The sequence below is a fragment of the Sediminivirga luteola genome, assembly GCF_014639315.1.
GTDB classification, from domain to species: domain Bacteria; phylum Actinomycetota; class Actinomycetes; order Actinomycetales; family Brevibacteriaceae; genus Sediminivirga; species Sediminivirga luteola.
Genome location: NZ_BMFY01000002.1, coordinates 228,093 through 342,272, shown reverse-complemented (window position 1 = coordinate 342,272; position 114,180 = coordinate 228,093). Strand labels below are relative to the sequence as shown.

Genomic DNA, 114,180 nt, shown 5'->3' with positions numbered 1-114,180 from the left:
GAGGAGAACGCCGCCTTCTCGGGATGCGTGTGGATGTAGTCGATGATGCGCTGCTCAGCGGAGCCCTTCCGAGGGGAGAACCGGTGCATGCGTTCGGCGAACGACGTCCGCCACTCCGCTGTGCTCATTCTTGTGCCTCCCGCCGCCAGGTCTCGGCCACTCATCGTAGCCCACCCCTGGCGGAGGCCCCCGCCCGTCGTCATATCAGAGCACGCCGTCACACCGCCCTCTTCCGCTTGGCGCGCTGCGCCACGGGATCGGGTATCGGCACGGCGTTGATGAGCGCCCTGGTGTAGGAGTCTCGTGCTTCCTTCAACAGGGTCTCGGCCGGTGCGATTTCCATGAACTCACCCTGTTTGAGCACTCCCACCCGGTCGGCGAACTCCTCCACCACGGCGAGATCATGGGTGATGAAGAGCGCCGCGAAACCCAGCTCCTCGTGCAAGTCCCCGAGCAACCGCAGGATCGTGGCCTGGACGGAGACGTCGAGGGCGGACGTCGGCTCATCGGCGATCACGAACTCGGGCTTGAGCGCGAGGGCGCGGGCCACCCCCACCCGTTGGCGCTGACCGCCGGAGAGCTCCATCGGCGTCCGCGAGGCGAAAGAGCTCGGCAGCTGCACCGCGTCCAGCAGCTCCCGCACTCTGGCGTCGATCTCGCGTTTCGCGGCGGGAGTGCGATGGATGCGCATTGGCTCGGCGATGCAGTCGGCAATGCTCATGAACGGGTTGAAGGAGGAGGCCGGGTCCTGGAAGACGAAGCCGAGTTTGCGCCGCAGTCGCTGCACCTCCGCACGGGACGCGCGCCGCAGATCGGTGCCAAGGAACTCGAGCACGCCACCGCTCGTCGCGGTCAGCCCAGCGATCGCCCGGCCGATCGTGCTCTTGCCCGAGCCGGACTCGCCGACCAGGCCGAAGATCTCCCCCTTGCGCACCTCGAAGTCGACGCCGCGCACGGCGCGGAAGGGCGGCTTGCGGAACCGCCCCGGGTAGGTGATCTCCAGCTTCTCGGCGCGCAGCACGGGTGGTTCGCCTGCGGCCGGGGTGCGCTGCGGACGTACGGCCTGACCGAACCGGGGTACTGAGGCCAGGAGCCGCCGGGTGTAGGGGTGCTGAGGCTGGGCGAAGAGGGAGTGGACGTCCGCAGTCTCCACCACTTTCCCCTGGTACATCACCGCGACCCGATCGGCCAGATCGGCGACGACGCCCATATTGTGCGTGATCAGGATGATCGCGGTCCCCAGCTCATCGCGGCACTTCCGCAGCAGATCCAGGATCTCCGCCTGGACCGTCACGTCCAGGGCCGTGGTGGGCTCATCGGCGATGATCACACCGGGCTTCAGGGAGAGCGCCATGGCAATCACGATGCGCTGTTTCTGACCGCCGGAGAACTGATGGGGATAGTCGTGATAACGGCGCTCCGGCTCGGGGATGCCCACGTCCTTGAGCGCCTGCAGCCCTCGCGCGTGCCTTTCGGCTCTGCTGGCAACGCCGTGTGCCCGCAGACCCTCCTCCAGCTGCCATCCGATCGTGTAGACGGGGTTCAGCGCGGTGGACGGCTCCTGGAACACCATGGCGGCATGACCGCCACGGATCTTTCGGAGCGTGTCGCCGGGAACGGAGAGGACGTCTTGCCCCTCAACCAGTACGGCGCCCCGTGTCGTAGCGCCGCGCGGGAGCAGCTTCAGGGCGGAACGGGCGGTGAGCGTCTTGCCGGAACCGGATTCGCCCACCAAGGCGAGAATCTCGTTCCCCGCCAGCGACAAGGACACGCCGTCTACGGCGCGGACCACATCATCGCGCCGCTCGATGCTGATATGGAGGTCGTCGATGCGGATGCGTTCGGTCATGGTTCCGTGCTTTCTTCGGTGGCGGCCGGGCGGGGGCGGCGGGCGGTTCGCGGTGCGCGTCCGAACAGCCGGGACACCATTCCCCGCCGGGTGTCGTCACCGGAGCTGCGAGGATCGACGAGGTCCCGCAGGCCATCGCCCAGGAGGTTGAGTGCCAGGACCGTGACGACGAGGCTCAGGCTCGCGGCGACGGTCATGAGCGGAAACTGCAGGATGACACCGCGTCCGTCGTTAAGGATGTTGCCCCAGCTGGGTTCGGGCGTCGGGACGCCCGCTCCCAGGAAGCTCAGCGCGGCTTCGGTGATGATCGAATCGGCGAAGATGAATGTCACCTGGACCGTCAGGACGGAGAGCGTGTTGGGCAGGACATGGCGCAGGATGATATGCAGTGGCGGTGCCCCCTGGACGCGACTGGCTTCCACGAATGTCTCCGACAGAACGGCCAGGGCGCGGGAGCGGACCAGCCGGGCGACATTCGGGGTGAACACGACTGTCAACGCCAGAATGAGATTGGGCACGCTGGGACCGAGCGCTGCGGCGAGCGCGATGGCGAGCAGAATGGCAGGAATCGCCATCAGACCGTCGCACACGCGCATCAGGATGTGATCCAACACCCGGAAGTAGCTGGCGCAGATGCCGATCACCGTACCGAGGACGCCTCTGAGGACTGCGACGCTGGCCCCCACGATGAGGGACGTCTGGGCGCCGACCAGGAGCCGGGCCAGGAGGTCGCGACCGAAATCGTCGGAGCCGAGCAGGTAGCCCTCCTCGCCGATTCCGGAGAGCCGGCGCGACGTGTCCACCGCGTAGGGGTCCAGTTGCAGGATGAACGGCACCAGGGTCGCGATCAGCGCCACGATGAGGAACAGGACCGCGCCGAACATGAACGGCGAGTTGTGGCGGGCTCGGCTCCAGATGCTCCGGCGGGCCGGCAGCGATTCCGCGGCACCTGGAGCCATGATCGCAGTCCCTTCCCGAGCCGGGGGCCTGCCGCTGTCGTGGACCTGGGGTGGCTCTTCGTGCATGATTACTTCTCCTCGGAGTACCGGATGCGCGGATCGACAACGGCGTAGAGCAGATCCACGACGAGGTTCACCAGCAGGTACAGCAGCGTGGCCAGAAGTACGACGCCCTGGATCACCGGGTAGTCGCGACGTTCAATGGAGTTCACCAGCAGGGTGCCCAGACCCGGGATGTTGAAGATCGTCTCGGTGACCAGCGAACCGGTGACCAGGCTGCCAAACGTGAGGCCGATCACGGTCAGAATGGGGAGCCCGGCGTTACGCAGGGTGTGGCGGAAAAGCAGCCGGCCCTCCACGACGCCGCGCGAGCGCGCCGCATCGATGTAGTCGGCCATGAGTACGTCCATCACCGCCGCCCGCGTCGTACGGGTCAGGAACGCTGCCAGCACACCGCCGAGCGAGATCGCCGGAAGGATGAGGTACCGGAGTCCTTCCAGCGGATCCGTGAACGGGTTGGTGTAGCCGGCCACCGGGAGGACGCGCAGATTCACCGCAAAGGTCAGCATCAGCAACAGGCCGAGCACGAAACTGGGTACCGCGAGCCCGAAGAGCGTCACGCCCTGAGTGAGGCTGTCCACGATCGACCCGCGATAACGCGCTGCGAGCGTGCCGAGCGGTACGGCGATGGCCACCGCCACGAGCAGCGCCAGCGTGGACAGCTGCAGGGTGGGCACGAGATTGCCGGCGATCGCTTCCGTCACGGGGCGGTTCAGGAAGGGGGAGTAGCCGAGGTCGCCAGTGAGCACGGAGCCGAGCCAGCTGAAGTACTGCACGACGATGGGCCGGTTAAGGCCCATCTCCTCGGCCAGGGCTGCCACGGCCTCCGCCGAGGCCTCCGGGCCGAGGATCGCCCGTGCGGGATTGCCTGGGGTGAGATGGATGATCGAGAAGATCACCACGGAGACAACCGTGAGCACCGGGATGAGGCTCAGGATGCGCTTGCAGATGTATGTGAGCATGAGTTCGATTTCGCCTCGGCTCCGGTTCCGGCGCACTGGCAGCGGACCGGATCGTCCGCTGCCAGTGCGCCGGAGAGCTCGGCGCCTATCGCGTTCTTCTCCTAGTCAGTCAGAGACCGTCGCGGTCCACCAGATGATGCTTGAGCCCACCACGTCGACGCTCACCGCGGGCGAGTGGCCGTAGATGTTGTCCGCATCGCCGAGCTTCGAGACGGGGAGATAGTCGAAGAACCACTCCTAGAGTCCGTCGTAGTGTTCCGCTGCCTCTTCCAGCGTTGCCGACGCGCGGTACGCGGCCAGAAGCTCGTCCGGGCTGTCCGTGAATCCGGCGAAGTCGTCCCGGAAGAAGACGAGGGTGCCCGGGTCATCCTTGGCGGTGTTCGGGATGACCGCGAGGTCATATGCGCTCGGATCGTCGCGGACCTCCGTGAACGTGGGCCAGTCGTACGTGTCCAAGGAGACGTCCAGTCCGATGTTCCGCAGCTGTTCCTGGATGACGACCCCGGCGGAGTACGACTCTCCGTAATCCTGCGTGGTGATGATGCGGACGCTCTCCCCGCTCAGCCCGAGGTCCTCAAGCATGGCTTCGGCGGCCGCGGGATCGGCTTGGTTGAACTGGTCGGCGCCGACGTCGGAGCTCCACTGGCCGCTTTGCGTGTCCAGCATCATGGAGTGCGTGAGCGTGTAGAAGTCCTCACCGACGGCTGCGGTCATGATGCTGTCCCGCTCGAGGGCGGTGTCGATGGCGCGGCGCGCCTCCACATCGGCGAACATGCCTTCGGCTTTGTTGTAGTAGAGGTTGAGCAGAATCACCGGGTAGGAGCCGGCGACGAGGCTCTCGTCCTCCAGCACGTCAGGGGCGTTGTCGTACGGGATGTCCATGGCGACGTCGTACTCGCCGGTCTGCAATCCGAGAACGCGAGTGGCGCCGTCGGTCACGAATTCGTAGTCGATCCCGGCGACCTGGGCGGTCCGGTCCCCGGCTCGACCGTCGGGTTCGCCTTCGACGGGCTGATAGTCGTCCCATCGGTCCAGACTCAGATGCCGGTCGGCTTCCCACTCGACGAAGGTGAAGGGGCCGGTGCCGATGATCTCGGTGACCGGATCGGAGCCGGCCGCCTCCGCGATCTCCGCGGGCATGATCGGTGCCGTTTGCTCTCTGTCGCCGGACAGCGCGAGCAGCACGCCGAAACTGGGCTGCTCGAGCTCCACCTGCACGGTGTAGTCGTCCACTGCGCTCCAGGCGGCGCCGGAGAAGTAGGCCTGTCCGGGTCCGGAAAGCTCCGACCAGCGGCTCAGCGAGGCGACCACGTCCTCGGACGTCATGTCCGTCCCGTCATGGAACAGGACGCCTTCGCGCAGATGGAAGGTGTAGGTGCGGCCGTCGTCGCTGATCTCCCAGCTTTCGGCGAGCATGGGCTGGATCTCGTCCTGGGAGTCCCGGGTGACCAGCGGTTCCCACACGTTGATGGTCATGGCGACGGTGGCTGACGCGGTCGACACGGCGGGATCGAGGTTGGGCGGCTGCGCCGGGTACGCGATGGTGAGACGTGCATCGGTGTCTGCCTCGCCGCTGGCCTCTGCAGACCCACCGCACGCTGACAGCAGAAGTGCCAGAGCGGCTGCTCCGGCGACGCAGGTGACTGGGAATCTCTGTCGCACGATCTCTCCTTGCGCTGGACGTGTTGGGTGCTGAGTGACGGACATCCGGTCCATTGATGTACCCCATGGGTTATCCGTAGCGTAGTGATGCATATCATTGTATGCAATAGTTGCATATCGCTACATAGACTGGAAGATCGTTGGTGTTACAAGGATGTATCGACTTAACCCGCAACTTTGAGGGCGTAATCGCTACGTGTTTCGAAGCGCGCAGAGGTGCTCATCGCACGCGCATCCACGCCCACGACTCTGCCGGGCTGCCCGGCCTGCCTGCGCAGCGGCGTGTGGTGACCGCAGTGACGGCCTCAGAACGGGTAGGCGTGCAGGGCGGACTCGTCCACGGTCGCCCACACCGGTGCCCCGAGGCGGATCGGTGCGGTGGGGAGGGACGTCAACGGCACGCGCGCGCTGCAGGCGAGGCCTACGTCGGGGTCCGTGGGGGAGACCGCGACGGTGATGCCCTGCGCGTCCTCCTGCACGGCGACCACTCGTGCCTCGAAGGTGTTCCGGCCCGCCTTGGCGGGCGCCTCGGTGTTCACCGTCACCGCTTCCCGTGGCAGCGTGACCAGCACCCGGCCGTCCAGCTCCGTGGGCGCCGTGACGCGGGAATGCCCGATCGAGAGCCGGCCACGGCGTGCCAGCCCCGAGAACAGGTTGATGCCCAGCAGCTCCGCCAGATACGGAGTCCGCGGAGTGCGCGTGATCTCAGCGGGGGAATCGATCTGTGCGAGGGTGCCCTGGTCGAGCACGGCGATCCGGTCTCCGAGGCTGAGCGCATCGGTCAGATCGTGCGTCACCAGGACGCGGGGACCGGGAAACTCACGGAGCTGGGCGTACACCTGCGCCCGGGCCTGGGCGCGGGTACCCGCATCGAGGGCAGCGAGGGGTACGTCCAGCAGCAGCATGTCCGGTTCACCGGCCAGCGCACGGGCCAGGGCGACCCGTTGCCGCTGCCCCCCGGACAGGGCACCCGGCCGGGAACCCGCCTGCGCCTCTGTCAGCCCGAGGCGGCGCAGCTGCGCGGCGGCAGAGGCGTGCGCCTCCTTCTTGCCGACGCCCCGGGCCCGCAGCCCGAACGCCACGTTCTCCAGGGCGGTCATCCGGGGAAAGAGCAAATAGTCCTGGTGGACGAAACCCGCCCGGCGCCGCTCGGCGGGCACCGTGCCGCGGGGTCCGCTGAGCACGGTGGCGCCGTCGCTCCCGATGCGGAGGAGCTCCCCCTCCAGCAGCGGGATCAGGCCGCCGAGGGTCTCCAGCAGCGTGGACTTCCCGGCACCATTGGCCCCTAGCAGGACGAGTGTCTCCCCGGCTCGGAAGTCCATCGTCAGCGGCAGGCGGAACCCACCTCGGCCGATGACCCCGTCCAAGCGGAGATCGCCGGGGCGAAGTGTCGCGCCGGGAGTGCCGGACCGGTGCTGAGGGCGGGGCGCCTGCGCGTTCACCGGCGGCCTCCGCGGATCGGCGCGGCACTGCCGGCGAGCCCGATCGCCAGCAGCGAGGCCACCAGGAGCACCAGGGACAGGGCGCTGGCAGCGGCGGGGTCCTTACTCAGCGAGAGATAGATCGCCAGCGGCAGGGTCTGCGTCGTCCCGGGGAGGTTCCCGGCGAAGGCGATCGTGGCGCCAAACTCACCCAGTGCCCGGGCCCAGGCCAGGACCATGCCTGCGGCGACACCCGGGGCCACGGCCGGCAGCAGCACCCGGCGGAAGGCGTACCATCGGCTCGCGCCCAGCGCGCGGGCGGCGGTCTCCAGCCGGGGGTCCAGTCCGCGCAGAGTGCCCTCCACCGCGACCACGAGGAACGGCATGGACACGAAGGTGGCGGCCATGATCACCGCCGGCGTGGAGTACGGCACCGTGATCCCGGACGTCTGGTGCAGCGGAGCGCCGATCAGACCCGAACGGCCGAACGTGGACAGCAGCGCGGTACCGCCGACCACCGGCGGCATCACGAGCGGCACCAGCACGAGGGCGCGCACGAAGCCGTGCCCGCGGAATCTCATCCGGGACAGCCACCAGGCCAGGGGAACTCCCAGCACCAGGCACAGCAGCGCCGCCGATGTCGCACTCACCAGAGACAGCCCGAGCGCCTCGGCGACCTCGCGGCGACCCAAGACCTCCGGCAGCCTGGTCCACGGCACGGCCGCGAGCAGGCCGAGAAGGGGCAGCAGCAGGAAGGCGAAGCCGACCGCGGCCGGGACGAGCAACGGCCACGCCGCGGGGCGGGTTACGCGACGGCGCGCGGCGGCGGTGGACGGGTTCGGCATCGGCGTTCTTCGGGCTCGGCGGTCAGCTGCTCGCGTCCTCAGTGCCCGGCGTGCCGAAACCGGCTTCGCGGAGGGCGTCCTGAGCGACATCGGAGAGCATATAGGAGACGAAGGCCCCGGCGAGGGCGGGGTCGTCGGCCTCGGCGAGTGCGCTGACGGGGTACTCGTTGACGATCCCGGCCTCGCGGCCTTCCGGCAGCGGGACCGTCTCGACGTCGTCGCGGGCCGAGAGCGCGTCCGTCCGGTACACGATGCCCGCGTCGGCCTCGCCCATGCGGACCTTGGTGAGCACGCTGGTGACATCGCGTTCCAGGGAATCGGCCGGGATCTCCTCCCCGGTGGCCGCCATCAGCCGGGTAGTTGCCGCGCCGCAGGGCACCTGCTCGGCGCACAGCACGACGGTCACATCCCCTGTGGCGAGGTCGGCCAGGCCGGTGACGCCAGCGGGATTGCCGTCCGGGACGATCAGGGCGAGCTCATTGGTGGCGAAGAGCACCGGATCGAGCGCGTGCTCCCCGACCGCGGTCATCTGCGCCGTGTCCGCGGAGGCGAAGACGTCATAGGGCGCACCCTGGACGATCTGCGCGGCGAGTTCCTGGCTCCCGGCGAAGGAGAAGCGCAGCCGCAGCTCGTGCTCGTCCTCGAAGGGGCCGGCGAGTTCGGTGAAGACGCCTTCCAGGGACGCCGCGGCGGCAACCGTCAGTTCCGTGGTGTCCTGCCGCTGGCAGCCGGTCAGCCCCACGGCGGTCAGCAGGACGCAAAGGGCTGCGGCATGGCTGGGGCGCCGCGCCATCGCGTCTCCTCCTCATCCTTGCGCCCGGGTCGCCCCGTCGATGATTCCGGGGTTGTGCACTAATTCCGCGTGAGCGCACCCGGAACTAGTGCACAACCCGGGAAGGAAGCGGCGCCAGTGAACTGATCAGTGGCCGCGGTTCCAGGGGGTGTGCCCTGGAAGTCAGCGTCAGAGGTCGGCGGGACCGTTCGCGTCCTTGGCCTTCCGGCGGGAGACGGCGATGGCGGCGGTACCGATCACCAGCAGGCCAGCGCCGAGCGCGATGCCGGTCATCTCGGAACCGGTCCGCGGCAGCGTCGAGCCACCGGAGCTGGTGCCGCCGGAACCGCTGGAGCCGGACTCCCCGCTGCCTGAACCGCCCGAGCCGCCGGAACCGGAGTCGCCGGGATCGTTGCTCAGCACCGTGAAGGAGCCGGCCTGCGCCTCGATCTGGTCGCCGTCGACGGTCACCTGGTACTCGCCCAGGACGGCATTGCCGATCGCCCGGACGGAGAAGACCGCGGTGCCGTTCTCATCGACGGTCTTGGTGTCGGTATAGGTGTCCACACGACCCTGAGCGTGGTTCACCGTCAGGGTGACCTCGCTGCCAGGGGCTGCATCGAGCACCGTGATGGTCACGCCGCCGTTCGCGTTGGAGAAGTCCTGCGCGGTGATCTCTGAGGGCTCGATGACGACGTAGGCCGCGTAGACCTCCTGGTCGTCCTCCTCCGGCGCAGTGGTCTGCTCCGGGGACGCGGTCTCCTCGGGAGCCGTGGTGGTCTCTTCCGGCGTCGGAGAAGCGGTGGGCTCCTCCGTCGTCTCCTCCGTCGTCTCCTCCGGAGCCGGCTCGGTCGTGGGCTCGTCCGTCGGTTCCGTGGTGGGCTCCGTGGTCTGAGTGGGGCTCGGGGACGGCGTCTCCGAGGTCTCCTCCGGTGCCGGCGTGGTGGCCGTCGGGGTCGGCTCGCTGGTGGGGCTCGCGCTCGGCGTGGGAGTGCTGGTCTCCTCGGGAGCGGTGGTTTCCGTGGTCTCTTCCGGAGCGGTGGTCTCGGTCGTCTCCTCCGGAGTGGTCTCGCTCTCGGTGGGCTCCGCGGTGGGCAGCTCGTCCGGCTCCCACTCCGTGACATCGCGGCTGACCTCGAAGGTCGTCTCGTTGCTCTCGTCTTCGGAGTCGTTGTCAACGAGCTTGAGCCGGTAGGTGCCCTCGGGTACGAACGCGCCGCCGGTGGCCGTGAAGTAGAACGTGCCGGAGACCAGTCCGTCCTCGGTCACCTCGAGGCGGCCTTCAGGTGCGTACTCGGTGCCGTCAGTGCCGGTGACCACGACGCTCGCCGTGCCGCCGGGGGTGAACTCGGTGCCGTAGAAGGGCACGCCGCGCTCATCATTGGCGACGTCGTCCGGGTTGATCTCGCTGATGCGCAGGGTGACCTGCGGGTTGATCTCGGGCTCCTCCGCCTCCGCCGAGGGCGGGGTGGGGGAGGGCGACGCCGCGGCAAACACAGGGCCAGCGGCGAAACCGCTGAGTGCGATGGCTACTGCGGGGGCAAGCACAAGACTCTTGGAAGTCTTCACAGTATGGCCTTTCGGTGTGGATGGCTCCACGACCGCATACGGCTGATCTGTCCCGGTTGGCTGTAAGGGGAAGACACCAAATGCGGGCGTATCTCAACCGCCAGGATACGCACAGTTGCGCGCGGATACAATACACGGCCCCCGCAGCGTGCCCTACCCCCGGCCGATGTACCCGAATCGTGATCTTCATGTCTGCGTCGCCCACGTCGTCATCGCGCCCCACATCGTCGTCCTCCGGGCCGGGGCAGTAACCAGGCCTGGGCAGTAACGATCTGCGGGCGCAGCGACGACGTCAAGGCGGCGCGGCGGGTTGCAGGGTGCGGAGCGCGGCGGTGCGGAGCGCGGGGGTGCGGGGTGCGAGCACGGGTGCGGAGCGCGGGGCAGGAAGACGCGTAGCCGGGGTGCGCTGGCGCCGGATCGGCGCGTGCCGCTAGTTTTACAGGTGTGAGCCTCCTCTCTGACCGCGACATCCGTGCCGAGATCGAATCCGGGCGCGTCACCCTGGACCCGTTCGATCCGGATCTGGTCCAGCCCTCCAGCGTCGACGTCTGCCTGGATCGCTTCTTCCGGCTCTTCGACAACCACCGCTACCCGGTGATCGATCCGGCCCAGGACCAGCCGGAGCTGACCCGCCTGGTGGAGCACGCGGCGGACGAGCCCTTCGTCCTGCATCCGGGTGAATTCGTCCTGGGCTCCACCCTGGAACGCGTCGGACTCCCGGAGGGCATCGCCGCCCGGCTGGAGGGGAAGTCGTCCCTGGGGCGCCTGGGGTTGCTCACGCACTCCACCGCCGGATTCATCGACCCTGGTTTCGAAGGACACGTCACCCTGGAGCTCTCCAACGTCGCCACCCTGCCGATCAAGCTCTATCCCGGGATGAAGATCGGGCAGCTGTGCTTCTTCCGTCTCAGCTCGCCGGCCGAACGGCCCTACGGGGCCGGGGCGCAGGGCTCCCGCTACCAGGGCCAGCGCGGTCCCACGCCGTCCCGGGCGCACCAGAACTTCTACAACTCCTATGCCGCCCGGGCCGGACGTGACTGAACCATACGGCTTGGGCGATGCCCACCTGCTGCTCGTCGACGCCGAGCTCGAGGCGAGCGACGTCCTGGCGCTGGTCGGTTCCCGCCTGCCGCGCCTGGAGCAGCTCGAGGAGCTGGACGTCATCGGCGGCGCGGATCTCAGCGAGGCGCGCAGCTGGCGACTGAGCCGCAATAGCCGGCTGACCGGCCCCATCGTCCTCAGCAAGGAGGACCGGGCGGGGCTGGGCCTGCCCGCCGACGCCCACGCCGCCTTCGCGCTGCGCTGCCCGCGCGATCGCGAGCCGGCGCCTCCGCCGCAGTGGTATGCCGACACCGACGGCCTGCACGAGGTCTTCCCCGCCGGCCTGCCCAACCGGGAGGAGGGCCGGATGCTCGACCTCCTCATCGCCGTGGCCAAACGGCTGCACCTGCGGGTCCGCATCGCCGATGACCCGGGTCGCGCCGGAACGGTCCTCACCCCGGACCCCGGCCTGACGGTCGACCACTACGTCTACTCCCCGTACTGGCTGGCGCCCGATGTGCTGCTGGAGCAGTTGCGCGCCGTGGAGCCGACGGCCGCCCTGCCGCACGCGGACCTGCCGCCCGTCACGGAAGGCCTCGCGGGCAGCGGGACCCCGGAAGACCCCGTCCCCCTCATCCTGGACGGCTACGCCGTGGCCGTGGACCTGACGGACCTCGCCCCGGAGGCCGGGACGATCGAGGTGCGCGTGATGCAGGCCGAGGTGCTCCCGGAGGCCGTGCGCCAGGCCGCCACCGAGGGCCAGGAGTTCGTGGAGTACCACGTGCACTGGATGGACGCCGATCAGCGCCGGTTCCAGGCCCATCCGGCGGAGGAGTTCGCCGCACTGCGGGACGCCGCAGCGGCCCGGGCCGAAGTGCTCACCCGGACGATCCTGCTGGCCACCGCTGGCCTGGCCGTGGACGAGGGCGGCTTTCTCGTCACCGCCGGTCAGCTGGAGGGCTGAGCCAAGCAGTTACAGGACTTCCGGGGCCGGGGCCCAACGGCAGCTGCCCGGCTGCCGGCGTCATACGACGCTGTTCTGGGCGCTGGCGCCGGGCTTGTGCACTATCTCCGTGTGAGCTCACACGGAGATAGTGCACAAGCCCGGAATTACGCTGCCCTGACCAGCGTCCGGTAGACTTATTGCCGGGACTTTCCCGCTGACCGCCGATCTCGCTGCCGATGAGGCAGGACTGCGCCGACCGCGCGGGCCGCCGCCGTCGGCCGCGCCGCACATCCGCCGCCGTTCTTCACGGCAGTCGCATCGTGGAGCGGTTGGGGGGGCGCAAGAGTCGGACCGTGAGGATCCCGACGCTGATTCCACACCATAGGGGGCGCTGATGGCGATTGTGCTGCTGGTCATGTTCATGGCCGCAGCCTTCGCGCCCCTGCTGTTCCGCTACATCGGCCGCAACGCCTTCTTCTTCCTGGCGTTCTTCCCGCTGGCCGGGTTCTTCTACACTCTGTACCTGGGCACCCTCGTCACCCCGGAACGCGATTACATCGAACGGTTCCGCTGGGTGGCCGATCTGCAGATGGACATCGTGCTGCGCACCGATGTCCTCTCCTGGGTGATGTCGCTGCTGGTCACCGGTGTCGGCTTCCTCGTGATGATCTATTGCGCCCGGTACTTCTCGCCCTCGGAGCAGGGCCTGGGACGATTCGGCGCGGTGCTGATGGCCTTCGCCGGCATGATGTACGGCCTCGTGGTGGCGGACAACATCTACATGCTCTTCCTGTTCTGGGAGGGCACCACGATCTTCTCGTACCTGCTCATCGGCCACGCCAATGCGCGCCAGCAGTCGCGGCGCGCGGCGCTGCAGGCGCTCATCGTCACCACCTCCGGCGGTCTGGCGATGCTGGTGGGGCTCGTGATGCTGCATGTGCTCACCGGTACCGCCAGCCTGGCCGCAATGGTCAACCGTGCCCCGGCCATGGAGCTGGGCCAGCCCGTCGTCATCACCGCCATCGTGCTGGTCCTGGTCGGCGCCGTGTCGAAGTCCGCGCTCGTCCCGTTCCACTTCTGGCTGCCCGGGGCGATGGCCGCTCCCACCCCGGTCTCCGCCTACTTGCACGCCGCGGCGATGGTCAAGGCCGGCATCTACCTGGTGCTGCGAATGGCGCCCGGCTTCGCCGAGACCCCCGGATGGGTGCCGCTGTGCGTCCTGCTGGGCGTCCTGACGATGCTGGTCGGCGGCTGGCGGGCGCTGCGGCAGACGGACCTGAAACTGGTCCTGGCGTTCGGCACCGTCTCCCAGCTCGGATTCCTCACCCTGATCTCCGCGTTCGGCACCCGCAACACGGCCTTGGCCGCCTTGGCGCTGCTCCTGGCGCACGGCCTGTTCAAGGCGACGCTCTTCCTCGTGGTTGGCGTGATCGACCACCGCACCGGCACCCGCGACCTCCGCAAACTCTCCGGACTGGGCCGGCAGGCACCCGTGCTCACAGCCGTCGGCGTGATCGCGGCGCTGTCCATGGCCGGCCTGCCCCCGCTGTTCGGTTTCGTGGCGAAGGAAGCCGTCTACAGCTCCCTGCTGGAGCTCGGCACCGTGTGGGGCACCGTCGCGGTCGTCGGCGTGTTCCTCGGCTCGGTCCTCACAGTGGCCTACAGCCTGCGGTTCATCTGGGGCGCCTTCGCCCGGAAGGACGAGGTCAAGGAGTGCCGCTACGTTGCCGAGCACTTCGACTTCCTGCTGGCGCCCACCGTGCTGGCGCTGCTCACCGTCGCCGCCGGCTTCGCCGCCCCGGGCATCGACCGTCTCCTGGCCGGACACGCCGATCCGCTGCCCGGCACCGGATACGACTACCACCTGGCGCTCTGGCACGGCCTGGAACCGGCGTTGTTCCTCTCCGCGGCCAATATCGCCATCGGCGTGCTGCTGTTCCTGGGCCGGGCCCGGGTGGAAGCGGCGCAGGCCCGCGTCCCGGCCTGGATCGACCTGCACGCGTTCTACCGCACGAGCATGGGCTGGCTGGAGAAGACCGCTTCCCGCGTCACCGCCAAGACCCAGCGCGGCTCGCTGCCCTTCTACCAGGGCGTCATCCTCGCCGTGCTGGTGGTCGCGCTGGTCGCCTCCCTGGTGATGCTGGAGCACTGGCCCGCCGAACTGCTGCTGTTCGAACGCCCGGCCGAGCTTCTCCTGCTGGTCCTCGTCGGCGCGGCCTGCATCGCGGCCGCCTGGGCGAACAAGCGCTTCATGGCGGTCGTCGTGGTGGGCGTGGTCGGCTACGGCATGGTCGTCTTCTTCGCCATGCAGGGCGCCCCGGATCTGGCGCTCACCCAGGTGCTCGTGGAGACCATCACCCTGGTGGTGTTCGTCCTGGTGCTACGCCGTCTGCCGGCGCGGATCGGTGAGGCGCCGGGCCGCATCAAGCGGTGGCTGCGCGCCGCGCTCGGAGCCGTCGTCGGCACCATCACCGTCGTCACCGCCCTGGTGATGCTCGGCGCGCGTCAGGCCGAACCCATCTCCAACGAGCATCCGCGCATGGCCTATGAGGGCGGGCACGGGATGAACGTCGTCAACGTCATCCTGGTCGACATCCGCGCCTGGGACACCTTCGGCGAACTGGCGGTCATCGTGGTGGCCGCCACCGGCGTGGCCAGCCTGATCTTCATCACCAACCGCACGGCGCGCCTGCAGCGGCTCGACGGCGTGCGCCCCGAGGGCTTCGCTGCCCGCCACCGGCTGATCGGCGACACCTTCGGCAAGGGGCACCGTCCGCCCGTGGCGGTGCTGCCGGCGGAGACGGACACCGCTGGCGGGCCGGAGAAGACCCTGGAGCAGCTGCGCGCCGAGGAGGCCGACCGCGAGCGCCGCTCCAGCCGGAGCGCCTGGCTGGTGGCCGGCCGGACCCTGGCGCCGCAGAACCGTTCGATCATCTTAGAGGTGATCGTCCGGCTGCTGTTCCACTCCGTGATCGTGTTCTCCCTGTTCCTGCTCTTCTCCGGGCACAACTCCCCCGGCGGCGGGTTCGCCGCCGGTCTGGTCGCCGGCCTGGCACTCATCCTGCGCTACCTGGCCGGCGGGCGCTTCGAGCTGGCAGAGGCGGCACCCATCGACGCCGGCCGGGCACTGGGCCTGGGCCTGGCGATCGTGGTGGGCATGGCCGCGGCAGGGTTCTTCTTCGACGGCGCAGTGCTGTCCTCGACCTGGTTCTCCTGGGACATCCCGCTGCTGGGCCACGTCGAGTTCGTCACCACCACGCTCTTCGACGTCGGCGTGTACCTGATCGTCGTCGGCCTCATGCTCGATGTGCTGCGCAGCCTCGGCGCCGAGGTCGACCGGCAGCAGGAAGAGGACCACGAACGGGCGCAGGCCGAGAACGTCCTGGGCGAGCGGGAGATGGCCTCCCGGCTGGCCGCCCGCGACGCGGCGCACGGCTCCCGCGGACCGAAGGGAGGGAACCGGCTGTGACTCCCTCCCTGACGATGCTCCTGTTAGTCGGCGTGCTGGTCGGCACCGGCGTCTACCTCATGCTGGAACGGTCGCTCACCCGCGTCGTGCTCGGCTTCATCCTGTTCGGCAACGGCGCCAATCTGCTCATCCTGCTCTCCGCGGGCGAGCCCGGCCGGCCGCCGTTGACCGACGGGGTGAACCTGTCCGCGGAGGGTATGACGGACCCGCTGCCGCAGGCGCTCGTGCTGACCGCCATCGTCATCACCTTCGGCCTCACGGCCTTCCTGCTGGCCATGATCTACCGCTCCTGGCGGCTGGCCCGCCAGGATGTGGTCCAGGACGACGAGGAGGACATCCGGATCGCTTCCGAAAAGGACCGCGACGCCACCGCCCGCGAGGCCGGCACCTCCTCCGGCGACTACGACGACACCGAATTCGGCGACGAGGCGGAGCGGCCCGTCGACGACGCCCCTGACCTGGACGAGGACGGCACCCCCGCCGAGCGCGCCGCCGTGCTCGCGCAGGAGGCCGAGGCCGCCGAGGCACGGGTGGAGATCGGCGAGGAGCCCGAGCCGGGAGTCCCGGAGTCCCAGCCCGATCTGGGTGGCGCCGATGAGGGCGAACTCGCCGATGCGGCCGAGGCCGCCAACGACCCCGACGACGCCGACGCACCCGGTGACAGCCGCGCCGCGCCCGGCGCCTCCCGCGATGGCGAGGAGATCCCCGCCGAGCCGGCCGACACGGAAGCCGCCCGCCAGGGCGAACCGGAGGCCGGCGCCGGCCAGGCGGCGGATGTGGACGACACCGCTGCCGGCCCCGCTGATCACAGCACCGGGGACGGCCCGGAGCGTGAAGGGAGGGGCGGATGACGCTTGAGCCCATGGACATCCTCACGCCGATGCCGGTGCTGCTGTCCCTGCTGGGCGCCGGGGTGGCGCTGCTGCTCTCGCGCCAGAACCGGATGCAGACGGTGGTCAGCGTGCTCACCCTGGCCTCCGTGCTGGCGGTCAACGTGATGATCCTGGCCACCGTGCACCTGCACGGCACCCATGTGGTCGCCGTCGGCGGCTGGGAGCCGCCCTTCGGCATCGTGCTGGTGGCAGATCAGCTCTCCGCGCTGATGCTGGTGATCTCCTCCATCGTCACCTTCTGCGTGCTGCTCTACGCCATCGGCCAGGAGATGACCGACGGCACCGAGGACACCCCCGTGTCCATCTTCAACCCGACCTACCTGGTGCTGTGCGCCGGAGTGTTCAACGCCTTCCTGGCCGGGGACCTGTTCAACCTCTACGTCTCCTTCGAGATGTTCCTGGTCGCCTCCTATGTGCTGCTCACCCTGGGTGCCACAGAGCAGCGCATCCGCGCCGGCACCACCTACATCGTCGTGAGCCTGCTGTCCTCGCTCATCTTCCTGCTGGCCATCGGGTTCATCTACGGTGCCACCGGCACGGTGAACATCGCGCAGCTGTCCGAGCGCCTGGCGGAGTTGCCGAATGACGTCCAGATGGTGCTGCACATCGTGCTCATCGTGGCGTTCGGCATCAAGGCGGCGGTGTTCCCGCTGTCCTTCTGGCTTCCCGACTCGTATCCGACCGCGCCGGCGCCGGTCACGGCGGTGTTCGCGGGCCTGCTGACGAAGGTGGGCATCTACGCGATCATCCGCACCGAGACCATCATCTTCGTCAACAGCGACCTGAACGCCGTGCTGATGGTGGTCGCGCTGCTGACGATGGTGGTGGGCATCCTCGGCGCCGTCGCCCAGTCGGACATCAAGCGACTGCTGTCCTTCACCCTGGTCTCCCACATCGGGTACATGGTCTTCGGCGTCGCCCTCGGCAATACGCTGGGCCTGGGCGCGGCCATTTACTACACCGTCCACCACATCACGGTGCAGACCACCCTGTTCCTGGCCATCGGCCTGGTCGAGGTCCGCGGCGGGTCCACCTCCACCCGCCGCCTCGGTGGCCTGATGGTGCTCGCCCCGGCTCTGAGCGTGCTGTTCTTCGTGCCGGCGATGAACCTGGCCGGCATCCCGCCCCTGTCCGGCTTCATCGGCAAACTCGGCCTGTTCCAGGCCGGCATCGCCGAGGGCACCTGGCTGGGCTATCTGCTCGTCGGCGCCGGAGCGCTCACCTCGCTGCTGACGCTCTACGCGATAGGCAAGGTGTGGAACTTCGCCTTCTGGCGCAGCCCCGCCGATGCGGAGGAGCCCAATGACGAGCTGGTGGAGGAATACGCCGAGCTCAAGCGGGTCCGCCGGGAGGGCGGCGCCGTGACCGAGCTCGCCCGCCCGGCCAGCCCGCGCATGATGACCGCCGTGACCACCGTGATGGTTGCCGTCAGCGTGCTCCTGACCGTCTTCGCCGGGCCGATCTACGATATGGCGATGCAGGCGGCCGAAGGACTTGAGGGCGGCACCCCGTACATTGACGCGGTGCTCTACCCGGGAGGCCGGACATGAGCGCGATGAAGAACGGCGCCGGGAAGCTGCGGCGCACGCGGCTCACTTTCCGCCGGACCATCTGGCTGCAGCTGCCGCTGGTGGTCTGGCTGGTCGTGCTGTGGGTGCTGCTGTGGGAGGCGGTCACGCCGATCACCTTGGCCAGCGGCCTGCTGATCGCCGTGCTCATCACCCGGTTCCTGTACCTGCCGCCGGTCGAGCTCGGCGGCCGGTTCAACCTGATCTGGTTCCTGGCCTTCACGGTGAAGTTCGTCGCTCTGGTGGTAGCCGCCTCGGTGCAGGTGACCTGGATGATCCTGCGCCCCAAAGGAGTGCCGACCAGCTCCATCGGCGCGGTGCAGCTGCGCACGCGCTCGGACCTCATGATCACGCTCGTGGCGCAGGTGACCTCGCTCATCCCCGGATCGGTCGTGGTGGAGGTCAACCGGCACCAGTCGGTCCTGTACCTGCACGTCCTGGGTGCCACCAGCGACGCGGACCTGAAGCGAGCCCGCGAGCAGGTGCTCCGCAACGAGGAACGGCTGGTGCGCGCCCTCGGCTCCCTGCGGGACATCGACGCCATCAACCGGCACCGGCGCGAGCAGGGCAAGCGAGCCATCGCCGCCGGTGCGTTCTCCTATTTCCTGCGCCGTCAGAACGAAAGGTGAGGGCATGACCACGCCGTGGATCGTCGTCGCCCTGATGGGTGCGCTGCTGGTGGCCGGATGCGTTCTGGCCCTGGTGCGGATCGTGCGCGGTCCGTCCATCCTGGACCGGCTGATCGCCACCGATGTGCTGCTGGCGGCGATGATGACCGGATTCGCCTCGCTCATCGTGTTCCTGGGACGGGTGGACCTGATGCCGCTCATCCTCGCCATCGCGATGCTGGGCACGGTCGCCTCGATCAGCGTTGCGCGCTACGCCAGCGGCGCCGGCCAGGACATGCCTCCCGCCCTGGACTCTTCCTCCGGCTCCGGCGCCGATGAGGACGACGATGTGGTCCTCCGCGGCCTCGATGAGCCCCACAGGGACGGTGATCGCCGGTGAACTGGCCCGTCGTGCTGGACTGGGTGTCCGGCTTCCTGCTGATCATCGGCGCGTTCTTCTCGTTCGCGGCGGGTTTGGGCCTGCTGCGCTTCCCGGACCTGCTCAGCCGCTTGCACTCGGCGTCCAAACCGCAGGTGCTCGGTCTGGCCAGCGTGCTGCTGGCGGTCGTGCTGCAGTATCCGACCTGGGGCATCATCACGAGCGCCGTGCTGGTGATGCTCTTCCAGATGATGACCATCCCGGCCTCGACGCATATGGTCGGCCGCGCCGCCTACCGCACCAAGCACCTGAAGCGTTCTGCGCTCTACAAGGACGAGCTGGCCGAGGTGATCGAGAAAGCCGACCGCACCCGATCCGAGGACCCCGGCTCCGGCGGGAACGGCTGACCGCCGGGAAGTCTCCCTGCACCAGGATGCCTTGCGAAGTAGGCTAAGGACGGTATGCGGGCCACCGGAGCGGCTCGCGCGGGCCGCATCGTATGCAGGTCCGGCAGTACCGCCTGGGCGCAGCCGCCGCACGGACCCTCATCCGCAAGGGGACTGTGCGGGCGTTCCGCGGTACCGCCGGCGGGAGAGGAGAAGGGCATGCAGAGCCCGGTGGGCAAGGACGATCGTCCCCTCGTTCTGGTTGCTGACGACGAGCCGTCCGTTCTGGCTACCGTGGTGCCGTTCCTGCGACGCAGCGGCTTCCGGACCATCGCGGCCTCCGACGGCCTGGTCGCGCTGGCCGAGATCGCCCGGCACCAGCCCGCGGTGTGCGTCCTGGACGTGCTGATGCCCGGCGCCGACGGCCGCGAGGTGCTGCGCCGTCTGCGGCACGAGCAGAACTGGGTGCCGGTGCTGCTCCTGACGCAGGTCGGTGAGAGCGTCGAACGGGCGATGGCGCTGGAGGAAGGCGCCGATGACTACCTGAACAAGCCGTTCGATCCGCACGAGCTGGTGGCCCGTATCCGCGCGGTGCTGCGCCGTTCGGGCCGCGACGGCGTCCCGCTGGCCAATGCTGCGGTGCTGGAGGCGGCGCACGGGCTCAAGGTGGACAGGGTCGGCCGCCGTGCCTGGCTGGGAGAGCATGAACTGATCATCACGCCCAAGGGATTCACGCTGCTGGAGTACCTGATGGTCCACCAGGACGAGCTGATCGAGCGCTCCCGGCTGCTGGAGGTGCTCTGGGGCTTCGAGGACGCCGTGGGCACCCGCGCCGTGGACTCCCGGGTGGCGGAGCTGCGCCGGGTGCTCGGCGAGGATCCGACGGCGCCCCTGTGGATCGAGACCGTGCAGGGCAAGGGCTACCGGTTCATCGCCGAGGTCCGCGGCACTTCCGGGCAGACGTGATGGCGGACTATCTCGTCATCGAGATCCAGATCTGGCTGTTCCTGCTGATCATCCTGGGCCTCGTCTCCGGCGGTGCGGTCGGTGCCTACTACCTCTGGCGGCACTTGCGCGATCGCGAGCGCCGGATCGCCGGGGAGGCCGCCGAGGAAGCCGCTGCCGAGCACATGGTGCGGCGCAACCGGATGCTCATCCGCCTCGATCACGAACTGAAGAACCCGCTCACCGCCGTACGGACCTCTGGTGCCACGCTGCGCGAGCTGGTCCGGGATCCGACGGTATCCCCGCAGGAGATCGCCGCGAGCCTGGACGCGATGGACGCCGCTTCCCGCCGCGTGGCGCGCCTGCTGGCGGACCTGCGGCGCCTGGCCGATGTGGAGACCCGCAGCATCGACTTCGCCCCGGTGGACATGGAGACCCTGGTCAACCAGGCCGTCGAGGATGCTCGTACTGCGCCGGGCGCGGAGGGCCGCACGATCGTCGCGACGGTGGCGCGGGCGCCGTGGCGGCTGCCGCCGGTCGCCGGCGAGGAGGATCTGCTGCTCTCGGCCGTGCTCAACCTGCTCTCCAACGCGGTGAAGTACTCCGGTCCGGAGGACGTGGTCGAGGTCCGCGCCAATGAGCAGGTGCTCGGCGATCACCGCTGGGTCGTGGTGGAGGTCGCGGACACCGGCGCGGGGATCCCGCAGAGCGAACAGCGCGCGGTGTTCGACGAGCTCTCCCGCGGCACGGGGGGGCGGTGGAACTGCACTCGCAGGAGAACGTGGGCACCGCCGTGCGGATCGTCCTCCCGGCGCTTGCCCGGCCTCCAGCGGGACATCAGGGACCTGCTGCCGCAGGACCGGGGCCGATGCCGGGGTCCGGGCAGGCGTCGGCAGCCGGCCTGCAGCTGGGCACGCCCGTGCCGCCGGCGGCCCAGCAGCGTCCCCCAGTAGCCCCGGTGTACACGGTTTCCGGATCCGGGCCGGCCCATACCCCGCCGCAGGGGCAGCCGCAGCACAGCTGGCAGGCCCCCACCCAACCGCGCCCGCGTATGTCGGGGGAAGCGAGCCAGCCCACCCAGCCGCATCCGATGTCCCAGGCAGGCTTCACCGGCGACGGCGCCCAGCCTCCTGGCGGACCTTCGCAGACCGGTGGTCAGGACGCCGCCTCGGGAGAACGGATGCTCGGCAGCCCCCGGCGTACCTCACGGCGCCGCTTCGCCCAGCCGGGGGAGGCCGAGTCCGACGGGCCGTCCGGTGAGGCCCCCTCCGCCGAGGGCCGGTCCGAGCAACCGGATCCTGCTGCCGGAGGCGGAGCTGCCGCGGGGGACGAGACCGGCCGCAGGGGTGCCGCCGATGCCTGAGTCCCGGCTTCCCGGCCGCCTCCGTGGTGTTCTCGCGGCCCTTAGCGCGTTGGCGCTCGCCGGCTGTGGCTCCCTGACCGTCTCGGTGGAACAGGAAGGCACGCCGCTGTCGGTCTCCGTGCGGGGTGCCGGTCAGAGCCCGACGCCGGAAGAGCCGGAACTGCCGGAGGGCACCGTCATGCGAGGTATCACGACGCCAGAGTGCCGCGTGCCGCTGAGCATGCCACTGCCGGAGTCCTGGGGTGCGCCGAGCAGCTATGACAATATCGCCATCTACGGCCGGCAGGAGGCCGCGCGCAGTTCCGGGATGTACTTGACGTGTCAGCGCCGGCAGTTCGAAAGCATCAATACGGACGTGGTGCGCGGCTTCTTCATGGATGACGATGCCTACGAGATCGTGAGCGAGCGTCGCGGCACGACGCAGGATGTCGCCTACTGGATCTACGTCGCCGATACCACCGGGGCGGAGTCGACGTTCCTGAGCGGGCCGGCCCGCAGCTACGGGCTGGTGGCCAATCCGCGGCACGACGGCACGGTCCACGATGTCAGGATCGAGCTGAAGACGCTCGCGGAGAATACCGAGGAAGCTGAGATGTTCGCCCAGATCATGGAGTTCGTCGAGGTCAACGGCGTGACATTCGATCTGCCGCAGGCGCCGCCAGCCGGCGGCTGACAGGACTCGCCGCCGCGTTCAGCGCTCCGCAGATCAGGACCCTGACAGTCCGCCGTCGTTCCCTGGGCGGGCGCGTCATCCCCGATCTCGTACCCGGTCGCGGGTGCTGCGTCATCCTGGCGCCCGGGCGGCCATGCCCGGTCGTCAAGGCTGCGCTGCCTGCGTCGACCGCGGGTGCTGTGACCTCTTCGTACCGGGCGCCGAGTTGTACGCCGTCTTCGTGCTGATAGTCCGCGCTGCATCACCCTGTGCCCCGGAGCCCGGCGGGCACTTCCCCTGATCCCGGTATGACCTGCGGAGTTACACACATGTAATTCCACAGCTGTGGATAACTTCTTGCTCTGCGCTGGATGCTCCGCGGAACTTCGAGGCTTGACACTCTTGGATGTCCCATGGTTACTTAGTGGAGTAATGAACCACTGAACTGGGGTACTGAGATACAGTGCTGGGGATGCGAAAGCAGCCGTCGCTGAACGGCTCAGTGGAGAGGGGGCGAGCATGGAGGAGGGCCGGGCGCTCTTCGTTCAGATCGCCGAACAGATCGAGGACTCGATCCTGGACGGTTCGCTGGGCGAAGGCGAGCGTGCTCCCTCCACCAATGAACTCGCCTCCTTCCACCGGATCAACCCGGCAACGGCCGCCAAGGGCATCAACCTGCTGGTGGACCGTGGCATCCTCGTCAAGCGCCGCGGACTGGGAATGTTCGTCGCCGAAGGGGCGCACGAACAGCTCCGCACCAGCCGGCGGGAGACCTTCGCCGAACAGTATCTGGACCCCATGCTCGCCGAGGCCCGCGCTCTGGGCCTGGACATGGACGCCGTGATCGACATGGTCCGGCGCCGCGCGACATGACCTGATCACTCCCGTTGAAAGGAACGTCCCCATGGGCACCGCCATCGAGGTGAAGAACCTCAGCCGGCGCCATCGCAGCGTTGCAGCGCTCGACGACGTCACGGTGAGCTTCGAAGCCAACACCATCCACGGACTGCTCGGCCGTAACGGGGCCGGGAAGACCTCGCTGATGTCGATCATCGCCGGGCAGGACTGGCCGAGCGAGGGGGAGGTCCGGGTATTCGGACAGCGACCTCACGAGAACGAGGCCGTGCTGCCGCGGATGTGCTTCGTCCGCGAGGATCAGAAGTACATGGACGACGCCAAACCGGGGCATGTCTTCACCGCGGCTTCCCTCGCATACCCCAACTGGGACGCGGACCTGGCGCAGCGCCTGATCGAGGACTTCCATCTGCCGATGAAGACCAAGATCAACAAGCTCTCCCGAGGCCAGCGCTCCGCAGTCGCGGTCATCATCGGCCTGGCCTGCCGTGCCAATATCACCTTCTTCGACGAGCCGTACATCGGCCTGGATGCCGCTGCCCGGCAGCTGTTCTACGACCGGCTCCTGGAGGACTACGCGGAGAACCCTCGCACGATTGTGGTCTCCTCCCACCTGATCGATGAGATCGCACCGCTGATCGAGCACATTGTCCTGCTCGACCGCGGTCGCGTGCTCGTGGACGAATCCGCAGACGAGCTCCGGGAACGCGCGGTGACGCTGATCGGACGCTGGGACCATGTCCAAGACGTCATCGGCGGGCGGGAGATCCTCCGCAGGGAAGAACTGGGCCGCCTCGTGCGGGTCACCGTCCTGGGCGGCCTGGGCGCGGACGAGCAGGCGCGGGCGCGGGAACTCGACCTGGACATCGCGCCGGTCTCCCTCCAGCAGCTCGTCGTGCACCTCAGTGCGCGCCAGGGCGCCACTCTCGAGACCGCCAAGGAGGCGTGAACCATGGCCAAGGCTTCGACTCTCTCCCGTACCTACGCGGCCTTCCGGCTGCAGTTCCTGACCCCGAACCTGGTCATCGTCCCGGGTATCGTATTCGTGTTCGGCTGGGCGGTCGCGCTGGGCATCTTCTTCTGGGTGGACGGCGTGGCCACCGACCGTGACCCGGTAGCCGAGCCCATGTTCGCCGGCGGCTCGCAGGCGCCGCTCTGGTGCCTGGCGTTCATGGCCGCCTATGTCGGCAGCCACACCTTCCCCTTTTCCCAGGCGCTGAGCTTCAGCCGCAAGGTGTTCCTGGCCGGTACGCTGGCAGCCTTCGCGGCGGTGTCCGTCGGCTTCGGTGTCGCCTTCGTCCTGGCCGCCTGGACCGAGGAGCTCACCAACGGCTTCGGTATCCACGGTTACAACTTCGCCATCCCCTATCTGACCTCACAGGGGCTCGGGGTGACCGGCTTCGTTGCCGCAGCCGCCTGCTGGTTCGTGATGCTGCTCGGTTTCACTATCGTGATGCTCTACAAGCGGCTCGGCCTGACGAACACCTGGCTGGTCATCATCGCTGTCATCGTCGTGATCCTCGCAGCCGTTCTGCTGACCGTCACGAATGTCGGCTGGTCGGGCCTGTGGGGCTGGTTCGGTGGTCTCACGCCGATGGCCCTGCTCGGCTGGCTGATGGTTCCGGCGGTCGTGCTGACGCTCGCCTCCTACGCACTCATCCGCCGGGCCAGCCCGGTCTGAGCCCGAGGCAGCACGATCTCACCCTCCTTGGGGTGGGTCGATGACCGGCAGCGGATGCGTGGTGCCCTTGCCGGCATGGAGCGATCAGGGCGATGAGATCTCCCGGGAGGACCGGTGACGCTCACGCCTCCCGCTCGAACCGGACGGCCACCGCTTTGAAACCGGGGGTGTTGGACTCCCTGGCGACCAGCTTCCGGTGGACCAGGGAGTTCGCCTCCGGGAAGTAGGCGCCCACGCAGCCGCGCGCCGTCGGGTATGAGATCAGCCGGAAGCCCTCGGCGCGCCGTTCGGTGCCCGCGAACGTGGAGATGACCGTCACCTTCTCCCGGTCTTCGAAACCGAAGGCTGCCAGATCGTCCGGGTGGATGAGGATCACCCGGCGGCCGTCCTTGATGCCGCGGTAGCGGTCGTCCAGCCCGTAGTACGTGGTATTGAACTGGTCGTGGCTGCGCATCGTCTGCAGGATCAGATGGCCCTCGGGTGGCTCCAGGTACTCCAGCGGGCTGATCGTGAACGCCGCCCGGCCGCCCTCGAGTGCGAAGCTACGAGAATCCCGGGGCGGGTTCGGCAGCACGAAGCCGTTGCGCTGCCGGACCCGCCGGTTGAAGTCCTCGAAGCCGGGGAGAGTGCGGGAGATGCGGTCCCGGATGACGTCATAGTCCTCCGCCATCGCGCGCCAGTCGATGACGTGATCGGTGCCGAAGGTCGCCTCGGCCATGCGGGCGATGATGACCGGCTCGGCAAGCAGATGTTCCGAGACCGGCTTCAAGCGGCCCTGAGTCGAGCGGATCACCGACATGGAATCCTCGACGGTGAGGAACTGCGCGCCCCCGGGATGCTTGTCGTCCCGGTCCGAGCGGCCAAGGGTCGGCAGGATGATCGAGGTGCGGCCGTGCGCCACATGCGAGCGGTTCGGCTTGGTGGAGATGTACACGGTCAGATCCGTGTTCCTCAGGCCCTTGAACAGCGCATCGGTCTCCGCGTTCGCGGAGAGGAAATTGCCGCCCAGGGACATGAACACGTCCACGTCACCGGCCTGGAACCGGTCCAGCGCCTCGGTGGAGTCCACACCGTGCTCCCGGGGCGAGACGATCCCGAACTCCTTGTCGATGGCGGCCAGCAGCTCCTCGCCGGGCTTCTCCCAGATGCCCATCGTCCGGTCGCCCTGGACGTTCGAGTGCCCGCGGACCGGGCATGCGCCGGCGCCGGGTTTGCCGAAGTTTCCCTGCACCAGCAGCAGATTGATGATCTCCCGGATGGTGTTGACCGAGTGCGGCTGCTGCGTCAGGCCGAGGGCCCAGCAGAAGATCGTCGCGGGCGACGCCGCCAGCAGCGCTCCGATCTCCTCGATCTGCCCCCGGCTCAGACCGGTGGCACGCTCAGTGGTCTCCCAGTCGATCTGCGCGCGAGCCCGCCGGTACTCCTCGAAGCCCTGCGTGCGAGTGGCGACGAACTCCGCGTCGATGACGGTGCCGGGGTTCTGCTCCTCGGCCTGGAAGAGCAGGTGGCCAAGCGCCTGGAAGAGTGCCAGGTCGCCACCGACTTTGATCTGCAGGTAGTGGTCCGAGATGACCGAACCCTCACCGGCCAGGCCTTTGAGTGACTGCGGGTCCTTGAACCGCAGAAGCCCCGCCTCGGGCAGGGGATTGACCGAGACGACGGTGCCGCCGTTCTTGCGGCATTCGTCCAGCGCGGAGAGCATGCGCGGATGGTTCGTGCCGGGGTTCTGCCCGACCACGAAGACCAGCTTGGAATGGTGGATGTCCTCCAGCGAGACCGTGCCCTTGCCGATGCCGATAGTGGTCTTCATGGCGGCGCCGGAGGACTCGTGGCACATATTGGAGCAGTCCGGGAGGTTGTTCGTGCCCAGCGACCGGGCGAACAACTGGTACATGAACGCCGTCTCGTTCGCCGTCCGCCCGGAGGTGTAGAAGATCGCGTCGTCCGGGTCTGCCTCACGCAGACGGGAGCCGATGAGGTCGAAGGCCTCCTGCCAGGGGACGGGCCGGTAGCGGTCGTCGCCGGGCCGCAGGATCATCGGGTGGGTGATGCGGCCCGCCTGGCCGAGCCAGTACTCGGTGCGGCTCTCCAGCTCGGCGATGGGGTGGGCGGCCCACCAGTCGGGGTCGGCGACGCGCTGGGTAGCCTCTTCGGCGACTGCCTTGGCGCCGTTCTCGCAGAACTCCGCGGGGCTGCGGCGTCCCAGCGGGTCCGGCCACGCGCATCCCGGGCAGTCCATCCCGTTGCGCTGGTTGAGCCGGGCAAGGGACCGCAGGGTCCGAGAGGGTCCCGCCTGCTCGACGTTGCGGCTCAGAGCGACCCGCACCGCCGTCAGCCCGGCGGCGCTGCCCTTGGGCCCAGTGACCTTCAGCCTGGCCTCGTCGATGTCGTCTTTCGGCCCCGTCTTGCTCATCCGGCTCTCCCTGCACGTTTCGTAGTGGTTCATTCTACCGCCGATGCGTGATCCGGCTCACGGGCGAATCCCGATGCGGACGCATGCGTGGGCGGACGGATTCACCTCCGCAAACGGTCGAAGGTCCCCTAGTGCCAAATTTCGAAGGTCGCCAGCTACCAAATCTCGAGTGTCGTGAACCTCCGGGTTCCGGGTTGGCCTTGACGCCTGCGCGCCCCGCGGATTGAGGACGCGAACTGCGGAGCATGCCTGAGGGCCTGGGCGCGGTGCCCCGGCGCCGGTGCGTGGCATGCTTGGAGACATGGATGCCTTGATGATCGTGGACCCGGCGCCCCGGGATTCCGAGCAGGTCCGCGCCGCCGATGAGGCGCTCGCCCCGCTGGTAGAGCGGGTCCGCCGTACCGGCGGTGTGCTGGTGCAGGTGCTCGACGCCGATGACGGACCGGCACCCGGCCCGCCGGAGGAACTGAGCGGGTACGAACGTTCGGCGATCGGACTGGGACCCGACGATCTGATCGTGGCCTCGGGTCTGCCGGATGCCTTCGAGGGCGTCCCGGAACTCGCGGAGGGCCTGGAGGACATCGGCGTGGACCGCGTGGTGCTGACCGGCCACGACGGCCAGGCGGTGCTGCAAACCGCCCTCGGTGCGCTGGCCAGCGAGTTCGAGGTCGTGGTGGCCACGGATGCGGTCGTGCCCGCCGAGGACGTCGATGCGGCCCGGCTGACGGCCGAGCTCGAGCCCTTCGGCGGAGTCTGCCGCCCCGCCGGGGACCTCTGGCTTCGTCTGTAGCACCCACGCGCCCCTGTCTGCACCGCGGCATCGGCGAGATCGCCCGCACGCCGCGCAGAGAGCCCACCCGCGGCGCCCCGAACTGAAGGAGAAAGTCCCGTGGCAGTGAACATCCTCGTCCTCAACGGACCGAACCTGAACCTGCTCGGCACCCGGGAGCCGGAGGTCTACGGCAGCCAGACGCTCGCGGACATCGAGGCCCTCGTGCGCCGGCGGGCTGAAGAGCTCGGCGTCGGCGTGGGCTTCTTCCAGAGCAACTGGGAAGGAGCCCTGGTCGACGAGCTGCACAAGGCGCGCGGCGAGTACCAGGGCGTGGTGATCAATCCCGCCGGGCTGACCCACACCTCGGTGGTGCTGCACGATGCGCTCAAGGCCATCGACCTGCCGGTCGTGGAGGTGCACCTGAGCAACCCCCACGCCCGCGAGGAGTTCCGGCACCGCTCGTTCGTCTCACCTCTCGCCACGGCCGTCATCGCCGGTGCCGGTGCCAGGGGCTACGAGTTCGCCGTCGAACTGCTCGCAGACCGCCTGGCGTGACTGCTACTGATGCACTCATGGAACGATCCTGTCATGACCCCGCGAGCGGCGACCCCAAACTGAGGGGACTGAGGGCACAGACCCTGGGCGCATGACCCCAGGACCGTGTTCGCCGGGCACACCGCGTGCGGGTGTGTTCTCGCCTCGTTCCAAGCGCAACTCGGCGCAGCGCACGTCCGGGCGATTCATCGGCGCCTCTTAGGCCGGCCGCCCTGGCGACGAAGGCGCGTGATCCGCCACGGCGCGGGTCGTGGCCGGAGGCGCCGATGAGTGCCCTCCGAAGCGTCACCGGTCGAGCGCTGCCTGCAGTACGGCCACGGCCCGGGCGAGGTCTTCCGGAATGACATCCGCGTTGAGGACGATGCCGTGGGGCCCGCGCTGGGGCCCTTCCGGATCGCTCCAGTACCGGCCGAGATCACCCAGGAGCACCCCTTCGTCTCGGCAGGCGTCTACGACACGGGCGGCTTCCGCGGCCGAATTCAGCCGCAGCACGGCGTGCGCGCCCGAGACCATCTCCACCGGCCACGCGGCCAGGGACTCGAGCAGTTGCGCGCGCCGGCGCAGCAGTTCCCGTCGTCGCCGGGTGATCCGTCGCCGTAGTCCTCCGGAGGTGAGGAAGCCGGCCACCGCGCGCTGCGCGATGGGGGAGGCGCCTGATCCCAGGTCCTCCCGTGCCTCGCGCAGCGGGGCGTGCAGCCGGTGCGGTGTGATGACGTACCCGAGCGCCGCCTCGGGCGTGAGCACCTGATTGAAGGTCCCGAGGTGGACCACGGACTCCGGCGCGAGCTCGCGCAGCGTCGGCAGCGGCGGCCCGACGTGCCGGTACTCGCTGTCGAAGTCGTCCTCGATCACGAGCAGACCAGCCTGGGCGGCGTGCGCGAGGAGTTCAAGCCGCCGGGGCGCGGGCATGCTGCCGCCGGCCGGGAACAGATGGTTCGGGGTGACCAGCAGCGAGCGGGCCACGGCAGGCAGTCCCGGGATCACCACGCCGGCGGCGTCCACGGGGGCTGGAACGGTCGCCATCCCCAGCCTGTGCAGCACCCGGCGCGGTCCGGGGTAGCCGGGTGCCTCCACGGCCATGGGCGCGATGTCCTCGCCCAGTGCGATGAGCAGCAGTGCCAGGCCGTCCCGGGCGCCGGAGGTGACCAGGACCTCGGCGGGGTCCACCCGCATCGCGCGCATGAGCCGCAGATGCTCGGCAATGGCCTCCCGCAGTTCCGGCAATCCCTCCGCCGGAGCCATTGCGCCATTCGCCGATGTCGTGGCCGCGCGGCGCCAGGTCTCCCGCCAGGCCGGATCGTCCATCCGCGGGACCGCGCGGCGATGCGGGCGCAGGTCGATGATCGATGACGGCCCTCGAGTGTCCGGGCGGTCGCCGAGGTGGCCCGCCGGGACGCCCGAAGGCCAGGCGGCGGCCTGCGCATGCGGAGCCGCGGGCATGCCGCTGTGTGCCGTGCTGCCAGGACATGTCCGGCGGTGGCCGCCATCTGCGGGACTGAACGCATCCCCGTTCCGGAGGCGGCGCGGCCCGCAAGGGGAGCCGGGCGGGAGGGTCGTGTGCGGTGCGTGGTGAACGACCGGCGAGGCGGGCGCCGGCGGCCCGGCGGGATCGAGTTGATCGGTCCGGGATCCCGGCCGGGAGCCGAACTCGGAGAGGGTACCCGCCTCCGGGTGCACGCGGGTCGCGCCACCGGGCCTGCTGACCAGGTAACCCTCGGAGATGAGCTGGTCGTAGGCGGCGACCACGGTGCCGCGGGCCACGCCCAGCTGCGCCGCCAGCGCGCGCGAGGAAGGTACCGGCTGATCCGCGGTGAGCGTTCCGGCGGAGACGAGCGAACGGATGCCGGCCGCGATCTGCGCGGCGAGCGGAGTCGGCGAGGCGCGGTCCAGGATCAGGGGCAGCACGTACCCGAGTCTATCCGACTGGTCTATTCGAAATCGTCTGAACTGGATCTTGTCCTGGACCAGTTGTCCCGAGCACGCTTAAGGGGGCCAGGCCGCAGCGCACGCCAGAGGCATGGCCGGCCACAGCGCCGGCCGCGCGCCGGCCCGTACTCCGCGATTCCAGACAAGAAGAAGGAACCATGACCGCCACTGACGAGACCACGCACACCGATGCCGGCGCCGCGCCCGAATCGCCGGTTCAGCCGGCCACGCGCCTGAACACCGGCCTGGCCCGGATGCTCAAGGGCGGCGTCATCATGGACGTCGTCACCCCCGAGCAGGCCAGGATCGCCGAGGACGCCGGCGCGGTCGCCGTCATGGCGCTCGAACGCGTGCCCGCCGATATCCGCGCCCAGGGCGGCGTGGCCCGGATGAGCGACCCCGATCTGATCGAGGGAATCCAGCAGGCCGTGTCCATCCCCGTCATGGCTAAGGCGCGCATCGGCCACTTCGTGGAGGCCCAGGTGCTGCAGGCCCTCGGAGTGGACTACATCGACGAGTCCGAGGTCCTCTCCCCGGCGGACTACGTGCACCACATCGACAAGCGCGGTTTCGAGGTGCCGTTCGTCTGCGGCGCCACGAATCTGGGTGAGGCCCTGCGACGGATCACCGAAGGCGCGGCCATGATCCGCTCCAAGGGAGAGGCCGGCACCGGTGACGTCTCCGAGGCGATGAAGCACATCCGCACCATCAACGCCGAGATCGCCCGCCTGAGTTCGCTGGCGGAGGACGAGCTGTACGTCGCCGCGAAGGAACTGCAGGCGCCCTACCAGCTGGTCGCGCAGGTCGCGCGGGACGGCCGGCTGCCGGTGGTCCTGTTCGTCGCGGGCGGCGTGGCGACTCCCGCAGACGCCGCGATGATGATGCAGATGGGCGCCGACGGCGTGTTCGTCGGATCCGGCATCTTCAAGTCCGGCGATCCTGAGCGCCGGGCCCGCGCCATCGTGCACGCCACCACCCACTACGAGGACCCGGCCGAGATCGCCCAGGTCTCCCGCGGTCTGGGCGAGGCCATGGTCGGCATCAACGTCGCCGATCTCCCGGCTCCCCATCGGCTGGCCGAACGTGGCTGGTGAGACGACCGGGGCGGGTACCGGAGTCGCGGTGAGCGGCCGCCGGGCCACTGGCCCGGCGGCGGCTTCCGAATCGCCAGGACCACCCGGGAGCGGGGCGCCCGCGCGCCCGCGCATCGGCGTCCTGGCGCTGCAGGGGGCTGTGGCAGAGCATCGGGACATGCTCGTCCGGCTCGGCGCGGACACCGTGGCCGTCCGGCGGCCGGAGCAGCTGGAGGAACTGGACGGCCTGGTCGTCCCAGGCGGGGAGAGCACCGCCATCGCGCGTCTCGCGGCGCCGATGGGGCTGCTCCCGGCCGTGCGCGCGCGCCTGGACGCGGGCATGGCGGTGTTCGGCACCTGTGCTGGACTGATCCTGCTCAGCGACCGCATCGCCGACGCGGAGGCGCTGGCGGGGTTCGACCGGATCGGCGGACTGGACGTGACCACCAGGCGAAACGGCTACGGCAGGCAGCTGGAGTCCTTCGAGGCGACGCTGGAGATCGGACCGGACCGCGAGCCGCCGCGTCCGGTGGCGTTCATCCGCGCGCCCGTGATCGAGGACACCACTAGCGGGGTGGAGGTGCTGGCCTGGTACGGCGGACATCCCGTCGCGGTGCGGCAGGGCCGGATACTGGCGGCGTCCTTCCACCCGGAGATCACCGGCGATGACCGCCTGCACCGTCGCTTCCTGCAGATGGCCGCCAGCGCGGCGGCGGCACGGGCGGAGGGCGCACCCGTCCGGCTGGCGGTGGCCAGGGGCGCTCCGGGCCCGAAGAGCCCGTTGTCTGGGAGTTCCCTAAGATAGAGCCATGACGATCGTGATCGGTTACCTCCCGGCCCCCGAGGGCGAGGCTGCGCTCGATGTGGGCTTCGCCGAGGCGAAGCTCCGCGGCCTGGACGTCGTCGTCATCAATTCGCCCCGGCGAGGGGCTGACGGGGTCACGGCGCTCTCCGCCGAGGACATCGCCGCGCTGGAGGCGCGCGGGACCGAATCCGGCGTCGGAGTGACGGTGCTGCAGCCCGGCCATGAGGACGACCTCGTGGGCGTCTTCAACGACACGGTCGCGGAGTACGGTTCGACGATGATCGTGATCGGCCTGCGCAAGCGCACGGCCGTGGGGAAGTTCATCCTGGGCAGCCAGGCGCAGCGCATCCTGCTCGAAGCAGACGTGCCGGTCCTCACGGTGAAGGCCTGAGCGGGCACGGCCCGCCCCGTTCGTCCCCTCTGCCGGATTGACCCGGAAAGGTCAGGTTGCACGCGAATTCACGATCAACCTGACCTTTTCGGCCATAGTGCGGACGGTCCGGCGGGCATGGCCGCCTGCCGTGGAACGAGACCGTCGTCCGGTTCCAGATGCTGAGACCGGCGAGGCACTCTAACGCTTCAAAGTCTCGGCTGCTTATAGGAATTGCAACACCTCGGTAACGACATCGGCCGTTCTCGCTTCTCGTCTAGATAGTGGTGCGCCGCGCATGGGAGTATGCGACAAAGGCGAGTGCCCAATTCGTCTGTGTTTTTGCCCGCTCCGCACGTTTTCGAACGAACAGGTTACTGATGGCACGGAAATCGCAGCAGCTCTCTGCTGACCAGGCGAAGGAGATCTCGGACGTGCGCCGCTCCGCCCGAGCGCGAGCGCGCGCGAACGAGGCGTACATCCACTCCATCGTGAAGGCGCGCCAATCCGGTGCCACATTCGCGGTGATAGCACGCGCTGCCAACGTCTCCTCCCAGGCGGTGCAGGAGATCGTCCGCCGGCACGGTGCCCCGCAACAGTCCGGCCGCGCCACGGTGACGGACATCGAACGGGCCCGGCACTCCCACGCCAGGGGCGAATCCGACGACCGGGACAGCGAACGCACCGCGGCAGCGGACTGAGAATTCCCCGGCGGCAGTACGTCGCCCTTTTTCCTGTCCCCGCCTCGCCACCGGGCCGGCAGCGCCACTGCCCCGGCATCCGGCCCGGCGCCGCGGGGACCGGTGTATTGACGTTCCATCTTTTGCGGGTCCATTCGCCCTGCAACGATCCGCTCACACGGGCGCGAACCGTCCCCCGGGGGTGCGAATAGGGTCCTCTGCCACTTGCGCGCGGACGCGCTGAATCCACGAGGGGCCGGCCGCTCGGATCGTGAGACGTGCCGGGACAGGAGCCGGGCAGAAGGCTGAGCCAGAAGGCACGATGACCACCGGTGCCGTGAGCGGCCGCCGGATCCTCTTCCACTGTGAGCCGTCTCATCATGCCTCCGCCGGGGGCTCCGCCCGTGGCCGGTGCCATGTATGCTGGAACACACATCGACGCCGTTACGAACTGCAGTGGGAGAGCTCCGCGCCCTACCCGGCACCCAGCCGGGGAAGACGAGGAGCGCCGTAGGTGCAACCCCCTCCCCGGGAAACTCTCAGGCCCAGTACCACTGCAGACAGGCTCCTCTGGAGAGGCTCGCCGGCATATCGCCTGGCCGCCTCGACAGAGCGGGGAGGATACGCAAGCTTGAAGCGCGCATCCTCTCCGGTCAGCCGGCTTGACGAGGATGCCACTCCCAGTGAGGACAGTCCTTTTATGACCGAGCAGGCACCGAGCAGTCTCTCCCACACGGCCGCGGCATCAGGCGACGCACCCCGCCCCTTCTCCGACCGTCATCTGGGCCCGCGCGCGCATGAGATCGGCACCATGCTGGCCGCCGTGGGCGCCTCATCCCTGGACGAGCTCGCCACCCGCGCCGTGCCCGCCAACATCCAGTCCGGCGAGCGGCTCGACCTGCCCGCTGCGCTCAGCGAGGAAGAGGCGCTGCAGGCGCTGCGGGACCTGGCCGCCAAGAACACCGTGCGCACCCAGCTCATCGGCCAGGGCTACTACGAGACCGTCACGCCCGCCGTGCTGCGCCGGAACGTCCTGGAGAACCCCGCCTGGTACACCGCCTACACGCCGTACCAGCCCGAGATCTCCCAGGGCCGGCTGGAGGCGCTGCTGAACTTCCAGACCGCGGTGCAGGACCTCACCGGCCTGGACATCGCCAACGCCTCCCTGCTGGACGAGGCCACCGCCGTCGCCGAAGCCGTGCTCCTCATGCGCCGTGCCAATAAGAAGGGTCACCGCATCGTCCTCGATCGGGACCTGCACCCGCAGACCATCGCTGTGGTCCGGGTCCGCGCCAAGGCCATGGACTTCCAGGTCGAAGTCGCCGATCTCACCGAGGGCCTGGTCGGCGAGGACATCTTCGGCATCGTCATCCAGCAGCCCGGCAGCTCCGGCGCCGTGCAGGACTACGCGGCGGCCATCGCCGCGGCGAAGGAACGCGGCGCGCTCGTCACGATCGCCACGGACCTGCTGGCGCTGACCCTCATGAAGGACCCCGGCAGCCAGGGCGCGGACATCGCCGTCGGCTCCGCGCAGCGCTTCGGCGTGCCGCTGTTCTTCGGCGGACCGCACGCCGGGTTCATCGCCGTGCGGGAGAAGCTCCAGCGGATGCTGCCCGGACGCCTCGTCGGCGTGTCCAAGGACGCCGACGGCCGGCCCGCCTACCGGCTGGCGCTGCAGACCCGCGAGCAGCACATCCGCCGGGAGAAGGCCACCTCCAACATCTGCACCGCGCAGGCGCTGCTGGCGGTCGTCGCCAGCATGTACGCCGTCTACCACGGGCCGGTGGGGCTGCGCCGGATCGCCTCCCGCGTGCACCGGCTCGCCGTCGCCTTCGCCGATGCGCTGACCGCCGACGGGGACACCGGGCTCGACGTGGTCCACGAGAGCTTCTTCGATACGGTCCTGCTGCGCGCCGCGGACGAGTCCGCCGCCGATGCCGCCCTCACCGCCGCCGAGGAGGCAGGACTCAACCTGCGCCGCGTCGACGGCACGCACCTGGGCGTCTCCTTCGGCGAGCCGCACGGCCCAGCCACCGTCAATGCCCTGCTGGCCGCGCTGGGTGCCGGGGAGCGCATCGACGAGGGGGCTTTTGCCTCCGCCTCCAGCGGCACCTTCGGCCAGGCGCAGCTGCCCGCCCCCCGCTTCAGCCCGGACCTGCACCGCAGCACGGACTTCCTCACCCACCCGGTGTTCTCCGCGCACGGCTCGGAGACCTCCATGATGCGGTACCTGCGCACCCTGGCGGACCGGGATCTGGCGCTGGACCGGACCATGATCCCGCTGGGCTCGTGCACCATGAAACTCAATGCCGCCGCGGAGATGGAGGCCATCTCCTGGCCGGAGTTCGCCTCCATCCACCCCTTCGCCCCGGCACATCAGACCGCCGGCTGGCGTGAGCTGATCGAGGACCTGGAAGCGCGCCTGGTCACGGTGACCGGCTACGACCGGGTCTCCCTGCAGCCGAACGCCGGCTCCCAGGGCGAGCTGGCCGGCCTGCTGGCCATCCGCGGCTACCACCTCTCCCGCGGCGAGGCACAGCGCACCGTCTGCCTCATCCCGCAGTCCGCACACGGCACGAACGCCGCCTCCGCCGTCCTGGCCGGTCTGAAGGTCGTGGTCGTGGCGACCGCGGAGGACGGCTCGATCGACCTGGACGACCTGGACGCCAAGATCGCCCAGCACGCCGAGCAGCTAGCCGGGATCATGATCACCTACCCCTCCACCCACGGGGTCTACGAGTCCGATGTGCGCCGCGTCTGCCAGTCGGTGCACGACGCCGGCGGGCAGGTGTACGTGGACGGCGCGAACCTCAACGCCCTGGTCGGCCTGGCCAAGCCGGGCGAGTTCGGCGGCGACGTCTCCCATCTGAACCTGCACAAGACCTTCTGCATCCCGCACGGCGGTGGCGGGCCGGGCGTGGGACCGGTGGCGGTGCGCGAGCATCTGGCGCCGTTCCTGCCCGGCGATCCGCTCGATCCGGCCCTGGTCTCCGGCGAGGAGGACGCCGTGGACCTGCCGGTCTCCGCGAGCCTCTACGGCTCCGCCGGCGTGCTGCCGATCAGCTGGGCGTACCTGGCGATGATGGGCCCGGAGGTCGTGGAGTCCACCAAGACGGCACTCCTGGGGGCGAACTACATCGCCGCCCGCCTGAACGATTCCTTCCCGGTGCTCTACTCCGGTGAGGGCGGTCTGGTGGCCCACGAGTGCATCCTCGACCTGCGGGAGGTGACCAGGAAGACTGGCGTCACGGCCGAGGACGTCGCCAAGCGGCTCATCGACTACGGCTTCCACGCCCCCACCCTCGCCTTCCCGGTGGCCGGCACGCTCATGGTCGAACCGACCGAATCGGAAGACCTGGCGGAGCTGGACCGGTTCATCGAGGCGATGCGCGCCATCCGCGCCGAGATCGACCAGGTCGCCGCCGGCGACTTCTCGCTGGAGGACTCGCCCCTGCGGAACGCCCCGCACACCGCCGCCAGCGTGATGGCCGACGACTGGGACAAGCCCTACCCGCGCAGCCAGGCGGCCTTCCCCGTGCCGGGGCTGTATCAGACCAAGTACTTCCCCCCGGTCCGCCGCATCGACGGCGCCTACGGGGACCGCAACCTGGTCTGCTCCTGCCCGCCGCCGGAGGCCTTCGAGACGCCCGCACCCGCCGCAGAGACCACCGAGACCGCCGCGCCGGCGGGCGTGAGCTGAAGGAGAGAACCCCGATGACCGGATCGAGCAAGCACACCGCCCTGCACGACATCCACGCCGAGCTGGGCGCCTCCTTCACGGACTTCGGCGGCTGGGACATGCCGTTGAAGTACGGCTCCGAACTCACCGAGCACCGCGCGGTGCGCAGCGCCGCGGGGATCTTCGATCTGTCCCATATGGGCGAGGTTCGGCTCACCGGCCCCGGCGCCGCTGCGGCTCTGGACTACGCGCTCATCAGCCGGCTCTCGGCTATCAAGCCGGGGCGGGCCAAGTACACCGTGATCGTGAACGAGCAGGGCAAGCTCCTGGACGATCTCATCGTCTACCGGCTCGGCGAGGAGGAGTTCCTCGTGGTGCCCAACGCCGGTAACGCCGTGCGGGTGGCGGCTGAACTCGCCCGGCGCGCGGAGAGCTTCGACGTCACGGTCGCCGATGAGTCCGCGGAGACCTCGCTCATCGCCGTCCAGGGCCCGGCGGCGGAATCCATCCTGCTGGAACTGGTCGCGGCTGAGGACGCCGAGGCGGTCCGGTCCCTGAAGTACTACGCCGCCGTGACGCTCGCGGTGTCCGGCATCGAGGTCCTGCTGGCCCGCACCGGTTACACCGGCGAAGACGGCTTCGAGCTGTTCCTGCCGAACGCGCAGGCTCCCGCGCTCTGGCGCGCAGTGGTCGAGGCCGGGACGCCGCACGGCCTCATCCCAGCCGGTCTGGCTGCGCGGGACTCGCTCCGGCTGGAAGCGGGCATGCCGCTCTACGGGAACGAGCTGACCACGGAGCTGACGCCGTTCGAGGCAGGGTTGGGCCGGATGATCCCCTTCGACTCCAAGGAGGACTTCGTCGGCCGTGAAGCCCTGGAACCGCTGCGCGGCACGCAGCCGGCGCGGGTCCTGGTGGGCCTGGCCTCCCAGGGACGGCGCGCGGCCCGTCAGGGCTCTGCCGTGCTGGTGGACGGCGAGGTCGTCGGCGTGGTGACCTCCGGGCAGCCCTCCCCCACGCTGGGGCACCCCATCGCGCTGGCATACGTGGACTCGGCCCACGCCGAGCCGGGTACCGCCGTGCAGGCAGACGTCCGCGGCAAGGTGCACGACTTCGAGGTCGTCGCCCTGCCGTTCTATCGCCGCAAGAAGGACTGAAAGGACCCCCGGCCGGGCGGGACAGGCGCGCCCGGCAGGCCCGCGGCAGGATCGCGGCGCAGGACGAACTCAAGGAGAGGAACAGACATGGCAGCACAGCTCCCCCCGCTTCCCGAGGGCTACAGCTACTCCGCGGAGCACGAGTGGATCGACGCCCCGGCGGACGACGCAGCCGGGAAGACCGTGACGGTCGGCATCACCGCCGTCGCCGCCGATGCGCTCGGCGAGGTGGTCTACGTGGACCCGCCGGGCGAGGGCGATGAGGTGACCGCGGGCGAGGTCTGCGGCGAGGTGGAGTCCACCAAGTCGGTCTCGGACCTCTTCTCCCCGGTATCCGGCACGGTGGTGGAGGTCAACGAGGCCGTCACCGCTGACCCCGGGTTGCTCAACTCCGACCCGTACGAGGCGGGCTGGATCTTCAAGGTGCAGGTCACCGATACCGGTGAGCTGCTCGACGCGGCGGGCTACCGGGCGCTCACCAAGCAGGACTGAGCGTTTTCACCGCCGGAGTGAATCCGGAGGGCATGCCGGCAGCGGACCCGCGGATTCACTACGGAGTGAAGCGCTCCTCGCGGTACCGCTGGTTCTTCCCAGCCCGTTCCCTCGAAGGCCCGCCTGGGTTCCCGGGCGCGGCCGGACATGAGCGGTTCGGGATTGCATCCGCAGTCTCAGGCGAACAGGCAGGTGAGAGAAGATGAGTGTCGGCGTATTCGATCTCTTCACGGTGGGCATCGGGCCCTCCAGCTCCCACACGGTGGGACCGATGCGGGCGGCGGCGATGTTCGTCGACGCGGCCCGGCAGCACGAGGCCTGCGGGGGTGAGACGCTCGGCCGCGTCTCCGGCCTGCGGGTGGACGTCTACGGGTCCCTCGCCGCGACCGGGAAGGGCCATGGCACCTTCACCGCGATCCTCTTGGGCCTGGAGGGGTATTGGCCGGACCGGATCGAGCCGGAGGAAGTCGAGGAGCGGTTGTCCGCCATCGAGTCCTCCGGCCGGATCCGCCTGGGCGGGGTCCTGGAACTGGAGTACGGCGTCGACGATATGGTCCTGCGACCGCTGACCGTGCTGCCCCGGCACACCAACGGCGTGCGGTTCACGCTGCTGGACGCCGCCGGTGACGAACTGTTCGCGGAGACCTATTTCTCGGTGGGCGGCGGCTTCGTCGTCAGCGAGAGCGAGGAGGCTGCCACCGGGCCGGAGGCATCGGCGGATGCGGCGGGTGCCCCGGAAGCACCGGCACGCGCGGAGACACCGGCGGGCGCGGAAGCATCGGCGGGTTCGCCGGGGTCGAGCGCCGACGCGGGTGGTTCGCCGCCGGTCGGAGCAGACCGGGAGCCGTCCGTGCAGCGGACAGCCGGTGAGGTACCGGAGAGGGAACCGTACCCGTTCACCAGCGCCGCGGAACTGATGGAGCACTGCCGCACCAGCGGGAAGGCCGTCTGGGAGGTACAGCTGGCCAATGAGCTGGTCCACCGCCCGGAGGAGGAGATCCGTGCCGGGCTGCTGCACATCCACCAGGTCATGGAGGAGTGCGCCCAGCGGTCCATCGACCGCAGCGGGCACCTGCCGGGCGGCCTGAAGGTGCGCCGGCGGGCCCACGACTGGGCACTGCGGTTGAAGGAGGAGGACCCCGACCGCGACCCGCGGTTCTATCAGGAGTGGGTGAACCTCGTCGCGCTCGCGGTGAACGAGGAGAACGCCTCCGGCGGGCGCGTGGTGACCGCGCCGACGAACGGCGCGGCCGGCATCATCCCGGCCGTGCTGCACTACGCCCTGAACTACGTGCCCGCCGTGACCGACGGCGGCGAGGAGGCCCGGCAGGACGCGATCGTGCGATTCCTGCTGACGGCGGCGGCCATCGGCGTGCTGTACAAGACCCGTGCGTCCATCTCCGGCGCGGAGGTCGGCTGCCAGGGCGAGGTCGGCTCGGCGTCGTCGATGGCGGCCGGCGGACTGGCCGAGGTGCTGGGCGGCACGGTGCAGCAGGTGGAGAACGCCGCTGAGATCGCGATGGAGCACAACCTGGGTCTGACCTGCGATCCCATAGCCGGACTGGTGCAGGTGCCGTGCATCGAGCGCAATGCCATCGCTGCGGGCAAGGCGATCAACGCCGCGAAGATGGCACTGTGGGGCGACGGCGACCACCGGGTCTCACTGGACGAGGTGATCGAGACCATGCGGCAGACCGGCGCGGACATGTCCACCAAGTACAAGGAGACCGCGATGGGCGGCCTGGCCGTCAACGTCGTGGAGTGCTGAGGCGTCGCAGCCGTTGTGCTCGAATGGAGTCGGAGCGTGAGCGCTTCTTGACGATCGTGGCGAAACTCGGCTTCTCCTCAGCGGGAAGTGCTTTGTACAGATCTCCCTGCTCATGCCGGCACGACGGGCGAGTTCGCTGGGGTTCCCACACCGGACTTCGTCATCGCCTCCTGTTTACAGATAGAGTCTCATTTGAGACTCTATCTGTATGGTTGGGCGACTGGACCTGTTGGGAGTGAGCGACGCGGCTGAGATGCTCGGCGTCACTCGCCGGCAGGTAAACCGGCTCACCGCTTCCGGTGACTTGGTAAAGGTCGCTCGTGGTCTGGTGGATCGCACCTCCGTCGAGCGCTACCTTGCCTCAGGAGGGGCGGCCCATGTCCGAGGATGGACTGAGCCCACTGCCTGGGCCGCGATCACACTCCTTGCGGGAGGGGAGCCGTACTGGCTGGGCGCTCCGCAGCGTTCCAGACTGCGCCACGCTCTTCACACGGTCAGCTCGCCCAGCGAGTTCACTGCCCGGGTCCGCAATCGTGCCACGGTGCATCCGTATGAAGGGCACCGTTCGGTGACCGAGAGGGTGCGACAAGAACTCGTCATCGCTCACCGAAGCCGCCTGGGCCTCGTGGAGACCGGAACCTACGTCGACGGGTATGCGGGGGCAGACGCGCTTCCGGTCCTCGCGCGGCGGTTCGGTCTACGCGAGAACCCGCGTGGCACGATCATTCTCCGGGCGGTGACCATCGACCTGTCGATAGTGGCGGACTTGACGTCCACTAGCGCGCTTGCAGCCGTCGACACGGCCGGATCCCTGGACCCGCGTGAGCGCGGCGTCGGTGAGCGCGCACTGTCGCAACTCCTGGAGAGGTTCAGACGATGACCAGGCGACCGCGACGGCCAACGATCAACGTTGACACCCCTCCTGGAGGATGGGCGCAGCCCTGGCCACAGGTGGGAGAACTTGTCGCTGCCCTTCCCGCGGCTGGCTGGACCCTCGTCGGAGGTTTGATGACTCAGCTTCATGCCGCTCATCACGGGATTGAGGCGGTGCGCGCCACCGACGACATCGATATGGTGCTGCACATCGAGGTCCAACGCGGACTTCCGGAGCGAGTTGCACACACTCTGGAACAGCTAGGCTACCGCCTACAAACTGCGGTTGACCCTCGGAGTAACACAGCACACCGGTTCACCCGCGGTGGGAACCACATCGATGTCGTGGTCGGCGCGCAGCGGGACGTCGTTGACGCCTTGGTCGCCGACCATGCAGCGCCTCGGGTGATCGAACGGCTGCGCGGTAGAGACATGATTCGCATTGAAGGCGGAACACAGGCTCTCCGGCGCACCGTCAACGCGGTCATTGAAATAAATAGAGGGGGATCCGTATTCCCTCTCGGTGCCGCGGCCCTTCGGCGCTTTGATCCTCAAGGCGGCCGCCTATCGATCCGACGCGCGTGACCGGGATCGCCACCTGCTCGATGCGATGGTGCTTCTGGCTTGCATCGACGATCCTTACGCGGAGCGAGAGGAATTCACTGGCTCAGATCGGGCAAGGCTCGCGGTTCTCGCTCGTGCACTCCCGCCGGAACTTCCGATGTGGAGCGCGTTATCGGAGCTCACTCGGAGGGACGCGCAACTTGCTCTAGCCATCTTGAGCGAGGGCGTCAAGGAGAGATAGCTGGCGTAGCGTGTCCGCGTGTCCCGTTGCGCTGTTCGAAATGGAGACGAATAACGGCGCGCAGTTCAATCGTCGCTGTGGAGGGATATGACGTACCCTCCTCACAGCACCCGGGCCAGGGCCGTCAGGAGGTCCTTGGCGCGGGAGTCCTTGTTCTCGGCGAGCATCTCATTGCTCAGGAACGAGAACCCGATGCCGTGCTCGGGCCAGGCGCCGTGCAGGCCGCCGCCGGCACCGCTGTGGCCGAAAGCCGGGCGCACCGGGCCGTAGGTGCCGATGGAATCGTCCAGTTCGAAGCCCAGACCGAACCGCAGCGGCCTGTCGTTGATCGCATCGACGCCCTCCGCCCACTCCCGGGTCGCCTGCGCCAGGGCGTCCGGGTGCACGAGGGTGCCGGTGCCATCGGGACCGTTGCCGGGCGTCCGGGCGGCGTGAGCGTCGTCGCCGGACCCGGCGGAGCTGGCGTTAGAGGAACCGCTGCTGTCCGTGTCGGTGGCGTGAGCATCACTGTTCACGCTGTCCGCGCAGCCTGTCCGGTCCCGTCCACGCGCAACCGGAGACACAGCCACCGCCAGACGGGAGTACAGGCGCGCCATCGCATCGGCGGTCCCGACGGCACCCCCGGCAGCCAGCTGGCCGCGCCGCAGCTGCGGGGTGTTGAACAGGTCCCCGCCCAGCAGGGTGCCCCGGTACATGCGCTCGACGATCCGCCGTCGTTCCGGGTCCTCCAGGAACGTGCTGATCGCGTAGTCCGGGCCACGGAACACCGGGGCCACGCGGGAGTCCAGCGACTCCGGCAGCCCGAGATGCACGTCCAGGCCGAGCGGCTGCGCCAGCTCCTCGGCCAGGAGCGCCCCCACGTCCTTGCCGGTGATGCGCCGGAGCAGTTCCGTCATCAGGTACCCGTAGGTGATCGCGTGATACGCCACCCTCGTCCCCGGCTCCCACAGCGGTCGCTGGGCCGCCAGCGCACGCGCATTGGCCGCGTTGTCCAGCACGGCCCACTCACCTGCCGGCTCCGGGTCCACATAGGGGAGCCCCACGGTGTGCGAGAGCAGATGCCAGACCCGCACGTCCTCCTTGCCGTTCGCGGCGAACTCCGGCCAGTACCGTGCGACCGGTACCCGCACGTCCAGTTCCCCGCGGCCAGCCAGGACCGCCGCAAGCGTCGCCACCAGCCCCTTGGTCCCGGAGAACAACACGGTCATGGTGTCCGGCGTCCACGGATCCCGCACGGGATCATCAGGAGAAGGCCGCTCCGTCCGGCTGCCGCCGTAGAACCTGGCCACCGGTGCCCCGGCACGATACACCGTGAACGCCATGCCGCCGCGAGCCCGCTGAAGATGCGTGCGGAACGTCCCGGTCAGCGCCTCGAACGCCGGGCCGGGAAGCCCCGCGTCGTTGAACGCCAGCAAGCCGCTCGCCGGGTCCTGCACAGCCGCGTCGCCGACCCAGGAGCGGTTGTTCCCGGGTGTGTGAGGGGCCTTCGAACGACCGTGCCCGATCGTGCGCAGAGCCCCCGCACGATTGGGTCCCGCGGGGCCGGGTGCGGCCGGACCGGGTACCTCCGCCGGGCCGGGCGTCTCCTCCCCAGGGCCGTGTGCTCCGGCGCCGTTCGTCCTCGGGGACGCGCCCAGCTCAGAGGCTGGGCACATTGGCGATCAGTTCTCGGGTGTACCCGTGCTTCGGCTGCTCCAGCACCACGGCGGTGTCGTCCATATCCACGATCTTCCCGCGCTGCAGCACCGCCAGGCGCTGCGAGATGTGCCGCGCCAGGGCGATGTTGTGCGTGACGAAGAGCATCGCCATGCCGGTCTCAATCTGCAGCGTGCGCAGCAGGTCCACGATGGATGCCTGCACCGAGACGTCCAGAGCGGAGGTCACCTCGTCGCAGATCAGCACTGAGGGAGCATTCACCAGCGCCCTGGCGATCGCCACCCGCTGCCGCTCGCCGCCGGAGAGCTCACCGGGCCGCCGGTCCGCGAACTCGCGTCCCAGCTTCACCTGGTCCAGTGCGTCGAGCACCCACTGGCGGCGCTGGGCCGGAGTGGAGGAGTAGTTCATCCGCAGCGGCACCTCGATGGACTCGGCCACCGTCCGGCGCGGGTTCAGCGAGGAGAACGGGCTCTGGAAGACGTACTGGATCCGGCGGCGCTCCTCCACGCTGCGCTGCCGGGTGGCCGGCGCGAGGACGCGCCCGTCCAGCCGTACCTCGCCCTCGTAGCTGCCGATCAGGCCGGACAGGCATCGTGCCAGCGTGGTCTTGCCGGACCCGGATTCGCCCAGCAGCATCATCGACTCACCCGGCCGCAGCGAGAGGCTGATCCCGTCGAGCACCTGGTGCGCGCCGTAGGCCAGGCGCAGATCGCGGGCGTCCAGGACGGCCTCCGGCGCCGATGCGTTCCCGCCGCCGGCGGTCCCGTCCGGGCCTTCCGTCACGCCCGGGCCTGCCGGGCCGTCTGCGGATCCGGCTCCCGCAGGGATCGCGCCGTTTCCAGTGCTCACCGTGCCGGCGTGCGCCTGGCCGGTAGCCGGGACCTCGCCGGGGACGGTCCGGGACTCGCCCCGGAGGTCGCCACCGGCAGCTGCGTCCGCGCTCGGCGAGACGGGCCGCGGAGCCTCGGCTGCGCCATCCGGCTGCGGCGGGGCATCGGCGGTCCCGGTCTCCCCACCGGCATCAAGGGGCGCGTCCACAGCCGGGAGATCGCCCGTGATGGCGTCCACATCGCCGATGGACCGCCTGCCCTCCAGATCCGGCACGGCGCTCAGGAGCTTGCGGGTGTAGGGGTGCCGGGGCCGGTAGAGCACCTGCGCGCAGTCGCCCTGCTCCACCAGCTCCCCGGACTTCATCACCGCCACCTGCTGCGCCACCTGCGCCACGACCGCCAGATCGTGCGTGATGTAGACACCTGCCACATCGTGCCGTGCGGCCAGCTCGCTCACCGTCTCCAGGACGAGCGCCTGCGTGCTCACGTCCAGGCCCGTGGTGGGCTCGTCCAGCACCATGACGGCCGGGCGGCAGGCAAAGGCCATGGCGATGCCGATCCGCTGCTGCTGACCACCGGAGAGCTGATGCGGGAACTTCCGCAGCGCTGCCTCGTCGTGCGGCATGCCGACGTCCTGCATCACCTGCGCCACCCGATCCCGGCGCTCCTGCTCGGAGCCGCCGTAGCCGTGCACGTGCAGCACCTCGAGGATCTGGGCGCCGATGCGCATGGCCGGGTTCAGCGAGAGCGCCGGGTCCTGCGGCACGTAGGAGATGGAGCCGCCCCGCAGCCGGCGCCGCTCGGGCTCGGTGAGCTCCAGGATGTCCACGGCATGGCCGTCCTCGCTCACCAGGACGGTGCCGCCGGTGTGCCTCAGGCCCCGGCGGAAATGACCCAGCCCGGCCAGGCCCGCGGTGGTCTTCCCGGAACCGGATTCGCCCACCAGCGCGAGAATGGTGCCCGGTGCCACCGCGAAGGAGACTCCGTGCAGCACCTCGGCGCCGTCGGCGGTCCGGGCCACCCGCAGGTCGCGGACTTCAAGGGCCGTGCCGGCAGGCGCGCTGCCATCGCTGCGGGGCGTGTCGGTCGTGGTGCTCATTCCTTGTCCTCCACGTTCAGGGTGGCCGAGGCGCGGGCCAGCGAGTCGGCGATCAGGTTGATGCCCACCGTCAGCAGCGCGATCGCGATCACCGGCAGGATGACGCCCCAGGGCTGGAGCACCAGCGCGATCCGGTTCTCGTTGATCATCAGGCCCCAGTCGGCCGTCGGCGGCTGCATGCCCAGGCCCAGGAAGGACAGGGAGGCCACCGCGCCGATCGAATAGGTCATCCGCAGGCCGAGCTCCACCATCAGCGGGCCGGTGATGTTCGGCAGCACCTCGCTGAACAGGATCTTCCACTGCGGCACGGCGTACATCTGCGCGGCCTTGATGTAGTCCTCGTTGATCACCGAGGCGGTGGCCGCGCGGGCCACCCGGGCGATCCTGGGTGCGTGGGTGACGCCGATGACGGTCACCAGCACCCAGCCCTGGGGGCCGAGGACGGTGATCGCCAGCAGCGCGAAGACCAGCTGCGGGATGGCCAGCAGCACATCGTTGCCGCGCATGATCACGCTGTCGATGCGTCCGCCGCGATACGCCGCGAGCATGCCCAGCACGGTGCCCAGGACGAGCCCGAGCAGGGTGGCCAGCGCGGCGTAGAGCAGCAGCCGGGTGCCGCCGTCCAGGAACCGGCTGAGCACGTCCCGGCCCAGGTTGTCGGTGCCCAGGACACCGTCCGGCTGGAACGGCCGCCCGGCGAAGTCGGTGCTGGAATAGCCGGTGGCCCAGGGCAGCAGGAGCGGCCCGGCCAGGGCGAGCAGCACGACGATGCCGGCCAGGACGGCGCCGATGCGTGCCTGCGGCTGGGCGATGACGCGCCGGAGCATGCCCGGCGGCCGGGAGGCCTGGCCTTCGGTCAGCGCCGGGGTTGCGGCTGCGGACGAGGCTGGTCCGGCTGGTCCAGGTGATCCGGCGGTGTGCGGTCCGGTGGGTGCGGGGTTCGTGCTCACGCCTCAGGCCTCCGTCCGGAGCTTGGGATTCGTCAGGATGCCGACGATGTCCGCCAGCAGGTTCACCACGACGTACAGTGCGGCGATCAGCATGGAGATCGCCTGCACCACCTGCACGTCCCGGTTGGCGACCGCGTCGACGAGCGCCTGCCCCATCCCGGGATAGCGGAAGAGGAACTCGATCACCACGATGCCGCCGGCCAGCCAGGCCAGCTGGATGGCGATCACCTGGGCCACCGGCGCCAGTGCGTGGGGCAGTGCGTGGCGGAGGATGACCTGGCGCTCGGGCACGCCCTTGAGCCGGGCCATCTCCACGTATCCGCTGTCGAGGACCTCGATCATGGTGGCCCGCATCATCCGCACGATGTACGGCGCCACCACCAGGGCGAGGGTGACCACCGGCAGCACGAGCTGGCTGGGGTAGTTCCACACCTGCTCGCCGGGCGGGGCCATCGTCACCGAGGGCAGCAGGGTGAAGACGGTGGTGGAGAACAGCGTGATCAGGACGATGCCGATGACGAACTCCGGCAGCGCGGCCAGGACGAGGGTCACGCCGGAGGCGGTGTGGTCCCCGCCGCGGCCGCGGCGCAGCGCGCTGTAGGTGCCGACCAGGATGCCGGCGGGCACCGCGATGACGGCGGCCAGGACCATCAGCACCAGGGAGGCGCCGATCCGGTCGCCCAGCAGTTCGCTCACCGGTCCGCCGGTGGCGGCGGAGGTGCCGAAGTCGCCGATGAACAGGCCGCCCAGCCAGCTGAGGTACCGCAGCCACACCGGGTCGTTCAGGCCCATCTGCTCGCGCAGCGCCGCCAGCCGTTCGGGGGTGGCCTGCTGTCCGAGGATCGCGCGGGCCGGGTCGCCCGGCAGCAGCAGGGTGGCGAAGAACACCAGCAGGGAGACCAGCAGCAGGATGACGACGCTGATCAGCAGTCGTTTGACGATCATGCGGGCGATCATCGTGCCTCCTCTCCCAGCCACACGCGCCGGAACTCGTAGCCGGAAAGCGAGAGGCCGGTGCGGTTGGGGACCAACCCGGCGACGTAGTTCTGATAGGCGTCGGCCTGATTGGAGAAGCCCCAGACGATGTAGCCGCCCTCGTGGTACTCGATCTCCATGGCCTGGGCGATGAGCGCATCCCGCTCATCCTCGTCGAGGGCTTCCCGGGCCCGCGCGACCAGATCGTTGAACTCCGGGTGGTCCCACCGGGTCTCGTTGAACGGCGCCTCGGGAAGGGAACCCTGGGCGGCCTGGGAGATGAAGTTCCTGGTGTACCAGAAGTCCTGGGCGAAGTCCCAGTGCAGGTAGTCCTCCCCGAAGAACGTCGTCGCGTCCACCCGGCGGATGTTCACCGTGATGCCCGCGGCGGCCGCCTGCTGGGCGAAGACCTGGGCGGCCTCGACCGCCCCGGACTGGATGGGCGCCGTGACCAGCTCCACCTCCAGCCCGTCCGGGTAGCCCGCCTCGGCCAGTAACTGACGGGCCCGCTCGATGTCCTGGCTGCGCTGCGGCAGATGGTCCGGATAACCGGGATCGAAGGGCGCGTACAGGTCGTTGCCCACGACGCCGTGGCCGCTGTAGACCTGCTCGACCATCTGCTCGCGGTCGATCACCAGCCGGAACGCCTCGCGGACGCGATTGTCGTCATAGGGCGGTCGGTCCACGCGCATGGTGAACGGCAGCCAGGCGCCGGTCTCGGAGTTGAGGATGCTGATCCGCGGATCGGTCTGCAGCACCTCGATGAGCGCCAGCGGGATCTGCCCGATGGCGTCCACCTGCGTGGAGAGCAGCGCGTTGACCAGGGCGTCCTCGTCATCGAAATTGAGGATGACGAGCTCGTCCAGATAGGGCTCACCATCCTGCCAGTAATGCTCGTTGCGGGTGAACACGCTCTGCTGACCCGGGGTGAAGGAGTCCACCTTGAACGGGCCCGTGCCGATCGGGTTCTCCGGGTCGTAGTCGGCCGGCACGATGGTGTTCATGTACTGGGCCAGGGCGTCGTCGAAGATCGCCGAGGGGGTGGAGAGCCGGAACTGGACGGTCAGCTCATCCACCGCGACCGTCTCGTCCAGCATCGAGAGGCTGGAAGCGCCGGCCTTGGGATCGTCCGGGTTGGTGATCCGCTCGAAGGAGGCCACTACATCCTCGGCCGTCATGGGCCGCCCGTCATGGAACCGCACGCCGGGGCGCAACTGCGCCGTCCACGTCATCGCGTCCTCGGAGGGCGTCACGCTCGTGGCCAGGCGCGGCTGGATGGTGTAGTCGTCGTCCCAGTAGAGCAGGGTCTCGTACAGGTTGATGACCCGGGCGATGTCGGTGGTTCCCACGGGTGTATGCGCATCCACGGTGTCCGCGGCGCCGCCGCCGGTCAGGCCCACCCGCAGCGTCCCGCCCGGTTGCGGATTACCGCTGGGCTGGATGGAGACCCCCGGCTGCGTGCTGCCGCAGGCGGCCAGCAGGCCGGTGGCGCCCAGGGCGAGTCCCGTGCCGAGCAGGTGCCGGCGGCTGACCCGCCTGCCGGGACCACCGGCGAGCGGCACGGCTCCGCGCGGCAGCGCACCGCGCGGTGCACCTGCGTGCCGTGGTGATGCCGGACGGGTATGCGGTCGTGGGGGGCTTGAGTGTGGGATCAACGGTGTGCTTTCGTGCTCGGCGGGACGGTGGACGGTGATCAGCCGATAGACCTCCCGATCCAGCTCGGTGGCTCCCACCCGGTGCCGGGCGCGTGGGCGTCGATGCGCGCGGCGATCTCCGGCGGGAAGGGGATGGCGGCGGCGGGGTCGCCGCCGACGTGCAGGGCGAGGATCTCCTCGGTGGCGACGAGTTCGCCTCCGGTGCGCATCTCGTAGGCCAGGTGCAGCTTCTTGGCACCGGCGGCGGCGACGTGCGCGCTGACCGTGAGTGCGGCGCCGAGGGGAACCTCGCGCAGATAGCGGATGTGCGCCTCGACGGTGTACAGCGAGGCGCCGGTGCGCTCGCGGTAGGCGCGGTCCAGTCCGAGGGCCTCCATCACCTGATCGGTGGTGTACCCGAAGACGAGGACGTAGAAGGCCTCGGAGAGGTGTCCGTTGTAGTCGATCCACTCCTCGATGACCGTGGTCCGGTAGTCCGGCAGGCTGGATGCGGGAGCGCCAGCGAGGGTGTGCGCAACAGGTTCGGCGCCGGGAGCCGGTTCGTCGGGGATGTTCACCGGCGCCCCTGGCGTAGCTGCTCGATGGCTTTCCGGATGGCGATGATGGCGCTGTCGCGCTCGGCCACCAGATCCGCGACTGACCGGCTGCCGGCTTCGCTGTCGCAGCCGGCGACGACGGAATCACGCAGCTGACTGGTCAGTTCAGGGGCTTCGAGCCGGGTCCACGGCGATTTCAGCGAGGGGCCGAAGTGGTCGAGCATATGGGCCATGCCGCCTTCGCCGCCGGCCAGATGGAAGGTGAGCATGGGGCCGTGCACCGGCCAGCGCAGCCCGGGGCCATCGGTGATGGAGCGGTCGATCTGCTCCACGGTGGCCTCGCCGTTCTCGATCATGTGCAGGGCCTCGCGCCATAGGGCCTCCTGCAGCCGGTTGGCGATGAACCCGGGGACCTCCTGGTCCATGGTGATGACCGACTTGCCGATGTGCTCGTACCAGTCGGCGGCCCACTGCACGGCCTCGGGCGCGGTGCGTTCACCGCCGACGACCTCCACCAGGGGGATCAGGTAGGGCGGGTTGAAGGGGTGCCCGACCACGAGCCGTTCCGGCCTGGCAGCGGCGACGGCCATCTCGGTCATGGAGTAGCCGGAGGTGGAGGACGCGATGATCGTCTCGGGTGCGGTCGCCGCATCGATCCGCGCCAGGAGTTCCTGCTTCATCGGCAGCACCTCGGGGGCGCTCTCCTGGACGAATCCGACGCCGTCGAGGGCTTCCTCCAGGTCCGCGTAGACGCTGATCCGGCCCGGGGACGCGCCCTCGGCCAGGCCGAGCTCGGTCAGGGCGGGCCAGGCGGCGTCAATCAGCCGGGCCACTCGATCGGCGGCATCGGGGGAGGGATCCCAGGCCCGGACGTCGTAACCGCGTGCCAGGAAGTAGGCGGCCCAGCCGCCGCCGATGGTGCCGATCCCGACGCAGCCGATGGTGGTGATGCCGGCGGGATCGGGCCGTCCGGGTGGCTGGGTCATCGGCGTCCTCCCAGCTGCAGGATCTCGCGTGCCTGGTCCGGGGTGGCCACGGCGTGGCCGAGCCTGTCGATGATGTCGGCCGCTGCCGTGACCAGCTGGGCGTTGGTGGCCTTGACGCCCTTGCGCAGGTACAGGTTGTCCTCGAGCCCGACCCGGACATGACCGCCGAGCAGCACCGACTGGGCCACCCAGGGCAGCTGGTTGCGACCGATGGCAAAGGACGCCCACTGCGCGCCCCCGGGCAGCAGGTGCACCATTGCCTGCAGCAGGCCCGGGTCGGCGGGCGCGCCGTAGGGGATGCCCATGCACAGCTGGTACAGCGGCGGCGGGTCGATGAGTCCCTCGGCTACGAGCTGGTTGGCGAACCAGAGATTGCCGGTGTCGAAGATCTCCATCTCCGGTTTCACCCCGAGCTCGCGGATCCGGGCGGCGCCCTCGCGGAGCATATCGGGGGTGCTGACGTACACCATGCTGCCCTCGCCGAAGTTCAGCGAGCCGCAGTCGATCGTGCAGATCTCCGGTCGCAGTTCCTCCACGTGGGCAAGGCGTTCAATACCGCTGACCAGATCGGTGCCCTCGATCCGGCCCAGGCGCTCAGCGGGGGCGGAGGGATCGACCATCAAGTCTCCGCCCATTCCCGCGGTCATGTTGATGACGGGGTCAACGTCGCTCTCGCCGATGATGCGGGCAACTTCGCGGTAGAGCGCGACCTCGCGGGAGCCCTGGCGGGTCTGCGGATCCCGTACATGGATGTGCACCACGGAGGCGCCGGCCCGGGCGGCGGCGATCGCGTCGGAGGCGATCTCCTCGGGGGTGACGGGTACGTGCTCGCTCTTGCCTGTGGTGTCACCCGCGCCGGTAAGAGCGCAGGTGAGAATGACGTTGCGACTCATGATGACCCTTCTGTTTGCGATCGTGTTGACTGTGAGTCAGTGGTCAGGTGCCGGTCCACGAAGCGATGCAGGTGACGGCGCATCGAATCGGCGTCCGTCATCCCCGTGAGCACCTTGATGCCCAGGCCGTCCACCAGGCTGGTCAGCCAGGTGGTGAGCTCCTCCACGGGCGAGTCCACGATCCGGCCGGCGTGCTGCCCCTCGGTCAGGACGTCGAAGACAGTCTGCTGCCAGCGGCGGTAGGCCTGGGCGTGGTTCTCGCGGGAGGCAGCGCCGGAGGTGACCTCGCCCCACGCCTGGAGCCAGATGGCCCACTCGGTGGCGCTGTCGCCGTCGGGCAGCTGAAGCTCCAGCAGGTGCTTGAGCCGGTCGACGGGATCGGCGACGGCGTGCAGCGAGGCGATCTGGCGGTCGAAGGCAAGCTTGACCGAGTAACGCAGCGTCTCCTCGAAGATCGCCTGCTTGGTGGGGAAGTAGTAGTGGATGGTGGGGCTGCTGGTGCCGCAGGCAGCGGCGATGTCGGCCACGCGCACCGTGTGATAGCCCCGTTCGGCGAACAGCCGCCAGGCGGCCTCGACGATCTCCCGGCGGCGCTTGGCCTTCTCGGGGGTCTCCCGGTGCCGCTGCGGCAGCGACCGGGGCTTGGGCGTGGCGGCGGCGCCGGGCGAGGTGTCGGATCCGGTGAGCAGCCAGTTCACGGTCACGCCGGCAACTGTGGCGATGCGGATGAGCTCGTCCGGGCTGAACCGGCGGGTTCCCTTCAGCGCCTTGGAGAGCTTGGTCTCCTCCAGCTCGATGCGCTTGGCGAACTCCCGCTGCGGTATGCCCGACTGCGCGATGCAGGCGCGCACCCGTTCCCTGGGGGTCTGCGGTGGTTGTGCCCGCTGCGTGTTCTGGTCCGGCTGCGTTCGCTGTGCGGGCTCATCGGTCTGCGCAGTCTGGCCCGGTCGTGTTCGCGGTGTCGTTCCCGGTGCCGCGGCTCCCGCCTGCACCGGGGTCTGCACGGGCGCCGGTGCGGGCGTCTGCGTCGAGGCAGGCTCGATCGCAGCGTTTTCCATGGTCATATTCAGGAACCGTACGCGTCTCTTGCGATTTGAGCAAGGATGAGGTGATTGTGAGTCAAACAGAATTGCGATACTGTGGCCTCCGTCATCCTGACGTCCACGGCCTCCGATCCCCTGGGAGCCGTGGCACGGCGGAGGTCGCGATGAGTCCGACCGTGACCGCCCGCCCGCATCTTTTGGCGAGGAGCGCGGCGTCACCGAGCCGTGCCCGCGAGATACGGAATGAGTGGATTCCCCATGTCCGAGGACGGCAACCCCTCGACCGATCCGGGAGCACCGGAGCCGGCCCGCCCGCAGGGAGGAACGGGCCGGGCCGACGGGGCCGGCAGCCCGGCCGGTTCGCCCCGCCCTGCGTCGGCCGGCCGGAGGGACTCGATGCAGCGAGTCCTGAACAACGTCACCGCGCCGGCCCGGCCCGACGGGGTGCATCCCGCGCTCATCCCCGGCCTGGGTGTCGAGCGGACCGGCCGGAAGTACAGTCTGAACATCCCGGTGTTCATCCTGGCCGCCATCGGCGTCGCCGCCGTGGCGCTGTGGGGCGCCTTCGCCCCGGGGAACCTCGAGGCAGTCTCCGGCGCCGCACTGAGCTTCGTCACCCGCGATGTGGGCTGGTTCTTCAGCGTCCTCGCCATCGCGGTCTTCGTGTTCATGCTGTGGCTCGGGTTCGGCCGGTACCGCCACATCCGCCTGGGCCGCGACGACGAGGCGCCGGAGTTCTCCACCGTCTCCTGGGTGGCGATGCTGTTCTCGGCGGGCATCGGCATCGGCCTGATCTTCTACGGGCCTTCCGAGCCGCTGACCTATTTCCTGGACCTGCCGCCCATCTACGCGGGAATGGAAGAGGGCTCCCAGGAGGCGGTCCACGCCGCGATCAACCAGACGCTGTTCCACTGGGGCCCCATCGCCTGGGCGTTCTACGCCCTCGTGGGCGGCGCCGTCGCCTATGCCTCGTACCGTAAGGGCCGCCTGCCGCTGATGTCCGCGCTGCTCGAGCCGATCTTCGGCAAGCGCACCGAGGGGCCGCTGGGCGCCGTCGTGGACATCCTCGCCATCCTGGTGACGCTGTTCTCCGTGGCCATCTCGCTCGGGATCGGCGCCCTGCAGATCGGCACCGGCTTCGAGATCGTTACGGGGATGGGCCCGCTAGGCAACGCCGCCACCGTCGGCATCATCGCGCTGCTGTGCGCCGTCTTCGTGACCTCGGCGGTGTCCGGCATCAAGCGCGGCATCCGGGCGCTGTCCAATATCAATATGGTGCTGGCCGGCCTGGTGGGCGTGTTCGTGCTGGTCACCGGCCCCACCGTGCTGCTGCTGAACCTGATCCCCGGCGTGGGCATGACGTTCCTGTCCGATCTGCTCGCGCTGCTCGGCCAGTCCGCTGCCTCAGGGGGCCCGGAAGCGGCGGACTTCATGGGCGGATGGACGATCTACTACTGGGCCTGGTGGGTCTCCTGGACGCCGTTCGTCGGCATGTTCATCGCGAAGATCAGCCGCGGGCGCACGCTGCGGGAGTTCGTGTTCACCGTCATCATCGTGCCCAGCGCGGTGTGCAGCGTCTGGTTCACCATCATCGGCGGCACCTCCCTGTGGATGGAGCAGGAGACCGGGCTGATGAGCCAGACCGAGAACACCGAGCAGGTGTTCTTCACCATGCTGGATCAGCTGCCGCTCTCCGGTCTGACCTCGCTGATCGTCATGGTCTCCATCATCATCTTCTTCGTCACCTCCGGTGACTCCGCCTCCGTGATCATGTCCTCCATCGCCGAGCGCGGTTCGCCAGCGCCGAAGCTGTGGAACACCGCGATCTGGGGTGTCGGCATGGCCGTGATCGCCGCGGTGCTGCTGGTGGGAACGGGAGAGGCGGCGCTCGGCCAGCTGCAGAGCCTGATGATGATCTCGGCCCTGCCCTTCGCGCTGGTCCTGGTGCTGATCATGGCCGCCTGGGCGAAGGACCTGGCGCGGGACCCGCTGATCCTGCGTCACCGCTACGCCGACGAGGCGCTGCACCAGGGCGTGCGCGCCGGCATCGAGGAACACGGCGACGACTTCACGCTGTCCGTGGAGCCGGCCGAAGAGGGCAAGGGCGCCGGCGCATGGCTGGACAGCGAGGACCCGGCGCTGAGCGAGTGGTACACCTCCGTCGCCCCGGAGGCCGGCCCCGCTGAGGAGGCGAGCGGGGGTCCCGGTGAGTACGGCGAGCCGGACCCAGGCGCGCGGGCGGGCGGAGGCCCTGACGGCCCCGCCGGACGCTGACGAGCGGGGCCGAGCCCGCGCGGAAGAGGCGCCACGCAACCCGGGCCGGAATCCGGGTAGGTGAGGTGGCACGCCGAGCCCGCGCGGAAGAGGCGCCACGCAATCCGGGCCGGAATCCGGGTAGGTGAGGTGGCACAACCCGGCGCGGCTACGATCCGTGTCCCGTCGATCGTCGCGGCGGCGAAGCGAATCGCAGGTGTACCGGGTGCTGGTCGCCGAGACTACCGTCCCGGGCGCCCCGCCGCCTCGTACGGCTGATTGCGGGGCCCGCGCCCGGCGAACCGACCGCCCGGTGACAGAACAGCCGCCCAGTGACAGAACACCACCATAGTGACAGAACACCACCGTCTACGGTGTTGTTCTGTCACTAGTAGGGTGCTTTGTCACTATGGTGGTGTTCCGTGCACCGCCGTGCGGCGCCCAGTGCGGCGTAGGCGTCGTGCCTGAGGGTCCTTACGAGTGGTCCCCGGTCCGCCGGGGCATTCAGTGACCCAAAGCGGTGGCGATTTCCTGCGCACCGGCGATGAGGTTCTGGGTGATGTTCCGGACTGTCTCCTGGTCTGCTCTGAGGGTCGGAAGGCAGCAGGTGTAGGCGCCGATGACCGCGCCGTCGGAGTCTCGGACGGTGGCGGAAAGGGACGTGAGGCCCTGCGTGAACTCTTCCCGATCATGGGCGATCCGATGACGCCGCACCAATCGCAGGTGCTTGAGGAGGTCGGGGACCGTCGCAATCGTGGCGTCGGTGTATTTCTGGAGTTCCCCGGTCCCCGTCAGATGCGTGAGGCTCTCTTCGGGAAGCCACGCGGCGATCGCTTTGCCGGGGGCGGTGGCGTGAAGAGCGCCGCTGAGGCTGCCCCAGCCGTAGCTGGCCTTGACCGAGCGCGTCGATTCGAGTGCTTTCAGGGTGACGAGGTCCGGCGGATGTTGAGCCATGACTTCCGATTCACGGAGGCCCTGAAGGCGTTGGCCGGTGCCCGCGCGCGACCCGGATCCCCTCTCTGAGCGTTCGGTCGTACGCACAGGGCACGGTTTAAAACATTAATTACTAAATAATCTTGACAGCACCGAGTTCCTGCCATGACACTGGTCCGAGTACGTGACGGCTCGAGACAACGAGGACTTGTGCGCTCAATGAAGAACGTATTGGCAACAGGGCTGGCCTTGTGCATGGCCCTCGTCACCGCCGGCTGCGGGCCGCAGATCGGCTCGGAGGGCCGCATCGGCGTCATCTACCTCAACGCGGAGGGATACTACGCCGGCGTGCAACGTGGCCTCACCGCAGGCTTCGAGGACTCCGAGCGCGAACCGCAGCTCATCCAGACCAACATCCAATCCGATGCATCCCGGGAAAGCACGTTCGTCGACACCATCAGCTCGGTTCAGGCCGATGCGCTGATCCTGTCGCCGGCCTCCGCCACGGCGTCCATCCCCGCGATCGAACTCGCGCATGAGAGCGGGGTCCCGGTCATCTGCTACAACACCTGCGTCACTGACGAAGCCACGGAGGAGTTCGTCTCGGCCTACATCCTCGGCGACCCGACCGAGTTCGGCGCCGCCTCCGGACGGCAGATGGCGCAGTACTTCCTCGACGAGGGGATCGAGGAGCCGAAGGTCGCGATCGTGAACTGCGAGCAGTTCGAGGTGTGCATCCAGCGCCGTGAAGGGTTCGAAGCCGCGCTCCTGGAGCAGGTGCCCGGCGCGACCATCGTGGCCAACCAGGAGGGCCTGACCCTCGACGAGGCCGTGGAGCGAGCCGAGCAGATCATCACCGCGCATCCGGACGTCGACGCGTTCTACGGCGAGGCGGGCTCCCAGATGCTCGGCGCGGTGCGCGCCGTCCGGGCGCGCGGGCTCACCGGGGAAACCGTCGTCTTCGGCGGTGACATGTCCACCCAGGCCGCGCAGATGCTCGCGGACAACACCATTCTCAAGGGCGTCACGGACATCTCCGGGATCAAGGTCGGCGATCTCGCCGCTGAGGTGACCCTGCAGATCCTCGCCGGATCGGAACCGGACGACGTGATCGTCCCGGCACCCATCGACGAGTACGCCACCGCCGAATCCGGCCTCGAATGGATCGAGACGCATCCGGACGGCATCCCGTGACCCGAGCGCGCGACACCAGACGTCGAGGAGGACGTAGAGCATGACCGAGCACATTCAGCGCGCCCCCGGCGTCGTGGTCGCCGTGAGTGGGCTGACCAAGCACTATCCGGGGGTCCAGGCGCTCACGGACGCGGACATGAGTATCCGTGCCGGGGAAGTGCGCGCACTGCTGGGCCGCAACGGAGCGGGCAAGTCGACGCTCATCCGGCTGCTCTCCGGGGTGGAAACGCCCGATGCGGGCACCATCGTCGTGGACGGCCAGCCCCTGGACGGCGGCGTCCGCCGCGCCGGAGAGCTGGGCGTCCAGCCGGTCCACCAGGAGCTGAGCCTGGTGCCGCAGCTCTCCGTGGCCGAGAACCTGTTCCTGGGCAGCTGGCCGCTGCAGGGCGGGCGGATCGACTACGGGCGGATGCGGGACGAGACCTCCAGGGTCCTCGGTGAACTCGAGCTGAGGATATCCCCGGACGCCACCGTCGGGGAGCTGCCCCTTGCCGAGCAGCAGCTGGTGGAGATCGCCCGCGCCGTCCGCCGGCAACCGCGGCTCCTCATCCTGGACGAACCCACCAGCGCACTGGCCGCCAGTGAGGTCAAGACGGTGCTGGAAACGGTACGGCGGATCGCGGAGAGCGGGGTGGCCGTCATCTACGTCAGCCATCGGCTCGACGAGATCCGCCAGGTTGCCAGCAGCGCCACCGTGATGCGCGACGGCCGGATCGTGGAGACCGTCGGCCTGGAAGACGTGACCACCGAACAGGTCGTGGATCTGATGCTGGGCGAGACGGCTCAGTCTGTGGAGCGGCTCGTGACCGGCGAGGTGGACCGCGATGTGACACCGCTTCTGCGCGTACGCGGACTGCATGTCCCGCCGAAGCTCCAGGACGTGTCCTTCGACGTGTTCCCCGGTGAAGTGCTGGGCATCGCGGGGCTGATGGGCGCCGGACGGAGCGAACTGCTGCGCGCGCTGGCCGGGTTCGAGTCCATTGCGGCAGGCACGGTGACGGTGGCCGGGGAGCGGCTCGCCGCGGTCCGGCCGCGCGCCATGAAACGCCTCGGCGTCGGCCTCACCCCGGAAGACCGGAAGGGCGAGGCGATCATCCCGCTGCTCGGTGTGGACGAGAACCTCACCCTGGCGGACTACCGCAGTGTCAGCACCGGCCCGACCATCGGATGGCGACGGCTGCGGGAGACCGCGCGCACGCTGATCCAGCGGCTCGGCATCGCCGCCGCCGGGCCCCAGACGCCCATCGTGAACCTCAGCGGAGGCAACCAGCAGAAGGCGGTCATCGGCCGGTGGCTGCATGCGGGCAGCCGCATCCTGCTGCTCGACGAGCCCACTCGCGGCGTCGATGTGCAGGCCAAGGAAGAGATCTACGGCCTGGTCCGGGAACTCGCCGATCGCGGTGCCGCGATCGTGTTCGTCTCCGGCGAGCTGGAAGAACTGCCTTTGGTATGCGATCGCGTGCTGATCCTGCGCGACGGCGGCCTGGCCGGGGAGATGACCGGCGATGAGATCACCACCGACTCGGTCATCGCTGCGGCGATGGCGACCACCTGAACTCTTACGAAGACGACGAGAGAGCTGACATGACCACCACTGCACCTGCGGCGCCGTCCGGCGTCCGCGCCGTGTTCCGCGGGCACCGTCTCAATGAGGCGGGCCTGATCATCGCCATCGCCCTGCTCTATGTGATCCTGGGCGTCACCGCTGCCGGATTCCTCAGCCCGAGCAACCAGCTGGGCATGCTCAGGGACGCCGCCACGATCGGCATCGCCGCCTGGGGCGTGACCCTGGTGATCATCTCCGGCGAGATCGACATCAGCATCGGTCCGGCCGTGGCGTTCTCCTCCGTCCTGGTCGCGCTCGGAAGCGCGCAATGGGGACTCGGGATCGGCGGCGCGATCCTGCTCACCCTGGTCCTCGGCGCCGGCTGGGGCGCGCTCGCGGGCTGGTTGCGGGCACGATTCGGGGTGCCCTCGTTCATCGCGACCCTCGGACTGTGGAGCGTCCTGGGAGGCCTGGGTCTGTACCTCACCGACGCGCTCCCGGTCGTGCTGCCCGAGAGCGGGCTCATGGACGTCCTGGGCGGGTCGATCCTGGGTATCCCCACTGCGGCGATCGTCATGGTCATCCTGCTGCTCGTGTTCGTCTACATCGCCAAGTACACGCCCTACGGCAGGGCGGTCTACGCGATCGGCGGCAACGCCGCGGCGGCCGAGCTCTCCGGCATCAACCTCTCCCGCGTCCGCGTCGCGCTCTTCGCCACGACCGGTCTGCTGGCGGCGATCACCGGCGTGCTGCTGGCCGCCCGGCTCGGCGCCGGTTCCGGAAGCGCCGCGGCCGGACTCGAGTTCGACGTCATCGCCGCCGTCGTCATCGGCGGCACCGCACTGGCTGGCGGTCGCGGGTCCCTGCTCGGGACGTTCCTGGGCGTCGTATTCATCACCGTCATCGGCAACGGCCTGGTGCTGCTCGGCGTCGACTCGTTCCTGCAGGATGTGATCCGCGGCGTCATCATCGTCGGCGCCGTGCTGATCAACGTCTGGGCCGGCCGGCGCGGCGCGGCCACGAGAACGAGCTGAGTGACGAGACGATTTGAGGAGTGAACTGATGAACGAGGCGGTTCCCGCCACGATGCGCGGCGTCTACCTGCCTGGCACCTCCAGCACGGAGCTCAGAGAACTCGGCGTGCCGGAGCCGGGACCGGGTCAGGTTCTCATCCAGGTGGGCGCCTCGGGAATCTGCGGCAGCGACATCGGGTACATCTACCGGGGCTATAAGACGCACAAGGGCGTCGACGGCCCGGCGTACCGCGGTGTGGTCAGCGGCCATGAGCCGTCCGGCAGGATCATCAGGACCGGGCCTGACTGCCGTCGTTTCTCCGCGGGCGACCGTGTGATCGTCTACCACATCGCCGGCTGCGGGCTGTGCGACAACTGCCGCCGCGGCTACTTCATCTCGTGCAGCGCTGAGAGCCGAGCCTCCTACGGCTGGCAGCGGGACGGTGGCAACGCGCCCTATCTCCTGGCGGAGGAACGCACCTGCGTGCCGCTGCCCGATGAACTGTCCTACGTCGACGGAGCACTCATCGCCTGCGGGTTCGGCACCGCATACGAGGGCCTGCGCCGGGTGGGGGTCTCCGGGGAGGGCGATCTCCTGGTCGTCGGTCTCGGACCGGTCGGGCTCGCCGCCGGACTGATCGGGTCCGGAATGGGAGCGCGTACCGTGGTGGGGATCGAACCGTCCGAGCGGCGCCGCGCCTGGGCCATGGAGACGGGAGCGTTCGACGCGGTGTACGCTCCGGACCGCCTTGACGAGGCGGTCGCCGGCACCGGGGGCCGCGGCTTCGCTTTCGCCATCGACGCCTCCGGCAGCGCCCCGGGCCGTTCGGCGGCGCTGCAGGCCGCCGCCGAATGGGGGCATGTCTCCCTCGTCGGCGAGGGAGGCGAGCTCACCACCGAGGTCTCGGATACGCTGCTGCACAAGCAACTGACGCTCCACGCCTCCTGGGTGACCTCGCTGCCGGCCATGGCAGAGCTGGCGCGGAATCTCGTGGCCTGGGGCATCCGCCCAGAGCGCATCGTCAGCGACCGGTTCCCGCTGGAACGTTCGGACGAGGCGTTCGCCCTCGCTGCGGGAGCAAGCCGGGGCAAAGTCGTGTTCCAGTCGGAAGGAGAGGTGTGACAGGCGGAGTCACGCTGACGGTCGAACGCGACGAGAACGCCCCTGAGGCGCTGTGGCTGGACAACGGCATCCTGCGCATGGGTTTCCTCCCGGCCGCCGGGGGGCGCCTGCTGAGCGTCCGCCTGCACGGGCAGGAGACGCTCTGGCGCGATGAATCGCTGCTGGACGACCGGCTCCGTCCCCGTCCGGGCCACCACGTGGTGCCTCACGACGGGAACATGGACGCGTGGATCAACTACGGCGGCGACAAGACCTGGCCGGCACCGCAGGGCTGGTCGGGCCCGGAAGAGTGGGCCGGCCCTCCCGATCCGGTCCTGGACTCGGGACCCTATGCATGGGACACCGAGACCCATCAGGACGGCGCGGTCACGGTCGTCATGCGGAGCCGGCCCGATGAGCGTACCGGCCTGCGACTGGAGCGACGATTCACCCTCCGGCCACGGCAGTCGGCGTACCAGGTGTCCCTGAGCGCGGAGAACGCGAGCGCGATCCCGGTCCGCTGGGCGCTGTGGAATGTGACCCAGCGCCGGGCCGGGGCTCCCGGCGACGGCGGAGTCTGGATCGCCGTCGCCGCAGACCGGGATCCCGATCCGGTCGAGTTGGTCACCGGTACTGCGGCGCCTGCCTATCAGGCCGTCCGCGCTGATGTTGTCCATCTGGCGCACCAGGATGTCGTGGGCAAGCTGGGCTTCCCGACCGCCGTGGGGTGGCTCGCGCACGTCGCCGGTGGCACCGCCTCCACCCAGGTGTTCCCCGTCGACGGCGGGGCCTCTTACCCGGACGGCGGCTCCCGCGCCGAAGTGTGGATGGAATACCCGCTGGACGAGCCGCTGGAGCACCTCGGCGGGTTGCGTCCCCGCCACCGCATCGTGGAGATCGAAGTGCTCGGACCGCTTACCGAGCTGGTCCCCGGGCAGCGCGCGTCCCTGGAGTTCCGCTGTGGTGCCGCCGCGGGCACCTCGCCGGTCCGTGAGGTCGCCGAGGCCGGTCACTGGGGCCCTGCACGACGCCTCCCGGGCGGCCGCCTGACGGTTGATTTCCACGCGTACGTCTCCGGCCGGCTCGTGCCGGAAGCGGCTGCGGTGCCGCTGGCGCGGGTGACCGCCGGGCAACCGATACGCCTGGAACTCGACGCCTCCCGGGCCGGGACGCCGTTGGTGGTCGTACCGGACGAACCCGCCGGCACCGCGTCGGCGGAAACCTATGCGGCCGGGGCCGTACCCCGGCCCGAACCAGGAGAGGGGCAGCCATGACCGGTACGGCCCTCATCACCGGCGCTGCGCGCGGCATCGGCGAGGCGACCGCCCGCTGTCTTGCCGGACAGGGATGGCAGGTGGCGCTCATGGACCGCGATCCGGAGGTCATCGAGGTGGCGGCCGGGCTGGGATCGCAGGCCCGCGGCTATACCGGCGACGTCTCCGATCCCGGCGACTGGGAACGGATCGTCGGTGCCGTCACGGCAGACCTGGGGCCGGTCACCGGCCTGGTCTCCAATGCGCTCATCACCGACCCCACCCCCATCGACCGGATGACACCCGAGTCCTGGCAGCGCCAGCTGGACGTCAATCTGACCGGCACCTTCCACGGTGTCCGCACCTGCTTGCCGGGGCTGCGCGCCGCCCGTCCCGGCAGGGTGGTGATCGTCTCCTCGGTGCACGCCTTCTTCGGGCTTCCGGACGTGCCCGCCTACGCCGCGACGAAGGCCGGGCTCACCGGGCTGACCAGGCAGCTGGCGGTGCAGTACGGGTCCGGAGTCCGGGTCAACTGCGTGGCGCCGGGCCCGATCCGCACGGCGCAGTGGGACCGTCTCACCGAGGACGAGATCGCGCGCAGCGCCGCCGAGACGACGCTCGGGCGCCTCGGCAGCCCGGACGAGGTCGCTGCGGCGATCGCCTTCCTCATCGGCGACGACGCCTCGTTCATCACCGGCGCGACGCTTACGGTGGACGGCGGCTGGAGCGTCACGAAGAACTCGTCGTGAGACACGGTATGCCAGCATCGGAAGGGGACCACACGTGAAGAGCTACACCGGACGCGGTGTACACGGCAATACCGTCGAGATCCTCGGCGCGCGCATCGTCAGCGGGGGCTTGGCGCCGGGACAGACCCTTGACCTGAACGCCATCGGCGCGGAACTCGACGTCTCCCTGACCGCGCTGCGTGAGGCGATCAAAGTGCTGACGGCGAAGGGCCTGCTCGATGCCAGGCAGAAGCGCGGCACCTTCGTGCGTCCCCGGACGGACTGGAACGTGCTCGACGCGGATGTGATCCGCTGGCGGCACGCCTCAGGGGAATCCGGTGCGCTGCTGAAGGATCTGGCCGAGGTCCGGGCCGCCATCGAGCCCAGCGCCGCCGCCGTCGCGGCGCGCCGGCGGCAGGAGAACGAGGTCGAGGACCTGCGTGCCGCGCTGCAGGCGATGGAGGATGCGGTGGATGGCACCGCCGCGCAGATGGCGGAGGCTGACCTGAGATTCCATCAGGCGCTGTTGCGCGCCACCGGGAACGAGTTGTTCGCCCGGATGAGCGTGTTCGTGGAGCCGGCGCTCGCGCTGCGTGACGAACTCGTCCACGGTCACGCCGTGGAGGACCCCGTGCCGAGCCACCGCCGGGTCGTGGACGCCATCGCCGAGGGAGACCCGGAGGCGGCCACGGACGCGGTCCGGGCACTGCTGGAACAGAGCGTCGCCGATGCGGCGCGCGTACTGGAAGAGGAAGGGCGGGGCGCGTGAAGATCACGCGGATCGAGACGTTCGCGGTGCCGCCGCGCTGGGTCTTCTGCCGGATCGAGACGGACGACGGACTCGTCGGCTGGGGTGAACCGGTGGTGGAGGGACGGGCCGATACCGTGCGTGCCGCCGTCGGTGAGCTGGCCGGGTACCTGATCGGTGAGGATCCCCGGGCCATAGAGCACCACTGGCAGGTGCTCACCAAGGCGGGGTTCTACCGCGGCGGACCGGTGTTCTCCAGCGCCGTCGCCGGACTCGATCAGGCCCTGTGGGACATCCTGGGCAAATCGGTTGGCCTGCCGGTGCATATGCTGCTGGGCGGACCGGTCCGTGAACGCGTCCGGATGTACGGCTGGGTCGGTGGTGACACTCCCGCCGCGGTCGGTGAGGGCGCGCTCGCCCAGAAGGAAGCGGGCCTGACGGCCATCAAGATGAACCTCTCGGGACGCTGGGACCCGATGGCGACCGCGGCGTCCCTGAGGGAGGCCGTCGAGCGGGTCGCGCAGGTCCGCGCCGCGGTGGGCGACGAGACGGACATCTGCATCGACTTCCACGGTCGCATCGGGGTGGCCGATGCCCGGCGGCTGCTTCCGGCATTGGAACCGCTGAAACCGCTCTTCGCGGAGGAACCGATCCTGAACGAGCACGGGATGCGGATGGCCGATGTCGTCGCCGCCAGCACGGTTCCCGTGGCCACCGGCGAGCGGCTCTACGATCGCGGTCAGTTCCTGCCGATGCTGCAGGCCGGGGTGGCCGTGGTGCAACCCGATCTCTCGCACGCCGGCGGCATCTCGGAGGTCCGCCGGATCGCGGCCCTGGCCGAGACCTTCGGCGCGTCGCTGGCGCCGCATTGCCCGCTGGGACCCATCGCCCTGGCCTCCAGCCTGCAGGTAGCCTTCGCCACGCCGAACTTCCTGCTGCAGGAGCAGTCCATCGGCATCCATTACAACGAGGGTTCCGCGGAACTGCTCGATTATGTCGTGGACCGCGCGCCGTTCGCCTTCGCGGGCGGACACGTCCAGCGCTGGGAGGCGCCCGGGCTGGGGATCGAGGTGGACGAGCAGGCCGTGCGGGCGGCGGATGCGCACGGCCACCGCTGGCACACCCCGCGCTGGTCACATCCGGACGGTTCGTTCGCCGAATGGTGACGCCCTCGCCCGTGTCCTGTTCTGTCCCCTTGCGAAGGAGCATCGCATGACTTTCCTGCAGACCCTGAGCGAAGCCCGCCTGCTGGGCATCATCCGCGGTACGGACGCGGACGCGAGCGTCGCCTCGGCGCTGGCCCTCGCCGAGGAAGGGGTCCGGCTCTTCGAGGTCTCCCTCACGAGCACCTCGGCGCTGGACGTGATCCGGCGGATCGCCGAGGCGGCGGGCCCGGATGTTGAACTGGGCGCCGGCACTGTACTCAGCGAATCCGATGTCGAGGCGGCGCTGTCCCACGGGGCGACGTACATCGTCACGCCCGCCGTCGCACCGTCGGTGGCGGCGGCCGTCCGCCGGGGCGTGCCGGTCCTGGCCGGGGCGCTGACCCCGACGGAAGTGGTCGCCGCGCGCGATGCGGGCGCCGATGCGGTCAAGGTGTTCCCGGCGTCCGTGTTCGGCCCTCGTTACCTGAAGGACCTGCGCGCGCCGTTCCCCGATGTGCCATTCGTCCCGGTCGGTGGCGTGGACGCCGCGCAGGTGCCGGAGTACCTGTCACACGGCGCCGTGGCCGTCGGTGTGGCCAGCCCTCTGTGCGGCGACGCACCGGACGGCGGCGACCTGGACGCATTGCGCGTCCGCGCCCGCGAGTTCCTTCAGGCGGTGAAGGCGTGACGGTTTCAGACGGTGGAGGCGTGACGGTGGACCTGCTGACCGCGGGAGAGACGATGATCGCGCTGCGCAGTACCGGCCTGCTGCGGCTCGGCGGCAGCGCCACGATCTCGACCGCGGGTGCGGAGGGGAACGTGGCGATCGCGGCTTCCCGTCTCGGTCACCGGGTGGCATGGGCCGGCCGGGTGGGCGACGACGAGTCGGGCAACCTCGTGCTGCGCACCTTCGCCGCGGAGGGCGTCGACGTCTCCGCCGTGGTGCGCGATCCGGAACGTGAGACGGGCCTGCTGTTGTTCGAACAGCGCCTGCCGGACCTCACCCGCGTGGAGTACCACCGCCGCGATTCCGCCGGTTCCCGCTGGAGCCCCGAGGACGTGCCCGCGGCGCTCGCATTGCAGCCGCGCATCGTCCACCTCACCGGCATCACCCCCGCCCTCTCACCGTCGGCGGCCGAAGCCTCGCACGCGCTTCTGGAGGGTGCCCGCCGTCAGGGCGCGATGGTGAGCGTGGACGTGAACTACCGGTCCCGGCTCTGGACCGCAGAGGAGGCCGCCCCGGTGCTGGCCTCCCTGGTGCGGCTGGCGGACCTCGTCATCGCCTCCCCGGACGAGTTGTCGCTGGTAGCCGACGGACCAGCGGCGCTCCTGCGGCAGGGCGTCCGCGAGGTGATCGTGAAGGACGGTGCGCACGGTGCCCGTGCCTACACGGAAGAGGGCGAGATGCAGGTGCCGGCCCGTCCGGTGCAGGCGGTGGACTCCATCGGTGCCGGGGATGCGTTCAGCGGCGGGTATCTCTCCGGTGTCCTGGACGGCGCCGACCTTGCCACCCGGATGGACCGCGCCGCTGCGCTCGGGGCATTCGCGGTGGCGTCCCGCGGTGACTGGGAGGGGCTGCCGTTCAGGTCTGAGTTGCCGCTGCTGCGGGCCGCGGAAGGAGGGGCCCTGCGATGAGTGCCGTGTGTACGCCATGGCGTCCGCTGAGCGATGAGCGTCTGGAACTCGGCGAGGGCGCGCGCTGGATCGACGGCCGGTTCGTGTTCGTGGATCTCCTTGCCGGTGTCGTGTTCGGCTCGGACGGCGAATCCGGGCAGGCCCCGGCAGTGGTCCACCGAAGCGATGTGCCGGTGGGTGCGGTGGCTCAGGCGGCCGGTGGCTGGATCGCGGCGGCGGGGGAGGGCATCGTGCGCATCGGAGCCGATGGTGCCGAGAGCTGGCTGGCCCGCCCGGCGGCAGGCCGGGCCACGGCAATGCGGATGAATGACGCGGTAGCCGATCCGGACGGGCGTTTCTGGGCCGGTGCCATGCCCTACGACGGCACGGAGGGAGCCGGATTCCTCGTCCGGGCGGATCGGGACGGCTCCGTGCACCGTGTCCTGGACGGCCTGACGATCCCCAACGGCCCTGCCTTCTCGCCGGACGGTGGCACGATGTACCTCGCGGACACCCCGGCGGGACGGATCTTCACCGCGGCCGTGACGCCCGGGGCCGGGGCACTCGGGGAACTCAGGGAGTTCGCCCGCCTGACGGAGGGCGGCCCGGACGGGATGACCGTCGACGGCGAGGGATGTCTCTGGGTGGCGGTCTGGGGAGCCTCATGTCTCCATCGCTACGGTCCTGACGGAGTGCTGCGGGAACGGATCCCGGTGCCGGCTACGCAGCCGACCAGCATCGCGATCAGCCCCGCGCCGCCGTACCGGATTCTGGTGACGACGGCCGCCCACGGGCTCGACGCTCCCGAGCGCCATGATGGCCGGGTACTGGTCGCCGGAACGACCGTGCCGGGAGTCCCCGCCGCCTCGTACTCCGGCTGAGCGCCGGCCGCGTCGGCCGAATTGACCGCCCGGTGGCAGAACAACCGCGTAGTGACAGAACACCACCGTCTACGGGGTCGTTCTGTCACTAGCGGGGTGTTCTGTCACTCGCGTGGTGTTCAGCGCATCCTCGGTGCGGCGTCGCTGGCGGTTGCCAAGAACGCCGTACCGGAACGTCGAACGGACCTCCAAGAAACTCTTGACGCATAGGTAAAAACCTATGATCATGGACGCATGGCTCGTCCTGCTTCGACTCCGGATGTTTTCAGCGCTCTGGGTCATCCGCGGCGTCGTCTGATCCTGGAGCTCCTCGGCCAGCAAGACCTCACGGTCGCTGAACTGACCCGGGAGCTTGGAATAGCTCAGCCGTCCGTCTCGGAACAGCTGTCCCTGCTGCGGGAAGTCGGGCTGGTGGACAGCACCTCACAGGGCAGGAAGCGGGTCTACCGCATCAACCCCGCGCCGTTGCGCACGGTCGCGGACTGGCTGGTGCATCTGGATGCCTTCTGGGACGAGCGCTTTGCGCGCCTTGGCCGATTGCTAGAAGACCTCGACGAGGAGAGCACATGAGCAGGATCTACAAGACCGGCGAATACGGCGTGCCGGCGAGCACCCTATGGCGTGCCTTGACCGATCGTGATCTGCTGGCCATCTGGTTCATGCCCAATGATTTCCGAGCCGAGGTCGGCCACAGATTCACCATGACGACGGACCCGGCGCCGATGTTCGACGGAACCGTGCACCTGGAGGTCCTGGAGATCGACGCTCCGCACCGGATGAGATGGTCGTGGCGTGGCGGGCCGATCGACACCATCGTGACCTTCACCGTGGTCGAGCTCGGACCGAGACGATGTCGCTTGGAGTTCCTTCAGGAAGGCTTCGAAGGACTGGGCGCGGAGTTCGCGCGCTTCTTCCTCAATCGGGGGTGGCCCAAGATCGACCCGATCCTGACCGCCGTGCTGCACACCATCGAGGCGACGGAGCAGAGGAAGAAGACATGAGCGACAGCGCAGCGCTGGCGAAGAAACTCCGGATCAAGGAAAGCTCGCAGATCTGGGCGTGGCCCGATGCCCGTCGGCTCCCAGAATCTCTTGCGGCCGCCGCGAGCCCGCACATCGGGTCAGCGGAACAATCCGACATCGGGCTGCTGCACGTCGATGACCGCGAAGCCGTCAACACTGTGCTGGGCGAGCACCTTGAACGACTCGCTCCGATGCGTGCGGTGTGGCTGGTGTACGCGAAAGGGAACCGCACCGATATCAACCGGGACAAGCTGTGGGTGCAGTTAGACGGCTATGGCTGGCGTGCGGTGTCGCAGGTGTCGGTGGACGAACGGACCTCCGCTTTGCGCATACGCCCCCTGAAACCGGGCGAGAAACCGCTCGACCGGTGACTGGGGCGGTCCATCGTCATCCAGTCTCGGCGGTATCACGATGCGACACCAGTTCAGTGGTAGAACACCACCGTAGTGACAGAACACCACCGTCTACGGGGTTGTTCTGTCACTAGCGGGGTGTTCTGTGCAGCGTCAGTGCGGCGCCGCGCGAAGCGCGCTCCCGCTAGAGCCCGGCCAATGGAGCGATCCCGCGCGAAGCGGGCCCTGTGGGCGCCTGCCCTGTATCGGCGGTGGCGTACCCCGCTACGGTGGAGCCATGGCGAACCGGCTTGCACACGAGTCCAGCCCCTACCTGCGCCAGCACGCCGAGAACCCGGTGGACTGGTGGCCGTGGGGCCGTGAGGCGTTCGAGGAGGCCCGCCGCCGGGACGTGCCGGTGCTGATCAGCATCGGCTACTCCTCCTGCCACTGGTGCCATGTGATGAACCGGGAGTCCTTCCAGGATCCGCACACCGCCAATGTCATCAACGCCACCTGCGTGCCGGTGAAGGTGGACCGTGAAGAGCTCCCGGCGGTCGACGCCATCTACATGTCCGCGCTGCAGGCCATGCGCGGCCAGGGCGGCTGGCCGCTCACCGCGTGGGCCGACCACGACGGCCGGCCGTTCTATGCGGGCACTTACTTCCCGCCGCGGCCGGTGCAGAACCAGCCCTCCTTCGAGCAGGTGCTGCGCGCGATCGACGAGACCTGGCGCCATCGCCGGGACGAGGTCAGCGGCATCGCCGGCTCCCTCACCGAACGCATCGCCCAGCAGTCCCGCATCGCCGAAGCCCGCACCCCTGACGGCCAGGCGCTGCCCGTCCCCGGCGAGACCGAGCTGCAGGCGGCCGCCGAACAACTGCTGGACCAGATCGACCTGGAGCACGGCGGTTTCGGCCCGGCGCCGAAGTTCCCGCCGCCGATGACGCTCATCCAGTTGCTGCGCCACCACGCCCGCACCGCGGAAACCGGCCAGCGCAGCGATTCGCTCGACGTCGTCGCCCTCACCATGCGCCAGATGGCCGCCGGCGGCATCCACGATCACCTCACCGGCGGTTTCGCCCGGTACTCGGTGGATCGTGAATGGGTGGTGCCGCACTTCGAGAAGATGCTCTACGACAACGCCCTGATCCTCCGCGCCGCCGTGGACTGGTGGCGTGCCGAGAACGAACTCGACCCCGGCTCCGGCAACGCGGACCTGGCCCGCTATCTCATCGAGCAGACCGCGGGGTTCCTCACCAGCGGCTTCCGGCTGGACTGCGGGGCGTTCGCCGCCTCCTTCGACGCGGACTCAGAACTGCCGGCCGCGTGCGAGGACGAGGGGGAAGCGCACCGCGGCAACACGCCGCCCCACGGCGAGGGCGCTTTCGCCGTGTGGTCCCGGCACGATCTGGACGAGGCGCTGGGCGCCGATGCCGGATGGGCCGCGGAGTTCCTGGCCGTCACCGAGGAGGGGACGTTCGAGCACGGCCGCTCGGTGCTGCAGATGCCCGCGCTGCGCGACCTCGACGGTCCCGGTGACCAGCGCGCCGGCACCCGGCCGTGGCAGAACCCGCGCTGGCTCTCGGTGCGCGACCGGCTGCTGGCCGCACGGGAGCGCCGGCCTCAACCAGCCCGCGACGACAAAGTCCTGACCTCCTGGAACGCTCTGGCGGTCACCGCCCTGACCCATGCCGCCCAGGCATTGCAGCGTCCCGACTGGATGCAGACGGCGCGAGACGCCCAGTCCTACCTCCTGCGCACTCACTGGCGGCAGGGCCTCCTGGCCAGGGCGTCCCTGGAGGGCAGCATCGGCGGCGACGGCGTGCTGGAGGATTACGCTGCGCTCGCGGTATCGGCGGCTACGCTGTACTCCGCCGAGGGCGATCCGGGACACCTGCGCACCGCCCGCGAGGTGATCGCTGCGGCCCTCGAACGCTTCGTCGAGACCGGCGAGGACGGGGACGGCACGAACCGGATCTTCGATGCGCCGGACGACGGCCTCCTGGTGGTGCGCACCAGTGACTCCAATGACACCGCCGTGCCCTCGGGGCGGGCGCTGCTGGCGGAGGCGGCCGGTATGCTCGCGGGGCTCTTGAGCGCCGATGACCCCCTTACGGTTCGCCTGGCCGCCCTGCGGGAGGACGCCTTGCGCGGCTTTCTCATCTTCGCGCTGAAGGCCCCGCGCGGCGGCAGCTGGGGGCTCGCCCAGGCCGAGACCCGCGCTGCCGGGGACCCGCGCCTGGCCTCGCGGAGCCCGGCGCTGCGCCGGCTGGGCTGGGAAGCGCCCTCACCGGGCCTGCTGATCGACCCCGAGCCCGAGGAACTGCCCGAAGAAGAACGCCGGGCGGCCGTGATCTGCCGCGACCGCACCTGCGGCCTGCCGATCACCGAGCCGGAGGCTCTTGCCGCCGCCCTGCGCGGGAGCGCCTGAGCCGTTGACCTGCGCGGGGTGCCTGAGCATCACACGCCGGTACTGACAAAACATGCCGTGAGTGCCAGAACACCACCGTCTACGGTGTGGTCCTGGCACTACGAGTGTGTTGTGGGAGGAAGCTCGTGTTCTGTACGCGGCGAGTGAACGCGAGCCGGGTCTTCCACCCGACGGCTACCGGCGGAACACCCGTACGATCGCGCGGAAGGCCAGCATCGTGGATCCGAAGCCCAGCGCCACGCCGGCCATCGCGTAGAGGGACAGGCTCCCGGTGAGCATCGGTCCGCTGTCGCTCGTGATGAGCTGGGCGGAGGTGATGAGCCCGGCCACCGCCAGGATCGAGGCGATGCCGTCGTCCACCAGGCTGCGCATCCAGGCCCGGTCGGTCGGATCCGCGAACGGCCGGGCGTCCACCGTGAAGGTGCCATCGGCCAGCGCCGAGGTGACCTCCTCCGCCCGCAGCGGCATCCGGCGCAGCACGCTGGTGAGGATCGCGGCGCTGCCCATCGCCTGCTCGGCGAGCCGTCGCGGGGAGTGCAGATCCCGCAGCACGCTGCCGATCCGGTCCCGGGCCGCGGTCAGCAGGGAGATGCGCGGGTGCAGCAGGAGCAGCGACTTCTCCACCGCCGCCAGGGTGCGGAACGCCGCCGCGATGCCGCTGGGGACGCCGATGCCGTGCTCGCGGGCGATCGCGAACAGCCGGCCGAAGAGCGCCGCATCCATCTGGTCCTGGTTCTGCACCAGCGCGATCTCCCGGCCCACCTGGCGTCGCAACTGGTCCAGGTCCGTCTCGTCCGGGACATCGAACGCCAGGAACAGCGCATCCGTGGCGGTGATCGCGTCATCGGTCATCACGCCGTAGATCAGCGCGGCCAGCACCTGCCGGGTGTCGGAGTCCAGGACGCCGATGGAGCCGAAATCCAGCAGTCCCAGGCGGCCGTCGTCCAACAGCATGATGTTGCCCGGATGGAGATCGGAGTGGAACACCCCGTGGACGAAGATCCCGTCGATCAGCGCCTCGATCAGATCGCGGGCCAGCCGGAGACGGTCCGCCTCGTCCAGCCGGGCCACGCGCTCCTGCGCGTGTGAGAGCGGCACCCCCTCCAGTTTGCTCATCACCAGCACCCGCGGCGAGGTGAACTCCGGCCGCACATGCGGCACCCGGATGCCTGACTGCTTGCGCAGGGAGGTCTCCAGCGCGCGCGTGTTCTCCGCCTCCTGGCGATAGTCCAGCTCCCGCTGCACGGACTCCATGAGGTCCTCGACGAGGGAAGTCAGTCCCATCCTGCGGGCCCAGGGGAACCGTGCCTCGGCCATCCGGGAGGCGTGGCGGAGGATGTCGAAGTCGTCGCGGACCTGGGCACGGGCGCTGGGCCGTTGCACCTTCACCACCACGCTGTCACCGTCCTTCATGACGGCTTCGTGCACCTGCGCGACCGAGGCCGCCGCGAGCGGCCGGTCCTCGAAACGGGTGAACAGTTCGTCCACATCGGCGCCCAGATCCCGTGCGATCACCTTCTTGATCACGTCCGTCGGCACCGGTTCGGCATCGGACTGCAGGCTGGCCAGCGCCCGGGTGGTGGCGTCCGGCAGCAGGTCCTGCCTGGTGGAGAGCAACTGCCCCAGCTTGACGAATGTGACGCCGAAGCGGTTGAGCGCCTCCACCAGCGCGGGGGCGAAGGCGGAGCTGTCCGGGCCGAACCGCATCGCATGGGACAGGCCGGTGCGGGAGACGATCCTGGCGAACTGCGCCAGCCGGCGGGTGCGGCGGAACGCCGCGACCGCCATCCGCATCAGCTCCAGCGGCGAGGGCACCGAGCCCGTCGGGGCGAGCGCCTCCAGCACCACGACGCACGCCAGCGCCGCCACGAGCGTCCACAGCAGCGCCAGCAGGGCGGAGAACACCGCCAGCGGCGCCGAGCCGATCAGATTGCCGTCGGCATCGACCATCCCGACCGGCTGCGCGAACAGCAGCGTGACCGGCCACAGGCTGGCGACGGCGACGATCCCGCCCAGGTAGGAACGCAGGAACCCGACGTGCGTGCCCAGCACCCGCCGCACCGCCAGGGACAGCGCGAAAGCTCCGACCAGCGCGCAGAAGACGAGGAAGACGATCGTGGAGCCCTGCGCCATGACCTCACTCCGTCCGGTAGAAGGCGGCGAGCGCGTCGCCCAGATGGGCGACGTCGGCGACGGCGCACATCTCCCGCGCCGAGTGCATCGACAGGAGCGCCAGACCGACGTCCACCGTGACCATCCCCAGCCGGGTCGCGGTGATGGGGCCGATGGTGGAGCCGCACGGCACGGTGTTGCGGGAGACGAACTCCTGAACCGGGACCCCGGCGGCTGCGGCGGCGCGGTGCCAGCGGGCGGCGCCGACGGCGTCCGTGGCATAGCGCTGATTGGCGTTGATCTTCAGCAGCGGCCCGCCTCCGGCGATGGGCAGGTTCGCCGGATCGTGGCGTTCGGGATAGTTCGGGTGCACCGCGTGCCCGGCATCGGCGGAAAGGCAGAACGACCGGGACAGCGCCCGGCGCCGCTGGGCGTCGTCCGCACCCAGGGCGTGGGAGATCCGCGCCGTGACGTCCTCCAGGAAGGGTCCGGCCGCTCCGGAACGGGTGGCCGAGCCGACTTCCTCATGATCGAAGGCGGCCAGGACGCCGATGCCCGCCGCCTCCGCGGGCTCCAGGCCGGCCAGGGCGGCGACGCCGGCGTGCACGGAGGAGAGGTTGTCCAGGCGGGCGGAGGCGAGGAACTCCTCATGCGCCCCGAACAGCGCCGGTGCCTGCGCATCGCAGGTGACGATGTCGTAGCCGGCGATCTCCTTGCGGTCCACGCCCGCCGCCTCGGCCAGGAGCGCCAGCACATCGGTGTGCGGGCCGGAGGCGAGGGCGAGCACCGGCTGGGTGTGCCGCTGTTTGTCCAGCGCCAGGCCCGCGTTCGCCTCCCGGTCCAGATGGATCGCCAGTTGCGGGATGCGGGCGATCTTCTCGACCCGGGTCAGAACCTGTTCGCCGCCGGTGAGCACCAGCCGCCCGGCCAGGGTCAGCTCCCGGTCCAGCCAGGAGCTCAGCAGCGGGCCGCCGTACACTTCCACGCCGGCCTGCACCCAGCCGTGCGCGCGCAGCGTGGGGCTCGGCTTGAGCTTGAAGGCGGGCGAGTCGGTGTGGGCGCCGATGACGGAGTACGGCGTCGCGGGACCGGCGCCCTCGGGGATCACCCAGGCGATGACCGCTCCGTCGCGGATCGCGTAACCGCGGTGGCCGGGGCCGAGCCGGGAGGTCCAGTCCTCCGCTTCGTCCAGGGCCTCGAAGCCGGCCGACGTCAGCCGGCGGGCGGCTTCGGCGGCGGCATGGAAGGAGGAGGGCGAGGCGGCGACGAACTCACCGAGGTCCAGGGCGCGCGGTGCTGTCATGCCCTCAATTCAAACAGATCGGCCCCGCGCCAGTCCGGCACCCGCCCCCGCCCCGGCGCTGTGCCGGCCCGGGGGAGGCGCGGCATCGGCCCGGGGGCGGTGCGGCACCCGGGGTCTCCCCGCTCCCGGCGTGACATTTGTCAGCACCGGGCGGTGAGAAGTTCCCGCAGATCACGGCCTAAAGCGCACTACCCGCCGCCGGCCTGGATTGATGGACTTAAGACGTACCCGAGACAGACGCACGACCGGAAGGACGCACACCATGGAACCCCTCGTGATCACCTGGCTGCAGGAGCAGGCCGCCACCGTCGACACCTGGCTGCAGATGCTGGTCATCGCGTTCGCCGGCGCCATCCCCTTCGTCGAGTCCTACTTCGGCTCGATGATCGGCGTGCTGGCCGGCCTGCCGATCTGGCTGGCCGTGCCGGCGGCAGTGATCGGCAACTGGCTGTGCATGTTCGGTCTCGTCACCTTCGGCGCCGGGGTGCAGCGCCGGATGGCTGCCCGCTCGCAGAAGGAGCCGACCAAGCGGCGCGAGCGGTTCATGCGCATGTTCGACCGCTTCGGCGTTCCCGGCGTGAGCCTGCTGGGCCAGTCCATCCTCCCCAGCCAGATCACCTCGATGCTGATGGTCGGCATCGGCGCCTCGAAGTCCCGGGTGATCCTCTGGCAGACCATCTCGATCATCCTGTGGGGCGTCCTGTTCGGCGTGCTGGCTCTGCTCGGCGTGAACCTCGTGGCCCAGTAAGCACGGTCGTCCATCGCGCGGCCTCCTCCGGCCAGCCGGTCGGGGGGAGACCGGTAGACTTGTGCGGTGCTCACCGCCCTCCTGCGCGTGGCCGGGCCCTCCTTCTTCCCGATCGCCCTGGCCAGCCGTCTGCCCTTCGCCATGAGCATCGTCGGCGTGATGACCGCGGTGTCACTCACCCGGGATTCCTACGCCGCCGCCGGTGCCACCGCGGCACTCGTCGGGGTGGGCTCCGCTCTCATCGGCCCGCTCGTGGGCATGCTCGCGGACCGCTACGGCCAGCGACCGGTCCTGCTGGCCGCCGGACTGGTCAACGGGACCGCCCTGCTGGCGCTCGTGGCGGTCCTGCTGAGGGAGGCCCCGGACGGCTGGCTGCTGGCCGCTGGCTTCCTCATCGGCGCGAGCTCTCCGCAGATCAGCCCCATGGTCCGGGTGCGATGGCTCAATATGATCGCCGCGCGGGTGGAACCGGACCGCCGGCCCAGGGCGACGCAGGCGGCCCTGAGCTACGAGTCGATGGCCGATGAGCTGGTCTTCGTCTTCGGTCCCGTCCTGGTGGGCGCCCTGGCCAGCCTGCTGCTGCCGACGGCGCCGCTGATCGCCGCGGCGGTGCTGACGATCGGCTGCGTGACGGCGTTCGCGCTGCACTCCACGCACGAGTTCGGTCCGGCCCGGGCGCCCGGCGCGCGCGGTGCCGGGGACCTCGCCCCGCTGCGTTCGCTGTGGCGGCCGGTGTGCGTCCTGCCGGTGCTGGGCATGGGCGCGGTGGGCCTCTTCTTCGGTTCCACGCTGACCTCTCTGACCGCTTTCATGGGTGCCGTCGCCGATGGCGCCCAGACCGGTCTGGCCTACGGCGCGATGGGGCTGACCTCCGCGGTGATGGCGCTCGCGGTGGTCCTGCTGCCGCCCGGTTTCGCCTTGCGTCACCGCTGGCTGGTCTTCGCGCTGGTCGCGCTCGCTGGTGCGGTACTGCTCCCCTTGGCCGCCACGGTGCCGGCGATGGTCGCCGTGCTCCTGGTCACCGGCTGCGGAATCGGGCCGGTCCTGGTCACGCTCTTCGGCCTTGCCGCGCAGTCGGCCCCGGCCGGGCGCGTGACGACGCTGATGGCGGCGATGGCCTCGGCCGTCATCGTGGGCCAATCGGGCGCGTCTGCGGTGGCGGGAGTCGTGGTCGAGGCACGCGGTCATGAGGCGGGTTTCCTGCTCGTCATCGGCGCCACCGCCCTCCTGAGCCTCCTGGCGCTGGCCCACACCGGGCTCGCGCAGCCGGCGAGCCCTCGTCGCCGCGGCTGAGACGGCTCATACCCGCCGAGGCGGCCAGCACCGGGGCGGCTGATACGCCGAGGGCTGCGGTGACTGAACGATCCGCGCGGCTGAACGACCTGCGCGGCTGAACGATCTGTTCGGCTGAAGGGGTCGATGCAGCTGTCAGGATCGAGGCATCCGAAGGGGAGAAACCTAATGTTCACCGGAAAGTAGTCTGTGCGTCCGCTGAAATCTGGCAGGCTAAGGGAATGTCCGCGTGATCAGACCGGAGGATCCCCATCGTGAACAAGAAGACCACCACAGCCGGAGCGCTCTCCGCGGTGCTCCTGGCCCCGGCCGCGGCGCTCGCCCTGAGCGTCTCGCCCGCCGGCGCCGTCGAGCCCGGCACCGAAGTCCAGCTCCTGGGCATCAACGATTTCCATGGCCGCGTCGCCGAGGCAGGCGTCGACCTCGCCGCCACCGTCGAACGGCTCCGCGCCGAGTCCGAGGCCGCCACGGTGTTCCTGAGCGCCGGCGACGACATCGGCGCCTCCACCTACGTGTCCTCCAGCCAGCAGGACAAGCCCGTCCTGGACATCCACAACGCACTGGGCATGGATGTCGCGGCGCTGGGCAACCACGAGTTCGACCAGGGCTGGTCGGACATCGCCGACCGGGTCAACCCGGAGACGGACTTCCCGTGGCTGGGCGCCAACGTCTACGAGCGCGGCACGCAGAACGTCCCGGAGGCGATCGACTCCTACGCCATCGTCGAGGCCGGCGAGGTCCGGGTGGCCGTGATCGGCGTCGTCACCGAGGAGACCGCCAGCCTGGTCGATCCCAGCGGCATCGACGCCATCGAGTTCGGCGATCCGACGGACGCCGTGAACCGCACCGTCGCGGAGATCGCAGCGCTGCCGGAAGCCGAGCAGCCGGACCTCACGGTCGTCTCGGCGCACCTGGGCTCCAATGTCACCTCCGATGTGGACGCCGGCATCGCCTCCAACCCCGAGTTCGGCAAGCTGATCACCGAATCCGACGCCTCCGTCGACGCCTTCTACACCGGCCACACCCACGTGGAGTACGCCTGGGAGGCCCCGGTCCCGGGTGAGCCCGAGCGGACCCGCCCGGTCATCCAGGCCGGCAGCTACGGCGAGAACGTCGGCCGGATCGTGCTGAGCGCCGATGAGTCCGGCAACTGGACCACGGAGGTCCTGGAGAACGTCCCGACCGCGGACGAGGGCTTCCGCAACTCCGTCGTCGAGCAGGTCGAGGCCATCGTGAACGACGCGGTGGAGACCGCCCAGGAGCTGGGCAGCCGCGTGGTCGGTGAGATCACCGAGGACATCACCCGCGCCTTCACCGCCGACGGCGCCGAGGACCGTGGCGCCGAGTCGACGCTGGGCAACCTGGTCGCCGATGCGCTGCAGGCCGGCACCGGGTACTCGCAGCTGGAGGGCTCGGACTTCGCCCTCACCAACCCCGGCGGCCTGCGCACGGACCTGCTGGTGGACGACCAGTACGCCGATGAGGCACCCGGCGAGGTGACGGTCGCCGAGCTCAACGCGGTGCTGCCCTTCGCCAACGACCACGGCGTGGTCACCCTGACCGGTGCCGATGTGCTGGGCGTCCTGGAGGAGCAGTGGCAGCCGGCCGGCAGCGCCCGTCCGTTCCTGCACCTGGGCATCTCGGAGGAGCTGGAGGTCGTCTACGACTCCTCCGACGACGCCGAGCAGCGGATCGTCTACGCCGCGGTCAACGGCGAGGAGATCGACCCCGAGGCCACCTACCGCGTGGCGACGCTGAGCTTCCTGGCCGCCGGCGGCGACAACTTCACCTCGTTCGCCAACGGCGAGTGGGAGCAGTCCGGCCTGACCGACTTCGAGGTCTGGGAGCGTTACTTCACCGAGAACACCCCGGTCTCCCCGGACCACGACGAGCGCCAGGCCGATCTGGCCCTGGACATCATCGCCAACGGCACCGCTGAGGTCCGCTTCGGCGCCGATGAGGACCCGCTGCGGATCCCGGCCGGCGGCACTGCGGAGGCCTACATCGTGGCCGACTCCGCGGAGCCGGTGACCGGTCCGTTCCGGGTCACCGTGGACCTGCCCGAGGGCGTCACGGTGCAGGGAGCCGACGCCAACGCCGCGTTCCTCGGGGCGCTGCGCGGCGGTCTGGACGACGAGGACCTGGTCGAGGCGTTCAACGCGCAGGAAGAGCTCGTCATCGACGAGCTGCCTGCCGGTGAGAGCACCCTGACCCTGACCTTCTCCGCCGCCGAGGACGCAGCGGCAGGTGCGGCCACCATCGGCGTCCAGCTGCAGGCCGACCCGCAGGCCACCTGGTGGGACGACAACCCGCTGCCGCTGCCGTACTCGGCCGAGCTGAACGTCGAGGTCACCGCCGATGAGCCGGCCCCGACCGAGCCGACGCCCACCGAGCCCGGTCAGCCGACCCCGACCGATCCGGGCCAGCCGGGCGGCGAGCCCACGCCGACTCAGCCGGGCAGCGACCCGGGCGCCGGCCCGGGCCCCGGTGACGGCAAGCCGCTGCCGCGGACCGGTAGCGATGTGGCCGGTCTGCTCGGTCTCGCGCTGGCCCTCCTCGCCGCCGGCGGGGTGGCCGTCGCCGCAGGTGTCCGCCGCCGCGGTGCGGGCTCGCAGCTCTGACCCGCTGATCTCGCGGCGGGTGTGAAGCCCGCCGCGGGGGAATGCCGACGATCCGGCCGGTACGTCCTTTCGGGACGTGCCGGCCGGATCTGTCTGTGGCGGTATCCTCGATCTACGGTCGCTGGCCGTCACTCCCATGCGGTGTCCCGGCCGGGACGCCTGAGCCGAAAGGACGCCTGTGCCTCAGCAGCCCGAGGACGCTCCCCGCGCCCGCATCCGCTGGTGGTTCCTCCTCATCGCCGTGGCCTTCCTGGCCGTCGCGGTGTTCGGCGGGATCCGGATCTACGCGGCCCAGCGGGACGCCGCCGCCCCGGACCCGGCGGAGGCCACGCAGGAGGCGGAGGTCCCGGTCGAACCGGCTGAGAGCATCGACGGCGCATGGGTGCTGGCCGAGGGCTCCGAGGCGGGCTACCGGGTGGAGGAGGTGCTCGGCGGCGAGGACGTCACCGTCGTCGGCCGCACCGAAGCGGTCACCGGCGAGCTGGAGGTCTCCGGCGGCAGCGTCACCGACGGTGAGGTCGTGATCGACCTGCGGGAAGTCCGCACCGACTCCGCGCAGCGGGACGAGTACTTCGCCACCCGGGCCGTTGACACCAGTGAGCATCCGGAAGCCGGGTTCGTCCTGACCGGGCCGGTCGATCTGGCCGATCTGGCCGAGAGCACCGGCATCATGCAGGTGACCGCGCAGGGCGTGCTGAGCATCAACGGCGTGGAGAACGACGCCGAGGTCGTGCTCGATGTCGTCCGTGAACAGAACCGCCTGACCGTCGCCGGGGCAGTCCCGGCCGTGTGGGCCGACTTCGATGTGCAGGCGCCCGATCTGGGCTTCGTCTCAGTCGAGGACGAGGGCGCCCTCGAGCTGTCCCTCGTGTTCGAGCGCGCCTGAGATACGCCTGAGATACGGGGCACGGAAGCCCCTGGCACCGTCCCGCCGGCAGCGTCCGGCACGCTGCCGCTCTGCCGGCCGCGCATGTGCCCACCTCGCGTCCTGACATCGTCGTCCAGCCTGCCGCTTACGTCGTCGCTCCGCTCGTAGATCGTCACCGCCCAGCCCGGGAGAGCGACGACGTAAGACCGCAACGACGACGTAAGCGCGGCGCTGCGCACCGCGTCAGGCGCGGGCGCCCTTTCAGGCGAGGGCTGCGAGCTTCTCCTGTACCTGGGCCAGGGAAGGGTTGGTGGCGGCGGAACCGTCGGCGTACAGCAGCGTCGGCACGGTCTGGTTGCCGTCGTTGACCTCCTCGACGACTGCGGCGGCGCCGTCGACCTCTTCGATGTTCACCTCGTTGACCGCGATCCCGGCCGAGGCCAGCTGAGGCTTCAGCCGTTTGCAGTACCCGCACCAGCTCGTGGTGAACATGGTCACGGTGCCCTCCTGGGGCAGGAAGTCCGAAGCCGGCATGCCGGGGTCCTCTCTCTCGTCGTCGGCCGGCGTGCAGCCGGCGCGGCGCCCGACGGTTTGACTGTTCGGAGGGTCAGCGACGCCGGGCTCTCGCCTAGGTCAAGGCACGGCTGGGTGCCGGTATTCCCGCCGGACGGTGCTTGCCCCGCGCTTGCCACGCAGCGCCCGCCCGGCGTGCCGCGTTCCGCGCACCTGGCACCCGCGGGTCTGCGGGCACCACGCCGTCGCACCGGCGGATACCCCAGGGGCCCGTCTTCACCCGGGGGTCTTGCTTGCACGTACAACCGTGCTCGTTACTGTAGGGAACAGACGCATTGCCGGGATACCCCGAACGATCCGGACGGTCCTCGCGGGCGGCACGACGCCCGGCGCAGCCAGGGGAATTCGGGCGGGCGCTGCGATGCGGCCGGTGCGGCGCCCGGGAGAGGCCGGCACACGGCAGCCGCGGGCGCCGGGGAGTGCGCCCGCAGGCACGCCGTCCGCGGGGACCGACCCGCACGCGGCACATGGATGAGCAGACGATCAATAGGAAGTGTGGCTGGTGAATCAGTTTCAGGCGGAATGGCAGGCGTGGCATGACGAACGCGTCCGGCAGCTCGCTTCGCCGCACGGCTGGCTCAGCCTCACCGGTCTGCGCTGGCTGGGCCCGGGGGAGAACCGCTTCGACGGGATGCTCGGCACCTGGACGGTCGCCGATGGTGCGGTCACCCTGATCCTGGACCGCGGCCAGACGGCGGGCCCGACGGCAGAGACGCTCAGGTTGGCGGGCCAGGCGAAAGAGGAAGGCCGGAGCGTGGACCTGGATGTCCGGGGAGGCTTCCGCGCGTGGCTTCGGCCCGGCGCGAACCTGCTGTGGATCTCCAGCGGCACCCTGGTCTTCGAGCTCATCCGGCGAGGCGCGACCTACGGGGTGCGGCTGAGGGATTCCAGTTCGCCGCTGCTGCGTTCCTTCCACGGCGTCCCGGCGTTCGAGCCGGACGAGTCCTGGGTCAAAGCCGGTGTGTTCGCGCCTCACGAGGAACCCGTGGCACACCGCATCGCGACTGCCTGGCCGGGCCTGGAGGACACCGTGCTGTCTCCTGGCACAGTGCGGTTCGAGCACGAGGGGCACGAGGTCACGCTGCACGCGACCGGATCGGCTCAGACCGGGCTGACCGCGCTCTTCTCGGATGCTTCCTCCGGCACTCTCACCCCCGCGTGGCGCACGCTCTCGCTCGGCGTCCCGGATGCCCAGGGCGGGGTGGTCCTTGACTTCAACCGCGCGGTGAACATGCCGTTCGCCTTCACTCCCTTCGCGACGTGCCCGGCGCCGATCGCGGGCAATGAGCTGCCGTTCCCGGTCTGGGCCGGCGAGCGGAAGCCGGCGCAGACGCTGGGACGCAGCGGCGTGAACTGCCCCGTCCTGGTGATCCGCAACGAGGAATCCCTGGGGCTCGGAGAGCTTGGCGCCTGGTGGGAGGAGGCCGGACTGGACCTGGTCACCGTGGATCTCACCGCGGGCGAGCGGATTCCGCCGCTGACGGGGTTCAAGGCCGTCATCGTGCTGGGCCAGGAGCCCGGCGCCGATGCCTGCCTGGAACATGAGCGGGCGCTGCTGGCGGATGCCCTCGCCGAGGGAGTGCCGACCCTGGGGTTCGGCGCGGCGGAGCTGCTGGCCGATGCCGCCGATGAGGCCCCCGGTGCCAGCGTGCCCGCCGAGGACCGGGACCGGCGTGCCGAGCCGCGCCTGGTGCCGCCGGGGGAGGCGCGCCGGATCGCCGAGTTCGCCTGGCAGATTCCCGCGGTGCCGGCGATCTCCACCAGCGGTGAGGCGGACAGCTGGAAGGGCTTCGTCCGCCAGTTCGCCCAGCTGGCACGCTCCGGCGCCGCCTGAAACCGGAGGGTCACCAGATGGTGACGCGTTCCTCTTCCGGTAGGAACATCGCGTCGCCGGGCTGCACCTCGAAGGCCTCGTGGAAGGCCGCCATGTTCCTGGCGATCTGATTGCAGCGGAATTCCTCGGGGGCATGCGGATCGACCGCCAGCCGCTTGATCTTCTCCTCCGTGCGGCGCTTACCGCGCCAGGCGCGTGCCCAGGCGAAGAAGAACCGCTGCGCGCCCGTCGTTCCCTCGATCACCGGCGGTTCGGCCCCGTCGAGGTGGATCTGGTACGCCTTCCACGCGATGCCCAGGCCACCCAGATCGCCGATGTTCTCGCCGATGGTGAAGGCGCCGTTCACGTGCTGGTCCGGCTCCAGGCCTTCCGGGACGAGGGCGTCGTACTGCTCGATCAGCGCTTTGGTGCGCGTCTCGAACGCGATCCTGTCCTCTTCGGTCCACCAGTCGCGCAGGTTCCCGTCGCCGTCGTACCGCGAACCCTGGTCGTCGAAGCCGTGCCCGATCTCGTGACCGATCACGGCGCCGATCGCCCCGTAGTTGAGTGCGGCATCGGCGTCGGGGTCGAAGAACGGTGGCTGCAGGATGCCGGCCGGGAAGACGATCTCGTTGAGCACGGGGTGGTAGTAGGCGTTGACCGTCTGCGGGTTCATCAGCCACTCGTACGGGTCGATGGGCTGCCCGATGCGTCCCAGCTGCCGTTCGTGCTCGGCGCGGGCGGCGCGGCGGTAGTTGCCCACCAGGTCGTCGGCGCGGACCTCGAAGGGATACTCCCGCCACTTGTCCGGGTACCCGATCTTGGGGGTGAACTTGCTCAGTTTCTCCAGGGCGCGCTGCCGGGTTTCCTCGCCCATCCACGGCAGCTCGGAGATGGACCGCCGGTAGGCCTCGATCAGGTTGCCGACCAGTTCCAGCATCAGCTCCTTGGAGCGGGGCGGGAAGTGCTCGGCCACGTACAGCTTGCCGACCGCCTCGCCCAGGAGACCTTCGACCAGGGAGACCCCGCGCTTCCAGCGATCCCGATTCTCCTCCGCGCCGGAGAGCACCCGCCCGGAGAAGGCGAAGTCCTCCTCGACGATGTCCTCGTTCAGCAGGGAGGCGTGCGAATCCAGCACGGAATAGAGCAGCCATGCCTTGAGGTCGTCCAGGGGGCGGGCGGCCCAGACCGCGGCGGCGCCGGTGAGGAAGTCCGGCTGGCGGACGATGACGTGCGCGAAGGCCCCGGCGTCGGCGCCCAGGCCCGCCATCCACGCGTCCAGGTCGAAGCCGTCCAGCAGCGCGCGGAGGTCCGCCAGCGCCACCTTGTTGTAGGTCTTCTCCGCGTCCCGCGAGGCCACGACGTCCCAGTGGTGGGCGGCGAAGGCGGTCTCCAGGCTGAGCACGGTCTCCGCGATGGCGCCGCTTGTCTGCCCGGTGTGCTCCTCCAGGCCGCCCAGTGCGGCGAGTGCCTCCACGTGCTCCTGGAACTTCTGCCGGATCGGCGCGTACTGCTCCTCGCGGTAGTAGGACTCGTCAGGCAGGTGCAGGCCGTCCTGCTGGAAGTACGCGATGTACCGGTCGGGGGCGCCGGCGTCGGCGGAGACGTAGGCTGCGATGATGCCCGGCACGCCCTCGGCCTCCAGCTCGCCCAGCACCCGGGCGAGTGCGCTGTGGTCGCCCGCGCCGGCGATCTTCGCGAAGGCGTCCTGCAAGGGTGCGGTGCCGAGCCGTTCGATGCGCTCGGTGTCCATGAAGGAGCGATAGAGATCGCCGATCTTCTGGGCCTCGCTGCCCGGTGCGGCGGGTTCCTGCGCCGCGCGGTCGATGATCTCGCGCACATGCTGCTCCGCGGCGTCCACGAGCTCGCGGGCCGCGCCGTCGCCGGACCGGTCCGCCGGGATGGTGAAGCTGGACAGCCAGGCGCCGTTGACGTGCCGGAACAGATCGTCCCGGGGGCTGACGGACTCGTCGCGGTGCGGCAGGATCGACTCGATAGTGCTCATGGCCTCTAACCTATCGCGGGTCACTGACACCGGGGGGCGGGCGCCGGTTCCGGTGCGGCTCCGGCTGCGGATCGTTGTCGCTGGGATCACGGCTGCGGGCTGCGGCGCCGGGCGGAGGCACTGGAGATGTCCGCTCCGGGGACCGCCGGGGCCGCTCCTAGGATGGCGGGCATGTATCGCATCCTCATGGTCTGCACCGGGAACATCTGCCGATCCGTCTCCGCCGAGCGGATGCTCGCCGCCCGGCTGGCCGAGCGCGGTCTTGAGGGCCGCGTGCGCGTCGATTCCGCGGGCATCAGCGACGAGGAGGCCGGGAGTCCCGTCTATCCGGACACCGCCAGGGCGCTGGCCGCGCGGGGTTATCCGGCCGGTGGGCACGTGGCCCGGCAGGTTGCCGCGGACTGGCTGCCGGAACGCGAGCTGATCCTGGCGATGACCGAACGGCACGCCCGGGCACTGGCACGGCTGGCCGGAGGCGACGAGCGGATCACCGACCGCATCCTGCTCTACCGCGGCTTCGATCCGCGGGCCCGCGCCGCCGCGGGACTCCAGCGTGTGCCGGCCGGACCTGCGGGGTGGGATCCGGCGCTGGACATGGCCGATCCCTGGTACGGCGGCCCGGCGGAGCAGGAACGCATGCTCGACGAGGTCGAGGCGGGACTCGGGGAACTGCTCGGCTTCATCGAAGACCGGCTCGGCGGTCCCGGAGACCGCCCGGACTGAGCACTCAAGGGTCCGGCCGGACCGTACCGGTCGCCGGCCGGGCCGGGCGTCGACCGGATTGAAGCGCCCCCAGCCGACGCCGCTCAGGCTAGGAGCAGGGCCAGCAGCAGTGCCAGGCCGCCGATGACGATCCAGGCGAGCAGGCCGAGCGCCAGGTAGCGCGACTGGGTCGTCAGCAGCCGCCCGATCTTCACCTGCGAGCCGAGAGCGACGAGTGCGGCGCCCAGCAGGACGTGCTGGGCCCCTGCCGCGGTCTCCAGGGCCGCCTCCGGGAGCCAGCCGCTGGTCCGCAGCAGCACCGCGGCGAGGAAGCCGAGGACGAAGAGGGGCACGATGGCAGGCCGGGAACCGCTCGCGTCCGTCCCGCGCGCCTCCGCCGCCAGCAGGGCCGGGTTCCGGCGGGCGGCCAGGCTCACCACGGCGGTCATCGGCGCCAGCATGACGACCCGGGTGAGCTTCACCACGACCGCGACCGCCAGGGCGGCAGTGCCGGCGCTGCCGGCGGTGGCCACGACCTGCCCGACATCGTGCACGCCGGCGCCGGCCCACCAGCCCAGCTGCGGGTCGCTCAGCCCCAGCGGCACGGCGAGGAGCGGCAGGACGAAGATCGACAGCGTCCCGCACAGCGTCACGAGCGCGACCGGCGCGGCGGCGCGTCCGGCCGGCGTGCGGGTCACCGCGCTCATCGCGCCGATGGCGCTGGCGCCGCAGATGGAGTACCCCGAGGCGATCAGCAGCGACTCGTCGTGGGGCAGGCGGAACAGCCGGCCCAGCAGCCAGATCAGCGCGAACGCCAGGATCACCAGGCCGATCACGGCGCCGATGCCGGCCACGCCCAGACCGGCCACGTCGCCGAGGCTCAGCTGCAGCCCGAGCAGCACGATGCCGGCGCGCATGACCGTCCTGGCGGCGAAGTCGAGCCCGGGTTTGAGCACGGTGCCGGCGTACTGGCGAATGCCGGTGACATTGCCGAGCACGAGACCCAGGATCACGGCGGCGGTGAGCATCGGCAGGCCGTCCACATTGGCGGCGATGGCGATGGCGACGAGCACGCCCACCAGGCAGGAGAGGAGACCGGGCGCGATCGCCCGTACGGTCCGGAAGGTCACGCGCACCAGTGTCCCATGCGGCACGTTGTGCCGGGTACGCCACATCACGGTCCGCGTGCGGCCAGCTGTCAGGGCGACGCAGTACCCTGGGTGGAAAGCGGATCATCCCACACAAGGAGCATGTCCCGGCATGACGACTGCACGCACTCTCCGGGCGCCTCGCGCGCTCGCCGCTCTCCTCGCGGCCACCCTGCTCGCTCTTCTCGGCGGTCTGTGGACCGCCGCACCGGCCGCCGCGCACGACGAGCTGGTCTCCAGCAACCCCGGGGACGGCGAGGTCCTCGACGAACAGCCGCAGTGGCTGGAGCTGACCTTCAGCGGCAACATCCAGGAGATCGGCACCGAGATCACCGTCGAACGCGACGGCACCGACTACTCCGCCGGCTCCTACACGGTGGAGGGGACCACGCTGACCAGTGCCCTCCCGGACGATCTCGAGCCTGGCGAGTACACCGTGAACTGGCGGGTCGTCTCCGAGGACGGGCACCCGGTCTCCGGGTCGTTCGCCTTCACGATCGCCGGTGGTGAGGAGGCCGCGCCCGAGGATGAGGACGAGGCCGACGGCGCCGATGAGACGGCGGGCCTCGGTGGCGGCGTGGTCGACGGCGGGGGCCAGGACGTCCAGGACGACCGTGGCGCGCTGGGGTCCGGCGATGGCGACGGCTGGTCTCCCATCACCATCGTCATCCTGAGCCTGGGAGTACTGGCCGCGGTCGCCGCGGTCGTCGTGCTGCTGACCCGGAAGCGCCAGTTCGGCCAGACCGGGCAGGATGGCCAGACCGGGCAGGATGGTGCGCCGGGGCAGGACGGTCAGCCCGGACAGGGCGGTGACGCAGGCGGTCCCGGAAAGCCCTGACGCCTCGTGTGTGAACCATTGAACCCCCGGACCGCGCGGTCCGGGGGTTCAATGTTAGGTGCACCTCACTGGATGCGCCGTGAACGGGCGCACTACGGTATGAACACCGTGGCGGTCAGGCTGGGAGATGTGTGGCCGTCACGGCTTTCATTTTCCCCCGTCTCTTCCCCGATCCGCCACTGATCCCGTCGTATTGCGTCCTCGTGCGTCATACAGGTCCCTTCTGCAGGGCAGCGGGTTATCCCCTGAGCGGGCGTCGGGCCTCCGCCGGTCAGGACATCGGGCGTCCCTTGTGCTGAATACCCCGCGGGGCGAATGATGGGAGGATGCACTTCCTGATCGCTCCCGACAAGTTCAAAGGCACGCTCAGCGCGGAGCAGGTCGCCACGCACCTTGCCAGGGGATTGGAGAGCCACGGGCACACCGCCGCGTGCGTCCCGGCCGCCGACGGCGGGGACGGCACCGTCGCGGCCGTGCTGGCCTCCGGTTTCACCGAGCATCGCTCTCTGGTCACAGGTCCGCACGGACGGCCGGTCGAGGCCGCCTATGCCCTCCGCGGCACCACCGCCGTGATCGAGACCGCGCAGGCCTCCGGGCTGACGCTCATGGACCCGCGCCGGCCGATGCCGATGGAGGCCACCAGTTACGGCACCGGTGAGCTGATCCGCCATGCCCTTGATGCCGGGGCCACCACCATCGTCCTGGGTGTCGGCGGCGTCGCCACCACGGACGGCGGCATCGGCATGCTCACCGCCCTGGGCGCGCGCTTCCTGGATGCCGACGGCCAGGAGGTCCGTCCCGGCCGGCTGGAGAAGCTCGAGGCGGTGGAGGCCGGGGGGCTGGACCCCAGGATCGGCGCGGTCGAGGTCGTCCTCGCCAGCGACGTCGACAACCCGCTGACCGGTCCCGATGGCGCGGCCGCCGTCTACGGGCCGCAGAAGGGTGCCGGACCAGACCATGTCCGGCGGCTCGACGCGGGGCTGCGCCGGCTGGCCGGCCTGGTCGATCCGGAAGCGGCTGACCGCCCCGGTGCAGGTGCCGCCGGTGGCATCGGCTTCGCGGCGATGGCGCTGCTGGGAGCGGAGCGCCGGCCGGGCATCGACGCCGTGCTGGAGCTCGGCCCCTTCCGGGAGGAACTCGCCCGGGCGGACGTCGTCGTCACCGGCGAGGGCAAGGCCGACCGGCAGACCCTCCACGGCAAGGTCGCCCACGGCGTCGCCCGGCGTGCGCGAGAGGCGGGACTGGAGACCTGGGTGGTCTGCGGGGTCAGCGAGCTGAGCCAGGAGCAGATCGACGAGGCAGGATTCGCCGGGGTGCTCGCCCTGACTGACATCGAACCCGACCCCGAGCTGTGCCGCGCCAATGCCGGTGAGCTGCTGGACCATCTGGCTCAGCGCCTCGCGGCCCGCTTCGAGGAATCCTGAGGGACCGGCGCGTTCCGGAGGACGCTGACGGCGGTCCGGCAGGCTTCGGGAGCCTCGCCCGCGCCGCGCAGTCAGCCGTCTGACGTCGCCGGCGCGCTCACGCCCGTCTCATCGTGGACCGGCCCAGCCAGCCCGCCACCGCGGAGACCAGGCCCAGTCCGGCCACCAGCCAGAACGCCTCCTGGGCTCCGATGCCGTCGATGATGGCACCGGCTGCCGGGGAGCCGAGCGCGACTCCGATGCCCATCGACGTCCCCGACCAGGACAGCGCCTCCGTGGTCCTGCCCTGCGGCGCCAGTTCCTGCAGCAGGGTGCTGCCGGCGATCAGCGTCGGCGCGATGGCGAAACCGACGACGAACATGACGGCGCCCATCTGGAACAGGTTGTGCGGCAGGAGCAGCAGGCACAGGCCGAGAGCCAGGGCCGTGTTGGCGACCACCAGCCGGGTCGCCGCCGACGCCTTCCAGCGGATCGTCCCGTAACCGGCGCCGGCGACCAGCGAACCGGCCGCGAAGATGCCCAGCAGCACCCCGCCCAGCGGCTGCGCACCCTGCTCGTCGGCGAAGGCGATGGCGATGATGTCGATCGCGCCGAAGTTCATTCCCAGCAGCAGATAGCACACCACCACGACGAGGATCCCCGGGTTGCCCAGCACCCGCCCCCGCTTGGTCCCGGTGGCACGCGTGAGGGGCGGCTCGCTGGCCTTCTGCATGTACAGCAGGCAGGCGCCCACCGACAGCACCACCAGGGACAGCGCCAGCCCGGCGCTTGAGAACAGCGTCGTCGCCATCACGGTCACCAGGACCGGGCCGGTGATGAACAGCAGCTCGTCCATCATCGCCTCCCAGGAGAAGGCGGCGTTGAGCTGTTGCGGGGACTTCACCGCGTAGATCCAGCGGGCCCGCACGAGGGAGCCCGCCGGGCCCAGGCTCGCGCCGGTCACGAGCGCCAGGAGCACCACGACCACCGGGTGCGACTGCGCGTAGACGGACGCGATCAGGCCGCCCAGGCTCAGCACGTGCACGATCGCGGCCGGGATCATCACCCGGGCCTGGCCGCGGGCATCGGCGGCCTTGGCCAGCAGCGGGTTGCCGATGGCCTGGGCGCAGACGAGCACGGCCGCCAGCGCGCCGGCCAGTGCATAGGAACCGGTCTGAAGCTGCACGAACAGGACGGTGCCGATCCCCAGCAGGGCGATGGGCATCCGGGCCAGCAGCCCGGCGAGGGAGAAGCGTAGTGCGCCCGGAAGACTCAGGGCCTCAGCGTAGGTGGAGAACAATCCTCACGACTCGATGACACGGGAGACCAGCCGCGCGGCCTCGTCTTGGATACGGGACAGGTGCTCGGCGCCCTTGAGGGACTCCGCGTAGATCTTGTACACGTCCTCCGTTCCGGAGGGCCGCGCGGCGAACCAGGCGTTCTCCGTGACGACCTTGAGCCCGCCGATCTCCGCGTCATTGCCGGGCGCGCGGGTCAGGGCGGCGACGATGGGCTCGCCGGCGATGGACTCATCGCTGATCTGCTCGGAGCTCAGGTCCTTCAGCGCGGCCTTCTGCTCCCGGCTGGCCGGGGCGTCGGTGCGCGCATAGGCCGCCTCGCCATAGCGCTCCACCAGGCCGGCGTAGTGCTGGGAGGGCGTCGAGCCGGTCACGGCGGTGATCTCGCTGGCCAGCAGTGCCAGCAGGATGCCGTCCTTGTCCGTCGTCCACGCCCCGCCGTCGCGGCGCAGGAAGCTCGCCCCGGCGGACTCTTCCCCGCCGAAGCCCAGCTCACCGGTGAGCAGCCCGTCGACGAACCACTTGAAACCGACCGGCACCTCGTAGAGCTCACGCCCGAGCGAGGCGGTGACCCGGTCGATCACGGAGGAGCTCACCAGGGTCTTGCCGACCTTCGCCGTCTTAGGCCACCCCGGGCGGTGGGAGAACAGGTAGCCGATGGCCACGGCCAGGTAGTGGTTCGGGTTCATCAGGCCGGCGTCCGGCGTGACGATCCCGTGCCGGTCCGCGTCGGCGTCGTTCCCGGTGGCGATGTCGTAGTCGTCGCGAGCGGAGATGAGCGAGGCCATGGCGGCCGGGGAGGAGCAGTCCATCCGGATCTTGCCGTCCCAGTCCAGCGTCATGAACGCCCAGGTGGGGTCCACGGCGGGGTTCACCACGGTCAGGTTCAGATCGTGCCGCTCGGCGATCGTCGCCCAGTAGTCCACGCTCGCCCCGCCCAGCGGGTCGGCGCCGATGTGCAGCCCGGAGGCGCGGATCGCGTCGATGTCGAGCACCTGCGGCAGATCGTCGACGTAGTCGTGCAGATAGGGGTGGTTGGTCGTGTTGTCGAGCTTGTACGCCCGGGTGAAGGGGGTGCGGGGGATGGACGTCCAGCCGGAGGCGAGCAGCTCGTTGGCGCGGGCGGCGATCCAGCCGGTGGCCTCGGTGCCGGCCGGTCCGCCGTGCGGCGGGTTGTATTTGAAGCCGCCGTCGGCCGGCGGGTTGTGGCTGGGAGTGATGACGATGCCGTCGGCCTTCGCCCCGCGGCCGGCGTCCCGGTTGTACCGCAGGATGGCGTGGCTGAGCGCGGGGGTCGGCGTGAACCCGTCGCGGTCGTCGATGAAGGTGGGCACCCCGGCGGCGGCCAGCACTTCCAGCGCGGTCACCAGCGCGGGCTCGCTCAGCGCGTGCGTGTCGCGGCCCAGGAACAGGGGGCCGCCGATGCCGGCCTGCCGCCGGTACTCGATGATGGCGGCGGTGATCGCGGCGATGTGCGCCTCGTTGAAGGAGCCGTTCAGACTGGACCCGCGGTGCCCCGAGGTGCCGAAGACCACCTGCTGGGCGGGGTCGGACAGGTCCGGCTCGTTGCTGTGGTAGGCGTCGAGGAGGGCGTCGACGTCGATGAGGTCTTCCGGGAGGGCGGGAGTGCCGGCGCGTTCGCTCATATATGCATCTTGCCAGCTGCGGCGGCAGCACAGGGCCCCCTGGTTCAGCCATCTCAGGATATGGCCCCGGTTTCCCGGTGGCCGCACACCTCAGGTACGGACGGCCCCAGGAGAAGCGGCGCCGGGGCGGCATGACGTCTCCGGCTCGGCCTCCAGCAGCCGGAAGGCGAAATGCGTGTACCGTTCCTCCAGCTGCGCGGGGCTCAGGCGCCCGTCCTCTCGGTACCACAGCGGCAGGGAGTTGCAGAAGGACACCACGGCGCGCACCGCCTCCTCCGGGTACGGGGTGCGGAAGTGCCCCTGCTCCACCCCGCGCAGCACGACGCCTTTGATGAGCTCATTGGAGGCGATCTGGCGGGCCCGGGCGATCTCCAGTCGCTCGGGATCCAGCCGCTCCGTCTCCCGGAGCAGCACGCGGCTGCCCTCCCGGTTGGCGATGCGGAAGCGGACGATGAACCTGATCAGCGCGTCCAGCTGCGAGCGGGCGTCCTCGCCGGACTCCTGGAGGATGGCGTGGGCGCTGCCGAGGAAATCGTCGAAGGTCGAGCAGATCAGCTCCAGCAGCGCGTCCTGTTTGGAGGGGAAGTAGTAGTAGAGCGCGCTCAGGCTCAGTCCGGCCTCCTGCGCGATATCGCGGATGGAGGCGCCGTCGTAGCCCTTGGAGGAGAAGGTCCTGCGGGCGGCCGTGAGCAGCGCGGCGCGGCCGGGACGCGTCCGCGTCTCCGAGGTGCCCGCCATCGCGCCCTCCTGGAGGAGAAATGAGTTCCGCTCTGCGACGATGATACCCAGACGCCGGTGGTAACGTGCCTCACATCGGACCTGATCGACCAGCGGTCCGGCACGCCCTCAGCCGGGCCCGCCGGACCCCTCCCGAAAGGCGTGGACTATGAAGATCGACGGTGCTGTCGCTCTCGTCACCGGCGGTGCGTCCGGACTCGGACTCGGCACTGCGCGCAAGCTGCTGGAAGCCGGCGCACAGGTGGTCATGGTGGACCTCAACGAGGACGCCGGCCGGCAGACCGCCCAGGAACTGGGCGAGGGGGCGCACTTCGCCGCCGCCGACGTCACCGATGAGGAGCAGGTGCAGGCGGCGGTGGACCTGGCCGCGAGCCTGGGCGATCTGCGCATCGTGGTCAACTGCGCCGGCGTGGCCACACCCGGCAAGCTCGTCTCCAAGCGCGGGCCGCTGCCCCTGGAGCAGCTGAGCAAGGTCATCGCGATCAACCTGATCGGCACCATCAACGTCTCCCGCCTGGCCGCCGTGGCGATCCAGGGCACGGAACCGGTCGGCGAGGAGCGCGGGGTCATCGTCAACACCGCCTCGGTGGCGGCCTTCGACGGGCAGATCGGGCAGATCGCGTACTCCGCCTCCAAGGGCGGCGTCGCCGCCGTGACGCTGCCGATGGCGCGCGAGCTGGCCTCCTCCCTCATCCGCGTGGTCACCATCGCGCCCGGGATCTTCCAGACGCCGATGATGGCCGGGCTCCCGGAAGCCGCGCAGCAGTCGCTCGCCAGCCAGATCCCCCATCCGAGCCGGCTCGGCACGCCCGCCGACTACGCGCAGCTGGTGGAGAGCATCATCGCCAATCCGATGATCAACGGCGAGACGATCCGGCTCGACGGCGCCATCCGGATGGCACCCAAGTAGTCCGTCCTGATGATTCCGCGGTTGTGCCCTAATTCCACGTGAACTGACGCGGAATTAGGGCACAACCCCTGCGCTAAGCGGACCTCAGCGGTCGTGCCGGACCGGTTCGATCCGCCGTCCGGTGGCGGCCTGCGCCAGGATGTCCTCGGCTGACCCCAGGGATGCCAGCTCCCTGAGCAGAGTCAGCGTGGGACGCATGAGCTTGACCTCGCCGCGTTCCTCGTCCTCCAGCGCCTGCCGCACCGGCGTCCACACCGACCGGTGGGCCTCGCTCGTGCGATGCTCCAGGGTGAGCGCGGCATCGGCCGCGGTGAGGAAGAAGTACGTATCGTAGCGCCGCGGCCGCCCCGGCGGCGTGATCCAGTTGGCCCACGGCATCAGCCGCAGGGGATCCAGGGCCGCACCGGTCTCCTCGGCCACCTCCCGCAGCGCGGCCGCCAGGATCATCCGCGCGCCGTCGACGGTGCCGGCCTCGTCGGTGTGCCGCCAGGCCCGTGCGTGGCGGGCCAGCAGGTCCTCCGGGACACCGGCGGGCACCTCGGAACCGCGGTCGGCTTGATCGACCCGGCCGCCGGGGAAGACCGCGACCCCGGCGGCGAAATCCATCGTGGAGACCCGGTGCTGCAAGAACACCTCGGGCCCGTCCCCGCCCTCCCGGAGCACGATCACGCTGGCAGCGGGGCGCACCGGCACCGGGGGCACGGCCTCAGCCGGGTGCCAGCCGTCGGCGGTGTCGGCGCGGTCCTGCGGTCCCAGCTCCCTCACGGGTCCCTCCTGCCTCGATGCTTGCCCCTACCCTAAGCGCCATGGCACCCGGCCCGGCCGACGGCTCGGCGCATGGGGCCCGGGCGACCACGCGGCGCGCCCTCACGGAGAACAACCGGGTAGTGACAGAACACCCCCGTAGACGGTGTTGTTCTGTCACTCGCCGGTTGTTTCGTGAAGGTCACCGGCGGGCGCCATGTGCAAGGCAGGGGAACTCCGTGGTCCGATAGGGTCGAGAGCAGGTGATGGCTCAGCGGAGTCGCGCCGAGCCAGGCCGCACCGCCGTGGGAGCGCACGCGACCTCGCGGCAGCCCCCGTCCGCCAACCGCACGAGGAGCCCGTCATGTCCCTGATCCAGTCCGAGCTCTCCGCTTCCGGCGTCCTGACCGTCCAGCTGCACAACCCGGCCTCGCGCAATGCGCTCTCCGTGGAGATGTTCCACGATTTCACCACGGCCCTCTCCCAGCACGGGGACCAGGTGAAGGCGGTCGTCTTCACCGGCTCCGGCGGGGTGTTCTCCTCCGGCGGCGACCTGGCGCAGATGCCGCCGGCGGACGAACGCGGCGCCGATGAGCAGATGGACGCCATCGCCGCCATGGTCCGCCTGGTGACGGGCCTGGAAGTGCCGTCGGTCGCCGCGGTCTCCGGTCCGGCCGCCGGCGCTGCGGTGGGTCTCGCGCTCGCGTGCGATGCCGTGATCGCCGATGAGACGGCGGTGTTCGTGCTGCCCTTCACCCGCCTGGGGCTTCTTCCGGACGGCGGGATCCTGAGCCTCCTCGCCGCCCGGGTCGGCCCGGCACGGGCCCGCTACCTGCTGCTGCGTGCCGAACCGATTCCTGCGGCGGCGGCGCTGGCCCAGGGGATCGTCGACGAGGTTGCCGGGGAGGCCGCGCTTCCGGCGGCCCAGCGCCTGGCCGGGGACCTCGCCGGGCGGGCGCCGGCGGCGGTGAGCGGCACCAAGGCGGTGCTGCGGTACCGCGCCCCGAGCCTGGAGGAAGCCCTCGCGGCGGAGAAGAACGCCCAGCGGCGGCTGTTCTTCTCCGCGGACTTCGCCGAGGGCAAGCGGGCGTTCTTCGAGCGGCGCGACCCTCGCTTCACCGGCGAGTGACCGCGGCACCGGCCTCCGCGGTGTCTTTCGCCCGCCGCTGCGAGGCGCCGGCCCCCACGTAGGATGTCGTTCATGGGGTTCTCGCTGTTTCCGGTCACTGGGTTCCCCTTGTGGGCCACCATCGTGCTGGTCGGGGTGGATCTGCTCATCCGCATCGTCGCCCTCGGATGGATCCCGAACAAGCGCAAACCCTCGGTGGCACTGGGCTGGCTGGTGGCCATCTTCTTCATCCCGTACGTCGGCATCCTCGCGTTCCTGCTGTTCGGTTCGGCCAAGGCGCCGCGGCCGCGGCGTGAGAAGCAGACGGAGATCAACCGCTACATCCGTGAACTCAGCGGCGGGGGCGCCATCGCCGCCGATGCCGACGACCTGCCGGAGTACGTCCGCACCGCCGCGCAGCTGAACTACACGCTGGGGACGCTTCCTCTGCTGGGCGGGAACAGCTTCGAGCTGCTGCCGGACAGCCACCAGTGCATGCGCCTGATGGCCGCCGATGTCGACCGGGCCCAGGAGTACGTGCACTTCGAGTTCTACATCGTCTCCCTGGATCCGGCGACGAAGGAGCTCATCGAGGCGCTGCTGCGGGCTCATCAGCGCGGGGTGAAGGTGCGCATCCTCATCGACCACGTCGGTTCCCTCGGCTACCCCGGCTATAAGGAACTCGTCCGGCTGCTCGACAGCGCGGGCATCCCGTGGCGGCGGATGCTGCCGGTGCGGCCGTGGCGCCTGGAGTACCAGCGGCCGGACCTGCGCAATCACCGCAAGCTCCTCGTCGTGGACGGCGCCTGCGCCTACACCGGCTCTCAGAACATCATCCACCGTTCCTACAACAAGCCGGGCAATCTGCGCCGCGGCTTGGAGTGGCTGGACCTGATGGTGCGCACGGAGGGTCCCATCGTGGCGGCGCTCAACGCGGTGTTCATCACCGACTGGTACTCGGAGACCGAGCAGATCCTCTTCGACGAGTTCGACACGCGCCTGCCGGAGGAGCTCAGCGCCGATGGGATCAGCCAGGTGGTGCCCTCGGGGCCCGGGTTCGAGCTGGAGAACAATCTGCGGCTGTTCAACCACCTGATCTACAACGCGAACGAGCGGATCGTCATCTGCAGCCCGTATTTCGTGCCGGACGAGTCGATCATGCACGCCCTCACCACGGCGGCGCTCTCCGGCGTGGAGGTGCGGCTATACGTCGGGGAGACCGGCGATCACACCATCACGCACCTGGCGCAGTGCTCGTTCTACGAGGAGCTGATGCGTGCCAAGGTGCGTATCTTCCTGTACCACGCGCCGGTGGTGCTGCACTCGAAGTTCATCCTGGTGGACGACGATGTGGCTGTCATCGGCTCGTCCAATATGGACGAGCGGTCCTTCGCGATGAACTTCGAGATCTCGCTGATGATCGCCGATGAGGGTTTCGTCTCCCGGATGTACCAGCTGGAAGAGTCGGACTACCGGCCGAACTGCGAGGAGCTCACGCTGGAGCGCTGGGTGAGCAGGCCGCTGGCCAAGCGCTACTTCGAGAACGTGGCGCGGCTGACCTCGGCGCTGCTCTGAAACGGTCCCGGCACGGCACGGCCCCGGCGGTCCGCGCAAGCCGAAACATGCGAAGGCCGGCCGGGGCCGGAAACCAGCCGGGCAGCTCGCGCTGTGCGCAACCCGAGGCGCCCGAGGATGGGTCAGGACTGCTTCTTGGTCCCGGAAGACCCGCTCGATGAGCTGCCGGAGGACCCGCTGCCGGAGGACCTGCTGCCGGAAGAGCCGCTGCCGGAAGACCCGCTGCCGGATGCGCGTGAGGAGGTCGAGCTGCCGGAGGAGCCGGAGTTCTTCGCGGCACCGGACGAGGAAGCCTTGGTGCCGTTGCCGGAGCCCGCGCTTCCGGAGCCTGCCGCGGTGCCGGAGCCCTTCGACGCACCGGCTTTCTGCTTCGCTTCGTCGGCCTTCTTCTCCGCCGTCTCCTTGGCCTGCTGGACGCCTTTGTCCGCTGCCTCGGCGGCGTCGTCCGCCGTTTCCTTGACCTTCTCCGCGGCGTCCTCGCTGGCATCCTTGACCGCGTCGGCGCCCTCCTGGGCGGTGTCCTTGAACTTGTCGGCGGCGTCCTTGACTTGTTCCTTGGCCTGCGCCGCGTACTGCTGGGCCTTCTCGGCGACGACCGGGGCGGCCTCCTTCACCGCTTCAGCGGCTTCGGGCGCCTTCTCCTTGACGGTGTCGGTCACCTGGGTGACGGTGTCCTGCACACGCGGGTCGGACCACCAGTCCTGGATCTGGGCTTTGAGCTTCTCGTAGCTCTGACGTCCGGCACGCGAGCCGAGGACATACCCGACTCCGAGTCCGGCGAGCAGGATCAGGCGCTTCTTCATGGCAGTCTCCTCGTCTGTCGCTCGGCCTGCCTGCAGTGCCCGTCGATGATGCAGCGTGCCCGTGCGGGAGTGGCCGAGGGGCGTGTGCGCGGTCATATCGAGCCTAGCTCACCGGCACTATCGCTGTCACCGGTACCCCCTTGCTCACCTGGGACGCTGTTCGTCAGCGCTGATCGCCCTCGCGGAGTTCCTCCGCCAGGTCGGCATGCCGGTCGATCAGCCGCGCCTGGGTCTCCAGCCGGCTCTCGTCACGGGTGACGAGCCTGATCTGCGCGGTGGCGTCCATGCCCGCCGCCAGCTGCGCGGCGCGGATGACCTCGGCGTCGAAGGCGGCACCGATCAGCAGAGCCAGATTCGACATCCACACCCACAGCAGTGCGATGATCACGCCGCCGAGCGATCCGTAGACGGTGTTGTACTCGGAGAAGCCCTGCACGTAGGCGTAGAAGCCGTAGGTCAGCCCGCCCCAGCACAGCAGCGCGAACACGGCGCCGATGCTCAGGTACTGCACCCGCCGGCGGCGCACGTTCGGGGTGGCGTAGAAGAGCAGGGAGATCAGGGCGATGGCCAGGAGGAGGATCACCGGCCACCGCCCGATGGACCACAGCTGCACGGAGAGGTCGCCCAGCCCGACGAGGTCCCCGAGCCGCTGGGCGATGTCCCCGCCGATCAGGAGGGAGAGCATCACGAGCACGAAGATCACCAGCACGGCCAGGGCGACCAGCATCATCAGCGGGCGCAGCTTCCAGTACGGCCGGCCCTCCTCGACGCCGTAGATCCGGTTCAGGGCGCTGCCCATGCCCAGCACATAGGCGCTGACCGTCCACAGCGCGCCCACCATGCTGGCGAGGAACACCGGCAGCGGCGAGGAGGCCAGGGAGATCTCCACGAGCGGTTCGCGCAGTTCCAGCAGCATCCGGAAGCCGGTGATCTCCGCGACGACCTGCAGGATGGCGTCGATCGTCTGGGCGCCCTGCCCGAACAGGCCGAGGATGGAGACCAGGGCGAGCGCCGCCGGCAGCAGGCCCAGGATGTTGAAGAAGGACATGGCGGCGGCGAGCTGGGGCAGCCCGTTGCGGCTGAACTGCACGTAGGTGCCCCGCAGCGCCAGCCGCCAGCCACGCCAGGGCATCCTGCGGCGCGGCAGACCGGGCGGCATGGGCGTCTCCTGGAAGCTGGTGCGGGCGTGTTCGGGTCCTGGCGTCCAATCTAGAGCGTCTCGGGGCCGGCGCGGACGTTCCGCGCCGCGTGTGATGACGGCGAAAACGACTCCCGGGCCGGCCCGCTCGTGCGGACCGGCCCGGGAGAGCGCCAGGAAGGAGCCGGGTGCCGGTGCGCGCGGCGCCGGGGACGGCGGCCGTCGCGGCCGGGCGGCTCAGGCCTTGCGCTTCTTGACTTCCTCGGTGGCCTGCGGGAGGACGTCGAAGATGTCCCCGACCACGCCGAAGTCGGCCAGCTCGAAGATGGGGGCGTCCTCGTCCTTGTTGACGGCCACGATGGTCTTCGAGGTCTGCATGCCGGCGCGGTGCTGCACGGCACCGGAGACGCCCGCGGCGATGTAGAGCTGCGGGGAGACGGTCTTCCCGGTCTGCCCGACCTGGTGGGCGTGCGGGTACCAGCCGGCGTCGACGGCGGCGCGGGAGGCGCCCACAGCACCGCCGAGCGCATCGGCGAGCGCTTCCACGGGGCCGAAGTCCCCGCCGGTGCCGCGCCCGCCGGTCACCACGGTGGCGGCCTCAGTCAGCTCGGGCCGGCCGGAGGCGGGCTTCTCCTCCACGGAGACGACCCGGGCGCCGGTGCCCGAGGGCGTGAAGTCGATCGCTTCCACCGCGCCGGTGGCCGGGGCGGGCTCGGCCGCCACCGAATTCGGCTTCACGGTGATGAACGGCGTGCCCTTGGCCACCTTGGACGTCACCGTGTAGGCGGCGGCGAAGACCTGCTGGGTGGCGGTCAGGTCGGCGTCGACGTCGATGGCGTCCGTGATGACGCCGGAGCCGGTCTTGGCTGCGGCGCGGGCGGCGATCTCCTTGCCGTCGAAGGACGAGGGCAGCAGGACGGCCGCGGGCTGCCGCGAGCCGACCAGATGCGCCAGGAGCTCCGCCGCGGGGGTGACGAGCACGTTCTGGTACACCGGGTCGTCGGCGACCAGCACCGTCTCGGCGCCGTATTCCGCCAGCGTCGCGGCGGCGTTCGAGGCGGCTTCCGTGGCGCCGACGAACACGGCCACCGGGGTGCCGGCCCGGCGGGCCAGGGTCAGCAGCTCGAAGGTGGGCTTGCGGACGGTGCCGTCCGCGTGGTCGACCAGGACGAGGACTTCGGACATGGATTGTTCTCCTTGACGATCATGCGGGCCGTTGACGGCCGGAAAGAACTTGGAAGAGCCTTAAGCGCGCGGCCGGCGCGGGTGCCGTGGCGTCCGCCGATGGCGCAAGCGCCGGCCGGTGGGTCAGACGAGCTTCTGAGCGGCCAGATACTCGGCCAGCCGGCGGCCGCCATCGCCCTCGTCGTGGACGATCTCACCGGCGGTGCGCGGCGGCCGCTCCGTGATGCTCTGCACCACGGTGGAGGCGGCGGCCTGGCCGACCTCGTCGCCGGAGACGCCCAGATCGTCCAGGGTCCAGGTGTCCAGCGGCTTACGCTTGGCGGCCATGATGCCCCGGAAGGAGGGGTAGCGGGGTTCGTTGATCTGATCGGTCACGGAGACCACCGCCGGTAGCTCGGCCTCGATGAACTGCGAGGAGGTGTCGCCGTCGCGGCGGATGCGCACCTTGCCGTCGGCGACCTCGACCGAGGAGGCGACGGTGGCGGCCGGCCAGCCGAGCCGTTCGGCCACCTGGACCGGCACGGCGGAGGTGACGCCGTCGGTGGAGGCCAGGCCGGTCAGCACCAGGTCCAGGGGAGCCTCGGCGTGGAGCTTCTCCACGACCGCGGCCAGCACGCGCGAGGTGGACAGCACACAGGAGCCGGCGATCCGGTCGTCGAGCACGTGGACGCCGCGCTTGGCGCCGATCTGCAGCGACTTCTTCACCGCGGCGACGGCCTGCTTGGGGCCGACCGTGATCGCGATGACCTCGGCGTCCTTGCCGTGCGCCTCGGCGAAGGTGAGTGCTTCTTCGAGCGGGTATTCGTCCAGCTCGGAGAGCAGGCCGTCGGTGTCGCGGTCGACGGTCTTGTCAGCGGTGAAGGTGCGCTCCTCCGCAGCATCGGGAACGTATTTGGTGAAGACGGCGATTCGCATCTGGCGTTCTTTCCTTCCCTTCGTATGAAGTGCGTCCGGAGCGCGCCCGGGTGCAGGCGCTCTCACGCGGGATGCTGCCGCAGGCGCAGCTGCCGGATGGGCCAGGACGCCAGGCAGGCTTCTCCGCGCTGAAAAGCATGCGCTTCGACCATACTTAACGATTGATCAACTCGCCAGGGGCGCGCCGCACGCCGACTCAGTCCGCACCCCGGCGGGGGAGCGTATGTCGCTCGCCGTAGAGAGGCCGATACGGCCGTAGCCTAGGGGCATGGATCCCATCCGGAACCCCTACGCCCCCGGTGCGGGACAGCGTCCGCCGGAGCTGGCCGGCCGCGACACCGAGCTGGGCCTGTTCGACGTGGTCCTGGAGCGGATCGCACGCGGCCGCCCGGAGCGTTCCCTGGTGCTGACCGGCCTGCGCGGCGTGGGCAAGACGGTGCTGCTGAACAGCCTGCGCTCCGCCGCGGTACGGGCCGGCTGGGGCACGGGCAAGATCGAGGCGCGCCCGGACTCCGAGCTGCGCCGGCCGCTGTCCTCGGCGCTGCACCAGGCCATCCGTGAACTGGGCGTCCGGGACGACGAGGCCCGCACCCACGTGCTGGGGGTGCTCAAAGCCTTCGCCCAGCGCTCCGCGGGCAGCAAGGCTGCGCTGCGCGAGAGGTGGCAGCCGGGCATCGACGCCCCGGCGGTGCAGGGCAGGGCCGACACCGGCGACATCGAGATCGACCTGGTCGAGCTGTTCAGCGACGCCGCCGGCCTGGCGCAGGACACCGGCCGCGGGATCGCGCTGTTCATCGACGAGATGCAGGATCTGGGCGCGGACGACATCTCGGCGCTGTGCGCCGCCTGCCATGAGCTCTCCCAGCAGTCCCTGCCGCTGGTGGTCGTCGGCGCCGGCCTGCCGCATCTGCCCGCGGTGCTCTCAGCCAGCAAGTCCTACAGTGAGCGGCTGTTCCGGTACGTGCGCATTGACCGCCTGGATCGCGAGCAGGCCGACCGCGCGCTGCGCGCCCCCGCCCTGGAGGAGGAGGCGGACTACACCGCGGAAGCGTTGGAGGCGCTTTACGACGCCACCGACGGCTATCCGTACTTCGTGCAGGCATATGGCAAGGCCGCCTGGGACGTGGCGCCCCGCTCGCCCATCACCGCCGACGACGTGCGCGTGGCCGCACCCCACGCGGAGAGCGAGCTGGCGGTGGGGTTCTTCGGCTCCCGCTATGAACGCGCCACCCCCGCCGAGCGCGAATACATGCGCGGGCTGGCCGAATGCGAACTTGAGCACGGGCAGGACGGCGGCGTTCCCACGGCGGCACTGGCCTCAGCGCTTGGCCGGAAGCCGCAGTCCCTGTCCCCGGCGCGCGACGGCCTGCTTAAGAAGGGCCTGGTGTACTCCGCCGAGCGCGGCAGGATCGCCTTCACGGTGCCGCACTTCGGCCGGTACCTGCGCGACCAGCCCTAAGCGGCACGCTCTGCACCGGAGTGGCGCCGCCGCCCGTGCTGAACAGCTAGCCGGCGCGGAGCCGGATCCGCCTCACCGGCGGGCCAGCACCGCCTGGCGAGCGTCCTCCGCGACCAGATCGGCGTTGACGGCGCCGCCGGCCTCGACCCCGGCGCCGTGGGCCACCGAGACCGTCGCCTTCAGATCTCCGGCGTTCCCCGCCGCCCACACGCCGGGAAGGTCGGTCACGCCCATCATCCCGGCCGGGATGACCTCGCCCATCGGGTGCTCGCTCAGCGTGCCGCCGAGTTGCTGGTACAGGTCGCCGCGGCTGCGGAACCGTGGTGCCACGGCGAGGGCGTCCATCCGGAAGGTCGTCTCCCGCTCTCCGGCGATGACGGCCTCCAGCTGCGTCTCTCCGTCCCCGGCGGCTTCCCGCAGCCGGAGCATCCGGCCCTCGATCACCTGAACGCCCAAGGCCGCCAGCTGCTCCCAGGTCTCGTCCTCGAACTCGACTCCGGGTTGCAGGAACACGGTCACCCGGTCGCTCAGCTGACGGAACAGCAGGGTGCCGTGGGCGCTCATCGGGCTCGTGGCGAGGACTCCGATCTCTTTGCCGCGCACCTCCCAGCCGTGGCAGTAGGGGCAGTGCAATACCCGCGAACCCCAGTACTCGCGAAGCCCCGGTACCTCGGGGAGCTCGTCCACCAGTCCCGTCGCCAGGACGATCCGGCGGGCGCCGATGCCGGTGCCGTCCGCCAACCCGAGGCGGAACCCGTCAGCGTGCCGCTGGGCGCTGACGACGGTGCCGTCGATGAATCCGGCGCCGTAGCCGAGCGCCTCCTGCCGGCCGGTGGCCAGGAGCTCCAGCGGGTTGATGCCCTCACGGCCGAGGAGATTGTGCGCGCCGGCGGCCGGGGCGTTGCGGGGTTCGCCGGCGTCGATGACGACGACCCGCCGGAGCGAGCGCGCCAAGGTGGTGGCTGCGCCGAGCCCGGCAGCCCCGCCGCCGATGATCGCAACGTCATAGTCCACATGTTGTGCGTCTTGTGCGTCCATGCCTCCACGGTAGACGCCCCTTGCGCTTGACGAATACAGTTTTGCGCATGAAGCAAGAACTTCCCGTGGAGGATCTCGCCCGTCACCGTATCCGGGGTCTGCGCCTGGCACGTGGTTGGTCGCTGGAGGCGCTGGCCTCGCGCTGCCATATGAGCACCTCCACTCTGAGCCGCATCGAGACCGGGCATCGCCGCATCGCTCTGGATCAGCTGGTCGCCCTGGCCCGGGCGCTGGACGCGACCCTGGATCAATTGCTGGAGCCGCCCTCCGATGAGGACGTCGTGATCCGGCCCGAGTCGCACTCCCGCCCGGGCATGACCATGTGGATGCTCTCCCGTGAGGGCGCCGTCGGCGGAGCCACAGTCGCGAAGATCCGGCTGGCCGCGGAGCCGCCCCCCGCGGACCAGGAACTGAAGGTGCACCCCGGGTGGGAATGGCTGACCGTGCTCTCCGGCACGCTGCGCCTGCAGCTGGGCGAACGGGTCATGCTGATCGAACCGGGCCAGGCCGCGGAATTCACCACGATGACGCCCCACGCCCTGCACGCCCACGGCGGCCCGGTGGAGATGCTGATCATCTTCGACCGGGAAGGCGAGCGGGCGCATCTGCACCCGCGCACCTGAGACTGCGCTCCCTGGTCCCCAGCGGCGCTTGCGCCTCCGCGGGGTGCGTTCAGCCTTCCCCGAAGGCGCGCAGCACCGCGGCGTTATGGGCGTAGACCGAACCGGCGCCGATGGTCGGGTGCGGCGCAGGCGGCCAGGCTGAGCACGGTCGAGGCGATCGCGAGCCTGGTGACGGCACGGCGGAGCCGCCGGGCGAGGGCGGGACGGTCAGTCATGGGTTCCTCCCGGATAGATCAGCCGGCCGTGCCGGAGGGCACGGCATAGTCGTTGAAGTCGGTGGTGAAGACCTCGCGCAGGTCGATGTCCGGGTCGGTGACGATGTCGTACTCCCCGTAGGTCTGCAGCCATTCCTGCGACTCGTCCAGGAACTCGTCGTCGATGGGCTGCAGGCCGGTGGCGCCGCGGCCGATGCTCAGCTCCAGCGCCTCCTCGGAGAAGCCCAGTTCCGGGGCGAGCAGCTCCACGTACTCCTCGGGGTTGTTCACCGCCCAGTCGATGTTGTCGGCGATGGCGGTGGTCAGCGCCTGAATCGCCTCGGGCTTGTCCTCCAGGGTCTGGTTGGAGGCGAAGTACGGGTAGTAGTTGTCGAAGATGTCCCCGAAGCCGGCCAGGATCTCCGAGTCGGTCTGCTCCTGCGCGAACGCCGTGGCCGGGTCGGTGCTGATGAAGGCGTCCACGTGGCCCTGCACATAGGCTTGGATGGCGTCGTTCGGGTTCGAGTCCACGAACTCGATGTCCTCCAGGCTCAGGCCTTCCTGCTCCAGCAGGGTGACGAACGCCGGGTAGTAGTTGGCAGCGGTGCTGCCGACCACCCGCTTGCCGGCCAGGTCCGCCACGGATTCGATGCCGCTGTCCGGTTTGACCAGCACGGACTGCGCGCCGGGAGCGGGCTCGGTGACGGCGAAGGCGCGCACTCCGCCGTTCGTGTTGATGTAGGTCTGGATCAGCCCGACGTCGCCGCCCTCGGCGACATCGACGTTCCCGCTGGCCAGGGCGCTGAGCAGGTCGGTGTAGTTGGGGAAGAAGGAGTATTCGAAGCGATAGCCGTCCATCTGGTAGTCGCGGGCCCACAGGACGCTGAGGAAACCGAAGGTGCGGGGGACGCCGACGCGGATGGTGGTTTCCTCATCGGCGCCGGATCCCTCCTGGGCGCCGGGAGCGGCGCAAGCGGTCAGGACCAGCAGCCCGATGGAGGTCAGCGCCAGGGTCAGGCGCGCGGCGGCGGTGCGCAGCAGTGACATGGTCGTCTCCTGATGTCAGGCCGGCCGTGAACGGGCCGGCGGGGGAAGGTGATGGTTCAGATCTCGTTGCGGCTGACGCCGAGCTGGAGCAGGACGCGCTCGCGGAGGTCCTCGAAGCGGCTCAGGCGCCGATCCCGGGGGCGCGCCAGGTCGACGGGGACGTCCAGGCTGACGCCGCCGGAGGACAGCACCACGATGCGGTCGGCGAGGGTGATCGCCTCCTCGACGTCGTGGGTCACCAGCACCACGGTGAAGCGGTGGCGGACCCACAGGTCGTGCACGAGTGCCTGCGCGTGCAGCCGGGTCAGGGCGTCGAGCGCGCCGAAGGGCTCATCGAGCAGCAGCAGTTCGGGCTGGCGGTGCAAGGCCCTTGCCAGGGAGACCCGCTGCTGCTGGCCGCCGGAGAGGGTGGAGGGCCACACATCGGCCTTCCCCTCCAGTCCGACCTCCGCGAGCGCCTCCTTGGCGGCGGCCCGCAGTTCCGCCGTGGAGCCGGGCTGGCCCAGGACGACGTTGTGCCAGACCTTGCTCCACGGCAGCAGGCGCGCGTCCTGGAACCCGAACGCCACTTTCTCGGAGCGGTCGATGGTGCCGGTGTAGTCCCGGTCGATGCCGGCGATGGAGCGCAGCAGCGTGCTCTTGCCGCTGCCGCTCTTGCCGACCAGCGCCACGAAGGAGCCGGCCTCGATGGACAGGTCGACGTCCTGCAGGACGACGTTGTCGCCGAAGGTCTTGGTGTATCCGCGCAGGTGCACCGGCGCGGCGGTCTGCGTGAGGCTCATTGCCGGAAGTCCTTTGCCCAGGGGAGAACGATCTTCTCGATCAGCCTGACCAGCGCCTCGATCAGCACGCCCAGAACGGCGTAGATCACGAGGGCGGCCACGATCATGTCGGTCCGCAGGAAGTCCTTGCCCTGCTGGAGGATGTGCCCGATGCCCGCGTTGGAGTTGACCGCCTCGCCGACGACCAGGCTGAGCCAGGCGTTGGCCAGGGAGAACCGCAGTCCGATCAGATACGAGGGAAGGGCACCGGGGATGACGATGTACCGGATCAGCTGGAAGCGGTTGAGGCCCTGGACCACGGAGAGCTCGTAGAACTTCGGGTCCACCCCGACGATGCCCTTGAACAGGTTCAGGTACACCGGGAAGACGACGCCGACGACGACCAGGCCGACCTTGAGGGCCTCGTCGATGCCGAGCCAGATCATCAGCAGCGGGGCCAGGCCCAGGAACGGCAGGGCCCGCAGCATCTGCAGCGGGGTGTCGACGACGTCCTCGGCCGAGCGGGACAGCCCGGCGATCAGCCCGAGCACGGTGCCCGCGGCCACGCCGATGGCCAGGCCGAGGGCCACGCGGCGCAGTGAGACGCCCAGGTCGACCAGCAGGCTGCCCTCCCGCAGGCTGCCCCACAGGTACTGGGACACCTCCACCGGTGAGGCGAGGGTCGCGGCGTTGATATAGCCGAGCCAGGAGGCCGACTGCCACAGCACGAGCAGCACGAGGACGACGGCGCTCCTGCGGGCGTAGCGGCCGGCCCGGCCGGGTTTCGCCGGTCTCTTCGCTCCGGGCCGGCCGGACGCGGCGCGGGACGCCGGTCCTTCCGGCGCCTTCGTATGCGTGCTCATGGTCACCCCTTCGACGGTCGCGATCACTGGCGGTGCCGCGAGCGGCGGCACCGGCTCGGACTCTATGCAGGAGCGGCCCGGTGGCGCGGGACGGGGACGCGCAGCGTCATGGACTCGTCATACGGAGTCACGGAACGTCTCCGAAACGTCATGAAGCGACGTTCTTCCCGTCTGCGGGGCGCCCTTGTCACAAGGGCCCTGTCGGCCGCCGCTGCACCGCACTATCGTGACGACCGGGCGCTGCTCACCGAACACCGTCACCGGCAACCGAACGTGTCAGGACCCGGCGCCCTGAGAGCTTTCGAGTCGAGTGCGCGAGGGGTCGCGACGGGCACGATCCCGGCGGAAGCCGGAGCCGGGGGCATCGTGCGCGCCGGCAGGTGGGGGCTCCCGCAGCGAGTCGTGAGGCCGGCGCGTGATCGCACGGGCACTGACACCGGCGCGCCCTGAGGGACTCCGGAGGGGCCGTCGAGGAACACGGAACGAACAAGGAGAGCCGATGAGCCGAACTCCGTCCGAAGAGACGCACGCCGCGCCGGCCGCCGGGTTGCCGGAGAGCCTGCTGGAGGAGATCGCTGAGGGCGCGGTCGACCGCGAGCTGGGCCGCATCCTGCCCTTCGAGCAGGTGTCCCGGCTCGATGCGGCCGGCTTCGGCGCCCTGCGGGTGCCCAGGGAGGCCGGCGGGCTGGGCCTGTCGATAGAGGACCTCATCGGCGAGGTGATCCGGCTGGCCCAGGCCGATTCGAACATCGCGCATCTCTACCGGGGCCATTTCGGCTTCGTCGAGTCCCTGCGGTTCCAGCCGGAGGAGATTCGCCGGCTCTGGTACGGGCGGGTGGCCGAGGGCGCGACGGTCGGCAACGCCTCCACCGAGAAGGGCGGCAATGCGCTGGGCACGCTGAACACGGTCCTGAGCCGGGACGCGGCCGGCGGCTGGCGACTGGACGGGGAGAAGTTCTACTCGACCGGGACCGTCTTCTCCGACTACACGCGCGTCTCCGCCGCCGAGCCCGACGGCTCCCCGGGGCGGCGTTTCGCGGTGGTGGCTACGGATGCACCCGGGGTGACGGTGCACGACGACTGGGACGGTTTCGGCCAGCGGCTCACCGGCACCGGCACGACGGTCTTCGAAGCGGTCCCGGTGGAGCCTCTCGCCGTGCTGAACCGGGTGGCCGGTACGCACGAGGCCGTGCACGAGGCGGCGTTCTTCCAGCTGTATCTCCTGGCGGTGCAGGCGGGAATCGCCCGTGCCGCGCTGCGCGACGCCGTGGCGCTCGTCGCCCGCCGCACGCGGACGTTCAACACCTCCGGTTCCGGGCTGCCGTTCCGGCACGATCCGCTCATCCAGCAGATCATCGGCACCATGTCGGCCAAGACGATGGTGGCCGAGGCGGTGGTGCGTGAGGTGGCCCGGGTGCACGACCGGTCCCTGGCCGCGGGGCTCGCCGCCGGCACCGCCGAGCCCGGCTTCGGCGGGGAGCTTCCGGTTGCCGTGTACGAGGCGGAGCTCGCTGTGGAGAAGGCGCAGGCGACCGTGCCCGCCATCGTGCTGGAGGTGACCCAGGAACTGTTCCAGACCGTGGGGGCGTCCGCGACGGCGCGGACCAAAGCACTGGACCGGCACTGGCGGAACGCCCAGACGGTCGCGACGCACAATCCGATCGTGTTCCGGGCCAGGAGCATCGGCGACTACGAGGTCAACGGCGCTCTCCCGGAGGGGCTGAACGCCATCGGCGACGCCCCGGGGCCAGCGGCAGGAACACATCCGGCTGGCTCGGCTGCGCCGGCGACCTTGCCGGACCGGGATGCCGGCGAAGACAGCGGGGCTGCCCGGTGACGGCCGCGGCGGACGAGGCGCCGGAGCCGATGCTGTTCAACGCCTTCGACATGCTGGTGCCGGTGCATCAGTCGCCGGGTCTGTGGCGGCACCCGGAGTCCGGCATCGAGCGGTTCGACCGCCTGGACTACTGGGTGGAACTGTCCCGCACGGTGGAACGGGCGGGGTTCTCCTGCTTGTTCCTGGCGGATATCCCCGGGGTCTACGACGTGTACGGCGGCACCAGCGAGGCAGCCGCCCGCGGCGGGGTGCAGTATCCGGTGCTGGACCCGCAGGTGATCGTGCCGGCGCTCGCGGCCGCGACGAGTCATCTGGGCTTCGGGCTGACGGCGTCGGTGACCTACGAGCCGCCATATCTGCTGGCGCGGCGGTTCGCCACCTTGGACCATCTGACCGGCGGGCGGATCGCGTGGAACATCGTGACCAGCTATCAGGACTCCGCCGCGCGAAATCTCGGCCTGAGCGGGCAGATCCCGCATGACGAGCGCTATGACCGGGCCGATGAGTACATGGAGGTCATGTACAAGCTGTTCGAGCATTCGGTGGAGGACGGCGCGTTGCGGGCGGACAAGGACGCGGGCGTGTTCCTGGATCCGGGTGGCGTCCACCGGATCGGGCATCACGGCCGGTGGTTCTCCGTGCCGGGGGAGATGCTGACCCATCCGGGGCCGCAGCGCACGCCGCTGCTGTTCCAGGCGGGATCCTCGGCCCGCGGGCAGCGGTTCGCGGTGGATCACGGCGAGGCGATCTTCGTCATCAACGCGAACGCCGGGCGGCTCGGCCGGCAGGTCCAGGAGACGCGAGCGGCGCTGGCGGCAGCCGGGCGGGATCCTCGGTCGGTGAAGTTCTTCGCGATGGCGACGCTCGTGGTCGGGGAGACCGAGGCTGAGGCGCAGGATCGCCTGGCGCAGTACAAGCGGTACGTGGACACGGAGTCCGCGCTGGCGCTCTTCGGCGGCTGGACCGGGGTGGATCTGTCCGGGCTGTGTGAGGACGACTATGTCGCGGACGTGCAGACGGAGGCGAACCAGTCGGCGCTGGCGATGTTCACCAAGGACCCCGCGCGGACATGGACGGTTCGTGACGTGGCGGAGTTCGTCTCCATCGGCGGCCGGGGCCCGTTGATCGTGGGCGATCCCGGCCAGGTGGTGGACGAGCTGCTGCGCTGGAAGGAGACTGCCGGCGTGGACGGCTTCAATATCTCCGCCGCGGTGCGTCCGGCCGACTTCGAACGCTTCGAGCACTACATCACCCCTGAGCTGCGGCGGCGCGGGCTGCTGCCGGAACGGCCGGCGACGCCGCTCACGCTGCGGGAGCAACTGCTCGGCGCTGGCCCCCATCTGGCCGCCGACCATCCCGCGAGCCGCATCCGCCTCTGACGGTGAACGTCGCCGTGGCCGGGATTCACCTACATGGGCGGCCGATGTCCTCGTGTGCCCCGCACGCCGTGGCCAGGTGATGGAAGAGGCAGGAAAGCGGCTGAGCTGTTCTTGGGCACTGAGTACGCTTCTTACGGGGCGCGGCGGATCGGTGCTGCACGCACCGCGTGCACGGCCTCGTCGGCGGCGCGCTGGGAGACTGCGTTCGATCGCTCGAGCCGGGCGATCGCCGAGTTCACCTCGGAGTCGAAGAGGGCAGGCGCCCACAGCTGCCGGGCTGCCGCCACTGCCTGGCCGGCAGAGTCGCCTCTCGGTCCCTCCAGGAACACGTCGGCCATGGCGCTGGCGTCGATGACCGTCCGCGCACCCGGCTTCGCGGAGTGATGACGGCCGGGGCGACGCGGAGCGTTGACCGCCGTCATGGTTCATGGGCGCAATGGACTAACGAGTGGACTAAGTGGGGAGGCGGCATGGAGTCCGTCAATGTGCACGAGGCGAAAACCCAATTCTCGAAGCTCATGGAGCGCGCCCACGCCGGAGAGGAGATCATCGTCGCGAAAGCGGGGGAACCCTACGCCCGGCTGGTACCGCTGGAGAAGACGAAGCGCCGTCCGCCAGGAGGCGTGACCATCATCGAGGATTCAGGCGTGTTCGAGCCTCTTCCGGAAGACGAGCTTCTCTTGTGGGAGGGGGAGGGTGGCTGAGCTGCTCCTCGACACCCGCGCGCTGCTCTGGTGGGTGAGCGATCACCCGCGTCTCAGCTCTACGGCACGCGAAGCCATCGACTCCGCAGACCAGGTCTGGGTCAGCTCCGCAACCGCGTGGGAGATCGCTACGAAAACCCGAATCGGAAAACTCTCCACCAAACCTGATCTGTCGAAGAGTTTCAGTGAGATCGTCTCGGCATACGGCTTCAGGACGTTGGACATCACCTGCCAGCACGCTCAGCGAGCTGCCGGGTACCCGCACGACCATAAAGACCCCTTTGACCGGATGCTGGCGGCGCAAGCGCATCTGGAGGCAATGACCCTCGTGACGCTTGACCCGGTGTTCGACCGATTCGACGTGGATACCCTCTGGTGACCGCGTGCGGGGCATGCGTGCTTCATGTGCTCGGCAGGCCCGGCTACCCGCGTGTGCGCGGGTAGGTTCGGGGCCTGGATATGGCGCGGACCGCAACGGCCCGGTCGGCCGCATCCGCGCGGGTAGACTTAGCGGTCATGGGTAAGAAGTCGCGCAAGTCCACCGCAGATGTGATCGCCAAGCGCAAGGCACGGGCCGCCAGCGCCGCATTCGTGGCCCGGCCGTTCGAGGGCCTCCCTTTCGAAGCGGATCTGGTCTGCTTCAAGGAACTGGTGCCGGCCGCCACCGCCACCGCAAAGCTGAACGAAGAGAACGGCGGCACCGAGATCACCTTCGCGTCCCTGCTGCCCGGTGGCGCGCAGGCGATGCACCGGCAGGACGGCGTCGTCTTCGCCGGTATGCAGACGCCCTTCTCCTCGCCCGATCCCTCCCGCGATGTCGCGGCGGCAATCCTCAAGGCCAAGGACGCCGAGCCTGGCGCCATCGTCAACGCCACCACGAACCCCGGCGAGGGCCCGCGGCTGCAGGACATCCTCGACCTGGACGCGCCTTTCTCCGTGACCGTCCAGGAGGGCTTCGACTACTGGATCGCCCCCGGTCAGGCCGAGGGGGAGGAAGCCGAGCAGCTCGCCGAAGCACTCGAACAGGCCAACACCCGCGTCCACCCCACTGAGAAGCTCGTCAGTGCCTCCGGCGCCTACTGGACCCGGATGGGGGAGAAGGTCTTCGTCCGCTGGGCCCGCACCGAGCACGAGGAGACCGTGGTGGACGCCCTCGCCCGGCTGCACGCCGCCGGCGAGAACACCTTCGGCGGCGCCGGCCGGTTCCTCGGCACGTTCCGGGCTCACGGCATCACCGTCCCGGTGTGGGAGCTGGACGCCGGCAGCCAGCCCGACGACGCCGAAGAACCCCTGGCCGCCTTCGCCAAGGACTTCGACGCCGCCCTTGCCGAGACCACACCGCTGAGCGCCCAGGAACGCAGCGCCCGCGCCGGCGTCGCCTCCCGCCAGCTGACCATCCGCTGAGCACGCCGGAGGACAAGCCTTGCGGCCCATCCCACGAAGAGTGCAGCCATGAGCAATACGCGCGGTCTCGCCGTCATCATCCCGGCCAAAGACGAGGGTGAGCGGATCGCCGCCACCGTCGCCTCCGCCAAGGAGATCCCCGGGGCGGACCTGATCCTCGTCGTCGACGACGGTTCCGGCGACGACACCGCCGCCATCGCCCGGGATGCCGGTGCCCAGGTCATCACCCACCCGCGCAACCGCGGGAAAGCCGCGGCGATGATGACCGGCGCCTTCGCGGTGCGCAATCGCGAGATCAGCGATCCGGACGACGCAGACGGCAACCCCCTGGGGCACCGCGCGCTGCTGTTCATCGACGCTGATCTGGAAGATACCGCCGTCAACACGGCCCCGCTCGCGGCACCCGTCCTCGCCGGCGAGGCCGATATGACCATCGCGATCCTGCCGCCGCAAAAACGTACCGGCGGCGGCTTCGGCCTCGTCGTCGGCCTGGCCAAGAAAGGCATCAAGGAACTCTCCGGCTTCGAGGCCACCCAGCCTCTCTCCGGCATGCGGTGCCTGAGCCGTGAGGCATTCGAGGCGGCGCTGCCGTTCGCGCCCGGGTGGGGCGTCGAGACCGCCATGACGATCGATCTGGTGCGTCAGGGCTACCGCGTCCGTGAGGTCGAATGCGATCTGCACCACCGCGTGACCGGCCGGGACATCAAAGCCCAGCTGCACCGGGCCGCGCAGTACCGTGACGTCGCCCGCGCCCTGCTGGTGCGCCGGCTGCGCGCCCGCCGGGACGACCGGAGAGGCAGCGGCCCGCGGGATGACCGGGGGGCGGGTGGGCAGTGAAGTACGGTTACCTCGGCCCCGAGGGCACCTTCACGGAAGCGGCGCTGGAACAGCTGCTCGCCCAGCGCGGCGAGAGCGGCACCGCGGAACGCTACGCCGCCATCTCCGTCCCCGACGCCCTCGGCCGGCTGCAGCGCGGTGAGCTCGACGGCGTCGTCGTCCCGATCGAGAACTCCCTGGAAGGCGGCGTCCCGGCCACCCTGGACGCGCTCACCCGGCACGGTGAACTGCAGATCGTGGCCGAGACCCTGGTCACGGTGGCCTTCGTCTGCGCGGTCCGCCCGGGAACCGCGCTGGAAGACGTGCGGGCCTTCGGCACCCACCCGCACGCCGAGGCGCAGGTCCGCAGCTTCCTGCGCCGCCGGCTGCCCGCCGCCGAGTACATCCCGACGGCCTCCACCGCCGCCGCGGCCAAGGCCTTGTCCGAAGGCACCGCGGACTATCAGGCAGCCATCGGCCCGGCGCTGGCCGCCGAACGGTTCGGGCTCGACATCGCCGAGGCGGACATCGGCGACAACGCCGACGCCGTCACCCGGTTCATCCTGGTGCAGCGGCCCGGCAGCCTGCCCGAGCGTACCGGCGCGGACAAGACCACCATCGTCGCCGGGCTGCGCAGCGACCGGTCCGGGGCGCTGCTGGAACTCCTGGAGCAGTTCGCCACCCGCGGGATCACCATGTCCCGGCTGGAGTCCCGGCCCACCGGCAACGGCCTGGGTCTCTACCAGTTCTCCATCGACCTGCTCGGGCACGTGGAGGAGGAACGCGTCGCGGAGGCACTCGCCGGGGCGTACCGGATCTGCCGCGAACTGCGGTTCCTGGGGTCCTACCCCTCCGCCGACGGCAAGATCACCCCGGTGGAGTCCCTCACCACGGACACCGCGTTCCAGGCTGCCCGCTGCTGGCTGGACGGCATCCTGGAGCACGGCCGCCGCGACTGAGCGCGGATCTCACCCGCCGTCGCTGTGCGGGAGGCTTCGCCTCACCGCTCGGACTTCGGCAGCGCCAGGCGCCAGCTCTCCTGCCGTATGAGCCGCAGCTGCTCCTGTGTGGGCACACGCACCAGCAGTGCAGCCGGCTCGATCCACATCCGCAGACGCTGCGCCGTGCCGATGGGGTCGCCGTCCAGCTGGACCTCCAGCACGTCCTCGCTCTCCACCGTGGCGGTACGGCACTGGTGCATGTCCACCTGCGGCAGCCGGATCCGGTTCCGGCCCAGGAACCGCGCGGCCACCGCCACCCAGTCCCCGATGTTCTTGGCCGAGACGGTGAGGATGTCCAGCCGGCCGTCGTCGATGCGGGCATCGGGCATCAGCTCGATCCCGCCCTGGATCTTCCCGCAGTTGCCGCCGACGACGGTGCGCACCCGCAACTGGAGGGTGGGCCCGTCGTCCAAGCGGAGGGACACCTGCGAGGGCTTGCCGCCGAGCTTGCGGCTGCCGGCCTCGAAGTATGCCAGCCAGCCCACCCGGGACTTCA

At 69.9% G+C, this 114,180-nt stretch carries 104 protein-coding genes, 1 pseudogene and 1 riboswitch (2 of these 106 running past the window's edge); of the genes and pseudogenes, 64 read left to right on the top strand and 41 right to left on the bottom strand.

The annotated features are described in order from the left end of the window. The 9 genes from IEW13_RS03340 to IEW13_RS03300 form a co-directional block, all read right to left on the bottom strand. Positions 1–128 carry the 5' end (the start) of an FCD domain-containing protein gene (locus IEW13_RS03340; protein WP_188549491.1) on the bottom strand. Its footprint begins 805 nt before the window's first position, so the window shows 128 of its 933 coding nt (coding positions 1–128); the start codon lies at positions 126–128; its stop codon lies beyond the left edge, outside the window. 89 nt (positions 129–217) lie between these two features. Further along, complete coding sequence (locus IEW13_RS03335; protein WP_188549490.1) at positions 218–1,849, bottom strand: dipeptide ABC transporter ATP-binding protein; 1,632 nt, start codon at positions 1,847–1,849, stop codon at positions 218–220. Beyond that, on the bottom strand, positions 1,846–2,808 hold the full coding sequence (locus IEW13_RS03330; protein ID WP_188549489.1) for an ABC transporter permease: 963 nt from the start codon (positions 2,806–2,808) through the stop codon (positions 1,846–1,848). The genes IEW13_RS03335 and IEW13_RS03330 overlap by 4 nt, the downstream gene beginning before the upstream one ends. 68 nt (positions 2,809–2,876) lie before the next feature. Continuing rightward, the gene (locus tag IEW13_RS03325) at positions 2,877–3,830 is read right to left on the bottom strand and encodes an ABC transporter permease (protein ID WP_188549488.1); all 954 of its coding nucleotides are present in this window, start codon (positions 3,828–3,830) and stop codon (positions 2,877–2,879) included. 237 nt (positions 3,831–4,067) lie between these two features. After that, positions 4,068–5,492, bottom strand: a complete 1,425-nt coding sequence (locus IEW13_RS03320; protein ID WP_188549487.1) for an ABC transporter substrate-binding protein — start codon at positions 5,490–5,492, stop codon at positions 4,068–4,070. Positions 5,493–5,797: 305 nt separating this feature from the next. Further along, on the bottom strand, positions 5,798–6,934 hold the full coding sequence (locus IEW13_RS03315; protein ID WP_229744906.1) for an ABC transporter ATP-binding protein: 1,137 nt from the start codon (positions 6,932–6,934) through the stop codon (positions 5,798–5,800). Beyond that, the gene (locus tag IEW13_RS03310) at positions 6,931–7,758 is read right to left on the bottom strand and encodes an ABC transporter permease (protein ID WP_188549486.1); all 828 of its coding nucleotides are present in this window, start codon (positions 7,756–7,758) and stop codon (positions 6,931–6,933) included. The genes IEW13_RS03315 and IEW13_RS03310 overlap by 4 nt, the downstream gene beginning before the upstream one ends. Before the next feature lie 22 nt (positions 7,759–7,780). Next, positions 7,781–8,551 (bottom strand): molybdate ABC transporter substrate-binding protein, encoded by a 771-nt coding sequence (gene modA, locus IEW13_RS03305; protein ID WP_188549485.1) that lies wholly within the window; start codon positions 8,549–8,551, stop codon positions 7,781–7,783. Between the two features lie 168 nt (positions 8,552–8,719). Next, positions 8,720–10,099 carry an LPXTG cell wall anchor domain-containing protein gene (locus IEW13_RS03300; protein ID WP_188549484.1) on the bottom strand — a complete coding sequence of 460 codons (1,380 nt, stop codon included), beginning with the start codon at positions 10,097–10,099 and terminating at the stop codon, positions 8,720–8,722. A gap of 444 nt (positions 10,100–10,543) precedes the next feature. On the opposite strand from IEW13_RS03300, the gene dcd reads away from it, so the two are divergent. From dcd to IEW13_RS03230, 15 genes are all read left to right on the top strand, one after another. Further along, positions 10,544–11,140 carry a dCTP deaminase gene (gene dcd, locus IEW13_RS03295; protein ID WP_188549483.1) on the top strand — a complete coding sequence of 199 codons (597 nt, stop codon included), beginning with the start codon at positions 10,544–10,546 and terminating at the stop codon, positions 11,138–11,140. Continuing rightward, positions 11,133–12,104 (top strand): hypothetical protein, encoded by a 972-nt coding sequence (locus IEW13_RS03290; protein ID WP_188549482.1) that lies wholly within the window; start codon positions 11,133–11,135, stop codon positions 12,102–12,104. The genes dcd and IEW13_RS03290 overlap by 8 nt, the downstream gene beginning before the upstream one ends. Positions 12,105–12,480: 376 nt before the next feature. Then, a complete protein-coding gene (locus tag IEW13_RS03285) occupies positions 12,481–15,555 on the top strand; it encodes a Na+/H+ antiporter subunit A (protein WP_188549481.1) in 3,075 nt (1,024 codons plus the stop codon). Next, on the top strand, positions 15,552–16,406 hold the full coding sequence (locus tag IEW13_RS17645; RefSeq protein ID WP_268235165.1) for a Na(+)/H(+) antiporter subunit C: 855 nt from the start codon (positions 15,552–15,554) through the stop codon (positions 16,404–16,406). Before IEW13_RS03285 ends, IEW13_RS17645 begins: the two co-directional genes overlap by 4 nt. Continuing rightward, a complete protein-coding gene (locus IEW13_RS03275) occupies positions 16,403–17,998 on the top strand; it encodes a Na+/H+ antiporter subunit D (RefSeq protein WP_229744905.1) in 1,596 nt (531 codons plus the stop codon). The genes IEW13_RS17645 and IEW13_RS03275 overlap by 4 nt, the downstream gene beginning before the upstream one ends. Next, complete coding sequence (locus IEW13_RS03270) at positions 17,995–18,645, top strand: Na+/H+ antiporter subunit E (RefSeq protein WP_188549480.1); 651 nt, start codon at positions 17,995–17,997, stop codon at positions 18,643–18,645. The genes IEW13_RS03275 and IEW13_RS03270 overlap by 4 nt, the downstream gene beginning before the upstream one ends. Before the next feature lie 4 nt (positions 18,646–18,649). Further along, on the top strand, positions 18,650–19,024 hold the full coding sequence (locus tag IEW13_RS03265; RefSeq protein WP_188549479.1) for an MrpF/PhaF family protein: 375 nt from the start codon (positions 18,650–18,652) through the stop codon (positions 19,022–19,024). Further along, complete coding sequence (gene mnhG / locus IEW13_RS03260; protein ID WP_188549478.1) at positions 19,021–19,410, top strand: monovalent cation/H(+) antiporter subunit G; 390 nt, start codon at positions 19,021–19,023, stop codon at positions 19,408–19,410. Before IEW13_RS03265 ends, mnhG begins: the two co-directional genes overlap by 4 nt. A gap of 198 nt (positions 19,411–19,608) precedes the next feature. Then, a complete protein-coding gene (locus tag IEW13_RS03255) occupies positions 19,609–20,355 on the top strand; it encodes a response regulator transcription factor (RefSeq protein ID WP_188549477.1) in 747 nt (248 codons plus the stop codon). Further along, positions 20,355–21,287: a sensor histidine kinase gene (locus IEW13_RS03250; RefSeq protein ID WP_229744904.1), complete on the top strand. Its 933-nt coding sequence runs from the start codon at positions 20,355–20,357 to the stop codon at positions 21,285–21,287. Before IEW13_RS03255 ends, IEW13_RS03250 begins: the two co-directional genes overlap by 1 nt. 137 nt (positions 21,288–21,424) lie before the next feature. Further along, the gene (locus IEW13_RS17320) at positions 21,425–21,697 is read left to right on the top strand and encodes a hypothetical protein (protein ID WP_229744903.1); all 273 of its coding nucleotides are present in this window, start codon (positions 21,425–21,427) and stop codon (positions 21,695–21,697) included. After that, positions 21,690–22,370 (top strand): hypothetical protein, encoded by a 681-nt coding sequence (locus tag IEW13_RS03245; protein WP_188549476.1) that lies wholly within the window; start codon positions 21,690–21,692, stop codon positions 22,368–22,370. Before IEW13_RS17320 ends, IEW13_RS03245 begins: the two co-directional genes overlap by 8 nt. Positions 22,371–22,868: 498 nt before the next feature. After that, entirely contained in the window at positions 22,869–23,222 is a 354-nt protein-coding gene (locus IEW13_RS03240; protein ID WP_188549475.1) for a GntR family transcriptional regulator, read from the top strand. 31 nt (positions 23,223–23,253) lie between these two features. Further along, on the top strand, positions 23,254–24,153 hold the full coding sequence (locus IEW13_RS03235; protein ID WP_188549474.1) for an ATP-binding cassette domain-containing protein: 900 nt from the start codon (positions 23,254–23,256) through the stop codon (positions 24,151–24,153). Between the two features lie 3 nt (positions 24,154–24,156). Next, positions 24,157–24,885, top strand: a complete 729-nt coding sequence (locus IEW13_RS03230) for a hypothetical protein (RefSeq protein ID WP_188549473.1) — start codon at positions 24,157–24,159, stop codon at positions 24,883–24,885. A gap of 121 nt (positions 24,886–25,006) precedes the next feature. On the opposite strand, the gene IEW13_RS03225 is transcribed toward IEW13_RS03230, so the two are convergent. Continuing rightward, positions 25,007–27,298: an FdhF/YdeP family oxidoreductase gene (locus tag IEW13_RS03225; RefSeq protein ID WP_188549472.1), complete on the bottom strand. Its 2,292-nt coding sequence runs from the start codon at positions 27,296–27,298 to the stop codon at positions 25,007–25,009. Between the two features lie 313 nt (positions 27,299–27,611). On the opposite strand from IEW13_RS03225, the gene IEW13_RS03220 reads away from it, so the two are divergent. Next, the gene (locus IEW13_RS03220; protein WP_188549471.1) at positions 27,612–28,088 is read left to right on the top strand and encodes an isochorismatase family protein; all 477 of its coding nucleotides are present in this window, start codon (positions 27,612–27,614) and stop codon (positions 28,086–28,088) included. A gap of 99 nt (positions 28,089–28,187) precedes the next feature. After that, complete coding sequence (aroQ, locus tag IEW13_RS03215) at positions 28,188–28,625, top strand: type II 3-dehydroquinate dehydratase (RefSeq protein ID WP_188549470.1); 438 nt, start codon at positions 28,188–28,190, stop codon at positions 28,623–28,625. 285 nt (positions 28,626–28,910) lie between these two features. On the opposite strand, the gene IEW13_RS03210 is transcribed toward aroQ, so the two are convergent. Further along, positions 28,911–30,530, bottom strand: a complete 1,620-nt coding sequence (locus tag IEW13_RS03210) for an aminotransferase-like domain-containing protein (RefSeq protein WP_188549469.1) — start codon at positions 30,528–30,530, stop codon at positions 28,911–28,913. Between the two features lie 179 nt (positions 30,531–30,709). On the opposite strand from IEW13_RS03210, the gene pdxS reads away from it, so the two are divergent. From pdxS to IEW13_RS17310, 11 genes and pseudogenes are all read left to right on the top strand, one after another. Then, positions 30,710–31,645: a pyridoxal 5'-phosphate synthase lyase subunit PdxS gene (gene pdxS / locus IEW13_RS03205; protein WP_268235164.1), complete on the top strand. Its 936-nt coding sequence runs from the start codon at positions 30,710–30,712 to the stop codon at positions 31,643–31,645. Beyond that, positions 31,635–32,429 carry a pyridoxal 5'-phosphate synthase glutaminase subunit PdxT gene (gene pdxT / locus IEW13_RS03200; protein WP_373283535.1) on the top strand — a complete coding sequence of 265 codons (795 nt, stop codon included), beginning with the start codon at positions 31,635–31,637 and terminating at the stop codon, positions 32,427–32,429. The genes pdxS and pdxT overlap by 11 nt, the downstream gene beginning before the upstream one ends. A 4-nt stretch (positions 32,430–32,433) precedes the next feature. Then, positions 32,434–32,820, top strand: coding sequence for a universal stress protein (locus tag IEW13_RS03195; protein ID WP_188549468.1), 387 nt, complete (start codon positions 32,434–32,436; stop codon positions 32,818–32,820). 359 nt (positions 32,821–33,179) lie between these two features. Continuing rightward, the gene (locus tag IEW13_RS03190; protein WP_188549467.1) at positions 33,180–33,500 is read left to right on the top strand and encodes a hypothetical protein; all 321 of its coding nucleotides are present in this window, start codon (positions 33,180–33,182) and stop codon (positions 33,498–33,500) included. Positions 33,501–33,926: 426 nt separating this feature from the next. Next, positions 33,927–34,043, top strand: a riboswitch (glycine riboswitch). A gap of 136 nt (positions 34,044–34,179) precedes the next feature. Beyond that, on the top strand, positions 34,180–37,179 hold the full coding sequence (gene gcvP, locus IEW13_RS03185; protein ID WP_188549466.1) for an aminomethyl-transferring glycine dehydrogenase: 3,000 nt from the start codon (positions 34,180–34,182) through the stop codon (positions 37,177–37,179). Between the two features lie 14 nt (positions 37,180–37,193). Next, positions 37,194–38,312, top strand: coding sequence for a glycine cleavage system aminomethyltransferase GcvT (gcvT, locus tag IEW13_RS03180; protein WP_188549465.1), 1,119 nt, complete (start codon positions 37,194–37,196; stop codon positions 38,310–38,312). 87 nt (positions 38,313–38,399) lie between these two features. Then, positions 38,400–38,804, top strand: coding sequence for a glycine cleavage system protein GcvH (gene gcvH, locus IEW13_RS03175; protein ID WP_188549464.1), 405 nt, complete (start codon positions 38,400–38,402; stop codon positions 38,802–38,804). 202 nt (positions 38,805–39,006) lie between these two features. Then, positions 39,007–40,572, top strand: a complete 1,566-nt coding sequence (locus IEW13_RS03170) for an L-serine ammonia-lyase (RefSeq protein ID WP_188549463.1) — start codon at positions 39,007–39,009, stop codon at positions 40,570–40,572. 208 nt (positions 40,573–40,780) lie between these two features. Further along, positions 40,781–40,924: pseudogene (locus tag IEW13_RS17795) on the top strand (type IV toxin-antitoxin system AbiEi family antitoxin domain-containing protein); the annotation flags it as partial. A 216-nt stretch (positions 40,925–41,140) separates the two neighbouring features. Beyond that, positions 41,141–41,452 carry a hypothetical protein gene (locus IEW13_RS17315; RefSeq protein WP_229744901.1) on the top strand — a complete coding sequence of 104 codons (312 nt, stop codon included), beginning with the start codon at positions 41,141–41,143 and terminating at the stop codon, positions 41,450–41,452. Between the two features lie 128 nt (positions 41,453–41,580). Further along, positions 41,581–42,030 (top strand): hypothetical protein, encoded by a 450-nt coding sequence (locus IEW13_RS17310; protein ID WP_229744900.1) that lies wholly within the window; start codon positions 41,581–41,583, stop codon positions 42,028–42,030. Between the two features lie 321 nt (positions 42,031–42,351). Here IEW13_RS17310 and IEW13_RS03155 read toward each other — a convergent pair whose 3' ends face one another. The 9 genes from IEW13_RS03155 to IEW13_RS03110 form a co-directional block, all read right to left on the bottom strand. Then, a complete protein-coding gene (locus IEW13_RS03155) occupies positions 42,352–43,665 on the bottom strand; it encodes a serine hydrolase domain-containing protein (protein WP_188549461.1) in 1,314 nt (437 codons plus the stop codon). Positions 43,666–43,888: 223 nt separating this feature from the next. Further along, positions 43,889–45,835, bottom strand: coding sequence for an ATP-binding cassette domain-containing protein (locus tag IEW13_RS17305; protein ID WP_229744899.1), 1,947 nt, complete (start codon positions 45,833–45,835; stop codon positions 43,889–43,891). Then, positions 45,832–46,662: an ABC transporter permease gene (locus IEW13_RS03140; RefSeq protein ID WP_188549540.1), complete on the bottom strand. Its 831-nt coding sequence runs from the start codon at positions 46,660–46,662 to the stop codon at positions 45,832–45,834. Before IEW13_RS03140 ends, IEW13_RS17305 begins: the two co-directional genes overlap by 4 nt. A 126-nt stretch (positions 46,663–46,788) precedes the next feature. Next, on the bottom strand, positions 46,789–47,742 hold the full coding sequence (locus IEW13_RS03135; protein ID WP_229744898.1) for an ABC transporter permease: 954 nt from the start codon (positions 47,740–47,742) through the stop codon (positions 46,789–46,791). After that, positions 47,739–49,322: an ABC transporter substrate-binding protein gene (locus tag IEW13_RS03130; protein ID WP_229744897.1), complete on the bottom strand. Its 1,584-nt coding sequence runs from the start codon at positions 49,320–49,322 to the stop codon at positions 47,739–47,741. Before IEW13_RS03130 ends, IEW13_RS03135 begins: the two co-directional genes overlap by 4 nt. A gap of 131 nt (positions 49,323–49,453) precedes the next feature. Further along, positions 49,454–49,972: a thioesterase family protein gene (locus tag IEW13_RS03125; protein WP_229744896.1), complete on the bottom strand. Its 519-nt coding sequence runs from the start codon at positions 49,970–49,972 to the stop codon at positions 49,454–49,456. After that, positions 49,969–50,937, bottom strand: coding sequence for a 3-hydroxyacyl-CoA dehydrogenase NAD-binding domain-containing protein (locus IEW13_RS03120; protein ID WP_188549459.1), 969 nt, complete (start codon positions 50,935–50,937; stop codon positions 49,969–49,971). The genes IEW13_RS03125 and IEW13_RS03120 overlap by 4 nt, the downstream gene beginning before the upstream one ends. After that, positions 50,934–51,830: a beta-keto acid cleavage family enzyme gene (locus IEW13_RS03115; protein ID WP_188549458.1), complete on the bottom strand. Its 897-nt coding sequence runs from the start codon at positions 51,828–51,830 to the stop codon at positions 50,934–50,936. Before IEW13_RS03115 ends, IEW13_RS03120 begins: the two co-directional genes overlap by 4 nt. Continuing rightward, on the bottom strand, positions 51,827–52,894 hold the full coding sequence (locus tag IEW13_RS03110) for a TetR family transcriptional regulator C-terminal domain-containing protein (RefSeq protein ID WP_229744895.1): 1,068 nt from the start codon (positions 52,892–52,894) through the stop codon (positions 51,827–51,829). Before IEW13_RS03110 ends, IEW13_RS03115 begins: the two co-directional genes overlap by 4 nt. 237 nt (positions 52,895–53,131) lie before the next feature. Between IEW13_RS03110 and IEW13_RS03105 the strand changes: the two genes are divergently transcribed. Then, positions 53,132–55,147: a BCCT family transporter gene (locus IEW13_RS03105; RefSeq protein WP_229744894.1), complete on the top strand. Its 2,016-nt coding sequence runs from the start codon at positions 53,132–53,134 to the stop codon at positions 55,145–55,147. 483 nt (positions 55,148–55,630) lie between these two features. Here the strand turns inward: IEW13_RS03105 and IEW13_RS03100 are convergent, their stop codons facing one another. Next, the gene (locus IEW13_RS03100; protein WP_188549457.1) at positions 55,631–56,080 is read right to left on the bottom strand and encodes an IclR family transcriptional regulator domain-containing protein; all 450 of its coding nucleotides are present in this window, start codon (positions 56,078–56,080) and stop codon (positions 55,631–55,633) included. A 198-nt stretch (positions 56,081–56,278) separates the two neighbouring features. Between IEW13_RS03100 and IEW13_RS03095 the strand changes: the two genes are divergently transcribed. The 15 genes from IEW13_RS03095 (at position 56,279) to IEW13_RS03025 (ending at position 71,071) form a co-directional block, all read left to right on the top strand. Further along, positions 56,279–57,253, top strand: a complete 975-nt coding sequence (locus IEW13_RS03095; RefSeq protein WP_188549456.1) for a substrate-binding domain-containing protein — start codon at positions 56,279–56,281, stop codon at positions 57,251–57,253. Positions 57,254–57,293: 40 nt separating this feature from the next. After that, positions 57,294–58,808 carry a sugar ABC transporter ATP-binding protein gene (locus IEW13_RS03090; RefSeq protein WP_188549455.1) on the top strand — a complete coding sequence of 505 codons (1,515 nt, stop codon included), beginning with the start codon at positions 57,294–57,296 and terminating at the stop codon, positions 58,806–58,808. Between the two features lie 29 nt (positions 58,809–58,837). Next, a complete protein-coding gene (locus tag IEW13_RS03085; RefSeq protein ID WP_188549454.1) occupies positions 58,838–59,833 on the top strand; it encodes an ABC transporter permease in 996 nt (331 codons plus the stop codon). Positions 59,834–59,861: 28 nt separating this feature from the next. Next, complete coding sequence (locus IEW13_RS03080) at positions 59,862–60,935, top strand: zinc-dependent alcohol dehydrogenase family protein (protein WP_229744893.1); 1,074 nt, start codon at positions 59,862–59,864, stop codon at positions 60,933–60,935. After that, the gene (locus IEW13_RS03075; RefSeq protein ID WP_229744892.1) at positions 60,932–62,188 is read left to right on the top strand and encodes a DUF4380 domain-containing protein; all 1,257 of its coding nucleotides are present in this window, start codon (positions 60,932–60,934) and stop codon (positions 62,186–62,188) included. Before IEW13_RS03080 ends, IEW13_RS03075 begins: the two co-directional genes overlap by 4 nt. Then, positions 62,185–62,916, top strand: a complete 732-nt coding sequence (locus IEW13_RS03070; protein WP_188549453.1) for an SDR family NAD(P)-dependent oxidoreductase — start codon at positions 62,185–62,187, stop codon at positions 62,914–62,916. The genes IEW13_RS03075 and IEW13_RS03070 overlap by 4 nt, the downstream gene beginning before the upstream one ends. Before the next feature lie 34 nt (positions 62,917–62,950). Further along, positions 62,951–63,664, top strand: coding sequence for a FadR/GntR family transcriptional regulator (locus IEW13_RS03065; protein ID WP_188549452.1), 714 nt, complete (start codon positions 62,951–62,953; stop codon positions 63,662–63,664). Then, positions 63,661–64,809: a galactonate dehydratase gene (gene dgoD / locus IEW13_RS03060; protein ID WP_188549451.1), complete on the top strand. Its 1,149-nt coding sequence runs from the start codon at positions 63,661–63,663 to the stop codon at positions 64,807–64,809. Before IEW13_RS03065 ends, dgoD begins: the two co-directional genes overlap by 4 nt. A 46-nt stretch (positions 64,810–64,855) precedes the next feature. Then, positions 64,856–65,476, top strand: coding sequence for a bifunctional 4-hydroxy-2-oxoglutarate aldolase/2-dehydro-3-deoxy-phosphogluconate aldolase (locus tag IEW13_RS03055; RefSeq protein WP_188549450.1), 621 nt, complete (start codon positions 64,856–64,858; stop codon positions 65,474–65,476). Continuing rightward, on the top strand, positions 65,473–66,423 hold the full coding sequence (locus IEW13_RS03050; protein ID WP_229744891.1) for a sugar kinase: 951 nt from the start codon (positions 65,473–65,475) through the stop codon (positions 66,421–66,423). Before IEW13_RS03055 ends, IEW13_RS03050 begins: the two co-directional genes overlap by 4 nt. Then, positions 66,420–67,283, top strand: coding sequence for an SMP-30/gluconolactonase/LRE family protein (locus IEW13_RS03045; RefSeq protein WP_188549449.1), 864 nt, complete (start codon positions 66,420–66,422; stop codon positions 67,281–67,283). Before IEW13_RS03050 ends, IEW13_RS03045 begins: the two co-directional genes overlap by 4 nt. A gap of 234 nt (positions 67,284–67,517) precedes the next feature. Further along, positions 67,518–67,853 carry an ArsR/SmtB family transcription factor gene (locus IEW13_RS03040; protein ID WP_188549448.1) on the top strand — a complete coding sequence of 112 codons (336 nt, stop codon included), beginning with the start codon at positions 67,518–67,520 and terminating at the stop codon, positions 67,851–67,853. Then, positions 67,850–68,284, top strand: a complete 435-nt coding sequence (locus tag IEW13_RS03035; RefSeq protein ID WP_188549447.1) for an SRPBCC family protein — start codon at positions 67,850–67,852, stop codon at positions 68,282–68,284. Before IEW13_RS03040 ends, IEW13_RS03035 begins: the two co-directional genes overlap by 4 nt. Beyond that, complete coding sequence (locus tag IEW13_RS03030; RefSeq protein ID WP_188549446.1) at positions 68,281–68,676, top strand: hypothetical protein; 396 nt, start codon at positions 68,281–68,283, stop codon at positions 68,674–68,676. The genes IEW13_RS03035 and IEW13_RS03030 overlap by 4 nt, the downstream gene beginning before the upstream one ends. Positions 68,677–68,935: 259 nt before the next feature. Beyond that, positions 68,936–71,071, top strand: a complete 2,136-nt coding sequence (locus tag IEW13_RS03025) for a thioredoxin domain-containing protein (protein ID WP_188549445.1) — start codon at positions 68,936–68,938, stop codon at positions 71,069–71,071. Positions 71,072–71,245: 174 nt separating this feature from the next. Here IEW13_RS03025 and IEW13_RS03020 read toward each other — a convergent pair whose 3' ends face one another. Both IEW13_RS03020 and IEW13_RS03015 read right to left on the bottom strand, forming a co-directional pair. Continuing rightward, a complete protein-coding gene (locus IEW13_RS03020) occupies positions 71,246–73,204 on the bottom strand; it encodes an ABC1 kinase family protein (RefSeq protein WP_188549444.1) in 1,959 nt (652 codons plus the stop codon). A gap of 4 nt (positions 73,205–73,208) precedes the next feature. Further along, on the bottom strand, positions 73,209–74,486 hold the full coding sequence (locus tag IEW13_RS03015) for a M18 family aminopeptidase (protein WP_188549443.1): 1,278 nt from the start codon (positions 74,484–74,486) through the stop codon (positions 73,209–73,211). Positions 74,487–74,748: 262 nt separating this feature from the next. Here IEW13_RS03015 and IEW13_RS03010 point away from each other — a divergent pair, with 262 nt between their 5' ends. From IEW13_RS03010 to IEW13_RS02995, 4 genes are all read left to right on the top strand, one after another. Continuing rightward, complete coding sequence (locus tag IEW13_RS03010; RefSeq protein WP_188549442.1) at positions 74,749–75,234, top strand: hypothetical protein; 486 nt, start codon at positions 74,749–74,751, stop codon at positions 75,232–75,234. 66 nt (positions 75,235–75,300) lie between these two features. Further along, entirely contained in the window at positions 75,301–76,527 is a 1,227-nt protein-coding gene (locus IEW13_RS03005) for an MFS transporter (RefSeq protein ID WP_188549441.1), read from the top strand. A gap of 254 nt (positions 76,528–76,781) precedes the next feature. Beyond that, positions 76,782–79,148 carry a bifunctional metallophosphatase/5'-nucleotidase gene (locus IEW13_RS03000; RefSeq protein ID WP_188549440.1) on the top strand — a complete coding sequence of 789 codons (2,367 nt, stop codon included), beginning with the start codon at positions 76,782–76,784 and terminating at the stop codon, positions 79,146–79,148. 178 nt (positions 79,149–79,326) lie between these two features. Next, on the top strand, positions 79,327–80,034 hold the full coding sequence (locus tag IEW13_RS02995) for a YceI family protein (protein ID WP_188549439.1): 708 nt from the start codon (positions 79,327–79,329) through the stop codon (positions 80,032–80,034). A gap of 243 nt (positions 80,035–80,277) precedes the next feature. Here the strand turns inward: IEW13_RS02995 and IEW13_RS02990 are convergent, their stop codons facing one another. Beyond that, entirely contained in the window at positions 80,278–80,550 is a 273-nt protein-coding gene (locus IEW13_RS02990; protein WP_188549438.1) for a mycoredoxin, read from the bottom strand. Positions 80,551–81,091: 541 nt separating this feature from the next. Here IEW13_RS02990 and IEW13_RS02985 point away from each other — a divergent pair. Next, entirely contained in the window at positions 81,092–82,423 is a 1,332-nt protein-coding gene (locus IEW13_RS02985) for a DUF1684 domain-containing protein (RefSeq protein ID WP_188549437.1), read from the top strand. A 10-nt stretch (positions 82,424–82,433) separates the two neighbouring features. On the opposite strand, the gene IEW13_RS02980 is transcribed toward IEW13_RS02985, so the two are convergent. Next, positions 82,434–84,407 (bottom strand): M13 family metallopeptidase, encoded by a 1,974-nt coding sequence (locus IEW13_RS02980; RefSeq protein WP_188549436.1) that lies wholly within the window; start codon positions 84,405–84,407, stop codon positions 82,434–82,436. A gap of 171 nt (positions 84,408–84,578) precedes the next feature. Between IEW13_RS02980 and IEW13_RS02975 the strand changes: the two genes are divergently transcribed. Then, positions 84,579–85,130, top strand: a complete 552-nt coding sequence (locus IEW13_RS02975) for a low molecular weight protein-tyrosine-phosphatase (protein ID WP_229744890.1) — start codon at positions 84,579–84,581, stop codon at positions 85,128–85,130. An 83-nt stretch (positions 85,131–85,213) separates the two neighbouring features. On the opposite strand, the gene IEW13_RS02970 is transcribed toward IEW13_RS02975, so the two are convergent. Then, positions 85,214–86,239, bottom strand: a complete 1,026-nt coding sequence (locus IEW13_RS02970) for a YeiH family protein (protein WP_229744889.1) — start codon at positions 86,237–86,239, stop codon at positions 85,214–85,216. A 130-nt stretch (positions 86,240–86,369) separates the two neighbouring features. On the opposite strand from IEW13_RS02970, the gene IEW13_RS02965 reads away from it, so the two are divergent. Together IEW13_RS02965 and IEW13_RS02960 are read left to right on the top strand one after the other, a co-directional pair. Further along, positions 86,370–87,095 carry a copper resistance CopC family protein gene (locus IEW13_RS02965; RefSeq protein WP_188549433.1) on the top strand — a complete coding sequence of 242 codons (726 nt, stop codon included), beginning with the start codon at positions 86,370–86,372 and terminating at the stop codon, positions 87,093–87,095. A gap of 326 nt (positions 87,096–87,421) precedes the next feature. Next, the gene (locus IEW13_RS02960; RefSeq protein ID WP_188549432.1) at positions 87,422–88,519 is read left to right on the top strand and encodes a glycerate kinase; all 1,098 of its coding nucleotides are present in this window, start codon (positions 87,422–87,424) and stop codon (positions 88,517–88,519) included. Positions 88,520–88,616: 97 nt separating this feature from the next. Here IEW13_RS02960 and IEW13_RS02955 read toward each other — a convergent pair whose 3' ends face one another. The 3 genes from IEW13_RS02955 to IEW13_RS02945 form a co-directional block, all read right to left on the bottom strand. Next, positions 88,617–89,798, bottom strand: a complete 1,182-nt coding sequence (locus IEW13_RS02955; protein WP_188549431.1) for an MFS transporter — start codon at positions 89,796–89,798, stop codon at positions 88,617–88,619. A gap of 3 nt (positions 89,799–89,801) precedes the next feature. Continuing rightward, entirely contained in the window at positions 89,802–91,442 is a 1,641-nt protein-coding gene (gene pgm / locus IEW13_RS02950; RefSeq protein WP_188549430.1) for a phosphoglucomutase (alpha-D-glucose-1,6-bisphosphate-dependent), read from the bottom strand. A gap of 90 nt (positions 91,443–91,532) precedes the next feature. After that, positions 91,533–92,180, bottom strand: a complete 648-nt coding sequence (locus IEW13_RS02945; protein ID WP_188549429.1) for a TetR/AcrR family transcriptional regulator — start codon at positions 92,178–92,180, stop codon at positions 91,533–91,535. 148 nt (positions 92,181–92,328) lie between these two features. Between IEW13_RS02945 and IEW13_RS02940 the strand changes: the two genes are divergently transcribed. Next, positions 92,329–93,090 carry an SDR family NAD(P)-dependent oxidoreductase gene (locus tag IEW13_RS02940; protein WP_188549428.1) on the top strand — a complete coding sequence of 254 codons (762 nt, stop codon included), beginning with the start codon at positions 92,329–92,331 and terminating at the stop codon, positions 93,088–93,090. An 84-nt stretch (positions 93,091–93,174) separates the two neighbouring features. On the opposite strand, the gene IEW13_RS02935 is transcribed toward IEW13_RS02940, so the two are convergent. Next, positions 93,175–93,855 carry an NUDIX hydrolase gene (locus IEW13_RS02935; RefSeq protein WP_229744888.1) on the bottom strand — a complete coding sequence of 227 codons (681 nt, stop codon included), beginning with the start codon at positions 93,853–93,855 and terminating at the stop codon, positions 93,175–93,177. Positions 93,856–94,198: 343 nt separating this feature from the next. Here IEW13_RS02935 and IEW13_RS02930 point away from each other — a divergent pair, with 343 nt between their 5' ends. Beyond that, positions 94,199–94,963 (top strand): enoyl-CoA hydratase/isomerase family protein, encoded by a 765-nt coding sequence (locus IEW13_RS02930; protein ID WP_188549427.1) that lies wholly within the window; start codon positions 94,199–94,201, stop codon positions 94,961–94,963. A gap of 72 nt (positions 94,964–95,035) precedes the next feature. Then, a complete protein-coding gene (gene cls, locus IEW13_RS02925; RefSeq protein ID WP_188549426.1) occupies positions 95,036–96,517 on the top strand; it encodes a cardiolipin synthase in 1,482 nt (493 codons plus the stop codon). Positions 96,518–96,639: 122 nt separating this feature from the next. Here the strand turns inward: cls and IEW13_RS02920 are convergent, their stop codons facing one another. From IEW13_RS02920 to IEW13_RS02905, 4 genes are all read right to left on the bottom strand, one after another. Continuing rightward, on the bottom strand, positions 96,640–97,320 hold the full coding sequence (locus IEW13_RS02920; RefSeq protein WP_188549425.1) for a hypothetical protein: 681 nt from the start codon (positions 97,318–97,320) through the stop codon (positions 96,640–96,642). Between the two features lie 163 nt (positions 97,321–97,483). Continuing rightward, on the bottom strand, positions 97,484–98,479 hold the full coding sequence (locus IEW13_RS02915; RefSeq protein WP_188549424.1) for a YihY/virulence factor BrkB family protein: 996 nt from the start codon (positions 98,477–98,479) through the stop codon (positions 97,484–97,486). A gap of 216 nt (positions 98,480–98,695) precedes the next feature. Next, complete coding sequence (locus IEW13_RS02910) at positions 98,696–99,643, bottom strand: electron transfer flavoprotein subunit alpha/FixB family protein (RefSeq protein WP_188549423.1); 948 nt, start codon at positions 99,641–99,643, stop codon at positions 98,696–98,698. A gap of 123 nt (positions 99,644–99,766) precedes the next feature. Further along, positions 99,767–100,558, bottom strand: coding sequence for an electron transfer flavoprotein subunit beta/FixA family protein (locus IEW13_RS02905; protein ID WP_188549422.1), 792 nt, complete (start codon positions 100,556–100,558; stop codon positions 99,767–99,769). Between the two features lie 268 nt (positions 100,559–100,826). Here IEW13_RS02905 and IEW13_RS02900 point away from each other — a divergent pair, with 268 nt between their 5' ends. Then, positions 100,827–102,017, top strand: coding sequence for an ATP-binding protein (locus IEW13_RS02900; protein ID WP_188549421.1), 1,191 nt, complete (start codon positions 100,827–100,829; stop codon positions 102,015–102,017). A gap of 72 nt (positions 102,018–102,089) precedes the next feature. Here IEW13_RS02900 and IEW13_RS02895 read toward each other — a convergent pair whose 3' ends face one another. Continuing rightward, complete coding sequence (locus IEW13_RS02895; protein WP_188549420.1) at positions 102,090–103,055, bottom strand: NAD(P)/FAD-dependent oxidoreductase; 966 nt, start codon at positions 103,053–103,055, stop codon at positions 102,090–102,092. Positions 103,056–103,102: 47 nt separating this feature from the next. Here IEW13_RS02895 and IEW13_RS02890 point away from each other — a divergent pair, with 47 nt between their 5' ends. Beyond that, positions 103,103–103,678, top strand: coding sequence for a helix-turn-helix domain-containing protein (locus tag IEW13_RS02890; protein ID WP_188549419.1), 576 nt, complete (start codon positions 103,103–103,105; stop codon positions 103,676–103,678). 83 nt (positions 103,679–103,761) lie between these two features. Here IEW13_RS02890 and IEW13_RS17640 read toward each other — a convergent pair whose 3' ends face one another. From IEW13_RS17640 to IEW13_RS02875, 4 genes are read right to left on the bottom strand one after another with little or no spacing between them, the layout of a single operon-like run. Then, the gene (locus tag IEW13_RS17640) at positions 103,762–103,893 is read right to left on the bottom strand and encodes a hypothetical protein (protein ID WP_268235163.1); all 132 of its coding nucleotides are present in this window, start codon (positions 103,891–103,893) and stop codon (positions 103,762–103,764) included. A gap of 18 nt (positions 103,894–103,911) precedes the next feature. Further along, positions 103,912–104,919, bottom strand: a complete 1,008-nt coding sequence (locus IEW13_RS02885; RefSeq protein WP_188549418.1) for an ABC transporter substrate-binding protein — start codon at positions 104,917–104,919, stop codon at positions 103,912–103,914. Between the two features lie 56 nt (positions 104,920–104,975). Then, positions 104,976–105,701 (bottom strand): ABC transporter ATP-binding protein, encoded by a 726-nt coding sequence (locus tag IEW13_RS02880; protein ID WP_188549417.1) that lies wholly within the window; start codon positions 105,699–105,701, stop codon positions 104,976–104,978. Next, positions 105,698–106,543 carry an ABC transporter permease gene (locus IEW13_RS02875; protein ID WP_188549416.1) on the bottom strand — a complete coding sequence of 282 codons (846 nt, stop codon included), beginning with the start codon at positions 106,541–106,543 and terminating at the stop codon, positions 105,698–105,700. The genes IEW13_RS02880 and IEW13_RS02875 overlap by 4 nt, the downstream gene beginning before the upstream one ends. Before the next feature lie 499 nt (positions 106,544–107,042). Here IEW13_RS02875 and IEW13_RS02870 point away from each other — a divergent pair, with 499 nt between their 5' ends. Further along, complete coding sequence (locus IEW13_RS02870; RefSeq protein WP_188549415.1) at positions 107,043–108,380, top strand: acyl-CoA dehydrogenase family protein; 1,338 nt, start codon at positions 107,043–107,045, stop codon at positions 108,378–108,380. Next, positions 108,377–109,759, top strand: coding sequence for an LLM class flavin-dependent oxidoreductase (locus IEW13_RS02865; protein WP_308420791.1), 1,383 nt, complete (start codon positions 108,377–108,379; stop codon positions 109,757–109,759). The genes IEW13_RS02870 and IEW13_RS02865 overlap by 4 nt, the downstream gene beginning before the upstream one ends. Before the next feature lie 131 nt (positions 109,760–109,890). On the opposite strand, the gene IEW13_RS02860 is transcribed toward IEW13_RS02865, so the two are convergent. After that, positions 109,891–110,181, bottom strand: a complete 291-nt coding sequence (locus tag IEW13_RS02860) for a type II toxin-antitoxin system VapC family toxin (protein ID WP_188549414.1) — start codon at positions 110,179–110,181, stop codon at positions 109,891–109,893. Between the two features lie 48 nt (positions 110,182–110,229). On the opposite strand from IEW13_RS02860, the gene IEW13_RS02855 reads away from it, so the two are divergent. The 5 genes from IEW13_RS02855 (at position 110,230) to pheA (ending at position 113,642) form a co-directional block, all read left to right on the top strand. After that, positions 110,230–110,463 carry a type II toxin-antitoxin system Phd/YefM family antitoxin gene (locus IEW13_RS02855; RefSeq protein ID WP_188549413.1) on the top strand — a complete coding sequence of 78 codons (234 nt, stop codon included), beginning with the start codon at positions 110,230–110,232 and terminating at the stop codon, positions 110,461–110,463. After that, positions 110,456–110,842 carry a type II toxin-antitoxin system VapC family toxin gene (locus IEW13_RS02850; RefSeq protein ID WP_229744887.1) on the top strand — a complete coding sequence of 129 codons (387 nt, stop codon included), beginning with the start codon at positions 110,456–110,458 and terminating at the stop codon, positions 110,840–110,842. Before IEW13_RS02855 ends, IEW13_RS02850 begins: the two co-directional genes overlap by 8 nt. A gap of 137 nt (positions 110,843–110,979) precedes the next feature. Then, on the top strand, positions 110,980–111,867 hold the full coding sequence (locus IEW13_RS02845) for a DUF5926 family protein (RefSeq protein ID WP_188549412.1): 888 nt from the start codon (positions 110,980–110,982) through the stop codon (positions 111,865–111,867). Between the two features lie 48 nt (positions 111,868–111,915). Further along, positions 111,916–112,704 (top strand): glycosyltransferase family 2 protein, encoded by a 789-nt coding sequence (locus tag IEW13_RS02840; protein WP_188549411.1) that lies wholly within the window; start codon positions 111,916–111,918, stop codon positions 112,702–112,704. Next, complete coding sequence (gene pheA / locus IEW13_RS02835; RefSeq protein ID WP_188549410.1) at positions 112,701–113,642, top strand: prephenate dehydratase; 942 nt, start codon at positions 112,701–112,703, stop codon at positions 113,640–113,642. Before IEW13_RS02840 ends, pheA begins: the two co-directional genes overlap by 4 nt. Positions 113,643–113,683: 41 nt before the next feature. Here pheA and IEW13_RS02830 read toward each other — a convergent pair whose 3' ends face one another. Further along, on the bottom strand, positions 113,684–114,180 hold the final stretch of the coding sequence (locus IEW13_RS02830) for a diacylglycerol/lipid kinase family protein (protein ID WP_188549409.1). It continues 646 nt past the right edge of the window; the window shows 497 of its 1,143 coding nt (coding positions 647–1,143); the start codon falls outside the window, past its right edge; its stop codon occupies positions 113,684–113,686.

Excerpts from the sequence above, each read along its gene's own strand:
- IEW13_RS03335 (WP_188549490.1), bottom strand. The coding sequence starts at position 1,849 with ATGACCGAACGCATCCGCATCGACGACCTCCATATCAGCATCGAGCGG.
- IEW13_RS03330 (WP_188549489.1), bottom strand. The coding sequence starts at position 2,808 with ATGGCTCCAGGTGCCGCGGAATCGCTGCCGGCCCGCCGGAGCATCTGG.
- IEW13_RS03325 (WP_188549488.1), bottom strand. The coding sequence starts at position 3,830 with ATGCTCACATACATCTGCAAGCGCATCCTGAGCCTCATCCCGGTGCTC.
- IEW13_RS03310 (WP_188549486.1), bottom strand. The coding sequence starts at position 7,758 with ATGCCGAACCCGTCCACCGCCGCCGCGCGCCGTCGCGTAACCCGCCCC.
- modA (WP_188549485.1), bottom strand. The coding sequence starts at position 8,551 with ATGGCGCGGCGCCCCAGCCATGCCGCAGCCCTTTGCGTCCTGCTGACC.
- IEW13_RS03285 (WP_188549481.1), top strand. The coding sequence starts at position 12,481 with ATGGCGATTGTGCTGCTGGTCATGTTCATGGCCGCAGCCTTCGCGCCC.
- IEW13_RS03275 (WP_229744905.1), top strand. The coding sequence starts at position 16,403 with ATGACGCTTGAGCCCATGGACATCCTCACGCCGATGCCGGTGCTGCTG.
- IEW13_RS03270 (WP_188549480.1), top strand. The coding sequence starts at position 17,995 with ATGAGCGCGATGAAGAACGGCGCCGGGAAGCTGCGGCGCACGCGGCTC.
- IEW13_RS03265 (WP_188549479.1), top strand. The coding sequence starts at position 18,650 with ATGACCACGCCGTGGATCGTCGTCGCCCTGATGGGTGCGCTGCTGGTG.
- IEW13_RS03255 (WP_188549477.1), top strand. The coding sequence starts at position 19,609 with ATGCAGAGCCCGGTGGGCAAGGACGATCGTCCCCTCGTTCTGGTTGCT.
- IEW13_RS03250 (WP_229744904.1), top strand. The coding sequence starts at position 20,355 with ATGGCGGACTATCTCGTCATCGAGATCCAGATCTGGCTGTTCCTGCTG.
- IEW13_RS17320 (WP_229744903.1), top strand. The coding sequence starts at position 21,425 with ATGTCCCAGGCAGGCTTCACCGGCGACGGCGCCCAGCCTCCTGGCGGA.
- IEW13_RS03245 (WP_188549476.1), top strand. The coding sequence starts at position 21,690 with ATGCCTGAGTCCCGGCTTCCCGGCCGCCTCCGTGGTGTTCTCGCGGCC.
- IEW13_RS03240 (WP_188549475.1), top strand. The coding sequence starts at position 22,869 with ATGGAGGAGGGCCGGGCGCTCTTCGTTCAGATCGCCGAACAGATCGAG.
- IEW13_RS03235 (WP_188549474.1), top strand. The coding sequence starts at position 23,254 with ATGGGCACCGCCATCGAGGTGAAGAACCTCAGCCGGCGCCATCGCAGC.
- IEW13_RS03230 (WP_188549473.1), top strand. The coding sequence starts at position 24,157 with ATGGCCAAGGCTTCGACTCTCTCCCGTACCTACGCGGCCTTCCGGCTG.
- IEW13_RS03225 (WP_188549472.1), bottom strand. The coding sequence starts at position 27,298 with ATGAGCAAGACGGGGCCGAAAGACGACATCGACGAGGCCAGGCTGAAG.
- IEW13_RS03220 (WP_188549471.1), top strand. The coding sequence starts at position 27,612 with ATGATCGTGGACCCGGCGCCCCGGGATTCCGAGCAGGTCCGCGCCGCC.
- pdxS (WP_268235164.1), top strand. The coding sequence starts at position 30,710 with ATGACCGCCACTGACGAGACCACGCACACCGATGCCGGCGCCGCGCCC.
- IEW13_RS03195 (WP_188549468.1), top strand. The coding sequence starts at position 32,434 with ATGACGATCGTGATCGGTTACCTCCCGGCCCCCGAGGGCGAGGCTGCG.
- IEW13_RS03190 (WP_188549467.1), top strand. The coding sequence starts at position 33,180 with ATGGCACGGAAATCGCAGCAGCTCTCTGCTGACCAGGCGAAGGAGATC.
- gcvP (WP_188549466.1), top strand. The coding sequence starts at position 34,180 with ATGACCGAGCAGGCACCGAGCAGTCTCTCCCACACGGCCGCGGCATCA.
- gcvT (WP_188549465.1), top strand. The coding sequence starts at position 37,194 with ATGACCGGATCGAGCAAGCACACCGCCCTGCACGACATCCACGCCGAG.
- gcvH (WP_188549464.1), top strand. The coding sequence starts at position 38,400 with ATGGCAGCACAGCTCCCCCCGCTTCCCGAGGGCTACAGCTACTCCGCG.
- IEW13_RS03170 (WP_188549463.1), top strand. The coding sequence starts at position 39,007 with ATGAGTGTCGGCGTATTCGATCTCTTCACGGTGGGCATCGGGCCCTCC.
- IEW13_RS17310 (WP_229744900.1), top strand. The coding sequence starts at position 41,581 with ATGACTCAGCTTCATGCCGCTCATCACGGGATTGAGGCGGTGCGCGCC.
- IEW13_RS17305 (WP_229744899.1), bottom strand. The coding sequence starts at position 45,835 with ATGAGCACCACGACCGACACGCCCCGCAGCGATGGCAGCGCGCCTGCC.
- IEW13_RS03140 (WP_188549540.1), bottom strand. The coding sequence starts at position 46,662 with ATGCTCCGGCGCGTCATCGCCCAGCCGCAGGCACGCATCGGCGCCGTC.
- IEW13_RS03135 (WP_229744898.1), bottom strand. The coding sequence starts at position 47,742 with ATGATCGCCCGCATGATCGTCAAACGACTGCTGATCAGCGTCGTCATC.
- IEW13_RS03120 (WP_188549459.1), bottom strand. The coding sequence starts at position 50,937 with ATGACCCAGCCACCCGGACGGCCCGATCCCGCCGGCATCACCACCATC.
- IEW13_RS03115 (WP_188549458.1), bottom strand. The coding sequence starts at position 51,830 with ATGAGTCGCAACGTCATTCTCACCTGCGCTCTTACCGGCGCGGGTGAC.
- IEW13_RS03110 (WP_229744895.1), bottom strand. The coding sequence starts at position 52,894 with ATGACCATGGAAAACGCTGCGATCGAGCCTGCCTCGACGCAGACGCCC.
- IEW13_RS03105 (WP_229744894.1), top strand. The coding sequence starts at position 53,132 with ATGTCCGAGGACGGCAACCCCTCGACCGATCCGGGAGCACCGGAGCCG.
- IEW13_RS03100 (WP_188549457.1), bottom strand. The coding sequence starts at position 56,080 with ATGGCTCAACATCCGCCGGACCTCGTCACCCTGAAAGCACTCGAATCG.
- IEW13_RS03095 (WP_188549456.1), top strand. The coding sequence starts at position 56,279 with ATGAAGAACGTATTGGCAACAGGGCTGGCCTTGTGCATGGCCCTCGTC.
- IEW13_RS03090 (WP_188549455.1), top strand. The coding sequence starts at position 57,294 with ATGACCGAGCACATTCAGCGCGCCCCCGGCGTCGTGGTCGCCGTGAGT.
- IEW13_RS03085 (WP_188549454.1), top strand. The coding sequence starts at position 58,838 with ATGACCACCACTGCACCTGCGGCGCCGTCCGGCGTCCGCGCCGTGTTC.
- IEW13_RS03080 (WP_229744893.1), top strand. The coding sequence starts at position 59,862 with ATGAACGAGGCGGTTCCCGCCACGATGCGCGGCGTCTACCTGCCTGGC.
- IEW13_RS03070 (WP_188549453.1), top strand. The coding sequence starts at position 62,185 with ATGACCGGTACGGCCCTCATCACCGGCGCTGCGCGCGGCATCGGCGAG.
- IEW13_RS03055 (WP_188549450.1), top strand. The coding sequence starts at position 64,856 with ATGACTTTCCTGCAGACCCTGAGCGAAGCCCGCCTGCTGGGCATCATC.
- IEW13_RS03045 (WP_188549449.1), top strand. The coding sequence starts at position 66,420 with ATGAGTGCCGTGTGTACGCCATGGCGTCCGCTGAGCGATGAGCGTCTG.
- IEW13_RS03040 (WP_188549448.1), top strand. The coding sequence starts at position 67,518 with ATGGCTCGTCCTGCTTCGACTCCGGATGTTTTCAGCGCTCTGGGTCAT.
- IEW13_RS03035 (WP_188549447.1), top strand. The coding sequence starts at position 67,850 with ATGAGCAGGATCTACAAGACCGGCGAATACGGCGTGCCGGCGAGCACC.
- IEW13_RS03030 (WP_188549446.1), top strand. The coding sequence starts at position 68,281 with ATGAGCGACAGCGCAGCGCTGGCGAAGAAACTCCGGATCAAGGAAAGC.
- IEW13_RS03025 (WP_188549445.1), top strand. The coding sequence starts at position 68,936 with ATGGCGAACCGGCTTGCACACGAGTCCAGCCCCTACCTGCGCCAGCAC.
- IEW13_RS03020 (WP_188549444.1), bottom strand. The coding sequence starts at position 73,204 with ATGGCGCAGGGCTCCACGATCGTCTTCCTCGTCTTCTGCGCGCTGGTC.
- IEW13_RS03015 (WP_188549443.1), bottom strand. The coding sequence starts at position 74,486 with ATGACAGCACCGCGCGCCCTGGACCTCGGTGAGTTCGTCGCCGCCTCG.
- IEW13_RS03010 (WP_188549442.1), top strand. The coding sequence starts at position 74,749 with ATGGAACCCCTCGTGATCACCTGGCTGCAGGAGCAGGCCGCCACCGTC.
- IEW13_RS02990 (WP_188549438.1), bottom strand. The coding sequence starts at position 80,550 with ATGCCGGCTTCGGACTTCCTGCCCCAGGAGGGCACCGTGACCATGTTC.
- IEW13_RS02980 (WP_188549436.1), bottom strand. The coding sequence starts at position 84,407 with ATGAGCACTATCGAGTCGATCCTGCCGCACCGCGACGAGTCCGTCAGC.
- IEW13_RS02975 (WP_229744890.1), top strand. The coding sequence starts at position 84,579 with ATGTATCGCATCCTCATGGTCTGCACCGGGAACATCTGCCGATCCGTC.
- IEW13_RS02965 (WP_188549433.1), top strand. The coding sequence starts at position 86,370 with ATGACGACTGCACGCACTCTCCGGGCGCCTCGCGCGCTCGCCGCTCTC.
- IEW13_RS02960 (WP_188549432.1), top strand. The coding sequence starts at position 87,422 with ATGCACTTCCTGATCGCTCCCGACAAGTTCAAAGGCACGCTCAGCGCG.
- pgm (WP_188549430.1), bottom strand. The coding sequence starts at position 91,442 with ATGAGCGAACGCGCCGGCACTCCCGCCCTCCCGGAAGACCTCATCGAC.
- IEW13_RS02945 (WP_188549429.1), bottom strand. The coding sequence starts at position 92,180 with ATGGCGGGCACCTCGGAGACGCGGACGCGTCCCGGCCGCGCCGCGCTG.
- IEW13_RS02940 (WP_188549428.1), top strand. The coding sequence starts at position 92,329 with ATGAAGATCGACGGTGCTGTCGCTCTCGTCACCGGCGGTGCGTCCGGA.
- IEW13_RS02930 (WP_188549427.1), top strand. The coding sequence starts at position 94,199 with ATGTCCCTGATCCAGTCCGAGCTCTCCGCTTCCGGCGTCCTGACCGTC.
- cls (WP_188549426.1), top strand. The coding sequence starts at position 95,036 with ATGGGGTTCTCGCTGTTTCCGGTCACTGGGTTCCCCTTGTGGGCCACC.
- IEW13_RS02920 (WP_188549425.1), bottom strand. The coding sequence starts at position 97,320 with ATGAAGAAGCGCCTGATCCTGCTCGCCGGACTCGGAGTCGGGTATGTC.
- IEW13_RS02915 (WP_188549424.1), bottom strand. The coding sequence starts at position 98,479 with ATGCCGCCCGGTCTGCCGCGCCGCAGGATGCCCTGGCGTGGCTGGCGG.
- IEW13_RS02910 (WP_188549423.1), bottom strand. The coding sequence starts at position 99,643 with ATGTCCGAAGTCCTCGTCCTGGTCGACCACGCGGACGGCACCGTCCGC.
- IEW13_RS02905 (WP_188549422.1), bottom strand. The coding sequence starts at position 100,558 with ATGCGAATCGCCGTCTTCACCAAATACGTTCCCGATGCTGCGGAGGAG.
- IEW13_RS02900 (WP_188549421.1), top strand. The coding sequence starts at position 100,827 with ATGGATCCCATCCGGAACCCCTACGCCCCCGGTGCGGGACAGCGTCCG.
- IEW13_RS02895 (WP_188549420.1), bottom strand. The coding sequence starts at position 103,055 with ATGGACGCACAAGACGCACAACATGTGGACTATGACGTTGCGATCATC.
- IEW13_RS02890 (WP_188549419.1), top strand. The coding sequence starts at position 103,103 with ATGAAGCAAGAACTTCCCGTGGAGGATCTCGCCCGTCACCGTATCCGG.
- IEW13_RS17640 (WP_268235163.1), bottom strand. The coding sequence starts at position 103,893 with ATGACTGACCGTCCCGCCCTCGCCCGGCGGCTCCGCCGTGCCGTCACC.
- IEW13_RS02885 (WP_188549418.1), bottom strand. The coding sequence starts at position 104,919 with ATGTCACTGCTGCGCACCGCCGCCGCGCGCCTGACCCTGGCGCTGACC.
- IEW13_RS02880 (WP_188549417.1), bottom strand. The coding sequence starts at position 105,701 with ATGAGCCTCACGCAGACCGCCGCGCCGGTGCACCTGCGCGGATACACC.
- IEW13_RS02875 (WP_188549416.1), bottom strand. The coding sequence starts at position 106,543 with ATGAGCACGCATACGAAGGCGCCGGAAGGACCGGCGTCCCGCGCCGCG.
- IEW13_RS02870 (WP_188549415.1), top strand. The coding sequence starts at position 107,043 with ATGAGCCGAACTCCGTCCGAAGAGACGCACGCCGCGCCGGCCGCCGGG.
- IEW13_RS02860 (WP_188549414.1), bottom strand. The coding sequence starts at position 110,181 with ATGACGGCGGTCAACGCTCCGCGTCGCCCCGGCCGTCATCACTCCGCG.
- IEW13_RS02855 (WP_188549413.1), top strand. The coding sequence starts at position 110,230 with ATGGAGTCCGTCAATGTGCACGAGGCGAAAACCCAATTCTCGAAGCTC.
- IEW13_RS02845 (WP_188549412.1), top strand. The coding sequence starts at position 110,980 with ATGGGTAAGAAGTCGCGCAAGTCCACCGCAGATGTGATCGCCAAGCGC.
- IEW13_RS02840 (WP_188549411.1), top strand. The coding sequence starts at position 111,916 with ATGAGCAATACGCGCGGTCTCGCCGTCATCATCCCGGCCAAAGACGAG.